Raw genomic sequence first — 112012 nt, 5'->3', positions numbered from 1 at the left:
GCTGGCGCTGTCCCTGCTGGCCGGCCGACACCGCTTTGCCCCGGCTCCTTTCGGCGGCATTGGCACCGCAGTGGTCACCGAACAGAGCGCCCTGGACCGCTGCATTCCTGTCGCCTGGACCTTGCTCGTGCTGGATGCAGCGACCAGGCAGGACCTTAGCACCACCCTGAAATACCGCACCTTGCTCAGCGGCAAAGTGCAGGAACAGGAGCGTGCCTTTGGTCCAGTCATCCTGAACAGCACCGCCCCACTGTTCCAGATTGTGATTTCACAGCAACCGGCCAATGACGGCCTGACGGTAAACGAGTTCACCTGCACGGCCACGGGCGAAACCGTGAAGCCACCGCCACAGCGCCGTCAGCTGAATGGACTTCGGGTGACGGTGGCCTATGGGAGCAGCTTCAGCCCCAGGGAGAAGAGCGGCAGGTCTTGTTCAGTGCCCCGGCCTTCTTCCCAGCCCTTAGCCAACTTCACTGATCCGAAACTGACGCCCTGACCTCCCCCAGTGGGTGGGGCCGGCATCCTCGCGTCTCAGGTCAAAGTTGCATGTTAAATCTTCTTTGGGCCATTAGAATCCTGAGCGCTGATGAAGAAGCTCCCCCTTTCTGCCGCCATGCTGGGCCTCACGGTGCTCCTCACCGCCTGTCCCCAACCCCTCCCCCCTACCCCTGAGACCAAGGTGGCCCTCACCGTCAACCTGAACGGCGTGACCTCGGCGCCCGTAAAGGTCACGAACACGACCACCAACACGGTGCTGTTTGATGGCCCCCTGGCCTCGGGCAAGACGTTCAGTGACCTGAGCAAAGACACGGTGCTCAAGGTAGAACCCGGGGCCGTGAATGGGTACACAGCCCCGGCCGCCCAGACGGTGACGCTGGACGCGAGCAAGACGGTGACGCTGGAGTATCAAGTGGTCAAGGCGCCGGGCAATGCGGTGAGCGCAACCAGCATTCAGGGCAACGTGACGGGCATTCCTTATGCAGGCACCGCCTTGCTGGCCACGAACGACGACTTCGACAGCCAGAACCCAGGCACCCTGAGCGCCAGCGGCACCCTGAGCCTGACCCTGACCAAAGCGCCGGATGTGGCTTCATTTGCGCTGGTGCCCACGTCCGGCAACGCCTGCACGTTTACCGGCACGGCCAGCACAAATCCCCGCGTCTCCCTGTTTTACGGCCTGGACATTCTGGGTGCCCAGGGCGATGTTCTGGGCAGCGTGACCGAGGCTGTGGTGGCGGGCGCGCCTTCCGGGAGCTTCATTGCCCGCCTGTACAGTGGCGCCGCAGCCACAATTAAAGGCGCAGTGGCTTGCGGCACCGATACCATTTCACTTGACCTGACCCTGCAAGCAGGTTGGAATGCCGTTGTTTACACGCCCTCAGATCGCTCGTTCTCCCTGAGCACGCCGGGCGACGCGGTGCGCACCGAACTGCGCGGTGAGATGTACAAGCCCAGCGTCACCGCCGTGCTGCCCCAGGCCGGCCTGACCTTTGCCAGCGACGCGCCCGTAACCGTGCCCGTGACCTTCTACCAGGACGGCGCGTTTAGCGGGCAGATCAGCCTGAGCACCAACGTGCCCGGCCTGACTGTTGAGCCGGCCACCCTGACCCTGCCGGCCCTGTCGGCCCAGAGCACGGGTGCCCAGGCGTATCTGCGTCAGCTGGGCTTGGCCCCCCAGCGCGTGAACACCAACCTGACCTTCCGCTACACGGGCGGCAATTACAGTGGTCCCTTCCGCCTCATCGCCAAGAACAGCGCTGGCGCCGAAGTCGGGGGCGGCAGCAGTACCCTGACGGTGCAGCGGGCCGGCATCAGTCTGTCGTTCCAGGGCTCCAACTCAGTCCTGCGGCCCAACAGCACGCTGGACCTCAACGTCAGCGCCTATAGCGTGGGTGGATTCACGGGCGACGTGACCTTCAGCGCCACCGACCTGCCGGCTGGCGTCACGGTCACGCCGGTCACCAAGACGCTCAACGGCGCCGCATTCGCCACCATTTCCCTCAAAGCCGCCGACGTGGTTCCCGGCACCTACAAAATCACTCTGACGGCCGACGGCGGCAATGGCCGCACGGCCAGCACCAAGGTGGACATCACTGTGCCCAAGCCCGGCGTCACGCTGTCAGTGTCCTCTTATGGGAGCGTGGCGGTTTACCAAGGCAGCGGGGGAACCGTTTCAGTTGATGTCAAGGGTGTTGAGGGCTTCTCTGGGGCCACCACCGTGACCCTCGCGGACCTGCCTGCCGGTGTGACTGCAACACCCAAATCAGTCACCGTGACCCAAGACGCCACGACGACCGTACAGATTCCCGTGCAGGTTGCAGCCGACGCCGGACTAGGCGAGGCGACAGTGCGTCTCACCTCGCCCGACCTCGCCGCCAACGCTCAGAACACCACGGCCACACTGAGCATTCGTCCGGCACGAACGCAACTGAGCGGCAGCGCCAGCCAGAGCATACGTGCCACAGAAGGCGTCTGGGCCGTGACTGGCGGTCAATACGACAACACAGCAGGCATCTACATGTCCACGCTGACCCGCTTTACCATGGGGGGTGCAGCTGCCACGGCCAGCGTGCCCGGTTCATCCCCGCACCTGATCACCACCACTGGCGGCGTGATCGCCGGCGAGGCCACAAAAGAAGTGCTGATCAGTGATGCTGGTACCAAAACAACCCTTCCGGCAGGCCCCAGCAATGTTGTGTCCATGAGCGATCAGACGGACAGCCAGGGCCGAGTCTGGCTGGTTCGCCGGGTGACCACTGGCATGGGCGGCTACACGGACACCCTGTCTGTCTGGACCCCCAGCACTGGGACACTACAGGATCTCAATGTTACGGCCAACTACGGTTACTCGGGCGGGCAGTTCATCCTCAGTCCGGACGGCAAGAGGGCGCTGTACCTCAGCGACTATGGGGGCGACAAGCTCAAGATTGATACGGTGACGGCAGCAGTCAGCAAGCTGACCCAGCTGGAGGGCGCGTCCAGTGGCGCCATAGCCAATGACGGGACCGTCTGGTTCAGCACCTACAGCCAGCTGGCCCGCATCAATGCAGACGACACGGTGACCAAATTCAATACCGGTGCTGGCCGCCTGAAGGGCTTTGACCTTAACAACCCAGGCGTGCTGTGGGGCGCTGATTCCAGTACCGTGTACCGGGTCAATGCGTCCACGGGCGCCGTCACGTCCACTACGATGGGCAACATCGCCTCGGTCGTTCTGGCGACCTCAGGGGGCCTCAACGTCGTCACATACGAATTTCTGGTGTCCGGCAACCGTCCTTCTTACCTGTCTTACCTGAAGTAAGAGCTCTCGGCAGCGGCGGCCCCTATACCCAGGGGCCGCCGCTGCGCTGACTTGGCGAGCTATCCCAGGTCAATATCAATCACAGGTGGCGCGGCCTCCGTCTTCACCGGCTCCGGCTGGCGCTGCACATTCGGAATGGCCACAGGCGTGCTGCGGTCCACAGGCTCGTGGGTCTGCCCAGGCCGCACCCAGGTGGTGCCGGGGCCGGCCGGGCCGCCCAGGGGCCGCTTGGGCGCGGGTTGCGCGGCCTGCCGGGCGGCCCTGATGATGCCGTCCACCTCTTCTTTACTTAACAGGCCCTTCTGTTCCAGGGTCCCCAGAATGCCCAGCACCATCTTGCGGGTGAACTCGGCTTCCAGGGCGGGGTCTTTGGTGCTCATGGGCCACAGGGTAGCGCGCGGCCCGCCCGGCGCGGCGTTCTGCCTGACGGGCCAGGGGCGCGGCCCCCATTCAGCGCAGGATGATAGACTTGTGCCCGTCTGAAAGCGTGGTGTGAATGGTCACCCACTCGGCATAAGGTTCGCCCTAGAGTGTGCGGGCGTAAGGCTGCACCGGCGAAGCGTCCGGGCAAAGACGTTGAGGAGGACTTAAGGATGTACCGAGGAAGAGAGGGGCAGTGGGCCTTCCTGCTTCACCGCCTGTCAGGACTGGCCATTCTGGCTTACCTGTTGCTGCACGTGTTCAGCATTGGGTCGTTCATTTTCGGCGAGCGCTTTTACATGACCATTCACGAGCGTTACGACCTGTGGCCGTTCCGGGTGGGGCTTGTGTTCGTGTCGGCCGGTGTGGTGTACCACGCCTTTAACGGCCTGCGCATCATCATCATGGACTTCACGGGCTTCGGCGTGGCCTACCAGCGCCAGATGTGGTACGGGGTGCTGCTGCTGAGCGTGGCGGCTTTTGTGTACGCCGCCTGGACGCTGTACCCGCGCATCATGGGGGGCTACTGATGATCCGCGCCCGCACCTTCACCGACGCCCGCGCGCAGTCGCACACCAACGCCGAGCTGAACTGGTGGATCTTCATGCGCATCAGCGGCCTGATCCTGATGTTCCTGATTCTGGGCCACATCTACATGACCTTTATTCAGGTCAGCGAGTCCGACGCGACCTTCGACGCGGTGGTGAACAAGCTCGCCAACCCCGCCTGGAAGTTCTACGACTGGCTGATTCTGTCGCTGTCGCTGCTGCACGGGGCCAACGGCGCGCGCTACTCCATTGAGGACTACGTGCGCTCGCGCCCCAACCGCGCCTGGGTCAAGGGTGTGTTCTACACCGTGGTGGCGCTGGTGTTCGCCTTCGGCACCGTGGGCCTGTTCTCCATTTAATTCCCGCAAAGGACGACTGAAAACTATGCATCATCGTTATGACGTGCTGGTGGTGGGTGCAGGCGGCGCCGGGCTGATGGCCGCGCTGTACGCCGCCAAGGGCAACGTGAGCGTGGCCTGTATCTCCAAGCTGTACCCCACGCGCTCGCATACGGGCGCGGCGCAGGGCGGCATTGGCGCGGCGCTGGGCAACGTGCAGGAAGACCACTGGGAATGGCACATGTTCGACACCGTCAAGGGCGGCGACTACCTGACCGACCAGGACGCCGCCGAGGTGTTCGCCAAGGACATCATTGACGCCGTATACGAGCTGGAGCACATGGGCCTGCCGTTCTCGCGGACGCCCGAAGGCAAGATTGCCCAGCGCAAGTTTGGCGGTCACACCCGCGACTTCGGCAAGGCGGCGGTGGAGCGCAGCTGCTACGCCAAGGACCGCACCGGCCACATGATTCTGCAGACGCTGTACCAGCAGAACGTCAAGGCCGGCACCACCTTTTTCAACGAGTTTCACGTCACCGACCTGATCATTGAGGGCGGGCGCTGCCGGGGGCTGGTGGCCTACCACCTCGCCACGGGCGAGATTCACACCTTCCACGCCAAGGCGGTCATTCTGGCGGCGGGCGGCTACGGGCGCATCTTCAAGATCACCTCGAACGCCCTGACGCTGACCGGCGACCTGATGAGCATCTACTACCGCAAGGGGCTGCCGCTGGAAGACATGGAGTTCTACCAGTTCCACCCCACGGGCCTCGCCAAGCTGGGCATTCTGGTCACCGAAGGCATTCGCGGTGAGGGCGGCATTCTGCGCAACGACAGCGGCGAGCGGTTCATGGAACGCTACGCGCCCACCATCAAGGACCTCGCGCCCCGCGACATCGTGTCCCGCTCGATCATCAAGGAAATCCGCGAGGGCCGCGGCGTGGGCCGCGACAAGGACGCCGTCAACATTGACCTGACGCACCTGCCGCGTGACGTGATTGAGGGCAAGCTCGCCGAGATCACCGACCTGGCCCGCACGTACCTGGGCATGGACCCGGTGAAGGACCTCGTGCCGATTCAGCCCACCGCGCACTACGCCATGGGCGGTATTCCCACTGACCTGAACGGCCTGTGCCTCAGTGACGGCTCGGGCGGCAGCATTGAAGGGTTGTACGCGGCGGGCGAGCAGGCGTGCGTGTCGCTGCACGGCGCCAACCGCCTGGGCACGAACAGCCTCGGCGACCTCGTGGTGTTCGGCCGCCGCGCGGGGATCTACGCCGCGCAGTACGCCCGGCAGGTCGAATTCCCCGACATGCCCGAAGGGGCCGAGCGCGAGACGATGGATATGTTCGACCGCCTGCGCAATGGCAGTGGCAAGGACAACGCCGCCGCCATCCGCAAAGAGCTGCAGGAATCCATGATGAACAACGTGGGCATCTTCCGCAACGGCCCCGACATGGAGCGTCAGGTCGGCATTATTCAGGAGCTCAAGGCCCGCTACCACAACGTGACGGTGTCGGACCCCAGCCGCCGTTACAACAGTGAGCTGATCGAGGCGATGGAACTGGGCTTTATGCTTGACTGTGCGGAGGCCATGACCGCCAGTGCCCTGAACCGCACCGAGTCGCGCGGCGCGCATGACCGCGAGGACTACGCCGAGCGCGACGACGCCAGCTGGCTGAAGCACACCATGGCCTACAAGGACCTGAACAAGGACGGCAACGTGGTTATTGGCTACAAGCCGGTGGCCCTAAAGGGCTTCACGCGGGCCTTTGAACCCAAGCCGCGCGTGTACTGAGTCCCCCCTCGCAAGGAATCCCCATGACCCAGACTGCAACCAATACCGGCGTGGTGGCCCCCCTGGGGGTCCCCATGCTGCAACTGAAAGTCAAGGTTCTGCGCTTTGACCCCGAAAAGGACAAGAAGGCGCACTGGACCACCTACGACGTGGAAGCCCAGCCGGGCGACCGCGTGCTGGACGTGATTAACCACATCAAGTGGTACCTGGAACCCAGCCTCACCTTCCGCCGCTCGTGCATGCACGGCATCTGCGGCAGTGACGCCATGCTGATCAACGGCCGCAACCGGCTGGCCTGCAAGACCCTGGTGCGCGACGTGGCGAAAAATGGCGGCACCATCAAGGTCGAGCCGATCCGTGGTTTGAAGGTGGAAAAAGACCTGCTGGTGGACATGGAGCCGTTCTTTGACTCCTACAAGGCGATCATGCCCTACTTCATCAACGAGTCGCCGGCCCCCGCCGCCGAGCGCATTCAGAGTGAAGAGCAGGCCGAGCGCATGGCGCACTCCAGCAACTGCATTCTGTGCGCGTGCTGCACGACCTCCTGCCCCATCTTCTGGGTGAATGGGTCGTACCTGGGCCCGGCCGCCATTGTGCAGGCGCACCGCTTTATCTTCGACAGCCGCGACGAGGCCACGCAGCAGCGCCTGGGCATCATGAACCAGAACACGGGCGTGTGGCGCTGCCGCACCGCGTACAACTGCACCGAAGCCTGCCCGCGCGACATTCCCATCACCCAGCTGATCGAGGAAGTCAAGCGCGCCGTGATGTACGGTCAGGCGTAAGGCCAGCCCTCTTCCCTTTCCGGGCCCCGGCACCTGCTGGGGCCTTTTTCGGTGTGGGGCCGGGTAAGCTTCAACCCGTCTCTTCCAGCCAGCGCACCCGCTTGCCCAGGGCGCGGGCATAGTCGATTTCCTGCTGGGTGTGGTGGCCTACGTAGCCGCCTGGGTTGATCACCAGAATCTCGTCGGCCAGGTCAATCTTGTGGCGGTGCAGTTCGACGAGGCGGTCCAGGGCGGCGGCTCGCTCCCCGGCCGACAGGTGGCTGAAAGCCTCCTCGTCGCGCTGGCGGTGGCTGCCCACGCTGAGGACAATGCGTCCGGCGAGCGTTTCAGCCAGTGACGCTGCGTCGAATTCCGCCAGAAAGCGCACGCTGCCGCACAGGCAGACGATGGTGGGCCGCCCCGGCAGGCGGGTCATACGGCTTCCGGATGATCCGTTGCAGCCCCTCCGCTTCGCTGCGGTGCTTCCACTCCTCTCCGTCACCGTTTTTCCTTCTCTGCTGCGCAGCTCTGCGAGGCCCTCCGGTCGGGTTCATCAGTTATTGCATAACTGATGAACCGGAATCCTTATCAGAACTGCAGGGCGTAGCGCACGCCCGCGCCGTCAAAGCACTCGCCAATGCCGCGTTCCTGGGCGTCCACGGTGAGGGTGCAGGTGAGCAGCGCCGCCGGTTCACCCTGGGCACGGGCGATCAGGTTGCCAGTGTACGCGGGGACCGGGCGCCCGGCGTCCACCCGCGTAGCCGTCTCGAAGGCCGCTGGCGCCGACCCGGTGTTGGAGGCCCCGAACGCCACGCTGACCCCCAGGCCACCGGGCAGGCTGCCGTTGCCAATCAGGTAGGTGCGCCCTGTGTAGGTGCGCTGGCCGATGCGGATGGTGGCGTTGTCCGGCGCAAAGGGGTCGCCCAGCCGGGGCGAGAGGGTGCCGCGCGTGAAGGTCACGGTGCCTTCCTCGCCCGTGGCGGCGTTCACGATGCGGCCCGGGGCAGCCGTGGTCATCGCCGGGGCGCAGGCGGCCAGCAGCGTCAGGAGCCCCGCGCCCAGCAGCGCGGCAACGGAACGTCTGGGGGCAGTGGTCATGGTGTGCCCAGTGTAGAGGGCCCAGCGGCGGGCGGCGTGAACCCTGCGCGAGAATGCGGCGCACCCGGCCTCCGTCACCCTTTACCCTGCGGGGCGTGACCACAGACCCTTCTCCTGCCATTCCAGGCCCGCCTGCGGGGGCGCTAAGCGGCATCTACACCCGAAATTTTGTGTTCAGCACGCGCGCCGCCATGATCGTTGTGTCGGTGCTATCGGCATGCGGCCTGTGGGCGGTGCTGACGGGAATGTTCAGTGGCTGGCAGACCTGGGTCATTCTGGCGGCGGCGCTGTATATGCCTGTGGTGGTCTGGACCTCGGCCCAGCTGCTCCGTCATCCACCCCAGTTGAGTGATGAGGGTCTAACCTTCTACGAACACGATCCTCTGGCGTACGTGGCCACGCGGCGCACCCTGCAATGGGCGGATCTGAGTCGCGCCGTCTTTACACAGGGGCACCCTTACAGGCGGGTGGTCTTTGAACGAGAGGGCGCAGAGAGCATTCGCTTCACCACCAGTGTCCTGACCAATGAAGAGGCGTTCCGCACCCGGCTACGCAAGCGGCTCAAAGCCAACGGCGTTCGCGTGACCTCAGCCTGATACGACTTCTGATAGCGGGAACCACATGACCTGACGGTGAACCCTGCAAGTCATGTGGTGCGAGCGGACTTGCAAAGCTGCGGAGCAGAGCGAGTCACCGCGACAGACAGCGGTTGAAGAGGAGTTGAGGGGGCGCCTGCCTCCCCTGGGCGAAACGGAAGACCGCTGTGAAACATTCCGGCACGTCGTCCGTCATGTCTTCGACCAAAGGGAATCGTGGCGCTGTACAGCCGAGGAGGAGCAACGACGGATGTCCAGACGTCCGACCTGAGAGCGCCCCAGGAGAAGAACATGCCGTTGGTTCCGGGCTGTTGCGCAGACACACGAACTTCGTAGGAGCCTCAGCCTAGCCAGCGAAGTCGTGGATAAACGCTTCCTGCTCCGCTGTTTCTATGGCGTGGGGGCTGCGGGCAGCGCGCACCAGCGCTATGGCGGCCTGGGGACCCAGCCCGGCCTGCACCAGCAGACAGGCGGCGGTCAGGCCCGCCCGGCCCAGGCCGCCCCGGCAGTGCACCACGACCCGGCGCCCATCCAGCAGGTGCGTCATCAGCTCGTCAAGGTAGGCGGCGAAGGCGGCCGTGTCGCGGGGCACGCCCCGGTCGGGGATGGGATACGGCGCCACCGCCAGCGCGTGGGTCCCGGCAGCGTCGTGGTAGCCCTCCAGGCCCAGCAGGTCGAATTCGAAGTCTTCCAGCAGCGGGGCGATCACCTGGGTGCCTTCACGGGCCAGCGTTTGCATATCGGCCGCCAGCTCGCGGTCATGGACCACGCCGGGCTGGTACACACTGCCGCCCTTCTTCCCCGGGGCGAAGGTCAGGCCCAGCTGGCCGGGCCACAGGCTGGTGGGCACCCAGTCCACGCGAATGGGGTTCTGGGCACTGGTCATGCGCGCACCCAGCGCTGGGGCAGCGCCATAGATGCCAGAGAAGGGACCCCAGGCTCAGGGACGGCCCGTCGCCCTTCTTGAGTTGTCCTCATAGGCTCACCTGCTCTTGGGGCCTCAGGCTCAGGGGCGGCCCTTCGCCTTTCTTGAGTTGTCCTCATAGGCTCACCTGCTCTTGGGGCCTCAGGCTCAGGGGCGGCCCTTCGCCCTTCTTGATTTGTCCTCATAGGCCCACCTGCTCTTGGGGCCTCAGGCTCAGGGGCGGCCCTTCGCCTTTCTTGAGTTGTCCTCATAGGCCCACCTGCTCTTGAAGCCAACGGGCCGCGTCCAGCGCGTGGTAGGTGATGATCGCGTCGGCACCGGCACGGCGCATGCCGGTCAATGTTTCCAGAACGGTGCGGCGCTCGTCCATGTAGCCGGCCTGCGCGGCGGCCTTCACCAGTGCGTACTCGCCGCTGACGTTGTAGGCCACCACCGGCAGGTCAAATTCACGGCGCAGCAGACTCAGCACGTCCAGGTAGGCCAGGGCCGGCTTGACCATCAGGGTATCGGCGCCCTGTTCGGCGTCCAGGCGGGCTTCGCGCAGGGCCTCGCGGTAGCCGCCCGCCGGATTCATCTGGTAGCCAGCACGGTTGCCCACGCTGGGCGCGCTGCCAGCCGCGTCGCGGAAGGGGCCGTAGTAGGCGCTGGCGTACTTCACGGCGTAACTCATGATGGGGACGTGCGCAAAGCCCGCCTCGTCCAGTGCTGCGCGGATCGCCGCCACCTGCCCGTCCATCATGGCGCTGGGGGCCACCACGTCGGCGCCCGAGCGCGCCTGCGAGACAGCCGTGCGCGCCAGCAGCGCGAGGCTGGCGTCGTTGTCCACCGTCCAGCCCTCGGCCCCGCTCAGACCCGGCACCTCGCACAGCGGGCCGCAATGGCCGTGGTCGGTGTACTCGCACAGGCAGGTGTCCGCAATGACCGTGATCTGGGGCACCGCCGCCTTGATGGCCCGCGCCGCCCGCTGAATGATGCCCTCTTCGGCATAGGCCTGGGTGCCCAGGGCGTCCTTGTGGTCAGGAATGCCAAAGAGGATCACGCTGGGCACACCCAGGGCCAGGGCCTCTCTGGCCTGCGCCACGGCGCTCTCCACCGAGTGGCGAGAGACGCCCGGCATGGTGGCAATGGGCGTCACGTCCGTCCGCTCGTGCACGAAGATGGGGTGAATGAAGTGGCTGGGGTGCAGCTGCACTTCCTGGGTCAGGGCACGCAGCGCGGGCGTGCGGCGCAGGCGACGGGGGCGGCTTTGCATGTCCCCACGCTAGCGTCTGGCCGCCGGGGCAAATGAACGCGGCCCACGCCAAAGGGCCTGGGCCGGTTCAAGGGAAGTGGACGCGCTGCTCAGGCGTTGCCCAGCAGGCGGCGCACGGCAAAGCGCACGCGACCCAGGCTCCCCACTTCATCAAAGGCGGTCAGCAGAATCTGGTCACCGTGGGGGGTCAGCAGCACGGGGCCGCCGTCCACGTCCAGCAGCAGTTCCTGCCAGCCGGCACTCTTCAGGTTGGTCTGCAGGCTGCCGATCACCGCACGCCCGGCGGCCACCAGGGTCAGTTCGGCGGCCGTCTGCTCGTCGCTTAAGCCGGCCTTGGCCACCACCTGACCGTCAGCCGAGACCAGCGCGGCGTGGCGCACGCCCCGCACCGACAGCAGCTCTGCGATCACGCGCCCTCCGTGCGGGGCAGGTTGGGCAGGTCCAGCACAATGCGCGCCAGCGTCTGCTGGGCGGTGCGGGTGTCGGTGCCGCGCGCCATGGCCGCGCCCAGAATAAAGTCGGCGATGGTCACGGCCACCACCTCAATGCGCTCGCTGGTAAAGGCGATGCGGGTGACCTCGCCCGCCCCCAGGCGGCGGCAGGTGCGGTCCATGCCCACCCGCAGGGCGCTGAGTTCGGCCGCCAGGGCGTCGCCGCCGTCGCCGTGGCCTTCAATGGTCAGGCCGTCGGGGCCCACCAGCGCGGCGGCCACCACGCCGGGCAGGGTGCGCAGAGGATCAAGAATCACAGCGTGGCCTCCAGTTTGCGGGCGGCGTCGCGGCCATACAGCCGGGCCTGGCCCAGGTTGCTGCGGCCGTCAATGGCCAGCAGCAGAAAGTAATCGGTCTTGACCGGGTGCAGGTACACCGCCAGCCGCTCGCCGCGCACGTACAGTTCGCGCGTCTGGCCGCCGCCCAGCGTCATGTCGTAGGCGGACCTGGCCACCCGGAACAGGCCCGCGTGCTCGGCCACCAGAAGGCTCAGATCGGTGTCGGTGGTGCTGTGGCCTTCAATCAGCAGGCCGTCCAGCCCGGCGATGGCCGCCGCCCACGCGCCGTCCACGTCTTTAACAAGTTGGGAGAGGTGATCGAGCATGCTGAGAACATCATAAGGGCCAGTGGCGGCGCAGGGACGAAAGACCGGGACGGGGCGCGGTGGGGGCAATTGGGGGCACCGGGAAGGACAGGCCCAGCAGCGGCGGCAGGCGTCCCCGGGCTGGCTGGACCAGAAGGGTGACAGGCGGGCCCACGGCGCCGGGACCTTCCGGTCCTGAGAGAACACCGCTCCAGAATGCGGAGTCTCCCTTCTTCCCTGTGCATTCAGTCGGCTGGGGGTGCCACTGCGCAGGCGCCATGGCAGGCCGCAGTCAGCGCCCGGGCCCCAGGGCATTGACAGAGGGCATGAAGCGCCATTCTGTCCCCGCAGGCGCCCCCACCGGGGTGGCCGAAACCGCGGCCTCGGCGCAGCTTTTGGGGTACAATAGGCACACTGAGGGAGCGGGTTCTATTACGCCTTAAACAGAATTTCGTGATAGAATCTCTCCATTCCCGGAAAGGCCGGGCCTCGACATTCTGGACTGCGGCGGCCCCCTCTGCGCCGCGCAGCCCCCTGACTGGAGCCACATGACTGGAATTCATCCTGTTGACATCACCAGCGAAGTCAAGACCAACTTCATCAACTACGCCATGAACGTGATCGTGGACCGCGCGCTGCCCGACGTGCGCGACGGTCTGAAGCCGGTGCAGCGCCGCATCATGTACGCCATGCTGCTGGAAGGCCTGTACGCCAACCAGAAGCACGCCAAGAGTGCGTCGGTGGTGGGCGAGGTCATGAAGAAGTACCACCCGCACGGCGACTCGTCCATTTACGACGCGATGGTGCGCCTGGGCCAGTGGTGGAACATGCGTTACCCGATGGTGCACCCGCAGGGCAACTTCGGGTCCATTGACGGCGACCCGCCCGCTGCCATGCGCTACACCGAAGCGCGCATGACCAAGGTGGCCGAGGAAGTCCTGGCCGATCTCGAAAAGAAGACGGTGGACCTCAAGCCCAACTACGACGAGACCACCGAGGAGCCCTCGGTGCTGCCCAGCGCGGTGCCGAACCTGCTGATCAACGGGGCCTCTGGGATTGCTGTGGGCATGGCGACGAACATTCCGCCGCATAACCTCACCGAAATCTGCAACGGCCTGCTGGCGCTGATTGAGAACCCCAACATTGGCCTGGACGAGATGATGACCCATGTGCAGGGCCCGGACTTCCCCACCGGCGGGCGCATCTCCAAGGCGGGCATCCGCGAGGCGTACGCCAGCGGTCACGGCGGCCTGAAGGTGCGCGGCAAGGCCCGCATTGACGAGAAGAACGGCCGCACCCAGATCATCATCTCCGAGATTCCGTATCAGGTGAACAAGACCAACCTGATCCAAACCATCAGCGCGATGTACAAGGCGGGCAAGATCCCGGACATCGCCGCCCTGCGGGACGAGTCGGACCGCAAGGACCCCGTGCGCATCGTGATTGACCTGAAGCGCGGCGCGATTCCCACGCTGGTGCTGAACCAGCTGTACAAGTACACCCAGCTGCAGGGCACCTTCACGGTCATCAACCTCAGCATCGTGAACGGCGAGCCGCGCGTGCTGCCGCTGATTGACACGATGGGGTACTTCCTGGCCCACCGCAAGGATGTGGTGACCCGCCGCACCCAGTACGACCTGGACAAGGCGATGGAGCGCGCCCACATCCTGGAAGGGCTGCTCAGGGCGCTGGACCACATTGATGAAGTCATCAGCCTGATCCGCGCCAGCAACACCGGCGCCGAGGCGCGTGACGCCCTGATGGCCCGCTTTGGCCTGACCGAGGTGCAGTCGCAGGCGATTCTGGACATGCGTCTGCAGCGCCTGGTGGGCCTGGAGCGCGAGAAGCTGCAGGGCGAGTACGACGAACTACAAAAGACCATCGCCTTCCTGCAGTCCATCCTGGGCGACGAGAAGCTGCTGTGGCGCGAGATCAAGAAGGAGATCCGCCACGTCCGCGACGCCTACGGCGACGAGCGCCGCAGCACCATCACGCTGCTGGAAGAGGACATCTCCAAGGAAGACCTGATTGCCGTGGAGGACATGGTGATCACCATGACCAAGGCCGGCTACCTGAAGCGCACCAAGCTCGACGCCTACCGCGCCCAGAGCCGGGGCGGACGCGGTGCCAGCGGCGGCAAGCTGCGCGAGGAAGACGTGAACACCCGCGTGTTCGTGGGCTCCACGCACGACTACCTGCTGTTCTTCACCGATCAGGGCCGCGTGTTCCACGAGAAGATCTATGACCTGCCCGAAGCCGGGCGCGACGCCAAGGGCACGCACATCCGCAACCTGCTGCCCTCCTTGCGCGAGGACGAGAACATTGCCAGCGTGCTGAGCGTGAAGGGCTTTGACGAGGCGGGCTGCTTCATCTTTGCCACCAAGAACGGCATCGTGAAAAAGACGATGATCACCGACTACGGCAACATCACCTCGGCGGGCCTGATTGCCATCAACCTGCAGAGCGGCGACGAGCTGATTGGGGTGGGCATCGTGCAGGACGGCGACCATGTGGTGCTGGCCACCCGCAACGGCAAGGCCATGCGCTTTGAGAGCAGCGAGGTGCGCGACACCGGCCGCGCCACCCAGGGCGTGATCGGTATTCGCCTGCGCGAGGGCGAGGACGACGCCGTGGTGAGCATGGCGCTGGTGCCCGGCAGCGACGCCGACAGCGAACTGCTGGCGGTCAGCGAATGCGGCCTGGGCAAGCGCACCCCGGTGGCCGACTACCCCGCCAAGGGGCGCGGCGGCATGGGCGTGATCACCCTGGACGTGACCGACAAGACCGGCAAGCTGGTGACTCTGGCGCGCGTGGCGGGCAATGAGGAGCTGATGGTCCTGACCGAGAAGGGCACCGTGATCCGCACCCGCGTGGAAGAGGTACGCGTGACCGGCCGCAACGCCCAGGGCGTGAAGGTCATCAACATTGCCGAGAAGGACAGCGTGATCAGCGCCTTCCCCATCCGCCGCGAAGACGAGCTGTAAGCGTCACCGTGACGGGAAGCCGGGGCCGCTGCGCCCCGGTTTTTTTCGCCCCTTCATGGGCCAGCGATGAGAGACAGGGGGAGCAGCGCACACCTGGAAACGCCCACCCAGCGCGCCTCGGCTGCCACATGACCTGGCGGCCAGTCTGTAAGCTCAATACGGATTAAAGAAACAAAACTGTTTACAAAAAAGTGATTTTGGGTTACACTGTGAGCACGTCGGGAATGGTCCCGGCCCACAGTTCCCACCACTTCCGCCTCAGGAGGCGACACAATGACTACTGCGAATACCCGCACCTTCGTTGACACCGTGACCTACCGCCCCGGCGCCGTCATCCTCTACCCCGGCAAGAGCGACATGCTCTACCGCGTCTCGACTGGTCTGGTGCGCGTGCACACCATGGACGACGACGGCAACGGCCTGACGCTGCGCTATGTCAAGCCCGGCGAATACTTCGGTGAAGAAGCCCTGGCCGGCGTGAACCGCGCCTACTTTGCCGAAGCCGTGACCGACAGCGCCATTGACGTGATCAACCCCGCCCTGATGAGCGCCGAAGACAACCTCGTGGTGACCACCCACCTCGTGCGCACCCTGGAGCGCGCCTACGAGAGCATCTACCGTCTGGTGGGCAAGCGCCTGCGCGCCCGCATCGCCGGCGAGTTGCTGGAGCTGAAAGACACCGCGCTGGCCACCCAGCTCGACAGCGGCGAGACCATGATCTACGCCACCCACGACGAACTGGCCGCTGCGGTCGGCAGCGTGCGCGAGACCGTGACCAAGGTTGTGGGCGAGCTGAGCCGCGAAGGCGTGATCAGCGCCGGCTACGGCAAGATCACCCTGAAGAACGAATCTGCCCTGCAGCAGATCGCCGCTGCCTGAGCCAATCAACCTTCCCGCCCCCCGTGCAGATGCCGGGGGGCTTTGTTGTGCTGTCCCAGCGGTGTTGCGTTCAGGAACGCACCCCCTCAACGCCACGCCCACCGCTGTCTGTTTCGGTCACTGGCTGCGCTCACCCCACATGACCTCAAGGGTTCACCTTCAGGTTATGTGGTTCCCGCCCTCAGGGAGGCGTGGGCTGGGTGGGGGTCAGCGGGAAGTTCGGCAGCGGGCGGATATCCACATTGGGGAAGCGGGTTCTGGACATGGCCTTGAGGCGCTCGGCCAGCTGCGGCAGGCTGAGGCTGGCGATGTCCTTGGCCGCGCCGCGCGTGGTGACCGGCACGAGGCGGCTGCCCTGCAGTTCATAGCGGCCTTCGGGGGCAATGACGCGCATGGTCCTGCTGCCGTCCAGGGTGGGGCCTGGGCGCAGGAAGAGCACGTACTGCTGCCCTTCCTTGTATTCCGGGTCATCGTCCAGCAGGGTGGTGCGCGAGGTGGTCTGGGTGGGCGCGGCCTGATCCAGAGGCTTCTGGTCCCTGGCTTTTTCAGGTGGGGTCTGGTCGGTCAGCTGCCCGGTGCTGGTGCCGGTGTGAAAGAGGATGAGCTGCGCCGGGGCCGTGCCGTACAGGGCCTGCACGTCCAGCAGCACCCGTTCGGCGGGCACGCGGTCCACGCCGCCGGGCTCGCCCTCGGCCTTCACGGTCAGGTCACTGGCGCGCTTGACGCCCACCACGCGCGCCACCACCACGACCTGCGAGAGCTTGACCGCCTCGTCCAGTGAACGGGCGAAATTGACCCAGCTGGCGTGCATGCCGGGCGGCGTCTGCAGGCCCCGGGGCCGCACGGGCACCAGCCACTGCGTCACCAGCAGGCCACCCAGAAGCGCCAGAACGATAGGAAGTTTCATGGCAGGCCCCCTTTCAGTACCGGCTGTTGATATCCGACCAGTTGTGCGGGCCGGTGAGGTTGACGTTGTTGAAGTAGCCCTTGCCCATGCAGTCGCCGGTGTTGCTGTGGTCCAGTCCAAACAGGTGGCCGACCTCCTGGCAGTAGACCCCGCGCTTGTCGCTGCCCGCACCCGTGCCGGTGGTGCCGCCGTAGAAGGAGTTGAAGCGGGCGTGGCCGTGGGTGATCCGGCAGGCCACGATGGTGGGGCAGTGCCAGGGCCAGTCCAGGCCCCAGCCCTCGATGCTGGCCAGCCCCCACCAGCCGGTGTCGCCAAAATTGCCGCCGAATACGCTCAGGTCGGTGTGGCTGCTGCGCCGGGGCAGGCTCAGGTCCGTGCGACTGTCCCACTCGGCGCGCACCGCCTCGGCCTCGGCCTCGTCATTCCAGATGCCCACGCCCAGGGTGCTCTGGTCCCAGTGCCAGAACCACCAGTTATGGGCCCACGCCTGCTGCACATTCAGCACGATCAGGGCGCCCAGGAGCACCTGGGCTGCCCGCACGCGGCGGCTACGCATGTTGTTCCCCCCTTTTTTCCTGCCCCGCACCCCCTCCCAGGGCTGCGCCAGACACACAGGGCCAAGGCGACGGGCCGATTTTCATGGGGACGCAGGTGAAGACGCCGGGCCCCGAACGTTCTTCATCTTGCACACTTTTTCTCACCGGGGAAGAGAGTGTGCTGAAGAGTTCTTAAGGAACCTGTGCCCATAGCCAGGGTGGGCCCCGGCCACCGCCCCCCTCTGCCTAGAGCACTGCCTCCCCCAAACCGTCATCGCTGGACAGTTGGCATTCCCAGCGCGCCCCGGGTGTGCGTACACTCAGCCGGTGAACGTGACCTACACCGAAGCCCGTCCTCTGCGCGTGGCCGTGATTGGCAGCGGCCCCAGCGGCGTTTTTGCTGCCGAAGCGCTGCTGAAACAGACCGCCGTGCCCGTGCAGGTGGATGTCTATGACCGCCTGCCCACGCCGTATGGCCTGGTGCGCTACGGGGTGGCGCCGGACCACCTGACCATCAAGAGCGTGACCCGGGGCTTTGAAAAGACGCTGGCCGACCCGCGCGTGCGCTTTTTTGGCAACGTGGAATTCGGCACGGATCTGACCTACGAGGACGCCCGCGCCCACTACGACGCCCTGCTGTACGCGGTGGGGGCGAGCAGTGACCGCCGCCTGGGCATTCCCGGCGAGGATCTGGCCGGCAGCATGAGCGCCACCGAGTTCGTGGCGTGGTACAACGGCCACCCCGACGCAGCGGCGCGCGAGATGGTCCTGCACGCGGGCGGCGTGGCCGTGGTGGGGGTGGGCAACGTGGCGCTGGACGTGAGCCGCATTCTGGCGAAAACCACCCAGGAGCTGCACGAAAGCGACATCGCCGCCCACGCGCTGGACGCCCTGGAACACAGCCACGTACGCGACATCTGGATTCTGGGGCGCCGGGGGCCCGCGCAGGCGGCCTTTACCACCAAGGAACTGCGCGAATTTGGCGAGCTCAGCGACGCCGAGCCGGTGGTGAACCCGGCCGAGATTGCCTTGACCGAGGCCGAGGAAGCCGCCATTACCGACAACACCAAAAAGAAGAACGTGGAAGTGCTGCGCGACTTTGCGGCGCGCGAACCTGAAGGCAAGCCCCGGCGCGTACACCTGCGCTTTCTGGTGTCGCCCGTGGAAATTCTGGACGACGGCCAGGGGCGCGTGGGCGGCCTGAAGGTGGAACGCAACCGCCTGGATGAGGGCGGCAACGCGGTGGGCACCGGCGAATACGAGGTGCTGCCCGTGCAGATGGTGCTGCGCAGCGTGGGCTACCGGGGCGTGGCCCTGAGTGGGGTTCCCTTTGACGAAAAACGCGGCGTGATTCCCAACACAGAGGGCCGCGTGGACGGCCGCCCTGGCGAGTACACCGCCGGCTGGATCAAGCGCGGGCCCAGCGGCGTGGTGGGCACCAACCGCAAGGACGCCACCGACACCGTGGCGGGCCTGCTGGCCGACGCCCAGGCCGGCGCGCTGCCCCCAGCGGCCCAGCCGGACCGGGACGCTGTGGAGGCCCTGCTGCGCGGCAAGGGCGTGCCTGTATATTCCTTTGAAGACTGGCAGGCGCTGGACGCCCACGAGCTGGCGGCCGGCAAGGCCCTGGGCCGCCCCCGCGCCAAGGTGGTGCACCGCGAGCGGATGCTGGGCATTCGCAAGGGCTGAGCCCACCCGCCCCTTCCCGTCCCTGGCCCAGTGCGCCGGGGACGTTTTCTGTGCCGCCTCTCTGGCATACTCGCGCCCATGACGGACCTGCAGGCAGAGGTGGTGGTGATCGGGGCTGGCCCGGCCGGGCTGCACGCGGCGTTCTACGCGGCGTGGCGCGGGCTGCAGGTGCGGCTGCTGGACGCCCGGGGCGAACCCGGCGGTCAGCTGAGCGCCCTGTACCCCGACAAGCGCGTGTACGACGTGCCGGGCTTGCCGGCCACCCCCGCCGCCGAGGTGGTGGCCGGGCTGGTGCGGCAACTGGACGGGCTGCCCGTGACGTGGCACCTGCACACGCTGGCCCACGGGCTCAGCCGCGTGGACGGGGGCTGGCGGGTGCAGGCCCAGACTCCGGCTGGCCCCGGCACCTTCACGGCCAAGGCGGTGATTCTGGCCCCCGGCATGGGCGCGCTGCTGCCCCGCGAGGCCCGCGTGCCCGGCGAGCACCCCGACGTGCGCACCGACCTGCCCGAGCCGGCTACCCTGCGGGGCCGCCGCGTGCTGGTGGTGGGCGGCGTGCCGCAGGCCACCCGCGCCGCACTGGAGCTGAGCGAGGCCGGCGCCCTGGTGACCCTGACCCACCGCCGCGCCGGATTCCGGGGCCGACCCGCCGAACTGGAGGCCCTAGGGGCCGCGCAGGCCGGGGGCCGCGTGCAGATTCTGGCCCCTGCCACCCTGAACGCCCTGAGTCCCGGGGCCGCGCACCTGACGGTGAATGGCGAGAGCCAGACCGTCCCCGCCGACACGGTGCTGGTTCTGAATGGCTACCTGCCTGACCTCTCCCCCACCCTGGGCTGGCCGCTGGACTGGCAGGGCGAGTATGTCCCCGATGGACCGGGCGGGACTACCGCGCTGGCGGGCGTGTTCGTGGCCGGGGACGCGGCGCAGTCTGGCGGCGACTTCAAACTGATTTCCGTGGGGCTGGCGCAGGCGGCGGTGGCGGCCAACCACGCGGCCCACCATGTTCGCCCCGAACTGAAGGTGCGCCCCGGCCACAGCAGCGAAAAACGGCTGGGGTAAAGGGGCGCACAGCCGGGAACAGCTTCACTGCAAGATCAACTTGTGGCCCCTCCAGGCCACCCGCGCCACTGCCTTTCCCGGCGTCTTACTTCGTTTTCTCCGGCGCCGTTGAGCGGCTGCCCCTCAAGCGCTCCGCATGCCTCGCTCAGCTGACCAAACCGACGTGGCGGCGCGGAGTCAGACCCTGCTCGCGCACCAGGGCGCGCACCTCCTGGCAGCGGCAGGAGCGGTAGGTGCACAGCAGGGCTTCCGGGTCCTGCTGCAGCAGGCGCACGGTGGCGTCCACCAGTCGCCGCACCCGGTACAGCCGCAGCGTGGCGCTGCCCACCTGCACGCTGCGCAGGCCCAGGTGCACCTGCGGGGCAAGGTTGTCGAAATCGGCCGAGCAGTTGGGGAAGGCGGTGGGCACCACCTGTCCGCCCAGCGGCACATACCGGGTCAGCAGCGGCATCCCGGCCAGATGCTCGCCGTAATGCACGCTGGTGTTGCTGCCAAAATCCACGCCCATCAGCAGGGCGTAGCCGTCCAGGTCGTACAGGGCGCCGATGGGCTGGTAGGGGCTTTGCAGGGTCTGCGCCTGGGTGATTCGCCCGGCTTCCTGGCCCAGCGCGATAAAGCTGAGGGTGGGGTGGAAGGAGCGCTGGGCTTCGGGACGGTCCACCAGTTCCTGCGGCACCCGCCCAATGTCCCGGCTAACCCGCGAGGTCCGGTGAAAGCGCGCGTGCGTGACCGAGGTGGGCCGCGTGAGCAGCGTGCTGTAGGTAAAGGCCGGGGCCACCACTGTGGCGGTGCGGGCGGCCAGGGCGTCCACCACCGCCTTGGCCCCGCCGTCCAGCGTGCCAAACGATTTCAGGCTGGCATGCACGATCACATGCTGCGAGCCGTCCAGCCCCAGCGCCGCCAGTCCCTCGTCCAGTTCGGCAGGGGTCACAGCAGGTCGGCGCAGCAGGTTCAGCACGGATTCAGTGTACTGCGGCTCGGGAGCGGGGAGCGGGGAGCGGGCAAGGATCTAATGCCGCCGCCATCCCCTATCAAGCCCCCTCCCCCGCTCTGCCCTTCCCGCGCACTGCCTCCCGCTCCCCGCCTCCTTATCCCCCTAAAAAACGAGCCCGGGAACAGAAGTTCCCGGGCCCGCTGCCGCCGCCCTTACTTCACAAACAGCATCTGGCGGTAGGTGGGCAGGGGCCAGTGGGTCCCGGCCACCAGTTTTTCCAGGCGGTCGGCGGCCGTGCGCACGTCCTGCATGGCGGGCAGCACATGGTCGCGCATGTGGTGGGCCTTTTCGTGCACCTCGTCGCCGCCCAGGGCCGCGTTGTGCGCGCTGAGGGTCTGGGTGGCGTCGTACAGGGCGTCGGCGGCGGCTTCCACTTCAGTGGCGATGGCCTTCACGGCGCGGCCCTGTCCAGCGGCGTGCAGGTCGCCCAGGTACTTCACGGCGGCAGGCAGAATCATGGTGCGGGCCATGTACTCGGTGGTCTCGCCCTCAATGTTCACCGTCTTGAAGTAGATGTCGTACATGATTTCCTGGCGCGCGGCGAGTTCGCGGTCGCTCAGGACACCAAACTTGCTGAACAGCGCCGCGTTCTTCTCGTCGGTCAGGTGCTCGACCGCGTCCAGGGTGGTGCGCAGGTTCAGCAGGCCGCGCGCGTGCTCGGCTTCCTTGTGCCACTCCTCGCTGTAGCCGTCGCCGTTGAACACAATGCGCTTGTGCTTGGCATAGGTGGCTTTCACGATGTCTGCCACGGCCGCGTTCAGGTCCTCGCCCGCGCCCAGTTTGCCTTCCAGTTCGGCGGCCAGCTGGCTCACGGCGTCGGCCACGATGGTGTTCAGCACCGTGATAGGGAAGGAAATGCTCTGGCTGCTGCCCGCCGCGCGGAACTCGAACTTGTTGCCGGTAAAGGCAAAGGGGCTGGTGCGGTTGCGGTCCCCGGCGTGGCGGGGCAGCGGGGGCAGCACGTTCGTCCCCAGGCCCAGCAGCCCGGCTTCGCTGCCGCGCCCACCCTGGCCGGATTCCAGACGGTCGAAGATCTCGGTCAGTTCGCTGCCCAGGAAGATGGACAGAATGGCGGGCGGCGCCTCGTTGGCCCCCAGACGGTGGTCGTTGCTGGCGCTGGCCACGCTGATGCGCAGCAGGTCCTGGTGGTCGTCTACGGCCTTGATAACGGCGCTGGTGAAGAACAGGAACTGCAGGTTCTCGTGCGGGGTGTCGCCGGGCTCCAGCAGGTTCTCGCCCTTGTTGGTCGCCATGCTCCAGTTGCAGTGCTTGCCCGAACCGTTCACGCCGGCAAAGGGCTTCTCGTGCAGCAGGGCCACGAGGCCGTACTTGCGCGCGGTGTTGCGCAGCACCTGCATGGTGAGCTGCTGGTGGTCAGCGGCAATGTTACTGTCCTCGAAAATCGGGGCAATTTCAAACTGCCCGGGGGCCACCTCGTTGTGGCGGGTCTTGACCGGAATGCCCAGGGCGTACAGCTGCTGCTCGGCATCGGTCATGAAGCTCAGCACGCGGTCGGGAATGGCGCCGAAGTAGTGGTCTTCCAGCTCCTGGCCGCGCGGGGGCTGCGCGCCGAACAGGGTGCGCCCGGTCATCACGAGGTCGGGGCGGCGGTAGAAGTATTCCTCGGCAATCAGGAAGTATTCCTGCTCGGCGCCCAGGGTGCTGCTCACGCGGGTGCCCTCGCTGGCCCCGAAGAGTTTCAGGGCGGGGGTCACGGCCTTGTTCAGCGCTTCCACCGAGCGCAGCAGCGGCGTCTTGTTGTCCAGCGCCTCGCCGGTCCAGGATGCAAAGGCCGTGGGAATGCACAGGGTCGCGCCGTTGGCGTGGCGCATGATGAAAGCGGGTGACGAGGCGTCCCAGGCGGTGTAGCCACGCGCTTCAAAGGTGGCGCGCAGGCCGCCCGAGGGGAAAGACGACGCGTCGGGCTCGGCCTGAATCAGTTCCTTGCCGCTGAAGGCCGCAATGGCCGCGCCGTCGCCGTCCGGCGACACAAAGGAATCGTGCTTCTCGGCGGTGGACCCGGTCAGGGGGTGGAACCAGTGGGTGTAGTGGGTGGCGCCCTTTTCCATCGCCCAGGTCTTCATGGCCAGGGCCACGGTGTCGGCAATGCTGGGGTCCAGGGTGGCGCCGCGCTCCAGGGTGGCCTGCAGGCTCTTGAACGTCGGCTTGCTCAGGCGGGTCTTCAGTCCCTCCAGTGTCAGCACGTCGCTGGCGTACACCCCAGACACGATGTCGTGGGGGGTGGCGCTGGTCGAGGCGTCGGTTCGCCAGTTGCGGGCCGCCGAGATCACATCGAAATCATGGTTCATGTCGCTCCCTGTGCGCGGGCGGGGGGCGCGGAGCGGGCGTGCCGGACGCATCCCGTGAAAGTGCACGCCGCTGTGCCTGTGTCCCCCTGCCGGGCTTCCTTCTGCGCGAGTATAGGAGGCGGCCCTGGGCAGGGTCAACGCAAACTTCTGAACAAGATGCGGGAACGGGGCGGGGTCGTCCGGGTTCTCGGGCCACACTGTGCAATTTGTTGGGTCAGACCCGGCGAAGTGTCCCTCTTTGACCCGACGCTTGGAAAACAGTTGGCCCTGCTCTGTCCAGGCCGTAGCATGTCGGCATTTCCCGCGCCCTCCGGAGGACCGCTGTCATGACGCCCCGCCCCGCCACCCCCACCCGCGAGCAGATCCTGACCGAGCTTCAGGACGCCGAAGTTAAATTTCTGCGCCTGCAATTCACTGACATTCTGGGCACCACCAAGAACGTGGAGGTCCCCAAATCCCAGTTTCAAAAAGCCCTGAGCGGCGACGTGACTTTTGACGGCAGCGCCGTGGAAGGCTTTACCCGCGTCGAAGAGTCCGACATGCTGCTGCGGCCCGACCTGGGCACCTTTCTGATCTACCCGCAGTTTTCCCGTGAGGAAGGCGAGCGCGGCAAGGTGGCCCGACTGATCTGCGACGTGACCCTGCCCGACGGCACCCCCTTTGAGGGCGACCCCCGGCAGGTGCTGCAGCGCCAGATGGCCCGCGCGGCGGCGATGGGCTTCGAGATGTTCGTGGGCACCGAACCCGAGTTCTTTCTGTTCGAGCGCACCCCCGATGGCCGGGGCAGCACCGTCACCCACGACAAGGCCGGCTACTTTGATCTGGCGCCCATTGACAAGGGCGAGCGCATTCGCCGCGAGATCACCAACAAGCTCGTCGAGATGGGCTTTGAAATCGAAGCTGCCCACCACGAGGTCGCGCCCGGCCAGCACGAGATTGACTTCCGCTACGCCCCGGCGCTGGAGACCGCCGACCGCATTGCCACCTTCAAGTTTGTGGTCAAGCGGGTGGCGCTGGAATACGGCCTGCTGGCCAGCTTTCTGCCCAAGCCGATGCCGGGCGTGAACGGCTCGGGGATGCACTGCCACCTCAGCCTCTTCAAAGGCGGCGCCAACGCCTTTGCCGACCCGGACGGCGAATACGGCCTGTCGCGCACCGCGCTGCAGTTCATCGCCGGACTGCTGGACCATGCAGGCGGCATGGTGGCAATCACCAACCCGCTGGTCAACAGCTACAAGCGGCTGGTGCCGGGCTTTGAAGCGCCCGTCAACGTGGCCTGGAGCACCAGCAACCGCTCGGCGCTGATTCGCATTCCGGCCAAGCGCGGCCATTCCACCCGCGCGGAGATGCGCATGCCGGACCCCAGCTGCAACCCCTATCTGGCGCTGGCCGTGATGCTGGCCGCCGGCCTGGACGGCATTGAGCAGGAGATGGAGCCGCCCCCCGCCATTCAGCGCAACATCTTCAAGATGACCGTGCGCGAAAAACGCCACCACCGCGTGCGCGAACTGCCCACCGATCTGCGCGAAGCCGTGGACGAATTGCAAAAAGACGAGGTGATGGCCCGCGCGCTGGGCGACCATGTACTAGACCATTTCGTGGCCGCCAAGCGGGCCGAGTGGCGCGAGTACAGCGCGGCCGTCCACGCCTGGGAACTGGAGCGGTACCTGGACCTGATCTGACAGCGGAGCCCCAGAGCCCCGAGCACGAAGCCCCTCAAGGGCTCTGGGGCAAACAGAGGAAGTCCCTGCCACAGACACGGCGGAAGTGGGCCACCTGTCTGGTGCTTAAGGAACTGACCGCCGCTGTGAAGACAGAAAAAGGGCTCAGTGTCCTGTGGGTGGGGCCTTGGGCAATGGCCCCCGCCGCACCCCTGTCCTGACCCCGACTTGCATACAGCCGGCCCACACCAGAGCCCGCAAGCGCAGGTCTTGCCCCACCCAGACCGCCTCCTCCTAGATCGGCCACCTGCCCGCCGGGCGCCACCAGAATCTTCTGCGCGGCTGTGGATGCGAAGCCGCCAAACGTCGCCCAACCACCAGGATTGACGATTCTTTGCCCTGCTCGTTTAGACAACCGGCGCATTGGGCTCTGTTTTGGCCCTTGCAGGGACGGCGCAATGTGGCCCTAACCCAACACAGACTTGCGCACAGAACCGCCCAGGCGTCGCTAACTTTGAGGCGATGTGCAAGTTCACGCACAATTATTGCCGCACCAAGTTCAAAATTCGCAACAGATGATGCGCAGCACTGCCAATATGACGGAAACATTTCAAGCTGGCTCATGAATGGCGCATTGACAGACCCTAAAGCCGCTTCTAAAATTGCCGCATCTCTACACCGCACCCGGGCAACTTTTCAGGCCCGACGTGCATTCATACTCGGAGGATTCATGAAGAAGACCGCGTTTTCGCTGACCGTCCTGGCCGCCCTGGCGCTGGGCACTGCCTCCGCCCAGACCACCATCAAGATCGCCAGCCTCAGCCCCCTGTCCGGCGGCCAGAGCGACCTCGGCTCCCAGATTCGCAACGGCGCCCAGCTCGCCGTCAACGAGTACAAGGCCCAGTTCAAGAAGCTCGGCTTCGACCTCGTCCTCGTCCCCTACGACGACCAGGCCGACCCCGCCACCGGCACCTCCGCCGCCAACAAGATTGCCGCCGACCGCCAGATTCTGGCCGTGGTGGGCACCCTGAACAGCGGCGTGGCCATCCCCGCCAGCGCCGTGCTCGTCAAGAGCCGCGTGGCGATGGTCTCCCCGGCCAACACCGCCAACCAGGTCACCGACCGTGGCCTGAGCAACATGAACCGCATCGTCGCCCGCGACGACGCCCAGGGCCCGGCCGGCGCCAACTTCATCGCCACCAACCTCAAGGCCAAGAAGGTTTACGTCCTCAACGACAAGACCGCCTACGGCGAAGGTCTGGCCAAGGAAGTGGAAAAGGCGCTGAAGGCCAAGGGCGTCAGCGTGGTGGCGAACGAAGGAACGGAAGAGAAGAGCGACTTCTCGACCATTATTTCCAAGATCCGTCTGCAGCGGCCCGACGCGATCTACTTCGGCGGCATCTACAACCAGGTGGGCGTGTTCATCAAGCAGCTGCGTGAAGCCGGCATCGCCACCCCCGTGGTGGGCGGCGACGGCATGGACAGCGGCGAGCTGCCCGTCATCGTCGGCCAGGCCAACGCCAACAACATTTACTTCACCACCGTCGCCGCGCCCATCACCGCGCTGCCCGCGTCCAAGGTGTTCGCTGCCAACTACAAGAAGACCTTCAACGACGACGCCCAGGGCTTCGGGGCGTTCGGGTACGACGCGGCGAAGGTGGTGGTGCAGGGCGTGCTGAACGCGGTGCGCGCGAACGGCAACAAGCTACCCAGCCGCGCGCAGGTGGAAAGCGCCATCCGCAAGGGCAACTACACCGGCCTGCTCTCCGGCAACGTCAGCTTCAACTCGGCCGGTGACCGCAAGGCCGCCACCCTGTACGTCATGAACGTGACGAACGGCCAGTTCAAGCTCAGCACCAGCATTCCCGTTAAGCCCGTCAAGCAGTAAGGCTTCTGCGCCCCAGGTGTCTATGCCTGGGGCCGGGAAGCACGCCACCCCCGTCGCATGCTGGGGCCGGGCCACACGGCCCGGCCCTTTACATGTGTATGGCCAGAGCTGGCTTTTGCTTGCTGATCGGCAAGGCCGGACACCCCGGGGGGGCACATGACGCCCGATTGTTCGCCGGGGTACCATACCCACAGACCACCGGTCAAAAGGAGCGCGCGTTACCGTTCGCTCTGGCAGTGTCTGGCTTTTTCCATCGGCTGCGCGTGTCTCTGGGCCCTGTGCCCCTCTTCCCGCTTCCTGCGGCGCCGCCCGGCCCTGGGCTGCGCCCTCCCCTTGTTTGAAAGGAGTTGAGTTCTTTGGATTTCGCCACTCTGGCGCCGTTTCTGGTGGAGGTGGTTGTGGGCGGGCTCGTCCTGGGCTTTGTCTACGCGATCATCGCGCTGGGTTACACCATGGTGTACGGCGTGCTGCAGCTGATCAACTTTGCGCACAGCGAAGTGTTCGTGACTGGCGCCGTGGTGGGCTTCGAGGTCTTCCGCGTGCTCAAGGACGTGAGCATGAACGGCTACCTGAAGCTGCTCATTGCCCTGCTGAGTGCCATGGTCATCTCCGGCGCCCTGAACGTGCTGATTGAACGCCTCGCCTACCGCCCCCTGCGCAACGCCCCCAAGCTGGTGCCCCTGATCACCGCCATTGGGGTGTCGCTGATCTTGCAAGACACCCTGCGCATCATTGAAGGGTTCCAGGGCCGCTTTGACCTGACCTATACGCTGCCCCAGGGCTTTGCCGGGCCGTTCTGCGGTCCCAACAGCTCCTGCGCCAGCCTGGGCAGCTTCCTGAACACCATCGGCGTGCGGGTGAAAGTCACCGACATCATCGTGATCCTGGTGTCGCTGGTTAGCCTGGGCGCGCTGAACTACCTGGTGAACCGCACCCGCATGGGCAAGGCCATCCGCGCCGTGGCCCAGGACCGCGTGACCGCCGGCCTGATGGGCATTGACGCCGACCGCATGATCAGCGCCACCTTCCTGATTGGCGGGGCGCTGGGCGGCATCAGCGGCGTGCTGTTCGGCATGAAGTTCGGCACCGTGAACGCCTACAGCGGCTTTGATCCCGGGATCATTGCCTTTACGGCCGCCGTGCTGGGCGGCATTGGCTCTATTCCGGGCGCGGTGCTCGGCGGCCTGACCCTGGGCGTGATCCAGAGCCTGATCGGCGCCATGAGCGTGCTGGGCGGCCTGGCTGGGATTGCCAACCTGGAAGCGGTGGACGCTTCGTACCAGCGCATCGGGGCCTTTATCGTGCTGGTGCTGATTCTGATCTTTAAGCCCACCGGCCTGCTCGGCAAGAGCAATGTGGAGAAAGTATGACCGCCGCGAGAAAGCCGCCGCGGGCTTCGCAAGCCGAGCAGTCGGTACTGCTGCTGCTGTTTTTCCTGATCAGCAGCGCCGTCTTGCTGGTGTCGCACAACAGCGACCTGCTCAACCAGATGGGCCACCTCGGCACCATTCTGAAAAATCCCATTGTGGAAGCGGTGATGGTCAGCCTGTTTCTGGCCAACATTCTCTTTGCCTACCTGTGGCGGGCGCATCCGGTGGTCAAGCTGATTGTGGCGCTGGGCAGCCTGCTGTTCGTGCTGCCGCTGGCCGGGCGCGCCGACACCAGCCTGCTGGACCTGAGCATTCAGGTGATGATTTTCGCCGCCCTGGCCCTGGGCCTGAATATCGTGGTGGGTCTGGCCGGCCTGCTGGACCTGGGCTACATTGCCTTTTTCGCGGTGGGCGCCTACACGTGGTCCATCTTCGCCAGCCCGCGCTTTTCTGAAATCCTGAAGTATTTCGGGGAAAACCCGGGGGCCACCAACGCCGGGACCCTGGCACTGGGCCTCGCCCTGACCGTCATCACGGCGGCGAGCATGGTCTACATCAACCGGCAGACCCAGCGCACGGCGGCCACCGCCGCCACCACTTGGAGTTTCCGTCTGGCCAGCTTCGGCCTGGTGGCTGGCCTGATCCTGACCGCCCGCGCTGCCCTGGTGCTGATGTCCGGCCAGGCCGGCGCCCTGGCCGGAGGCATCAACCCCGCGTTCTTCTGGCTGTTCCTGGCGCTGGCCATCTTCACGGCCGCCGTGGTGGGCGTGCTGATCGGCCTGCCGGTGCTGAAACTCAAGGGCGACTATCTGGCCATCATCACGCTGGGCCTGGGCGAAGTGATTCGCGTGCTCGCGCTGAACCTGGACCTGTACTCGGCGGGCTCGCAGGGGATTACCCCGGTGGGCAGCGCCTCGGTGCCGTGGTTCAACGCCCTGGCGGGCCGCCTGGGCTTTGAAGAGTCGCAGTACAACCTGCTGTTCCTGTACTTCCTGGTGCTGCTGGTGATTCTGGGCATCATGCAGGTGAATGTGCGCCTGGACAAGAGCCGCATTGGCCGCGCCTGGATCGCCATTCGTGACGACGAGGTGGCGGCGCAGGCCATGGGCGTGCCGCTGCTGCAGACCAAGCTGATTGCCTTTGCCACCGGCGCCTCCTTCGCCGGGGTCATGGGCATGATCTTTGCCGCCAAGCAGACCTTTATCAGCCCCGAAAGCTTTGTGCTCAACGAGAGCATCATGGTGCTGGCGATGGTGATTCTGGGCGGCATGGGCTCGATTCCCGGCGTGGTGCTGGGGGCCGCTGTGGTGGCGCTGCTGCGCTTCCGCGTGCTGCCGGGCCTGGGGGAAGCCAGCGCCAACGTGGACTGGATTCCCCAGCAGGTGAACCCCAGCCAGCTACAGAAGCTGATCTTCGGCGCGATTCTGGTGGCCATGATGCTGCTGCGCCCCGAGGGCCTGCTGCCCAGCCGGCGGCGCCAGCTGGAACTGCACCACGACGAGAACCAGGAAGACGACAGTGGGCACGGCAACGCCGGCGCCCTGGGCAAGGGCAACCAGGGCGACGTGTACAGCCCCGGTCTGGCGCCTGTTAAGGAAAATGACCGCAGTGGAGGCGCGAAGTGACAGGGCCAGTGAGGAGCGTGTCGGGCAACATTCTGGAAGTCGCGGGCGTCACCAAGGTCTTCGGCGGCCTGACCGCCGTGAACGACGTGACCATGAACGTGCCCGAGCGCAGCATCGTGAGTGTGATCGGGCCCAACGGCGCGGGCAAGACCACCTTCTTTAACATGGTCACCGGGATCTACCAGCCCACGCGCGGCAGCATTCAGCTGGCCGGGCGCGACCTCGTGGGGCTGCGGCCCGACCAGGTGACGGAAGCGGGCATTGCGCGCACCTTTCAGAACATCCGCCTGTTTTCCACCATGACCAGCGAAGAAAACATCATGGTGGGGCGCCACTCGCGCCTGAAAAGCGGCTTTGTGGACGCGGTGCTGCGCACCAAGAAGTTCCACGCCTCCGAGCAGGAGGCCAGAGACGCGGCGCGCGTGATGCTGGACTTCGTGGGGCTGGGCCGCTGGCGCAACGAGCTGGCCACCAACCTGCCCTATGGCGACCAGCGCAAGCTTGAAATTGCCCGCGCGCTGGCCACCACGCCCAAGCTGATCCTGCTGGACGAACCGGCCGCCGGCATGAACCCGCGCGAGACCGAGGACCTCAAGGCCCTGATCCGGCGCATCCGCGACGAACTGGGCGTGACGGTGTGCCTGATTGAACACGACATGCGGCTGGTGATGACCCTGTCCGAGCACATCACGGTGCTGGACTACGGCACCAAGATTGCCGAGGGGCTGCCCCACCAGGTGCGCAACGACCCCCGCGTGATGGAAGCGTATCTGGGCCGGGGCGCCGCTGCCGGCGAATACGGGAAGGAAGAGCGCCCCCATGCCTGAAGCGATGCTGGAACTGAACGACGTTCACACCTACTACGACCACATTCACGCCCTCAAGGGCATTTCCATGACCGTGAACGAGGGCGAGATCGTGGCCCTGATCGGCGGCAACGGGGCGGGCAAAACCACCACGCTGCGCACGGTCAGCGGCATGATGAAGCCCCGGCGCGGCACCCTGAGTTACCGCGGCCAGACCATTGCCGGCATTCCGGCGCACCACATCCTGAACCGGGGCATCAGCCACGTGCCCGAAGGCCGGCGCATCTTCAAGGACCTGACGGTGCGCGAGAACCTGGATGTGGGCGCCTACACGGTGACCGACCGCGCCGTCATTGAGCAGCGCATCCAGGAGGGCTTCGCCTTCTTTCCGCGCCTGAAAGAGCGCGAGAACCAGCTGGGCGGCACCATGTCCGGCGGCGAACAGCAGATGCTGGCGATTGCCCGCGCCCTGATGGTGGCGCCCAAGCTGCTGCTGCTGGACGAACCCAGCATGGGCCTGTCGCCCCTGTTCGTGGAAGCCATCTTCGACATCATTGTGAAGCTGAACAAGGAGCGCGGCACCACCGTGCTGCTGGTGGAGCAGAACGCGAACATGGCCCTGAGCATTGCCCACCGCGCCTACGTGCTGCAGACCGGCGAGATCAAGCTGTCGGGCAACGCCGCCGACATTGCGCAGGACGAAAGCGTGCGCAAGGCGTATCTGGGCGACGACTGATCAGAGCACGCACCCGCTGGGGCCGACCTTCTGCGCGGAAGGTCGGCCCCACTGTTGCTGGCTGGGGAATGGCCGCGGCGCTAGGCTGGCCACCATGAAACGCCTGCTGCCCCTCCTGACCGCCGCGCTGCTGGGCGCCTGTGCGCCGGTGCAGACGACAATTGATCCAGCCGCGCTGCCCCGCGCCACGGACTACGGCCCGCACCACTTCCCGATGGAGTGGTGGTACGTGAGCGCCTTCATACCCGACGAGGGACTGGCCCTGCACTGGGCGCAGTTCCGGGTGCGCGACAGCCGCCTGCCGGTGCCGCTGATGATCTCGCACGTGGCGGTGACCGACCTGCGCAGCGGGACCCTGAGCTTTCTGGAGCAGCCGGCGGGCTCGGGTGACGCGGCCTCTGCGCCCCTGCAACTGACCCAAGGCGCGTGGACCTTCCGGCAGCAGGGGAACAGCCCTGCGGCGCCCTTCGAGCTGAAGGCGGGGCCGCTGAACCTGACCCTGACGCCGCTGAAAGCCCCGGTGATTCATCCGCCCGGCTACAGTGGGGGCCCCGGTGTGGGGGCGCTGTATTACCAGGGCGTAACGCGCCTGGCCCTCAAGGGAACGGTGGGGGGCCGCACGGTGCAGGGGCAGGCGTGGCTGGACCACCAGTGGGGCAACCAGATCCCCGGGCAGACGGCCCTATGGGACTGGTTCAGTGTGCATCTGCAAAGCGGCGACGACCTGATGGTGTACCGTGTGCGCCGCCCGGACGGCGAGGTGGCGCAATTGATCGGCAGCGTGGTGGACCCCGGCGGACAGGTGCGCCCCGTCACGGGCCTGCGCGCCACCCCGGGCGACACCTGGACCAGCCCGGCGGGCCACACCTACACCCTGGGCTGGCGCCTGCAGGCCGACGACTTTGACCTGACCGTGCGCGCCGTGCGCCGCGAGCAGGAGCTGCGCAGCCGCAGCACCCGCATTGACTACTGGGAAGGGCCCATTGAGGTGCAGGGGACATGGGCCGGGCAACCGGCGAAGGGCACCGGCATGATGGAACTCGTGGGTGGCGTTCAACGGTAGGTGGGGAGGCGCCCCAATCGGAGAATGAAGGCGTCACCGCCGCAGAGGCGTTCCCCTGCGGCGGCCTTTTGCAGCGTGAACCGGTGCTGGTCTACAGACCGGCCCGCGCCAAGTCAAGAGCAGATGCGGTGAGCGCGGAAAAGTTCACGCTCTACACTCCGGGCTGAGCCGAAGCGGGCCCGTGCGGGTCCAGCTTCGCCCCCAGCCAACGGCCCCCAGGCCCGCCTGGCGTCCTGACCCTTGCCACCCCACCGTCCCGGAGGACCCCCACCATGAAGCGACTGTTTGCCCTGACCGCTGCCCTGGGCCTGCTGGCCCCCCAGGCCCACGCCCTCCCCACCATGATTGACTGCACCAAGGACAGCGCCAACGCACGCTGCGTGGCCAAGAGTGCCCCGGACGGCGTGGGTGCCATTGGCAGCGGCTCCACCTTTTACCAGGGCGGCACTGAGCAGTTCCGGGGCGGCTTTGTCACCCCGGACGGCCAGACCCTGTACCTCGCCCTGGAAACGCTGCGCAACACCGACCCCTTCGGCGTGGTGATGGCCGTGGACCTGAACACCGGCAACCGCCGCGTGGTCAGCGGCTACCTGAACACCATTGAGAAGGTGGGCAAGGGCGTGAAGGTGCAGGGCGACCGCGACATGCTGGACCTGTACACGCTGGGCAACATCTCCGACGTGCAGCCGCTGCCCGACGGCTCGCTGCTGGCCCACACGGGGCAGCTGATCCGCATTGACCCCCGCACCGGGGACCGCACCCTGCTGTGGACCCCCACGACCGCCGGCGACACCCGCGTGCGCGACACGGTGGAACTCAAGTACGCCGATCCCCGCCGCCCCGCCCAGGCCGGCGGCAGCGGAGGCAATGCGCCGGGCGTGTCCCTGCCCAACACCACCGTCTCCACACCCATTGGCAATGTGAACGTGGGGGGCCTGCTGGGTGGGCTGCTGGGCGGCCCCAAACCGGCGGCGCCCGCCCCCGCCCCGGCCCCGCAGCCCACTGCCCCCGGCAACGGCTACTTCTGCACCCAGCTGGACCCCAAGGCGGTCACGCCTGCCCTGCCGCACACCTACATGGCCACCGACGCCGAGGGCAACGTGTACATGATGGGCAGCAACAGCCCCATCGGCTCGGGCTTTGCGCTGTTCAAGCTGGAGGCTAAAAACGACTACCGCTGCACCTCGGTCTCGCGCTTTGATGTGAGCGGCGACAACGTGCAGGGCAGCGGCATTCCCTGGACCAGCAGCCTGGCCGGCACCGGGCCCATCTTCGGGGACTTTGCGGTGAACGGCACCACCCTGTACGCCTCGGGCGGGCCCAACCCCAACTACATCGTGGTCAGCGTGGACATGAAGACGGGCGAGCGCCGCCTGATCTCCGGCCAGACCGATCAGGCGGGCGCGCAGGTGTTCAAGAAGGGCCAGGGCGCGGCGCACATCGGCAGCGCGCTGGTCTACAGCGGCGGCGCCCTATACACCACCCAGGCGCAGGTGACCGCCGAGCCCTTCGCCCTGGTGCGCATTGACCCGGCCACGGGCGACCGCACCCTGATTGAGCCGCCCAAGGGCACGCCGCTGAGCAAGGGCCGCGCCAGCAGCGCCACCCTGTACGCCATTCCCGGCAGCACCCAGCTGATCGTGGGCTTCGACGGCGCCCTGCACGTCCTGGACCCGGCCACCGGCCTGAACTACATCCTCTCGCGCTAAGCGGGCAGGAGGGTGAACAATGCGCGCGGCCTGTTCCCCAGCAGGCCGCGCGCACCTTCTTTCCCTCTACTTCTTGCAGGTCAGGTTCACGCGGAAATTGGGGTCCTTGGCGTATTTCACAGTCTTGTACAGGGTGCTGCCGCCCCGGCGCAGGGCGCTTACGTCCACCGGCACGATCAGTTTGACGGGCGGGTTGGCCTGCGCTTCGGCGTTAGTGGGTTTTCCGCCCTGCCAGGAGAAGGGCAGGTCCATCACCACGCCCGCGCCGGGGGGCAGGTCGTCCATGTAGTGGTCACTGAAGGCGGAAGCCAGGCCGCTGAGGCCCAGTGTCTTGAAATCGCCGTTTTTCAGGGCCACGCCAATGCCTTTCTCGATGCCGGTGTTGTACAGGCTGAGCAGTTGCTTGCCCCCGTTGCGAATCTCGGTGGTGACCACCCAGCCGTAGTAGTTGCCGTTGCCTGCGTCGGGCACGTACTTGACGGCGGTGGCGCGCAGGCGCCAGGTGCCGTTGAACAGCCATTCGTTCAGGCAGCCCTCGGCGGCGCCCAGCTGATTCGCGCCGCCCGCCGCGGCCAGGGCCTTTTGCAACTGGTCCAGCGCCACGTAGGTGCGCCCGCCCACCTTCACGGTGTCCAGGCTGACGGGCTGACCGCCAATGGTGACGGTGGTTTTCTGGGCGGCGGCGGGAACCGACAGGCCCAGCGACGAGAGGGCGAGGATGGCAAAGAGTGCGCGGGTGTGCTTCATGGCGGAAACCTCCTGGGGTGGGGCCACGGTAAGGCGCCGGGCGTGACCGGGGCGTGATCGGACGCCTTCACCATGCCCCTGGGGGCGTTGCGTGGCCGTTGCGCGTGGGGGCCGGGCACACCCCTGGCCTTGCAACCTCAGCCACGTTCTTGAAGCCGCAATAAACTTGACACAGATGCACTCAAGTTTCAGAATAGGGGACAGTTGACCCACCACCTACCTTTCCCGGAGGTTCCCCTTTGAATCCCGAACGTTTCACCGAAGCCAGCCTGCAGGCCCTTCAGGCCGCGCAGCAACTGGCCCAGAACAGCCAGCACCAGAACCTCACCCCCGCGCACCTGCTGCGCGCCCTGACCGACAACGACACCGCTGCCCGCGCTCTGACGCTGGCGGGCGGCCATCTGAGCGCTATCCGCGAGGCCCTGGACGCCGAACTGGCCAAACTGCCGCGCGTGCAGGGCGGCGGCGAGAACCTGTACCTGGACCCCGCACTGGCCCGCGCCTTTGGCAAGGCCGACACGCTGGCGGGCCAGATGGGCGACGCCTTTGTGGCCGCCGACACCCTGCTGCTGGCCCTGCGCGGCGAGTACCGGGGCAAGGGCCTGCCGGCAGAAACCGACCTGAACCGCGCTGTGACCGAGCAGCGCAAAGGAAAAACCGTGACCAACAAGACCAGTGAACAGCAATTCGACGCCCTGGCAAAGTACGGCACCGACCTGACCGGGCGCGCCAGGGACGGCAAATTTGACCCCGTGATTGGCCGCGACGAGGAAATTCGCCGCGCCATGCAGATTCTGCTGCGCCGCACCAAGAACAACCCCGTACTGATCGGCGAGCCCGGCGTGGGGAAAACCGCCATTGCCGAGGGGCTGGCCATCCGTATCGTGAAGGGCGACGTGCCCGACGGCCTGAAGAACAAGCGCATCGTGAGCCTGGAAATGGGCAGCCTGCTGGCCGGCGCCAAGTTCCGGGGCGAGTTCGAGGAGCGCCTGAAAGGCGTGATTGACGAGGTGATCGCCTCTGAGGGCGAGATCATCCTGTTCGTGGACGAGATCCACACCATTGTGGGCGCGGGCAAGACCGAAGGCAGCCCCGACGCCGGGAACATGCTCAAGCCCGCCCTGGCGCGCGGCGAGCTGCACCTGATCGGCGCCACGACGCTGAGCGAATACCGCGAGATCGAGAAGGACCCGGCCCTGGAGCGCCGTTTCCAGCCGGTGTTTGTGGACGAGCCCAGTGTGGAAGACACCATTTCCATCCTGCGCGGCATCAAGGAGCGGTATCAGGTGCACCACAACGTGGAAATCACCGATCCCGCGCTGGTGGCGGCGGCCAGCCTCTCGCACCGCTACATCACCGACCGGCAGCTGCCCGACAAGGCGATTGACCTGATTGACGAGTCGGCGGCCCGCCTGCGCATGGCGCTGGAAAGCAGCCCCGAGCGCATTGACCAGCTGGAGCGCCGCAAGCTGCAACTGGAAATCGAGCGCGAGGCCCTGAAGCGCGAAAAAGACCAGGACAGCCAGAACCGCCTGCTGGACATTGAGGGGGCCCTGAAGGGCATCACCGACGAGCTGGGCGAGGTGCGCGCCCGCTGGGAAGGCGAGCGACAGGAGGTCGCGGCCCTGCGCGAGAAGCGTGAGGCCCTGGATCAGGTGCGCACCGACATTGAAAAGGCCAAGCGCGACTATGACCTGCAGCGCGCCGCCGAGCTGGAATACGGCAAGCTGCCCCAGCTGGAAAAGGAAGTGCACGACCTGGAGGGGAAGCTCAAGGGCGCTGAGTTCGCGCACACCCAGGTGACCGAAGAGGACATTGCTTCCGTGGTGAGCCGCTGGACCGGCATTCCCGTGAACAAGCTGATGGAAGGCGAGCGCGAGAAGCTGCTGAAGCTTGAAGAGCAGCTGCACCAGCGCGTGATCGGCCAGGACCGCGCGATTGTCAGCGTGGCCGACGCGATTCGCCGCAGCCGCGCGGGCCTCTCGGACCCCAACCGACCGCTGGGCAGCTTCATGTTCCTGGGGCCCACGGGCGTGGGCAAGACCGAGCTGGCCAAGGCTCTGGCCGAGTTCCTGTTCGACAGCCAGGACGCGATGGTGCGCATTGACATGTCCGAGTACATGGAAAAGCACACGGTGGCGCGCCTGATCGGGGCCCCTCCCGGCTACGTGGGCTTTGAGGAAGGCGGCCAGCTGACCGAGGCTGTGCGCCGCCGCCCCTACGCCGTGCTGCTGTTCGACGAGATTGAAAAAGCGCACCCGGACGTGTTCAACGTGCTGCTGCAGGTGCTGGACGACGGCCGCCTGACCGACGGCCAGGGCCGCACCGTGGACTTCCGCAACACGCTGATTATCCTGACCAGCAACATCGGCAGCCCCCTGATTCTGGAAATGCAGCACCGGGGCGAGGCTTCGGCGGCCATCCGCGACGCCGTGATGGGCGAGTTGCAGGGCCACTTCCGCCCCGAGTTCCTGAACCGCGTGGACGACATCATCGTGTTCGACGCGCTGACGGCCGCTGACCTGCACAAGATCGTGGACATTCAGATGCGCGGTCTGGTCAAGCGCCTCGCCGACCGCCGCATCAGCCTGCACCTGACCCCCGCCGCCAAGGACCGCCTGGCCGAGGTGGGCTACGACCCGGCCTTTGGCGCCCGGCCCCTGCGCCGCGCGATCAGCCGCGAGATCGAAACCCCGCTGGCACGCGAGATTCTGCAGGGCCACGTGCCGGACAGCAGCAGCCTGACGGTGGACTGGGACGGCAGTGCCTTTACCTTCCAGACCGGCGCCCTGAATTAGGCGGATGGCCGATGGCTGATGGCTGATGGCTTGAGTCCCTTTGTGGGGATGAGCGGCAGCCGTTCATGAAGACCAGCCAAACATAAAGCGCGCTGCCTCCAGGCTTTGGAGGCAGCGCGCTTCTGGTTGGCCTGCGGTTACTGGGCCTGCAGGTGCTCGGCCAGGCGGTCCCAGGTCTCCGAGATGCCCTGGAGCATGCCCATGTCCAGCACGGCCTTCAGGGCTTCGGGGGTGGCGTAGGTAGAGCGGCTGACCACGCGGGTGGCGCCGCCCAGGTCTTCAAAAGTCACCACGCTGCGGGTGGCGGGCAGGGCGTCGTTGATGGTGCCCTCGGCGTCCGAGAAGTAGTCGGTGTAGACCAACTCTTCGGGCGCGCGGATCTCGTCGTAAACGGCCAGCCCCCAGGATTCCATGCCGTAGAAGTCGCCCTGCGCAGGGTCCTCGCACTTCATGCAGTAGTGCCAGCGGCCCCCGGGGCGCAGGTCCAGGTCGTTGTGAATGAGGGTCCAGCCGCGCGGACCCCACCACTGGCGCAGGTGCTCGGGCGTGGTGAAGGCCTGGAAGACCAGCTCACGCGGCGCCTGGAAGGTGCGCTCCAGCACGAGTTCCTTGTCTTGTTCAATTCGGTGGGTCAGGGTGGGGGCAGCGCTGGTCATGGGGTCTCTCCTGTGGGGTCTGGGGGGGCGGGCGAATCGGCGGGCGGGGCCTGCAGCTGCTGAAGGTAGGCGTCCAGTCGGTCAAAGCGCTCTTCCCAGAGCTGCTGGAACGTGCCCAGCCAGTTGTCCAGGGCCTGAAACGGTTCGGGGCGCAGATGACAGATGCGGCGGTTGGCCTGTGGGCGCAGTTCCACCAGTCCGGCGTCGCTCAGCACCTTTAAATGCTTGGACGCCTGGGGTTGCCGCAGGCCAAGGCGCCCGGCCAGTTCGCCCACGGTCAGCGGGGCATGCCGGAGCAGTTCCACCATCTGCAGCCGGTGCGGATCAGCGAGGGCCTGAAAGGTATGCGGACTGACCTTGATTGAACTCACCTCCTTTCTGCTGAATCAAGTATGCCATGTTCGGAATATTCCTGTCAAGGCATATATAAGCATATGGATGAGCGCTCTCCCCTGCCCTGTCTCCACCTTCTCAACCCAAAAAAAGCCGCCCAGCCGAAGCGGGCGGCCCAACAACAATGCGTCTTAGCGGCTGACGCTCACGTTGGCGCGGGGTTCCAGGGCGTAAAAGGCCACCACAGCGACCAGGGTGCCCACCCAGCCGGGGGCGCTGCCCAGGTCCAGCTCGAAGGGGCGGCCCAGGACGGTGCTGCCCAACTGGCCCACCAGCTTCTCGCCGCTCTGCTGCGCCACCACGTTCCAGCCCACGATGGGCTCGCCCATGAAGCCGGTCACGCGGTCCACGCCGCGCAGGGTCAGCTTCTGGCTGCCCACGTTGCCGCGCAGTTCGCCGTCTTCCAGCTCAATTTTCACGCTCTCGCTGCCCACGGTGCCCTGCACGCCGCGCTCGGTGATTTCCAGCGCAATGTCCTTGCCGTGCAGCTTGCCGCCCGCGCGGCCCTTGATGGTGTCGCCGTCAATGGCGCAGCGGATGCTGTAGCCATCCGCTCCGCCGAGGCGGCCCTTGATGAGATCTTCCATGCGCGGAAGTATAGCGGAGAGAGCTTAGGACGTCGCCCTTGCCCTTCCGAACAGGCAGAAGGGCGCCGAACGGCTTCCCTTCTCAGGGGGACGTCCTTTTTTCGATTTCTGGCTTCGCCCGCTTCACCTGAAGCTGAGCGGCAAGGGCACTCAAAGGCGGCGCACCGGGACCAACCCCAGCCGCTCGAAATACGCGCGGCGGGTCAGCCGCAGACCGTCGTCGCCCAGTTCCACGCGGCCCACGTTCCAGTGCTCAAACAGAATGCGCAGCGTCCCGCCCAGCAGCGCGGCGCCGTACCACGCGGGCGGCTCGCCGTTCCAGCGCAGCGTGTAGCCGTCCCAGGCGAGGTGCGCGCAGCCCTCGTTGTGGGCGGCCCAGAACATGCCGCCCTCCTCACCAAAGCGCTGCGCCCGCACGGTCAGCGGGGGCTCGCGCACCTGGGCGTCGTACTGGGGGGCTTCCCAGACCTGGGCATACAGGCCATACAGCGTCTGCTGCAGCGCGTGGGCCTGGGCGCGCAGACGGGCTTCCTCGCGGCCGGTCAGGGTGCCGGGGGGACGGTCCAGTTCGGCGCGGATGGTGCTCAGTTGCGCTTCCAGGGCCGGCAGGCGCTGGCGGGGCGTGGGCGGCGGTGGAGAGGGCGGTGGGTCGCCCTGCAGGGTGGCGGCCGGGTCCAGATACTCGCGGCTGCCCCAGCCGCCCACCTCGCGCAGCGTTCCGTCCTCGATCAGCCACAGGCGGGTGGCGACCTCGCGGGCAAAGCGGCGGTCGTGGGTGACGATCACCACGGCGCCGCCGTAGCCCTGCACCGCGCCTTCCAGGGCCTGCAGGGCCTCCACGTCCAGGTGGTTGGTGGGTTCATCCAGCAGCAGGAGGTCGGCGCGCAGACCGCTCACCAGCGCCAGCCCCGCGCGCGCCCGCTCACCGCCCGAGAGTTCTTCAGGGCGTTTGGGCCAGTCGGCCGCCCCAAAGCCCGCGCGGCCCAGCAGGGCGTTCGCCTGCCGGCCAAAGCGGCGCTCGAACTGCGCGTGCAGGCCCTCACCGGGGGTCAGGCCATGCCACGTCTGGTCCAGGCTGGCGACCGTCACGCCATTTGCCACGCGCAGCAGCGGTTCGGGGCCGCGCTCGCCGGTCAGGGGGTCAGGTGTCGGCGGGTCGGGGTGCAGTTCACCCGAGAGCAGGCGCATCAGGGTGGTCTTGCCGGTGCCGTTGGCGCCCATCAGGGCCACGCGGTCGCCCTGACGCAGGCGAAAGGCAGCGCCTTGCAGCACGGCGCGCTCGCCATAGGTCTTGGACAGGTGCTGTCCCCAGGCCACCAGCGGCGCGCGGGCGGTGCCCGAGAGCAGCCGCATGCGAATCTGGCGTTCGGGCAGCGGGGCTTCGGGCACGGCCACCCGTTCGGCGCGGGTTTTCAGGGCGCGCGAGCGGCGGCCCCAGCGGTCCAGGGTGTCCACACTGCCCGCCAGCCGCGCGGCTTCCTGCTCGCCCAGCCGGGCTGCGCGGCTCTGGGTGCGCCGTTCAAGTTCGCGCTGGGCGCGGGCGCGGGAGTAGCCGCCGGGGTAGCCCACACCTTCGCCGCCTTCCAGCCACAGACTGCGGGTGGCCACGGCGTCCAGAAAATCGCGGTCGTGGCTGGTGAGCACCACGCCGCCCCGGAAGTCGCGCAAGTACCCCTCCAGCCACTCGCGCATGCGGATGTCGAGGTGGTTGGTGGGTTCGTCCAGCAGCAGCAGGTCGGGCTCGCTGGCCAGGGCCAGGGCCAGCGCCAGCCGCGTTTTTTCCCCGCCCGACAGCGTGGCGGCCTCGCGCCCCAGAAAGCGCGTGAGGTCCAGCATCCCCAGCACGCGGGCGGCCCGCGCCGGCCAGCGGTAGGCGTCGGCGGCCTGCAGGCGGGCGTGCAGCGCGCTCCAGGCGGCGAGCGTCTCGGGGTCGCCCAGGTTCGCTTCCAGGGCCAGGGCTTCGGTTTCCAGGTCGCGGTACGGGTGCGCGGCCTCCAGCAGCGCCCGCACGGTCAGGCCGCTGGGGTGGATATGGTGCTGGGCCAGCACCGCCAGCCGCAGCCCTTCCCCCTGCCACACCTCGCCTTCTTCGGGCACCAGTTCGCCGGTCAGCACGCGCAGCAGCGTGGTTTTCCCGGCCCCGTTGCGCCCCAGCAGGGCCAGCCGCTCGCCGTCTGCCACGCTCAGCGATACGCCGTCCAGCACGGCCCGTTCGCCGTAGCGCAGGGTGAGGGTGGACGCGGTGAGCAGCGTGGGCACGCCGGTCAGGCTAACAGAGCCGCGCAAGACGCAAATGCGCCGAAACGCGCAGATGCGGCAGCGGCCTTCTGGCGAAGGGCCTAGAGTGAAGCGGTGAACAGTGACGCCGCCACTATCCTGCTGGGGTGGCGCCTGACCCTGCTGCTGCTGGTGCTGCAGCTGGCCGCGTTGGCCTTCAATGTGGTCCAGGGCATGACTCTGGGTCAACCCGATTTCGTCAGTGCCGGTCTGTTCGGCCTGAGCACGCTGCTCATCTGGCCCGTGTACCGGGGCAAACTCTGGGCCCGCATTGAGCTGTGCCTGCTCTGGAGCACCGGGGCGGTGGAACAGGCGCTCAGCGGCGCGCCAGCGTGGGGCGCCTTTTCCTTTCTGCTGGCCCTGGCCCTCTTTTTCACACCTCAGGTCAACGCCTATATGGAGTACGCCGCGCAGCAGTAAGGGCGGGGGAAGCCACCTCCGCTATCCTGGGCCAGATGTCTGCTGTGTCCGCCCCGCCCTTTATTGTTGCCGCCCTGTACCAGTTCCGCACCGTGCCCGACCCGGCCGCGCTGCAGGAGCGGCTGCTGGCGCTGGGCCAGGAAGCAGGGCTGTGCGGCACCCTGATCGTGGCCCACGAGGGCCTGAACGGCACGGTGGCGGGCACGCGGGGGGGTATTGACCGCCTGCGCGCCTTTTTGCACGCCGAGGGGTTTGACCGGCTGGAAGACAAGGAATCCCAGGCCACCGAGCGGCCCTTTAAGCGGTTCAAGGTGCGCCTGAAAGCGGAAATCGTAACGATGGGCGTGCCGGTGGAGCCCACCTCGCAGGCCGGGCAGTACGTGGCGCCCCAGGACTGGAACGCCCTGATTGCCGCGCCGGACGTGGTGGTGATTGACACCCGCAACCGCTACGAGGTGAAGGCCGGCACCTTTGAAGGGGCCGTGAACCCCGAGCTGGACTCTTTCCGTGAGTTCCCGGCGTGGCTGGACGCCCACGCGCACGAGCTGGCGGGCAAACGCGTGGCGATGTTCTGCACGGGCGGCATTCGCTGCGAGAAAAGCACCAGCCTGCTGCGGGCGCGCGGCTACAGCGACGTGTTTCACCTGCAGGGCGGCATCCTGAAATACCTGGAAGACGTGCCAGAGGACCAGAGCCGCTGGCTGGGCGAGTGCTTCGTGTTTGACGGCCGCGTGACGGTGGGCCACGGCCTGAAGGAAGGCGACACCACCATGTGCCATTCCTGCGGCTGGCCCCTGACCCCCGAGGAACGCGCACATGCCCAGTACGAGGAAGGCGTGAGTTGCCAGCACTGCTTTGACCAGACCACCGCCACCCAGAAAGCCGCCTTCCGCGACCGCCAGCGCCTGTACGACGCGCAGGCCACATGAGGCGGCGCGCAGCGGCTGGCCTGCTGGCGCTGCTGCTGGGGGGCGGCGGCCTGCTGCTGACCCAGCCCCGACCCGCCGCGCCCACCACCGACAGCGCGGAAGCCCAGTTCGTGCGCCACATGATTGTCCACCACGAGCAGGCGCTGGGGCTGAGCGCGCCCATGCTGAGGCGTTCGGGGGACCGTTCGCTCCGCTCGGTGGCGCTGGATATCACGCTGGGGCAGGAAGAACAGCTGCGCCAGATGCGGGCGTGGCTGGCGGGCTGGGGCTTCTCCCCCCGGCCGCGCCCCACCCCAGCGCAGGCGCGCGGCATGGGCATGGCCTCGGTGGACGACATTGAGGCGCTGTCTTCCCTCCCGCTGCCCCAGGCCGAAGTCTCGTTCCTGCGGCTGATGATCCGCCACCACCAGGGCGCCATTGCCATGAGCCGGCCCCTCCAGAACAGCCCGCAGCCGAACGTGCGCCGACTGGCCCGGCAGGTGGTGGCCACGCAGCAGGGCGAGATCGCCACGATGCAGAGCCTGCTCCGGGCAAGGGGCGAGGTCCAGAACATGGCCCCAGCGCAGGCTGCACCGGGGCATCAGCACTGAAGGCTGCTTAGCCCTCCGCCGCCTCGGGTGGCAACGGCGCGGGGAAGATCAGCGCGCTCAGGGCCACGCCGCCCAGTCCCGCCATGACCGCCACGCCCAGCCACAGTTCCAGGCTCAGGTTGCTGGCCCCCTGGCGCACGCCGTCGCCCAGGTACGGCCCCCACACAACAAACGGCAGCAGAAAGGCAAAGGCCCGCAGCGCCCACACCCGCGCGGCGGACGGGCGCAGCAGGGCGTGCAGCACGTCAATCAACAGCCCGCAGCCCAGGGCCAGCAGCGGCATACGCCACGAACCGGGGGTGAGCATGATGCTCATGCCCAGGTTGGTCAGGCCGTACATGACCGCCACGGCGCCAAACGGCAGGGCAAAGCGCCGCAGCACGAGCAGCACGGGCGCGGCCATGATGACGGCTGTCAGCAGCACCGCGCTGAGTTCGCCCCGGGTCTGCACGTACCCCAGGCCCTGCGGCACCGTCAGCAGGCCCCACATGTACATGTGCATAAAGGCGGTCATGGCCAGCAGCGACGTGGCCGAGAGTGCCGCCACCCAGCGCACCCCACCCGCTGCCGTGCGGCCCGCCGGCGAGCGCCACGCCGCGTTCAGGGGCGAGGCCACGATCAGCATGGCCCCCAGAAAGAGCAGCAGGTGGGTGGGCGACAGCAGCGCCTCAATCCCCACCTCAATGCCCAAGACGGTGTGCCAGGTCAGGTCGCCCACGCCGCCCAGCGCGAAGATGGGCACGCCCAGCGCGGCCAGATGGTAACCCTCGGGAAAGGCTGCCAGCCCCCGGCGTCCCTGGCGCCACCCCCGCGAGGCCAGCCACAGGCACCAGCCTGCCACCGCCGCAAAGCCGCTGTAAAACGCCGCGTGCCAGGGCGTGAAGAAGGTTTCCAGCGATTCCCCGAACTGGTTGTGGGCCCAGCCGTCGGTGAACACGCCGCCCAGCAGCCACCACCCCAGCAGAATGGTCAGCAGGTTCTGCCGCGTGGTGGCGCGGTAGACGGCAGAGACAGGGGCCGCTGCCGTCACCGGCAGGCTCGGAGGCACGGTGGTCATGCAAGGAGTTTAAGGCGCCAGCCCCCGGGCCAGGGAACAACTTGTGCCTACACGGCTGGTCAGATGCGGACGACAACGCCCCGGGCAGTCGCTATGGTCGCCTGGCCCACATGGGCAGGAGGAAAGGCCATGAAAAGAATGTTCGTACTCGCAGCGATTGGTCTCTCAGGTGTGGCGGGGGCGCAGACCTGGGACACCGAACTGGGGAAACTGCAGCTCACCGGCTGCGTCGGCAAACAGGACGGCGTGTACTGCGACTTCAACTTCACGCTGACGCAAAAGCAGACAGCCAGGATGACCTGGTATGTCAGGGACTTCAAAGTCTTCAAGCCGGATGGGACCGCCCAGATTGCCGACAAGGTCGCGTTTGTTGACGGGAAATTCGACAACTACATGAGCAGCACCCAGGAAATCTTTGCGGGCGTCCCCGTGAAGGTTCAGGCCTACTTCAACATCCCCAGCACCACGGCCAGTTTCCGCGCCATGGAAATTGACGAGAAGCGCTTTGAGAACATTGCCATCCGCGCCGAGTCAGGCCGCCCAACCACGCCAGCCACCTTGCCCAGCGCCGCTGGGATCACCGGCTTTTCCCTGAGTCTGAGCAACTGCCAGCTTCAAGGTCAGAACTACGTCTGCACCGCCACCCTGACGCCCACAAAGTAAAGCCCCTGCTGTTCCCGGCCCGCCCTGTGCGGGCTTTTTTTAGCCAAAGTAGCCCAGCAGGTCAATCAAGGTTCTCGCGTAATCGTCCGGCTTGATGCCCCGCTTTTCCAGCTTCACGCTGGGCGGGAAGGTCTGCACCTCGGTCTTGTGCGGGTAGCGCCTCAAGCCGGGCGCGTCGTAATCCAGGCTTTTGTAAGCAAACGTGACCTGCAGGTGCGTCATGGTTTCGCCAATGGTGAGCACGCGCTTGGCGGCGGCCGTTAGCCTCAACTTGGCGAGGTCAATAAAGTTCTGCACCTCGGGGCTGGGCGGGCCGTACTTCTTGCGCAGGTCGCGCTCCACGCGGGAAATGGCCTGGAGGGTGCGGCTCTCGCTGAGGCGGCCGTAGGTGGCAATGCGCGCCTCCTCGTCGCCGTCGAAGTACTCGGGGCTCAGGCGGGCGTCTATCGGCAGGTCAATGGCAATGTTGACGGGGGCTTCCATCTTCTCGCCCTTCAGTTTCGCCACCGCTTCGGCCAGCAGTTCGGTGTACACGTCAATGGACACCGCCTGCACGTGCCCGTGCTGCTCCTCGCCCAGAATGTTGCCCACCCCGCGAATTTCCATGTCCTTTTCGGCCAGCAGGTGGCCGCTGCCCAGGTCTTGCAGGTCGGCAATGGCCCACAGGCGGCGCTGGGCATTTTCGGTCATGCGGGGCGGGTAGAACAGGTAGGCGTACGCGGTCTGGGCGCGGCGGCCCACCCGGCCACGCAGCTGGTACAGCTGGGCCAGGCCCAGGCGGTCACTGCGCTCAATCAGAATCGTGTTGGCCTCAGGAATGTCCAGGCCGGTTTCCACGATGGTCGTGGCCAGCAACACGTCAAAAGCGCCCTGCTCAAAGCCCAGCATGATCTCTTCGAGTTCTTCCTCGTTCATGCGCCCGTGCGCCACGCCAATGCGCGCTTCGGGCACGAGGTTGCGCAGATACAGGCTGCGCGCGCCAATGCTGGCAATGCGGTCGTGGATGTAAAAGACCTTGCCGCCGCGCTCAATCTCGCTGAGGATCGCGTCGCGCACCGTAATCGGGTCAAAGGGCGCCAGCACCGTCTGAATGGGTTTGCGGCCCTTGGGCGGCGTCTGGATAGAGCTCATGTCGCGCAGGCCCACCATGCTCATGTACAGGGTGCGCGGAATGGGCGTAGCGGACAGGGCCAGGGTGTCCACGGCCTTCACGTCCTCGGGAATCTCGATCTTGCCGTCCCTGGTGGTTTCCGGCAGGCCGCGCAGGGCGCGCAGTTTCTCCTTCTGGCCCACGCCAAAGCGGTGTTCCTCGTCCACGATGATCAGGCCCAGGTCGCGGAATTGCACGTCGCCGCTCAGCAGGCGGTGGGTGCCGATCAGGATGTCCACCTTGCCCTGGGCGGTGTCCGCCAGGATGCTCCGCGCCTGCTGGGGCGTGGTAAAGCGAGACAGGCCCTCCACCCGCACCGGCAGGCCCTTAAAGCGCTCCACGAAGGTGGAGGTGTGCTGCTCGGCCAGCAGGGTCGTGGGCACCAGCACCGCCACCTGTTTGCCGTGCCCCACCACGCGGTGGGCGGCGCGCAGGGCCACCTCGGTCTTGCCGAAGCCCACGTCGCCGGAAATCAGGCGGTCGGCGGGGTTGGGCTTCTCCAGATCGCGCATGGTCTCTTTCAGCGCGGTTTTCTGGTCAGCGGTCAGCTCGAACTTGAAGTTCGCTTCCACCTGCTCGTCCCATTCGGGCTGCGGCGGGAAGGCGTTGCCGGGCGTGACCTGCCGCGCGGCGTACTGCACCAGCAGCTTGGCCGCCACCTCCTCGGCGTTCTTGCGGGCCTTTTCCTTGGCCCTGGCCCAGTCTTTCTTGTCAAAGGAACTCAGGGTGGGCGGGTCGTCGGTGGTGCCAGGGTGGCGGCGCAGCACGGGCAGCTGCTCAATGGGCACACTGAGGCGGGCGCCGCCCCGGTAGGCGAGGTTCAGGTAATCGCGCGTGACGCCCAGCACCTTGCGCGTCTCCAGGCCCTCGAACTGCCCAATGCCGTGTTCGGGGTGAATCAGGTAGTCGCCCACATGGAGGCCCAGCGCATCGGTAACTGGTTTGCCGCTGAGGCGCTTGCCGCGCAGCGCGCTGCCGCCCTGGAACCCGTAAATGAGGTCCTCGGTGAGCACCACCGTCTTGTGCTCGGGGATCACAAAGCCGCCCTCGCCCCCGGCGCGCAGGAAGCCCAGGCCGCCTTCGGCCACGCGCGCAATCTTCAGCCAGGGAATCTCGTGCGTGTTCAGCAGCTTGTCAGCCAGGTAGGAGGCGGTGCGGTCGTGGCGCACCAGAATGAGCACGCGGTAGCCCGCCGCACGCCACTCGTCCACGTCGCGCTCCAGGTCCTTCAGGCGGGCGCGGTAGAACGGCAGGGTCAGCAGGCCCGTGTCGAGGTCCGGCAGGTCCAGCGGCGAGCGGCCAAAGCTGGTGACCTCGCGCCCGGCCAGTTTCGGCCACAGGGTATCGGTCAGCACGCCCAGCGCGGACGCGTAGAACTCCGGCGAGTCCAGAAACACGCGACCAGGCAGCAGTTCCAGGCGGGTGGCGTCCCACTTCACTTCGGTCAGGTAATCGGCGGTGGGTTCCAGGGTGAAGCTCTGGGCTTTTTCGCCGGTCAGTTCGCCGCGCTTCATCAGCCGCAGGGTGTCCAGTTCGTCGCCAAAGAATTCGGCGCGCACCCACAGGCCCTCCTCGGCCTCGGCGGGCAGGCCAGAGCCTGCGGCCAGACGCAGTTCCAGCGTGTCGCCCTTGATTTCAAAGCCGGGTTCCTCGCCGCGTTCGTAGCCCAGGCGCTCCAGGCGGTCCAGCAGGCTTTCGCGCGGGTAGCTGCTGCCCACTTTCAGGGTCAGGGCGTGGTCCTCGGGGCGCGAGGGAAACAGGTCCAGCGCCGTGTTCACGTCCAGCACCACATGGTCGTGGCGGGCGTCCCAGTCGCGCAGGCCGGGGTTCACGGTGACCGGGGCGCCCAGCACGCCTGCCGCAGCGTAGCTGCCCAGGCGGTCGGGGGTGGTCAGCAGCACCGTCGGGCCCGGAAACGCCGCGAACAGCGCCGCGCGGGCCACCTGCGGCAACAGCAGCAAGTTTCCAGGCGGGGCGGCGGGCAGCAGTTTGGCCAGATTGGGTGCAGCGACAGTCACGGGGGGATTGTACGCGGGTGGGCGCCAGCCGAAGGCGAGCCAAAAGACTTACGGAAGGCCGGGCCCAGGTACACTCAATTGGATGAAAAGCAACAATTCTGTCCGGGCGAATGGGCCCCTGGTGAAGAAGCTGCTGATGGGGCTGCTGCTGCTGGCAGGCGCCTTTGTGCTGATCAAGAGGCCGCTGATGCCCTGGTCCCCGGCCTACGCCCCAGCGCAGGACACGCAGCGCACCCTGCTGGGCGAGGTGCTCGGATACCGCGGCCCAGTCGAGCGCCTGAGCCTACGCTACAGCAGAGAGGCTGGCGTTTCTGACCCGGAGACGCAGCCTTTCGCCACGAAGGTCATTGAGGTGGCCCCGGATGGCCAGAGTGCCCGCATGACCATCACCGTGGTGGGAGACACAACGGTGCGCACCGTGCGGGTGGCGGGCAACACCGTGCTGGTGCTGGACGGCACCAAGGTGTACGAGCGCTACGCCTTTGACGGCCTGTGCCTGCGCCAAGCCGAGAATTTGCGGTTGCAGATCAAAATGGTTCAGACCTGCGACGCCCAGGGCCGCCTGCTGACCCGGGAGATCAGTGGCGAGCGGGGCCGCCAGTCATCGCGCTACGCGTGGGGGTGGAAAGGCCGCAGCGCGGTGGTCACGTTCGGCGGTGGGGCGACTGAGCGCCGCACCTACGATGCGTTTGGCGATGTGCTGCAGATCTCCCCTGCCGGTGGCGCGCCCAAGGCCATCAGGCCCGGCGTGGACGCCAGGGGCAACTGGTTCCTGCTCTCCGACTTTGACCGCTATCAGCTCTACACCTCAGCCCAGGCGGCCTACGACCCGCTGCGGTACTACGGAGCTTTGACGGTGATCCTGCGCGAGCTGACGTACCGCTAGGCCCGGCTGGGGCGCGCGCCCTAGCGCGGGGTCTTGCAGCCGGTCAGCAGGGTCTTGGTATTGACGGTGCTGTTGCCGGTAAAGGTGCTGAGGGTGGCCTGGCCCTGGTGCTCCCACCACTGCAAACCGCCGCGCGCCCCGGCCGGACCATTTAAGCTGGCGTAGCGCGCCCCGCTGGCGCTGAGGGCCTGCGCCAAGCCGTAGCGCGCGCCATTCCAGTCCAGCACGGCGAACATGGGCTGATCGCCAAAGTTCACATACGACACGCTGAGGTTCTTGCCGCCGTCGCAGGTGTAGTGCAGCACGCGGTAGGTCACCTGCACGGGCGGCGTGGCGGCCAGGGCAGGGGTCAGCAGGCTGAGGGCAGTGAGGGCCAGCAAAGACTTCATGCCCGCCACCCTACCCGGCCCCCATGAAGGCTGGGCAAGGGTGCCGTGAGCCGCGCGCGCAGTGGTAGCGTGAATCCATGATGGCTGGCCAGCCCGGCGCGCGGCGCGTGGCCATCTGTGGCGCGGCCCACCGACAGGTCCGGGCAGGAGGTGAACCATTGCTATAGGCAAGAGCCCTGGCAGGCGCACTGCAGATGACCGATTTGGTGTAGCATGGACACTGTTGCCGTGTGAAAGCCAGTGGCTTCCAGCGGCGTTTACGAGCCTGTAGGGGCACGAAAGCCCACACAACTCGTGAATTCGTTCACAGGAGCAAACACATGAAGACCCTCATCCTCGGTGCTGGTTACGCCGGCCTGGCTGTCGCCACCAAACTGAAGCCCACCCCTGGCCTGGAAGCCCTGATGGTGGAGCAAAATGCCTACCACACCTTCGAGACCCGCTTGCACGAAGCGGCGGCCCACAACACCCGCGTGACCCTGCCGCTGACGCCCCTGCTGCGCGGCACTGGCGTGGCGCTGGAGCAGGCCCAGGTGGACCACGTGAACCTCGACGACCGCGAGGTCAAGCTGAAAGACGGCCGCGTGCTCACCTACGACGCCCTGGTGGTGGCGCTGGGTTCGGTCACGAACTTCTACCGCATTCCGGGCCTGGCGGAAAACGCCGCCGAGCTCAAGCAGCTCAGCGACGCCGACGAGATCTTTAACTTCGTCAACCGCGCGTTTTCCAGCGACTACCAGGGCAACCGCGACATCGTGGTGGGCGGCGCTGGCCTGACCGGCGTGGAACTGGTGACCGAACTGGCCCAGCGCGCCCAGCTGCTCAGCAAGGAGCGCGGCCTGCCGCCCTTCAACATCTACCTCGTGGAAGCCGGGCCCAAGATTCTGCCCATTCTGGACGAAGGCCTGCGCGCCAAGGCGCAGAAGACGCTGGAGGAGTACGGCATTCACATCCTGGTGGGCCACCGCCTGATGCAGGCCACCGCCGACACCGTAACCGTGCAGACCGCCAGCGGCGAGCAGAAGATCATCGAGGCCGGCAAGATCATCTGGACCGGCGGAATTCAGGCGCGCGACATCGTGAGTGGCAGCAAGCTGGAAAAAGGCCCCGGTGGCCGCATCGCCGTGGACGACAAGTTGCGCGCCAAGGGCTACCCCGAGGTGTTCGTGATTGGCGACATGGGCCTCGCGCTGAACCAGGACGGCAAGCCGGTGCCCACCACCGCCCAGCACGCCGGGCAGCAGGGCCGCCTGACGGGCAAGAACATCCTGCGCATGGTGCGCGGCGAGGAGCTGGAACCCTACGAGCCCACCACCCTGGGCGAGTTCGTGAGCCTGGGCGGCCTGATGGCCGTGGGCTGGATGAAGCTGCCCTGGAACCAGAAGCTGGCCATCACGGGCGGTATTGCCCACGTCATGAAGCGGGCCAGCGAGTGGCGCTGGCGCGCCAGCATTGACTGAGACGGGTGCCCGTCCCCAAACCCCTGCCCTCTGGCGGGGGTTTTTTTGGTCCTGCCGCCTCTCCCCTGCCTGAGCCATGTGGCCTAGCGGCGCGCATCTGCGGTCCCAGCGCCGGGCGCCACTGCCTACACTTGGGGCATGTCCCGACCCTGGATGCTTTTGGCCCTGAGCGCACTACTGTGCAGCTGCCAGGGCACGTTCGACGCCCACAACGCGCGCCGCGCCGAGAAACTGAAGCAGGACAACGCCCTGTACTACCGCACCGAATGCATTGAAGCCTTGGAACGGACCCGCGCCGTCTCCGCCACGCAGGCCCTGCCCGCCGGGCTGAACGGCCAGACCTGCGCCTCGCCGCTGCTGGGCGACTACGCGCTGGGTGCCGAGCTGACGTCCACCGTCAAAACCAGCCGCATCACCCTGGACCCGCAGCGCCTCAGCGACTACACGCTGGTGGTAACCAGCCTCAGCGGCCAGACCTACGACTATGTGGACCGGGGCGACGCCGAAGCGGCGGCGGAGCAGGCCGGCACCTTTGAGGTGAACCCGGCAGACGTGGTGACCCCCGCCGAGCCGGGCGAGGCCAGCGGCCCCACCGTGGACGAAACGAGCCCGTAACTGGATCGGCTTGACTTGAGGGCTGCTCCGGGGCGAACCCCGGGCGGCCCTCAAGTCGCTCCGAGCGGTTGACAAAAGACCCCCTCACCCCTCGTTGCGGCGCCGCTCTTCGAGTCCCACGAGAGGAGCGCGTCGAGACCCAACATCCTCTTGATGGCATCTGCTCGAAGTGAACTTAGGAAGGCTCCGACACAGTGGGCATGAGCAGGGAAGCTTATGAGCCGCCACTGTCAGAGGGAAGGGTGTCATTCTCCTGTCAGTCCCGTGACTGATCCCGCATGGCCTGACCGTCTCTGCCCAGCAACCCGCCGCTTCAAGTGCCCTCTCCTACCCCCCACGGAAAGCCCCAGGGGTTGGCGTGGGCGCGGGCGTCCACGGTGGCGGCGTCGTGGGTGTGCACTGGCAGGGGAAAGTCCGCTGGGCCCACTGGCACCCGCAGCAGGGGCACGGCAGCCTGCGCGCTGACCCAGTGGGGTTCGCGCACGCGCCCCAGGCCCGGCCAGTCGTAGGGCGGCATGGGCTCAAAGCCGGTGCGGGGCAACACGTAGACCCAGCCGGGCACCAGCAACGCGGGCCCGCCGAGGTGCAGCGGCCTGCGCGGCGCCAGCGACAGAAAATACCCGGTGGGCGACCAGCCCCCCTCCTGCCGCACCTGCACCGCCATATTCAGCATGCGCGCCGTGCGTACCCGGTCGCGCAGGGCGTACATCATGGCCCACAACCCATCCGAGGCCGCGAACACGCCTGTACGCTTGCTGAAGTCATCGGCACTGAGGTCATGGGGCGTTCGGGGCTCAAAGCGGGTAAGGTTCGCCTGCGCAGACCCGTGCAACAGGAAACCCTGGCCCGCCAGCCACTGCAGGAAGTGCCAGCGCGCGACCCCGGCCGGCAGCAGGTCCGGGTCGCGGGCGGCCCAGGCCGCCTCGAACGCCCTATAGGCCGAGGCCGACAAAGAAGCCTCTGGCGCGAGAGAAAATGCGGGCAGCATGGGTGCAGCCTGCCACAGCTGAACCGCCCACACATCCGCCATCCACTCCATAGGCAGACTGGGCTTGACAATCCTCCTACCCAGACGGACTATGTAGACAGACAAGGCTTTGTTGGGACGGCAGCCGTGCGGGACGCCACGCGGTCAACGTCCACCCCTCCCCCCCCATTCTCCCCTTTTCCTGGAGCCCCCATGAACCCCGATCTGCTGCGCGGCAACCTCGACCTGATTCTGCTGACCCTGCTGGAGCCCCAGCCTCTGTACGGCTTTGCCATTATCCAGGCGGCCCGGGAGCGCACGCAGGGATACTTTGATTTCAAGGAAGGAAGCCTCTACCCGGCCCTGCACCGCCTGGAGGCCGAGGGGCTGCTGGCGGCGCAGCCCGGCGAGGTGGGCCGCAACGGCAAACCGCGCAAATATTACGCGGTCACCGATCAGGGGCGGCAGGTGCTGCAGGCCAAACGCCAGGAATTCAGCGCCTTTACCGACGCGGTGGCCCGCCTGGGCCGGAGCGGTACGTGACCGCCCCGGCACATACGTGCGCCCCGGCCCTGGACGCCTACCTGCGCCGCGCCACCTGGGGCCTGCCGGAACAGCGCCGCCAGGAACTGTGGGACGAACTGGAAGAGCACGTCCTGACCCGCACCGACCACCTGCTGCTTTCTGGCCTTTCTCCTCAAGACGCCCTGACCCAGGCCCTGCGCGAACTGGGCCCCCCCAGCCGCGTGACCCTGGGCATGGCCAAGGTGTATTCCATGCCTAAACTCTTTCTTGCCGCCACCACCGCCGCCCTGGGCCTGAGCGCCACACTGTACGCCCTGGCGGGTGGGCGCGAAATGACCTTTACGCTGCCCGTTCTGACCCAGCAGCCGGTGAAACCCTCCTGTGTTCGGGGGACGGTCCCCACATCAACCGGCCTCACCATCGTCAGCCAACAGGGTGGGGTGACGTGCTACACCTTCAATGACGCCAACGCCTACAAAGGCGTGTTTCTGAGCGGCACTGACCTGCAGCAAGCCATCAACGCTCAGGGTGGCAAGGCGACCTTGCAAGGTGCGCGCCTGTCCATTGACCTGCCTGGCCTCACCACAGACGGCGGCGATCTCAATGCCTTGTTCACCAAGGACGGCACACCTTACTACGCCGCGGCCACCGTCGTTGGAACCCTCAGGACGCCTCTGCCAATGACGCTCAAAGACTTCAAAGCGCCGCAGGTTCAGATTGGCAATCTCAAGCTGCAACTGGGACAGCCGGGCACCAACGTGGGCCGGGCCTTTTACAATCCGCTGGCGCTTCACCTCGTCAGCCGGTTGCTTTCTCAGGACGACGCCACACCCCTCAGGACAGTTTCAGGTGGGTGGTTCGCGGCGGCACCAGGGGAAACGCCGCAGGGGCCTGCCCACGTTGTTCAAACCGACCTTCCCAAAGGCGAAGTCGTGATGCTCGTAACCAAGCGGGCCGGAAACGCTTTCATGGCCGACACCGCCGAGGTTCAGGCCGGGGGAAGCGTCAGACTACAAAGCGAAGCTAAAAACATACGGTTTGTGAATGATCCGGCGCAGTTGGGTCCTTACGCGAGCGGCGGTCAGATTAATGCCCTGCTGGTGCAGATCAGCAATACGCCGCTGAACGAGCTGCCCTCGGCCATCTTTCTGCCCAAGCAGGCGACCAGCAGCGCCCGCTAACCCCCCTGGCGCCCAGACCATTCTTCCAGCAGGTACTGGAGTCTGGTCTGGGCGTTTTCCTGGCTGCCGTACACGCTGCGCCGCAATTCGCCCCCCGGCGCAAAGGCCAGCCAGTGCGGCGTGCCCTCGGTCTGCCACGCGCGGGCGAGGTCGCCGCTGAGGTCCAGGGCCACTGGAAAGGGCAATTTGGCGAAATCCCGCGCGAATTTGACCAGCGTCGGCTCAACCGCTTCGCGCGGCAGCAGGCGGTGACCGAAGCTGGTGTGCACCGCCAGCAATTGCACCTGCGCCCCAAACTCGGCGTGCAGCCGCTTCAGGAAGGGAATGCCCCGTGAGACACAACCCGGGCATTCCAAATTGAATGTCATCACGAGACCCGGCTGGGGCCACTCGGCCGGTGGGGGCACGGCGTGGCCATGTACGAAGTCGGGGGGAGCGGGCCAGTCCATACGCGAACCCTACCGCGCACCACGTCACGAAGACATGAATACTGCGCCAACCGGCGCAATCTTGGGCTGAGCCACCTGGCGCAGATTCGCATCAACCCCACTTGCCCCTTCCGGCTTAGCTCCCTGTGCAGATGGACAGTCGGCTTTCTAAGCCAATTCTGTCATTTGCGTAATAGATGACATTGTTCTATAATCTACATATCCGCTATCTACGGATCGGCGGGCTTGTGCCGCGTGCCAGAGTTGGTCTCTCTTTCCTGACTCTCCCAAACGGCCCTACCCAGAACCAGCGTTCCAGCGTGCGTTGACGCCCGAATCGTCGCAACCGACGAGGGCGCTCGCTATGCGGACGTGACGACCTCCCTTGTTCTGCCTGACCCGTAGGCAGCCTCTCCACCAGCAGAGGTGATTATGTTATTTACGTATTTTTTCCAAGCACTAAGATTTATGTTGCCTTCGTTCGACGCTGACCATGGGACAGGGGATTGGCAACCTTCCTAACTCTGCTTGCTTCGCTTGAATTCGCTGCATTGAAGGCCCTTATTCTTTCTGCGTGCCAGCGTCTGACCTTTTGCACCTTCAGGATCTGCTAGAGAGAGGAGAAACGGAGTTGCTGGCTATTCACGTGATTCAACAATCGCGGTCCGTGACCTCTCAGGACGATCCTCTCGTTCTACGCAAGTTTTTAGCTAAAGTCCCACAATCGTGGAGGAAGCAGGGCACCTGGCCACTTGCTCTGGCCTGGGTCGGTCTCAGAGCGGTTGACTCGGACCTGATTCAAGAAGCCCTGGCCAATGGTCTCAACGTCCATGTTGACTTTTTCCTGGGCATCCTGGCCGGGCGGCGCAGTGAGACCCAACGTGCCGCCGAGCTGGCCGCAGCAGAGTGTTCTGGTCAGGATCCCGTGCTTCGCGCCATTGCTTTACAACTCGCCGCTGGCGCGGCGCGGGCGCGGCGGGACCCGGACTGGGAGGCCGCCTTCCACCGCGCGATTGAAGGCGCGACAGGACGCGACCGGGGTATTGCGCGGTGCCGCTACGCAGGTGCTCTGAGTGAGTTCCCTGGCCGCGCCAAATCGGAGTACATCAAAGCGTTACCGGATTTACGCAGTGACCATTACAGCATCAGCGAGATCTGGAACCGCGTCGCGTACATCGACCTTCACGCCGGACAGTATAAAGACGCAGCCCACGCCTTTGATCGCGCGCTAGAAGCTTCCTTGCGTCAAAAAGAGCGCCGATCAGACGGAATCATCTATGTCGGGATGGGGTCTGTTTTTGGGGCCTTAGGCGCTTATCCGCGTGCCCTCCATCAGTTCAGGAAAGGGCTGGGCCAGAGCGCCAGCATCAGCCAACACTACGAGATGCGGATCGCCATCGCGTTGACGCTGGCGGCGATGGGCCTGCGGGCACAAGCGCTAGAAGAAGCCACCCTGATGGCCGCCGAGGTGGCCGAGGCAGCCACAGAGCCTCAGCCATGTCTCTCGATCCTGGCCGCCATGCGCCTGCTCAACGGCGACGTGCCCGGCGCTGAGGAAGCGCTGGCACAAGCGCCTATACACAATGAGCTTGACCGTCTGCGCTGGCATGTGGTGCGCGCTGAACTGGACCGCCGGGCCGGGAACGCGGCAGGGGCGCAGCGGTCCATGGATCAGGTGAATGTCAACCTGATGCGAAATGTCCGTAGCACGGGCCGCCTCTTCCCCGAGGTGTATACCCTGCGCGGCGTGGTGATCGACACGCCGCCGTGGACCGTGCGCTGCAGCCTGGCCGGCCCTGTGCGGCTCTGGATGTACGACATCGAATTGCCGCTGCGCTCCACCCGCCCCGCCGCCGGACTGCTGGCGCTGCTGGTCACGCACGGCGGCCGGGTCTCGCGCGAGCGGGCGCTGGACGCCCTGGACCTGCCCGGACGCACGCCAGACGCCCGCCGCAAGGCCCTGAGCGCCGCTGTGGCCGAACTGCGCGAGGTGCTGGGCTGGCCGGAATCGGTGGCTGTGCAGGGGGGCGTGCTGGCCCTCAGCGAAGAACCGGTGTGGCTGGAGCCGGAGTACCCAGCCCCAGGCCGCGAGGACCTGTTCTGCGAGGGGCGCTATGACCCCTGGGTGCTGGAGTGGCGATCTGAGCGCCTGATACTCAGCTAAAGCGACAGGAGAATCGCTTCTCAAAAACACGGACGTTTCGTGGACACCCGCTGCGCACAGTGGAGGCATGTCGGTGCCCCTCCAGCCACACGATGAAGTTCCACTTCCTGAGCAGCTGTTCCGCCTTTCGCGGCTGCTGCGCACGGCCCCCAGGTCGGCTGAAGACCTGGCCGTTGCCACCGGGCAATCGCCCGAGACCACGCAAGCCCAGCTAGGACTGCTGCAGACCCTGGAACCGACCTTGCAGGTGCTGCCGGGCACGCCGCCGCTGTACGTGATCACCGGGGACTGGACGGCCGCCGAGCGCCTGACCCTGCGCCGGGGCCTGGGCGCCCTGGCCGAACGCGGCGCCGAACCCACCGCGCCGCTGCGCGAGCTGGCCGCGCGCCTGAGTGCCCCGCTGCCCGCCCACGTTCAGGCGGCGCTGCCCCCGCTGGCCGTTCCCGCCCAGCAGCCCCTGCACCTGGCCGAGGTGCTGCCGCTGGTCACCCAGGCGTGGCTGGACGGCCGGGGCCTGCGCTTTGACTACCTGCGGCCGGGCCGCGCCCACTCGCGGCGGCGCGTGACGCTGCAGCCCGTGCTGGTGCACGCGCACCCGGTCACGCTGGAGCCGCTGCTGACGGGCCGCGAGACCACTGGGCGCCGCGCGCAGCGCACCTTCCGCCTGGGCCGCATGCTGGGGGTGACGGTGCTGGAGGGGGCCCCCACTCCGGCGCCTGTGCCGGCCCCGCCCACGCCGCAGGGCCCAAGCCTCACCGCGCAGCTGCGTTTTGTGGGGCGGGCCCGTCTGCAGGTGCTCGAAGGCCGCTTTGCCCATCTGAGTGAGCCTCTTATCCATGCCGACGGCAGCGTGGAGGTCACCCTGCAGGCGCCAGCTGGCAGCCGCAGCGTGCTGCCCTGGCTGCTGAGCTGGGGCGCTGGGGTTCAGGTGCTAGGCCCCGCGCCCCTGCGCGAGCAGTGGCAGACCGAGCTGCGCGCCGCGCTGGCCGCTGCCGAGGCCGCGCCGCCAGCCGACGCTGGGGCTGCCTGATCAGGGACCCCTCTGATGGAACAGCCAGGGTGGGAAGAGCGTCACTCTGCTTTCTTATCGCCGTCGTCCTGTCTGTTCTGGTGTTCGCTCGCCAGAAGCTCTCCGAGGCTGCGAGTCCGCTCGCTCCTCGCCTTGGGCTCACCTGCGTTCCGTCTGAGGGACTACCTGTCAGGCCAAGGGGGCCCGCACGGATGGATACCGTACGGGCCTTCCTGACTGGCTTTAGTCCTGGGCCTCCTGGGCGTCGGCCCAGGCGGTCACGGCCGCGCTCTGGTAGGCGGCCAGCCCCGGGCGGGCCTGATCAATGGTGCGGGTGAAGCGCTCGTCCTGCACCCACATCTGGGCCAGGCCGCGCATCATGGCGGGGGGGGCGTCGTAGTAGCGACTGTGGATATGGGCGTGGTGCTGGGCGGCCACCGCCTGCGCCTGCGGGCTGTGGGGCGCCGCGCCCGCGTCCATCAGGGCCACGTACTGCCCCTGGATGCCCTGCATCTCGGCCTTGATCGCCTCCCAGTCGGCCCTGGTGTAACGGCCCGTGCGGGCCTTGCTCTGACGGTAGGCGTCAGTCTCACCCCAGCGGGCCTGGACCTCGGGTTCGTACTGTTCGGGATCGAAGCCGTCAAACACGGCCTTCACGTCTTCATTGCTCATGGGTGCTCCTGGTGCGTTCAGCATCGCCTGAACGGCGTCAATGGTGGCCTGGGTGCGCCGCTGCCCTTCTTGCAGCAGCAGCAGTTGCGTTTCCAGCGCGCGGCGCTGCTCGGCGGGCGGGGCGTCCAGCAGGCGCGTGACCTCGGCCAGGGGAAAGCCCAGCTGGCGGTAGGTCAGCGCGGCGCGCAGCCGGGCCAGATCGGCGGGGGTGTACAGGCGGTAATTGCCCTCGCTGCGCTCGCTGGGGCGCAGCAGCCCAATCTCGTCGTAGTGGTGCAGGGTGCGCACGCTGATGCGGGTCAGCCCCGAAACCTCGCCCACGGTCCAGCGGGGGTTCTGTGTGGGGTCCAGTGGCCCTCACCTCCTTTCTGTGGGCAGCGTAGGCCCTGACGCCGCGTGAGGGTCAAGAGGGGCTAAAAAAAGTGGCACAGTGGGGGGCATGGTGAGTGGTCTGTCTCCGGCGCCCGGCCCACGGCTGGTCGGCCAGGCATGACCACCCCCAGAGAGCACGCCGAATTTCTGCGGCCCGCTGGCCTCGTGGGCGTGGAGGTGCTGCGGGCGCACTTCATCACCCACGCGTACCTGCCGCACGCCCACGACACGCTGGCCGTGGCCCTGATCGATCAGGGCGCCGAGCGGTACCGCTACCGGGGCGAGGCGCTGGTCGCCACCGCCGGACAGGTGGCGGTGGTAGTGCCCGGCGAGGTGCATACCGGCGCAGCCGCCACCCCCGAAGGCTGGCGCTACCGCGTGGCCTACCTGGACGCCGCGTGGCTGCCGCCCGAGGTATACACCCACGGCTTTCGCGCCCCCGTGCTCAGCGACCCCGAACTTCGGGCCGCGTGGCAGACCGCCCACGCGGCCCTGACTGCCCCTGGCGCCACGCCCCTGGGCCGCGAAACGCTGCTGCGCGGGGCCCTGGACCTGCTGCTGACGCGCTGGGGTGGAGCCAACTGGCGGCCCCCGCGCGCCGATCCTGCCGCCGTGCGCGACACCCGCGCCTATCTGGACGCCCACCCGGAAACCAATCTGAACCTCTCGGCGCTGGCCGCGCGGGTGGGCCTGAGCCCCTCGCACCTGTCGCGGTCCTTCCGCGAGGTGGTGGGCGCGCCGCCCCACGCCTACCTGCTGGGGGTCCGGGCCGCGCGGGCCCGCGACCTGCTGCGCGCCGGGCAGGCGATCAGCGACGTTGCCCTTGACCTGGGATTTGCCGATCAGGCGCACCTGACCCGGGTATTTCGCCGCGTGATGGGGGTGCCCCCTGGGGCCTACCTGCGCGCGCCGCGCCACAGCAGCATTGTTCAAGACAGCGACCCTGGCAGGCGATAGTGTCACGCGCATGAGCGCGTTCTGGCAGGGGTTTCGCCTTCTTCTTCCGCTGTGGCCGGGGATGATTCCCTTTGCAGTGGCCTACGCCGTCACGGCGCGCGGCGCGGGCCTGAGTCTGTGGGACACCTGCCTCATGAGCCTGACCGTGTTTGCCGGGGCCAGCCAGTTTGCGGCGGCCGGGCAGTTCGTGGGGGGCCAGTTGCCGCTGGCGCCCGCCCTGGCACTGGTAGGCACCACCTTTTTGCTGAATGTGCGGCACCTGCTGTACGGCCTGAGCCTGTCACGCACCTTGCCCCTGCGCGGGGCCCAGCGCGCTGTGGCTGCCCAGTTCCTGACCGATGAAGCGTTCGGCATGGTCACGGTGGCGGGCCAGCGGGGCGCCGCGCTGGGGTTTGCCTTCCTGCTGGGCGCCGAGCTGAGCCTGTACGTGGTCTGGAACGCCTCGACGCTGCTGGGCGCACTGGCCGGGCAGGTCCTGCCCTCGCCGGCCGCGCTGGGGGTGGGCGTGATTTTCCCGCTGGCCTTTCTGGGGCTGCTGGTGCCGCTGCTGGGCAGCCGACACGCGGGCGTGGTGGCGCTGGCCGCTGGGCTGGGGGCCTGGGCGCTCTCGGGGCGGGTGCCAGGGGGCGTGCTGATTCTGGCGGTGGGGGTGGGCGGCGCGCTGCTGGGGGCGTGGCTGACCACCCGCCGCGCGAACGGGGCCGCCGCATGAGCGCCTGGGCCGTCATCCTGCTGATGTGGGCCGTGACCTACCCGCCGCGCCTGCTGGGCCTCCTGCTGGGCCGCGTGCAGTTGCCGCCGTTCTGGCAGGCCTTCCTGCGCTTTGTGCCGGTCAGCGTATTTGCCGCGCTGATCGTGCCCGAGGTGCTGGGCAGTCCCGAGTGGGCGCGGCGACTCCTCGGCGTGGGCACAGCGGGGCTGCTGTATGCGCGCGGGGTGGGGCTGGCCCCGGGGCTGCTGGTGGGCTTCGGGGCCTACTGGGCCGCGCGACTGGCCGGGCTGTAACCGCGTCCCTGTCCACGGCGGCGCCCGCGCTATGCTGGGCAGCGCATGACGGCTCAAGGCGGCAAGGTCATTGATGGAAAATACGAGGTCCTGCGCGAATTGGCCGTGCAGGGGCCGGTCACGCTGTCTGAGGTGCGCGCCGCCGAGGGGGTCACCCGGCAGGTGGCGTGGTTCACGGTGGCCTCGCCCGCCGACCGCCAGGCGTTTCACACCTACCGCGCCGCCCTGCGCGCCCTGGCCCCGGCCGGGCTGACCGATGTGGTGGCGCGGCCCGGGGCCTACTACGCGGTGTGGCAACCCGTGGCCGGGCAACCGCTGGAAGCGGCGCTGGCCCAGAAAGGTCGGGCGCAGGAACTGGTGGAGGGGGTGCAGGCGCTGGCCACCGCACTGGCCGCGCAGGGCTACGCCCTGGATGACGCCACGGTGGTCGTGGACGGCACAGAGGCGCGCGTGGCCTACCTGACCCCGCTGGCCACCCCGCGCACCCCCGAGGACATCTCGGCGCGCAATGCCCGCACCCTGGCCCCGCTGAAGGGCGTGAAGGTGAAGCGCCCGCGTGAACCGGGCGGCTGGCTCACCTTTGTGCCGGGCCTGCTGCTGCTGGGCGGGGCCGTGTATCTGGGCGCGCAGGCCGTCCAGATTTACCTCAACCCCCCCGTGCGCGAGGTGCTGGGCGTCACGGGCCAGGAGGCGCGGGCGGCGGCCAAGGTGCTTGTGGGGGCGGGTTTCCGCGTGAACTTCGTTGAGGGGCAAGCCGGGGGGCGGGCCATCGGCTCGATCATCCGGCAAGAGCCCCCGGCGGGCACCAACCTGCCGGTGGGGCGCCTCGTGACCCTGACGATCAATAACCCGCCGGCCATTGAAGTGCCGCGCCTGGAAGAAATGAATCTGGCCCAGGCGCGCGACGCCCTGAAAGACCGCGCCATGGCGGTGGGCAAGGTGGTCAAGGTGGACGGCACCCTGACCAGCACCCCCGAAGGCCGCATCGTGGCGCAGCTGCCCGAAGCGGGGTCCAGTGCCCAGCAGGGCCAGCCGGTGCAGCTGATGGTGAGCACCGGCATTCAGGGCAAGGACACCTTCTTGCCCAACGTGGGCGGCATGACCTTCGAGCAGGCGCGCGAATACGCCCGGGCCGCCGGGCTGGTGGTCACCACCGTGGTGCCGCAGCCCAGCGACGCCCGCGAAGGCACCGTGCTGGAACAGTCGCCCGCACCTTTTGCGCGGGTCAAGGTGGGCAGCCCGGTCAAGCTGACGGTGGCGGCGCCGCGCTACAGCGCCCCCAGCCGCCCGGCCGGCAGCCTGCCCCTGCCGCCGGCCCCACTGCCTGAGGAACCTGTGACGCCTGCCGAACCCGAACCCGCCCCCGGCGAGGACACGGCGCCGCAAGACGTGACACCCACCCCCACGCCGCAGGAGATTCCGGCAGAGCCCGCCCCCGCCCCCCGCACGGTGCGCTTTGCCTACACCTTCCCCAGCGACCTGCCGGAAGGCACCTACACGCTGGTGGTGCGCGACGATACGGGTGAGCGCCCCCTGGACTTCCAGTACGACGCCGCCGGCCTTGCCGGGCAGTCGGCCAGCGCCACGGTGACGGTGACGGGCGACGCGGTGTTCGTGGTGCAGCGCGACGGCCAGGATTACCTGACCGTCACGCCGGGCAGCCCATGATCTACCTGGATTACGCCGCCACCCACCCCATGACCCCGGCGGCGCTGGCGGCCTATGCCCAGGCGGCGGCGCTGCCCGGCAATCCTGCCAGCGTGCACGCGGCCGGGCAGGCGGCGCGCGAGCGGCTGGAAGAGGGGCGCGCCCGCGTGGCCGCCGCCCTGGGCGTGGACCCGCGCACAGTGACGGCCAACAGCGGCGGCACTGAAGGCGACAACCACGTCCTGTTCGGGGTGGCGCGCGCGTGGCAGGACGCACGCGGGCGCCCCGGCCACCTGATCACCACGCCCACCGAGCACTCGGCGGTGCTGGCCCCGGCGCGGGCCCTGGCGGCGCAGGGCTGGGCGGTGACGTGGCTGACGCCAGACCGCTTTGGCCGCTACGACCCTGCCGAACTGGCCGGTGCCCTCCGGGACGACACCGCGCTGGTGTCCATTCACCACGCCAACAACGAACTGGGCACGGTGCAGGACACAGCGGCGCTGGCCGCTGCGGCCACCGGGCGCGGCGTGCCGTACCACACCGACGCGGTGCAGGCCCCTGGGGTGCTGCCGCTGGACCTGCTGGGCTGGGGGGTGAGCTACGCCACCTTCAGCGCCCACAAGTGGGGCGGGCCCCGGGGCGTGGGCTTTCTGTACGTGCGCCGGGGCACGGCGCTGCCGCCCGTCACTCTGGGCGGCGGGCAGGAAGGGGGCCTGCGCCCCGGCACCCAGGACACCGCCGGGGTGTACGCGGCGGGCGTGGCGCTGACCGAGGCTGAGGAGAGACGCCCAGCCACCCACGCCCATCTGCTGGCCCTGCGCACGCGTTTTCTGAACGCTGCTGCCTCTATTCCGGGCCTGCGGGTGAACCATCCCCCGGACGGCAGCCCCAAGGTGGTCAGCGTGACGGTCCCTGGCGCCGACGGCGAGGCCCTGCTGATGAACCTGGACATGCTGGGCGTGTGCGCCAGCGCGGGCAGTGCGTGCAGTGCCGGCACCATGCAGCCCAGCCATGTGCTGACCGCCACCGGCCTGAGCGAAGCCGACGCCCGCGCCTCGGTGCGCTTCAGCTTTGGGGCCGCCACCACCCCGGCCGAAGTGGACGCCGCCGCCGCCGCGCTGGCGCAGGCAGCGGCGTGGAGCCAGGTTTAGCCAAGGCGCCCGACGTTGATCTGGAGCTCAACCAGGCGAAGCGCGTCTCCAACCTAGGACGTTGAATTGGAAGAGAAGACTGTTCGGTGCCTTCCTGAACAGTGGCGAAGCCTGGGCCCTGCGTCGTGTCGCCCGGGCCCTCACGTGCCGCCGCCCTTCATGCGGCCGGTGCTGAAGGCTTCGGCGCTGACCATGCTTGCCCTGAAAACGCTACAAGGGCCGAAGCTGGTTGGCGAAAAAGACGCCACGTCCATATAGCCGATATTGGTTAACTTCAGACGCCGGGCTTCATCCAGAAAACCCTGGGAAGCGAACGTTGGATGCCACGGCGAAATGGCCAAGCGAAACAATGGCGGCACGTCCTGCGGCAGCCTCAACTCGTATCGCTCGATATGGCTGACGACTTCCTCGCCTTTATAACTCAGTCTGGTTTTAAATTGAGATCTTTTCCGGTCGAAGTAATCATGTGGCTTCCCCAGCTGAAGGACATAATACGGCGTTGGTGTGTGAAATCTCTCGCCGTCTTGGCAGAACTCGACCGGGTAAGTTTGTAATTGCACATTCGAGAGTGAGCGCGCCACCTCGTAAAATTTTTCGGAGACGACAAGCAGTGAGATGCTGGTGGTTCGCAGCCAGTCAAGCTCGACGATTCTCTTATTCCAGACTTCGAATTGAAAACGCACTGTCCCAAGAGACTCGCCTAAATCGTAAGCCCTTGAATCAAAGGTGAAGTCCGAAGTCAAGGTAATGTCACTCGGAATTTCCATATCCGTCCACACTTCGCTTGACCGATTTTCGATGATATAGACCTGCTCACTCATTTAATTCGTCCCTTGCCACCACTCGTGGTCTCAGACATCATGGGCACCTTGCCATCGAGAATCCGCTGCTTCAGCGTGGCCTCAACGGCCTGAAGCTCGAAGCGGAGCGCGGCCTGTAACTCGGCCAACCGGGGATGACCTGAATTCCAGGTGGACATCGGCCCGAAATCTGCTTCCAGGGTCTGTTGAGAGTTTTTGAGGGCCGGGCGCACCACCGTTGCGTCATAGTCGGCGTGGTGTGACCAGTGACCGACTTCCTGGCCGTCGAGCAACCGGTACAGCTTCTCCATCGGCATTTCATGGTAGTTGGTCATGCGGTCCGGGCTATACCCAATCAGCTCCATCGCCTTGACACACAGCGGCTCGGAGGTACTGACCTTATCGGGAATGAGGTGGTGCAGGGTGTGGCCGTCGCGGCCAAAATCGATGTCCGGGCGCGCACCGGGGTCCAGCTGGTACTTCTGAATGTAATCGTACGTGATACGGTTGGTGGGATTGACCTGCACGGTGCCGTCCGGGCGAACCAGCAGAATCGCGGACTTCATATCGAACGTGCCGTCCGTGTTCAGGCGCCCGACCACCTTGCGCCCGCCCTCCACCTCAAAAGTCACGTAGGGGTCGGGCAGCGCGAAGGCGTCAAAGGGCTTGCCCAGTAGCGCTTCGATTTCATCGTGGTTGGCATAGAGCTTCTTGCGCCCTTCAAGCAGGCTGTCATCCACGATGGTGCGCCCGTCGGCGCGCGGGGCGGCCTGTTGATCGTCCTGGGACAGACGCTGAAGATCATGGGCTTCTTGCAGCAGTTGCTGCCGGCGCGGCGGGTTCGCCGGCAACGCGTCCGCCTCCTGAACGCACCAGTTCGTCCTCTCCTCGGGTTTGACGGCTTCGGTGTTCAGTTCCTAGCGTCGCCCAGCCAGCTCTGCAGGCGATTTTTTAGCTGCCCGAGCAGACTGGTTGCTGCCCAGGCCTGCACGGCGGTTCTGGCATCAAAGGTGCCAGCCTTTCGCACCGCACTGTTGCCTGATCCTTCAATTCGAAATCAATTCCAGGGGCAGCAGCGGCGACTGCACCGAAACCTTCAGGCCGCGCCGCTGGGCCAACGCGGACAACCCAAGAGCCGGCAGGCACACCCAGGCCACGGGCTTATTTCGAAACGCCTCGTCCTGGCGGTAGTGCTTGATATGCCGCTCCAGCGCCAGACGCACTTCATCGTTGAATCCCGCCTCGTCGCCGGACACGAGACGGGCCATCATGCCCGCCTCGCACTGGGCCACCTCAACGGAATACGCCTGATCTTCAGGGTCCAGACCCGGCGCCTGCATGGCGTCAAAAGCAGCCAGGATTTTTGTCATGGCGTCCGGCGAGCGGGTGTACATGGCTTGCGCGGCTTCGACCTGGAGAGTGCGGTAAGCGGGCGCTTTGGTTGAGGACGCCGCAAAAGTGGAGGCAAAAGACCGCATGAGGACTTCCTCCTTGAGGAACGGCTCTTCCCAAAGCAGGGTGAGGTAAAACGCTTTGAACCAGTGACCTGGCGAGGAAGAACTGGTGGGGCCGGTAGTCGTGCGCCCAATGCTCATTACGTCGCCGGGAGGCTTGGGAATCAGGACTTCTAGCTCTTTTGCACCTTTGGGAAACAGCGCGAGATAAAGCGCATATGCTTCGGCGTTTCCGGCCAACCACATCATGTCACCGCATTCGGAGTCCGACGCGCGTCCAGCGAGCACCAGCAGGGCGGCCAACGTATAAGCCTTTGTCGCCAACCAGTTGAGGTCATGCCCTTGCCTCTCTACGCCCGCCAGGGACTCGTGAACCGACTGACGGTACCAGACGATGTCTTCTTCTAAGGTCTCGAAAACGTAATCTTCAGCCAGAATGTGACTCACGGCGAACCTCCCAGTGGATTCAAGTCAAACTCACGCACCACCACTTGAGTCACATCATTTTTCACGGTCACTTGACCAGTTCGTCCGTCTGTCGTGCGTGTGGTCACGACGGGCGCCCGCACCTCCATATAGTTCACGCTGCCCTGCTCATAAGCACCGTCCAATGCCCGGCCGACAGATTTGAGTTCAGTGTTTCGGTTCTGAACCATATTTTTCAAGATATCGGTGAAATAGTCTTTGCTCCCCTGTTCAGCAAATTCGCCAGATTCGATGCGGCGGCGGCCCAGAGGACTCGAACCGCCTTTAGCCTCAATCACGATGTATTTCAGCTGACCGTTGGCATCCTTCACCCGCCACACCTGATCAAAGTCTCCTGAGCGTGACGGCGCCCCTGGCGGCGGGTAAATCAGATCAGACTCGGGGTATCGCCCCTTGATGTAACTGGTGCCAGCCAATTCGCCCAACCCACGGCTTTCCTCCCGAATCTGCTGCTCCAGCACTTTCATGCGCGCCAGGTCCGCTTCCGTAGCCCCTAGGCCCTTGAGTTCCAGCATGTCTCGTTCCTGCTGCGCCAACGCGCGGCGGTCCAGTCGCTCACGTACCTCGTCTTGCAACCTGACGTCTTGATTGTCACGCTGTCCCACCACTAGGTCGTTCTCCCAATCGTGTTTGGTTGCGTCGCCCTTCTTGGCTGGAATGGTGGAATCACCCGTGATTTCAAAGGCCCGACTGGTTTCGTTGTAACGCATCGGTGCGTTGTTCTTGCTAGCGTACAAGATAGGACGGCGCGCCCCTTCGCGGAGTACCCACTGGTAACCTTCGGGTGCATCGGGCCACCCGAGTTCCTTGGCCGCCACATGACCGCGCTTGAGCCGCGTGTCCACCTGCCCCACGGTGTCAGGCGTGTTCTCCACGCTGCTTTTGGCCTTCTGAGCGAAGTCCTTGGCATAGACATCTGCCAGGTCAGCCTGATCCAGCAGTTGCTGGCGTTTCAAGGAACCCTCGGGGAATTGTTTGGCCTGCTGGCGAAGATCAGCCCCTGTGGTCAGGTGCTTCTCCGCTTCGGCGGTCAGTCGAGCGCGTTCCGTGCCGGGTTTGGGACTGGTGGGCTCAAACCCCAGCAGCTCTTTCAATTTGGTGCGGGTGCGGCCCACCAGACTGTTCTCGGCCCGCAGGTCGCGGGCCACAGATTCGTGCTGAGCGCGGGTGGCAGGCGTGACCTCCGGCCCCACCTCCACGCGCGTGCGGCCCTCTGTGTATCCCTTGACCGAGGCGTGGTCGCCGCGTACGTGAGGATTTACCTCGGTGGGTACCACGCCGCGCCGGTTGCCGGTGACATTGTTCACCCGGTCGCCCAGATTCGCGCCGAAGTGTTCGCCCGCCGCGTGCGCCCGCGTCTGCAGTTGCCCGGCGCGGCCGGGCAGGCGGGTGGTGGCCGCGCCCACGCCGGTGCCAATGGCCATCATCATCAGGGTTTCGGGGTTGGAGAGGTTCTTCAGGGCGTCGCCCAGCGAGGCCCCGTTCATCAGGTCGCCCAGCACGTTACCGCCCAGGTCAAAGGTGGTGCCCACAGCGAACGTACCCGCCTTCTGGGTCAGGCCGCTGCCCAGCAGGCCCGCCGTGCTCAGCTTGCCTGCAATCAGGCCGCCCGCGCCGCCCAGGGCCCCGCCCACCGCGCCGATCAGGGCGGCCTTGCCCACGCCATCAAAGAGGCTCTTCTGGAACTTGGCCTCCACGCCAATATTGTCAATGGCGTTGTTGCCCATCTGAATCACGGCCCCGCTGGCAGCCCCCACCAGCGCGCCGCCCACCACGGCGCCAATGGCCCCGGCGGCGGCCCCGGCGCCCAGGGCCCCGGCCATCGCCCCCACCGCGCCGATCACGGCGGGGCCCGCCACCACGGCCACCACGATGATCACGGCGACCATCAGGGCAATCTTGACCCAGCCTTTCCAGCGCGGCTGCACCTGGGCGGCGGCTTTTTCGGCATTCTCGCGGATGGCCGCGTCTTCCTGCGGAAAGTTGCCGCGCAGGCCCTCGCGCAGCGGCGGCAGGGTGGCGCGCAGTTCCTCGGGCAGGCCCTTCAGGGCCCTGGCGTACAGCTTTTCCAGGCCCTGCTCCAGCGACTGTATGGCTTTGGCGGTGCTTTTCGAGTCCTGCTGGCTGCCCTGCGTGTGCGCCCTGGTCAGCCCCTGGAACAAGGAGAGGGCCTGCGAGACCACGGCCTGCGCCGAGCGGTCAAAGCCGCCTGCCTGCGCCGCCCCCTGCTTCAGGCCCGCCTGCGCGGTGCCCGCCAGCGTGCGCGCCGTCTGGTCGGCCCCCTGGGTCAGCCCGGCGGTGATGCGGGCCGTGCCCTGCGTAAAGCTGAGCTGCGCGCGGCGCACCCCCGCTGTAATCCCGCTCTGGGCCTGGGCCAGTGTCTGTTTCAGGGCGGCGGGGTCCGGCGGCTGCAGGTGGCCCACCTGTTGCCCAAACGTGCCCAGTTGGCCCTCCAGTTGCCCGGCCAGCGCCGCCACGCTGCGCCCCAGGGCGGCGCTGGCCCCGGTGGCCTGCTGCCCCAGGGCCGCGCGCTGCGCCTGCGCCTGGGTGGCAATGGCGGCGATCTGCGCGCCCTGGGTGGCGTCCAGGCCGCTTAAAGTGCCGGCCAGCTGGGCGCGCAGGGCGGCCTGGAGGCTGCTGTAGGCGCTCAGGGCCTGCTGCCGGGCCTGCCGCTCGCGGGTGCTGAGGCGGCGCTCGGCGGCGTCGAGGTGCTGTTTCAGGAGCTTTTCCGTGTCTTTCAGGGCCAGGTCAATGTTGTTCAGGTCCTTGTCGAGGCCGCCGCCCGGGGCGGTGAGCTTCTGGGCCTCGTCCTCGGCCTGTTCGCGGAAGCCGGGCGCGTAGGCGGCGCCCACCTCCCGCGCGGCCCCCGCGCGGGCCTTCCACTTGTTGTCGGTGAGGGGACCGTCCAGCAGGCTGTCGTCCTGGCCGGTCACGTTCGCTTCAAAAGCGCGGGCCTGCTCCTCGGCGCGGGCACGGGCCTGTTCGCCCACCTCGCTGCCCGCCTGGGCGTAGTCGGGCTTCAGGCGCTCGTATTCGGCACGCACGGCACTCTTCTGGGTCTCAGCAGCGGTGCGCGCACCCTGCAGGGCGCGGGTGTGCTCGGCCTGCAGCACTGTTTTGGCGGCCTGGGTCGCTGCGGGCAGGGCGGCCAGGGCAGCGGCCTTACGCGCGCCCAGCTGGGCCGTGGACAGCGCCGAGCGGGCGCGGGCCCGAGCTTTCTGGACGGCAATGCCACGGCGCACCGCCGCTTGCTGCGTGGCAGCAGCCCCAGATACCCGGGCGGCGGCGCGCGTGGCCTGGGCACGCACCTGCTTCTGGGCGCTGCCCGCGTGGCGCTGAACCCCAGCCACCTGGGCGTGGCCACGCTTCACAAAGGCGGTGGCCAGGGCGCTGGCGGCCTTGCGGCGGGCGGCCAGCTTTTTCATGGCGGCGGTGTGCGACACCCCGGCCGCCCGCAGCTGGGCCTTGTCCAGTTGGGGCGCGGCGAACTGCACCCTGGCAGGGCCCGTGGTCTTGGCCGGGACCGGCCGGGGCGCGGCGATATTCAGTGGGGCGCTGGGCAGGGGCGCGGTCTGGGCCTGAGGGACTGCCGCGACAGGGACCGGTTTGGGCGCGGCCAGGGGTGCGGGCGCCCCCTGCAAGGCTGGTGGCTTGAGCGCCTGCGTGGCGCGCTGCTGCGCCGACGCGAAGGCCTGGGCATGCTGGGCCAACCCGGGCGCGGCGCGGCGGGGGGCCGGCACCCGGCGGGCCTGCGCCCCCACCTGCGGGGCCCGCGCTGGGGGGAGCTTCGTCTGTTCGGGGGATGACGGCCCAGGGGGCGGCGCCTGCCCCGGCTTGGCGGCGGCGCGCTTGCGCTGATCGAACATGACTCACTGTACACTCAGCGCCACATTGCAGGTGAGGCTACAGTTCTGGTTCGCCGGAAGGGCCGGGGTGCACCGTGGTCTGCAGGCCCGGAAAGGCCGCGCGCAGCTCCCGGGCCAGTTCGCGCAGGCCCCACCGTTCGGTGCGGGCGTGGCCCAGCGCCACCAAGCCCAGGCCCGCCGCCTGCAGGGCGGGCACGGCCGAGGGCCGCACCTGCCCGGTCAGGTACACCTGCGCGCCGGCCCCCGCCACCAGGGCCACCGTCTCTGGATTCAGGCGGTTCATCAAGGCCACGCGCAGCGGCGCCCCAGCCTGTGCCGGAGGAAAAGAGGCGTCCTCACCGCCCAGTTCGGCGTGCAGGGCGGCGCGCAGGTCATCCCAGGTGGTCTGGGGCGGCGTGGCCAGCAGACCGGCAGGTTGGCCGGCCCAGGTCAGGACGTGCCCGTCCGTCCAGCCCAGGCGCGCGGCCAGCACCCGGTTCGGCCCAGTGGTCAGGTGCAGGTCAAAGCCGTCGTGGGCACCCAGCACGCCCAGGCCCGGCCAGCCCTCCCCCACCCCGCGCGAGCGGTGCACAAAGAGGGCGTCGGCGGCCAGACGGGCAGGGAGATCCGCCGGTTCCAGCGCCAGGGCCAACTGGGTCACTGCCTCCGGGCCGGGGCGCTTGAGGGGCTGGGGCTCGTCCAGGCGCCGCTGCAGCCACTCGGCCAGCGCGCTGAGGGTGGCGGGGGACATGAGGGCCAGCATACGCAACCTGGGCCGCGCCGGGCCGGCGCAGGCGGCAGACTGGGCCGGTGACTGCCTCTGCCCAGACCATCACGCTGGCCACGCCGCTGAGCCTGCGCACGTCCTTCCGCTTTCCGGTGCAGCATGCCCAGGCGCGGCGCGAGGTGCTGGTGGGGGCCGCCCTGCTGCTGGTCTTTCCCCTGGGCTGGCTGCTGAACATGGGCCACCGCATCCTGATGGTTCACGCCATGCACACCGGGCGCCCCGCGTGGCCCACCTGGCCGGCCTGGGGGGAATGGGGGCGCTGGGCCGAGTTGCTGCGGCACGGCTGGCTGACTTTTCTGGGCATGGTGCAGTACCACAGCCCCGCCGTGGTGGCCGAAGCCCTGGCGTGGCAGCTGCACAGCCCCGCGCTGCATGGGCTGGCGGCGCTGCTGTGGCTGCTGGCCACCGCCGCCGTGCCCGGCTACATGACCCATTACTGCCGCGCCCTGGACCCGCGCGAGATTTTTGACCCCTGGCGGGCCCTGCGCCGGGTGCGCGAGGGCGGCCGGGCCTACTGGCATGCCTGGGGCATTGCGCTGTGCGCGCTGGCCTGCTCGTTTTTGGGCGTGCTGGTGGGCGGCGTGGGCTTTCTGGTCAGCAGCGTGTGGTTCTGGCAGGTGGCGGGGTTCAGTTTTGCCACGGTCTTCACGCAGCGCTTTGGGCTGGGCGACGGAGCGGGCGACGCCGGGGCCCTGCCCGCGTGAGCAGGTGGCGGTCCGGTCCACCCGCCCGGCAGCGCACCCGCCCTCAAGACAGCCCACGCTGCGGTCTGGAGAGGGCACCCACCTTCGCCCAAAGCGGCCCTGGACGTTTCCCCAAGGCCGCCCCGAGGGCCACTGTCAGCGGGTCAGCGCCGCGCGGATCTGCCGCACGGCCTCATCCAGGATGGCGCGCACGCTCTGGGCCGGCGCAGTCTGCAAGCGGCGCAGGGCCTGATCCCAGGGCCCCCAGACCGCGGCCATTTCGGGAACGGAAGGAACAGGCACGCCGGCCCGGATGGCCTGGTCAAAGCCGCCCAGGGCCGGGACTTCCTGCGCCACCTGGGCGCGGGCGGCTGGACTGGACGGCGGGCGTCCCCCCGCCCGGTACAGCGTGACCTGCGACGTTTCGGTGGTCAGGGCGCGGGCCAGGGCCAGCGCTTCTTTCTGGTGGGGACGGCGCGCCGCGACCATGACCCCCTGACGGCCCACAAAGGGTTGCCAGGGCCCCGCTGCCCCTGGAAGCGGCGGCAGGGGGGCCGAGCGCACGTCCCGCCCGGTTTGCTGCAGGCGCCCCAGGTTCCACGGGCCGGTCACCCACATCGCCAGGCGCCCATCTCCGAACGCCACCAGCGCCGCGCGGTCGTTCAGCCCGGACACCATGCCGGATATCTTTCCCAGCTCGCGCAGAAAGGTGCCTGCCTGCACCGCGCCGGGTGCGGCCAGGCCCAGGTCACTGGTGCCCTTCGGGCCGAAGGGTGAGGCGCCGTACGCCTGAAACACCCCCGCCTGCGTGTACGCACTGGTCAGGTCCAGCGCCAGCCCCAGCCGGCCCGCTTGCACTTCAGCGGCGGCCACCCGCTCCAGTTCAGCCCAGGTGGCCGGCGCCCTGGGGATCACGCGGGGGTTATACACCAGCGCGACGGCCTCGGCGGTCAGGGGCAGGCCCCGCAGTGTGCCCTGAACGGTAAACGCCCGCACGCCTTGGGGGTCGCCACCTGGCCCTGCAGGCAGCGGCGCGGCCAGGGGCGCGGCAGCAGCCAGCCACTCATCGGGGACGCCCACCACCACATCCGGCCCCGTGCGATCTGCGGCGGCCCAGCGCGGGCCCAGTTCGTCAAACGGCACGGTGAGAATCTGGACGCGGTGGCCGGTGCTCGCCGTAAAGGCCCGCGTCTGGAGGGTCAGCCAGTCCCGGTCACCCCCCACATAATGGGTCCAGACGGTCAGGGTGACGGCCTGTCCGGTGCCGGCCAACAGCAGCAACAGGGTAGGAAGGGTGCGCCGCATACCTGAAGAAGAGTACAGCGGTCCAGCCACGACGAAGGCCGCCCCCACTGATTCGTGGGGGCGGCCTTCGTGCACCTTCTGTGGTTACGCGAACTGCGCCAGCACCTGCTCCAGGCGCTCTTTCTGCGCACCGAAGTCGGCCACGCGGCGCTTCTCTTCCTCAATCACCTCGGCGGGGGCGCGGGCCACAAAGCCCTCGTTGCTCAGCTTGCCCTGCGCCTGTTTGATCTGCTTGTCGAATTCGGCCAGACGCTTCTTTTGCTTGCCCAGCCAGTCGGCAATGTCCACCGTGCCTTCCAGGGGCGCGCGCACCGTCACGCCGCGTTCCACCAGGGACAGGGTGCGGCCCTCCAGCGCCGGCACCAGGGCCACGCGCGCCAGGCTTTCGACCACGCGGGCGTTGTCGTGCACAGTGGCGGCGCGCTCGCCTTCCACCACCACGTTCAGGCGGTCCTGCGGGGCCAGGCCCAGCTCACTCTTCAGGCTGCGGGCGGCGGCCACGGCGGCGCGCAGGGCGTCAAAGGCGCCTTCGGCCTCCGGGTCACGCAGGGCGTCGTCCGGGCGGGGCCAGGAGTGCAGCGCCACCTGACGGCGGTGGCCCAGGCCCGCGTACAGCTCGCTGGTAATGAAGGGCATGAAGGGGTGCAGCAGCTTCAGGATGTGTTCCAGCGTGGCCTTCAGCGTGACCAGGGTGGTCAGCTTGCCCTCCGAGAGGGCCGGCTTGGCCGCCTCGATGTACCAGTCGCAGAATTCGTCCCAGGTAAAGGCGTACAGGCTGCGAATGGCCGCGCCGATGTCAAAGGCGTCCAGGTGGGCGGTCGCCTCGGCGGTCACGGCGTTCAGGCGCGAGAGAATCCAGCGTTCGGCCAGCCCCAGATCCGGGCGGGCGCGCACAGTGGTAATGGCGTCGCGGCTGCGCATCGGCTCGCCGGGCAGGGGGTCCAGGGCACTTTGCACGTAGCGGATCAGGGCTTCGTCGGCCTCGCTGCCACTGGTCTGCAGGTTGGGCAGGGCCTCGCCCAGGCGCAGCAGGGCAAAACGCGCGGCATTCCACAGCTTGTTGGCAAAGTTGCGGCCCTGCTCAAAGCGCCGGGGGTCGTGCTTGATGTCCTGCCCGCCGGTGGAGAGGTACGAGAAGGCGAAGCGGCAGGCGTCCACCCCGTACCCGTCAAACAGTTCCAGGGGGTCAATGCCGTTGCCCTTGCTCTTGGACATCTTCTGGCCCTTGGCATCCAGGTACAGGCCGTGCAGCATCACCGTATGGAAAGGGGCCTGCCCGGTCAGGCCGTAGGCCGCCATCTGCATCCGCGCCACCCAGAAGAACAGGATGTCGTAGCCGGTCACCAGCACCTGCGTGGGGTAGAACTTGCGGAAATCCTCGTGGTCGGTGTCGGGCCAGCCCAGGGTGGAAAAGGGCCAGAGGTTGCTGGAAAACCACGTGTCGAACACGTCGGGGTCGCGGCGAAGGTTCAGATGCTGGTAGCGGGGGTCCTGGTCGCAATCCAGATCGGGATTCTCCGGGTCCGGGACGTAGATGTTGCCGTCCTCGTCGTACCACGCGGGAATCTGGTGGCCCCACCACAACTGCCGGCTGATGTTCCAGTCGCGGATGTTCTCCAACCAGTCGCGGTTCACCTTGGCGTAGCGCTCGGGCACCAGCTGCATCTCGCCCGCGTCCAGGCCCGCGAGGACCTGATCGGCAAAGGGCTTCATCTTCACGAACCACTGCTCGCTCACGATGGGTTCCACCGGCACCTTGGTGCGCTCGGACAGACCAATGGCGGTGTCGTGGTCCTTTTCGTCCAGCAGGTCGCCGGATTCGGTCAGCGCCTTCACCACCGCCTTGCGGGCGGCAAAGCGCTCCATGCCCCGGAATTCGGCGGGCACGAGGTCCCCCGTGAGGTTCCCCTGCAGGTCAATCACGCTGGGGCGCGCCAGGCCGTGCCGCTCGCCAATCTCAAAGTCGGTGGGGTCGTGAGCCGGGGTGATTTTCAGGGCGCCCACGCCAAACTCCATCTCCACGGCTTCATCGGCAATGATGGGCACGTAGCGGTCGGTCAGGGGAATGCGCGCCTCCTGGCCGATCAGGTGGGCAAAGCGGGGGTCCTGCGGGTGAACGGCAATCGCCTGATCGGCAAAGATGGTTTCCGGGCGCACGGTAGCAATGCGAATTTCGCCGGCCTCGCCGTTGCTGGGCGCCGCCGCCGGGTCGCGCAGCTTGTACGCCAGGGTGGACATCTTGCCCTTGCGGACCTCGCGGTCAATTTCCAGTTCGGACAGGGTGGTTTGCGCCGCCGGGTCCCAGTTCACGATGCGTTCGCCCCGGTAGGCAAAGCCGTCGTGGTACAGCTTGACGAACTGCCAGCGCACCGCGCGACTCAGGCCCTCGTCCATCGTAAAGCGCTCGCGGGTCCAGTCGGCGCTGACGCCCAGGCGCGAGAGCTGGTTCAGGATCATGCCGCCGGACTCGGCCTTCCAGTCCCAGACTCTCTCTAGAAACGCTTCGCGGCCCAGGTCGTGGCGCGAGGTGCCCCCATCGCGCAGCTGCCGCTCCACGACCACCTGGGTGGAAATGCCCGCGTGGTCCATGCCGGGCAGGTACAGCGCCTCAAAGCCCTGCATGCGCTTGAAACGGATCAGCGTGTCAATCAGGGTGTTGTCCAGCGCGTGACCCAGGTGCAGATTGCCGGTCACGTTGGGCGGCGGAATCACGATGGTAAACGGCTCTTTGCCGCTGGTGGCGTCAGCGCGGAAGGGCTCGGTGCGCCACTTGGCGGCCCACTGCGGCTCCACGGCCTGCGGATCAAACTGCTTGGCCAGGGTAGAGGCGTCGTTCTCGGGGGCGGACTGGGGCGCGCTGGACTGGGGGGCGGGGTCGGTCATGGGGAGGCTCCTGGGGGCGGGAAGTGGGGCGGGGTCAGTGGGCAGGGATGAGGCGCTGAAGGTGGGGCAGCGCGGCCTCGTAGCCGAAGCCGGGAATGAGGCCGTGGGTGCTCTGGGGAACGAAGCGGCAGTGGAAGGTCATGCCCTGGTCGGTTTCGCCACCCGTGACCTGATGGGTCCAGTCGTCGGGCGTGGTGGGCGGCGCGGCCAGCCACAGGTAGTGCCAGACCTGCGAATTTTCGCCGCGCGTCCAGTGGAACGAGGCGAGGTGAACCGGCGAATGCAGGCGCAGCCCGGTTTCCTCGAAGGTTTCGCGGATCACGGCCTCGGCGGGGGTTTCGCCGGGGTCCACGCCGCCTGCAGGCACCTGAATGCCAGCGTCGGGGTACAGGGGCGGGTGCTCAAAGACCAGCAGTTCGTGGGGCGCGCGGGTGATGTAGGCCAGCACCCGCTGGCGCCAGCCACGGCTCACGGCCAGGGCAATGGCCTCGGTCAGCGGCCGTTCGGAGCCCGTCATTTGGGTTGCTGTGCTCATGGCTGGGTCCTCCAGAAACGAAAAAACGTCCCGTCCGCCGACCTCTGGGGGCCGGATGCGGACGAGACATGAATGGAAGTCCCGTGGTACCACCGCTCTTCCCCCCTGGCTGGGGGGCACTCTGCGCGCGCTGTGCCGGGCGCAACCCGGGAAGGTCTACTGGGCGCCCCACAAAAGGCCGGGGGGCCGTTCTTCTTCCATGCTCGCGGGCGACTTTCCCCGGCTGCCTTCCCGGTCCCGCTCTCAGTCGCGGCGAGACCTCTCTGTGGGCGCAACCTTCCGGGTACTCCTCCCGGTCACTGCTGTTCGGGAGTGTACGCGGGGGCGGGGGCGGTTTTCAATCCGCCGCCTGGCCCATAGGCGCCGCGCCCCTTGCGCAGGCACCCTGGCGAGATGCCCACTGACGACTGGACCGGCCTGACCCTGTACCACCGCGCCGTGCGGGACGTGCGCGGCGAGGCCCTGTTGCCCCTGAGGCGCCTGAAGGCCGCCTTCCCCGACGTCTATGCCCGCGAAGTCGCCAAATACCAGGGCCGGGAAGCCCTGCTGACCGAACCCGTGGCCCGCCTGGGCTGCCAGTGGCCGGACGTGCTGTTCTTCTCGCCCGTGCATCCAGGCCCGCTGCTGAACGCCGTGCGGGCCACCGGGCGCGCGGTGCCCCCGGTGCGGTTCTGGACGCTGCCGGCCGGGGCACTGGACCCAGCGCGGGCCTGCGTGCGGCTGGTCCGGCCCTGGCCCGACGGGGTCAAACCCGAACCCGACCCGGCCGACGAATTACCCTTTACCGCTGCAGTTGTGCAGCAGGTGGCCTCACCACCCCCGGAAACCCTGGCCCGGCTGGGCCAGCTGCCGCCAGGGGGCCCGCTGATCCTGTGGCTGGACGTGCCCCATGTCCTATACCGGGGCGAGGTGCCGCTGGGCAAGCTGCAGGAGATCTACGCGTGAAGGGATAGCCCATCAGCCTCCCCTGATAAAGATTCCGGTTCACCCGTTCTTCCATCGCTGATGCACCTGACCGGAGGGGCTCGCAGGGCTGCGCAGCAGAGAAGGGGAAAAGGTGACGGAGAGGCATGGAAGCACCGGAACAAAGCGGAGGGGCTATTACGGATGATCCGGAATCCCTGAACACGTCCGAGCATTGCCCTGCTCATGCCTCCCTCTCTTCGGCCAATGGTCCACACAGTTCATAAGTGAGGCGAGCTGGCCATAAAGGGAAGGTCGTCTGTAAGGCCAGGCCCACCCCCCAGCTGCCCAAATTCCTCCCCCGGCGACTCCCCCATAGGGCTGGAGGCGTCAGAACAGCGCGTTCGTCGGGTCGGCCTACCCGGAATGCCCACACGGCCAAATCGGCTTTGACTGGGTTTAATTTTGAATCGAGTTAAAGTAACGCATGTCGCCCACGGCCTGCATGTTCCGCACCTCCGCTGGTCACGCGCTGGCCGCCACCGTGTACACCCCAGACGGCCTCTCGCCGGCCCAGGTGAGGAAGTCCGTGTTGCTGGCCCCGGCCACTGGCATCCGGCGGGGCTTTTACGGGGCATTCGCGGCGCATCTGGCGGGCCAGGGGTACGGGGTGCTGAGCTTTGATTTTCAGGGCATTGGCGGATCACTTAGCGGCGCACTGCGCGATTGCCCGGCCTCGCTGGTCAGCTGGGGCGAGGTGGACCTGCCCGCTGCCCTAGACGAACTGACGCGGCAGTTTCCGGCGGCCCGCCCCCAGTTGGTGGGCCACAGCGCGGGCGGGCAACTGGTGGGCCTGATGCCGGGTGCCGGGCGCCTCGCCTCGGTGCTGGCGGTGGCGGGGTCGTCGGGGCAGCTGGCGCAAATGCCCGCGCCCTATCGCCTGAAGGCCGAGTTCTTCATGCGGGTGCTGATTCCGGCCAGCACCCTCGCCCTCGGCTACGCCCGCACGGACCTTGTGGGCATGGGCGGACCGCTGCCACGCGCGGCAGCAGCGCAGTGGGCGCGCTGGTGCCTGGGCCGGGGCTATGTCGAAACCGGCTTTGGCCGCGAGGTCCGCACGCACCAGTACGACACCCTTGACCTGCCCAGCCTGTGGCTGCGGGCGGCAGACGACGAGATTGCCGTGCCCGCCAATGTGGAGGACATGATCCGCGTGTTCAAGAAAATGGCCCCGCACGCCCAGCGCCAGACGCTGCACCCCGCCGACTACGGCCTGCCGCGCCTGGGCCATATGGGCTTCTTTCACCCGGACGCGCGGGCCGTGTGGCCGGTGATGGTGGCGTGGCTAGAGCGCCACGCCGGGTAGGGGGTTAAGGGCGGCTGGGCGCCCCTTCACGCTCTGCCGCCTCAGCGGCCAGTTCGTAGCGGTACAGGAGGGGCTTTTTTAGCAGGCCCCGGGGCACGGTGACGGTGGCGCTGCGGTAGGGCACCCCGGTCACGCTGGCGCCGGGCGCAAAGGTCTGGGCCTCGGTGCCCACCCGCGCGGCGCGTTCGCCCAGGTCCAGAGGGCCCTCGGCACGCACGAGCACGTCGTAGGGATGCTCAATCAGGACCGTCAGTTTCACGCGCTGCCCGGCGAGGCTGCGCAGGGGGTTGGCGGCGCTGGAAAAGGTAGCTCGCACCGGGCTGGCAAGGCGCTCGCAGGTCACGCGCAGGCTCAGGGCGTATTCGCCCACGGGAAAGCGCACCTCGCGGATCAGGGTCACGCCGTCGCCCTCGGCCTCGCGGAAGGCCGAGAGCAGCGCTGCGCGGCGGTTGCGCAGCAGGGTCACGGGGGCGGGGCTGCCCCCCTCCATGGGAAAGTCGCCCCGGCCAATCAGGCGCTCGGCGTGCAGCAGGGTGTCTTCGCGGGTGCGGAAGGTGCGGTGCGTGACCGCTTGGTGGGGATGCCAGCGCCCGGCCGAGTCGCGCTGCTGCCACTCGACCCACAGCTCGAAGTGGTCGTGTTCGCGCCAGCTGGGGTGCGCCTGAATGGCCGGGGCCGGGCGCGCCTGATGCTCGCGGCCGTAATCCTCGCGCGTTTCGGTTCGGGTGTCGTGGTAGGTGACAGCGCTCATGGGTCCTCCGCTGCTGCCCATCATGCCTGACCTGGGCGCGGCGTGTGCAGAGGCTTCATAAGCGCATAAGGCGCGCCCCGTCCTGGGGGCGTGCCAGGGCGGGCTCGGCGCCCACCTTCCCCCGCCGCCTCAAGGCAGGCCAGAGGCGCGGCCCAGAGGCTCAGCCCAGTTCGATCAGGCCCGCCAGCAGGAAGGGGCGCAGGGTTTCCAGGGTGGCGCGCGGGGCCTCGGGCGAGCGTTCCAGCAACATGCGGATGTTCTGGCTGTCGCCCACCAGGTTCAGCACCCGGAACTGGGTGCGGGTGACCGGCTGGGCGTCGTTCCACTTGGCACTGAAGCGCAGGCGCTGGTTCCAGTCGGGGAAGGTGCGCGACAGCGCGGCCCAGCCTTCAGAGTCGTCCAGCAGGCGGCGCAGGGCCATGTCGCGGCGCAGGGCCAGGGTGCGGTTGGGGGGCTCCTGGCCCACCTCGAAGGTAAAGATGCCCGCGTCCAGGCTGGCCATGCACTGCAGGGCGTGCTCGCCGCGCAGCCGCCCGGCCTCGGCGTGCACGATCTCGCCGCGCTCCAGCCACAGCTGGCCGCCGCGAATGTGCTCCACGATGAGCCGCCCGGCCCGCCCGCTGGTCAGGAACATCTGCATCACGGACAGAAAGGGAAAGACCGCCAGGTCGCCTCGCACCATATGCCCCTCAGTGTAGTGCCCCCGTCCGGGGGTACACCAGTCCGCACAGCGGGGGGCCCGTGCACGCCCCCTGTGGGGGAAGTGGGGCCCAGAGCGGAGCCCAGGGCCGCTCAGGAGGCAACCGGGTGCGATGCTGGGGCAAACAACGTGGGGCCCTGCACAAAACAGCGCCGCCCACGACATCGAGGGACTGCTGCTCCCAGCGCCAGAGCAGGGGGAGGACCAGACTGGCACTGGGGCGAACGCAATGAAAGGCGGACGGAAACAGCGGGGCGGCTGACCTTGAGGGGCCAAACGGCAGGTTCTCCATGAAACGGCCCACTGCTGTGCGAAGATCGGCCCCGTGACGGACCCCGCCCTGCCCCTGCGTGCCCTGCTGTCCCTGTGCGCCGCCGACGCGCTGGGCGCGGCCACCGAGTTCAAGACGCCGGAAAGCATTGCCGCGCATTACGGCCCCACGCTGCGCCAGTACCAGCCGGGCAGCGTGTTTGGCTTTGCGCCCGGCGAGGCCACGGATGACAGCCAGATGGTGGTCGCCACCCTGCTGGGCTTTGCGAGGGGGCAGGGGCCGGCGGGCGTGCTGGCGGCGCTGCGCGACTGGCTGGGCACCGCGCCGCCGGATGTGGGCGGCCTGACCCGGCGCGCGCTGGCCCTGGGCCGCCTGGACGGCGGGGTGCGCGCCTGGGCCGAGAGCGGCTTTGATGCGGCAGGCAACGGCGGCCTGATGCGCATCGCCGCGCCTTGGCTGGCGGGCGTCCGGGGCGAGGCCCTGGCCCACGAGGCGGCGGTGCTTACAGCCCTCACGCACGCCGACCCGCGCTGCGTTCACGCCTCGGTGTTTTTCACGGCGTTTCTGGCGGCCCTGGAGAGCGGCGAAGCCTACGCCGAAGCCGCCCGCGCGGCGCTGGCGGTGATGGACCGCTTTGACGCCCACGCGGCGCTGGTGGACGCTGGCCTGCTGGGCGTGGACACCCAGGCAGCGTGGCGGGCCCTGCGCGAGCGGGACCGTGAGGCCCGCGCGGCGGTGCGCGCCCGCGTGCGCTCGGGGGCAGAAGGCACCTTCACCTCGCAAAGTGGCTATGTGCTCGACACCCTGGAAGCCGCCCTGGCCCACGGACGGCGGGGCGACTGGCTGGCGTGCATTGAACCCGCCGCGCGCCTGGGCGACGACAGCGACACCGTGGCCTGCGTGACTGGCGCCATTGCCGGCGCCCGGGGCCTGCCCGTCCCCGCCGACCTGCTGCCCCCCCTGCGCCTGGGCCACAGCTGGCCGGGCTGGGACCGGGCGTGGCGGTGTACAGAGCAGTTGCCCGCCGTCCTCGCAGCGGCCAGAAGGGCGCTGGGCCAGGAGCCATGAGCTCTGAGGAAAAACCTCATGGCTCATGGCCCATAGCTCATAGCCTCTTACCTCGTCAGCGCGTACGGAATCACATGCGGCTTCCCCGTATCCGGGTCCGGGATGAGGTGGCCGCGAAGCCCAAATACGTCGCGCAGCAGGTCGTGGGTCAGCACGGCTTCGGCCGGGCCCTGGGCGTAGACCTCGCCGCCCTTCATGGCGATGAGTTCGTGGCTGTAGCGCGCCGCCTGATTCAGGTCGTGCAGCACCATCACCACCGTCTTGCCCTGCTCGGCGTTCAGGCGCTGCGCGAGGTGCAGCACCTCCAGCTGGTGCGAGGGGTCCAGATAGGTGGTGGGTTCGTCCAGCAGCAGGATGTCGGTCTGCTGCGCGAGGCTCATGGCGATCCAGGCGCGCTGGCGCTGCCCGCCGCTCAGGGCTTCCAGGGGGCGGCCCGCGAAGATGCGCATGCCGGTCTGGTCCAGGGCCCAGGCCACGGCCTCGCGGTCTTCGGGGCGGCGCACCGGAAAGCGGCCCTGGTGCGGGTGGCGGCCAAACCACACGAGTTCTTCCACGCTGAGGCCTTCGGGGGCGCTGGGCCCCTGGGGCAGGATGGCCAGCCGCCGCGCGACCTCGCGGCTGGGCAGGGCGTGCAGCGCCTGCCCGTACAGCTCAATGTGGCCGCCCCCAGCAGGCAGCAGCCGCGCCAGCGCGCGCAGCAGCGTGCTTTTGCCGCAGCCGTTGGGCCCAATGATAGACGTGACCTGGCCGCCCGCCAGGTGCAGGTTTAGGTCCGGCACGATGACGGACTGGCCGTAGCCCAGGCGCAGGTTGGTGGTGGAGAGGGGGGGGTGGGTCATAGGGGGTGGGTGGTCAGTGGGAAGTGGGAAGTGGGAACAGAAGGGGGGCGGGGTGCGGGAGGCAGGCGGCGGGAAAAGCAGGGTGGGAATGCCGTTCAAGCGGAGAAGAAGGAGACTCGGGGCGGAGCAGTTTTCCACTCACCACTTTCCACGCCCCACTTACCCCGCCTTTCGCAGCAGATACAGAAAATACGGCGCGCCCACCAGGGTGGTGAAAATACCGGCGGGCACCTCGATGGGGGGCAGCAGGGCGCGGCCCAGGGTGTCGGCGGCCAGGACCAGGGCCGCGCCGAGCAGCATCGACACTGGCAGCAGGCGGGCGTGGCGCGCGCCCACCAGTAGGCGGGCAAGGTGGGGGGCCAGCAGGCCCACGAAGCCCAGGATGCCCGCGCCGGTCACGGCCGCGCCGGCCAGGGCCACCGCCACGCTTAAGCACAGCAGCCGCGCGGCGTTCACGCGCGTGCCCAGCGAGGTGGCGAGGTCCTCGCCCAGGTTCAGCAGGTCCAGGGGCCGGGCCAGCAGCAGCGCGGCGGGCAGCAGCGCCAGCGCCCAGGGCAGCAGGCGGGCGGCGCGCAGGGTGTCGGCGCCGTAGACCGTCCCGGTCAGGAAACTCAGGGCCGAGCCCAGACCGTCCGGGGCGCGCACCAGCACCAGTTGTTGCGCCGCGCCCAGGGCGGCGGCCACCGCCACCCCCACCAGCGCCAGCCGCACCGGATGCAGGCTGCTGGGCGGCGCCCCAGCCCAGTCGCGGGCCAGCGCCAGCACCAGCGCAAAGCCGCCCCAGGCGCCCGCCAGCGCCGCCCAGGGCAGCCCGCCCGCCGGGGCACCGGGCCACGCCAGCAAAAACACCGTGGCCGCCAGTCCGGCCCCCGCCCCCACCCCGATCAGGTCCGGCGAGGCCAGGGGGTTGCGAATCACGCCCTGCAACATGGCACCGGACGCCGCAAACATGGCGCCCGCCAGCAGCGCCACCGCAATGCGCGGGGCGCGCAGGTCCAGCACCAGCTGCCGGGTCAGGTCGTCGCCGCCGCCCAGAAGCACGCGCAGCACGTCGCCCGCCGGGGTACGCACCGCACCCAATCCCAGCGCCAGCACGGCCAGCGCCAGGGTCAGGGCCAGCAGGCCGGCCCCCAGCCACAGGGCGCGGGCGGCGCCCAAGCGGCGCTCTGGGCCAAGCGGCAGGGTCACGGGTAACGGAAACGGCCAGCGGGCGCGGCGTCTTGCAGCAGGCGGCTTTCAATGGCCTCGGCCACCATCAGTTTCAGGGCCAGCGGGCCCCGGCCGCGCGTCCAGTTGTCGCGGTTAAACACGTACACCCGGCCGCGCGCTACGGCCGGCAGCTTCTGCCACAGCGGGTTTTTCTTCCAGGTGTCGGTGATCGGGGTTTCGTCGGGGGCGGTGAACAGCACCAGCGTCTGCGGCTGCAGCGCCACCAGCCCTTCCAGCGAGAGCTCGTACTGGGTCTGGTCCCCCTTGATCGGCAGCAGGTTCTTGCGGCCCAGGTCTTCCAGGAAGCTGCCCACGAAACTCTGGTTGGTGTGCACGGTCAGGCCCTGCGGCGTGGCCACCGCCGCCACGAAGGCAGGCGCTCCCTTCTTGGCAAAGGCGCGGGCCTTTTGCATCAGGCTGGCCTGATCGGCCAGCAGGCGCTTCGCCGCCGCTTCCCGGCCCACCAGCTGCCCAATCAGGAGGGTCTGGGCGTTCAGGTCATCCATGCTGCCCCGGCGGCTCTGAAAGGCGGCGGTGGGGGCAAGGCGGCCAAACGGCGCCAGGGTGGCCTTGTGCACAAAGGCGTCGGCCAGAATCAGGTCGGGGCGCAGGGCGGCCATGGTTTCCAGGCTGGGCTGGGCCCGGCTGCCGGTGGCCGTGATGCCGGCCATACGCGGGGCCAGGTACGGGGGCGCGCCCCGGTCACCGCCCTGGGTGCCCAGCGCGCCGCCCACCGGCTTCACGCCCAGGGCCACCAGGGTATCCAGAAACGAGTATTCCAGCGCCACCACGCGCTTTGCCGGCGCATCCAGGGTGAGGGTGCCGCCCTCATGGCGAACGGTTACAGCGGCGGCGGTGGCCGCCAGGGCCAGGGTGCAAAGGGTCAGCAGGCGTTTGTTCATGTGGAGAGGCTCCTTGGGAAGGGGGGGGTGGGACGTGGGGTGTAGGAAGTAGGAAAAAAGGGGCGATTACGCTTTGCGGCCCACGCGGCGGGCCAGCAGCACGAAGAAGGGGGCGCCCGCTGCGGCCACCAGTAGGCCCACCGGGGTTTCGGCGGGTTTGTCCACCAGCCGGGCGGCGGTGTCGGCGGCGACCAGGAAGGCCGCGCCCAGCAGGGCCGCCAGCGGCAGGCTGAGGCGGTGGTCGGGGCCCATCAGGGCGCGCGCGGCGTGCGGCACGATCAGCCCCACGAAGCCCACCGGGCCCACCACGCTCACCGACGCGGCGGCCAGCAGCACGCCCAGCGCCGTCACCACCGCCGAGTCGCGCTCCAGGCGGGCGCCCAGGCCCCGGGCCACATCGTCGCCCAGGGACAGCAGGTTCAGCCTGGGGCTCAGCAGAAGGCTCAGCCCCAGCCCCAGGGCCACCCACGGCGCGATCTGGGCGGCGTGGTCCCAGGTGCGGCCCGCCACGCTACCGGACAGGGCGAACAGCGCGCCCTGCGCCCGCTGCTCCCACAGCAACTGAAGAAAGCGGCTGGCCACCCCCACCAGACTGGCCACCGCCACCCCCGCCAGCGCCAGCCGCAGCGGCGTGACGCCCACGCTGCGCGCCACGCTGTAGGCCACGCTGGCCGTCAGAGCGCCGCCCAGAAAGGCGGCCGGTACAAACAGGCACGCGGGGGCAGCCGGAAAGAACACCACCATCACCAGAATCGCTAGGGCGCCGCCAGCCTCCACGCCCAGAATGCCGGGGTCGGCCAGCGGGTTGCGGGTCACCGCCTGCAACATCAGGCCCGACACGCCTAGGCCCGCCCCGGCCAGCGCCGCCACCACGGTGCGCGGCAGGCGCAGGGTCTGCACCACCAGACTCTCGGTGGAGTCGTTGGGGGCCAGCAGCAGGGACAGCACCTGACCCGGGCGCAGGTCACTGGCCCCAAAGGCCAGCGAGGCCAGCCCCGCCAGCCCCAGGACCAGCACGCCCAGGCCCAGCCACAGCGGCGGGGCGCGGCGGGGCCGGGCAGCGCGGCCCGCCGCAGGGTTCAGCACCACGTCACCCGGTACTGTTTGACCTCGGACCACTCGGCCTTGTGGCTGGAGCCGGGCACGCGCAGCAGGTCGTGGGCCACGCGGGCGCGCACGGCGCCGCTCTCCCCTCTCCAGGTGTAGGTCAGGGTCACCTCGTCGCCCTCGCCCTGCCCGCTCCCCGGCTGCACCGTGGCCTGCCGCTCGGCGCTCAGCCACGCCCAGCCGTGGCGCACGAACAGTTCGCGGTCCACGACCTGGGCCAGCGGCGGCAGCCCGGCAAAGCCGCGCAGATGGCGGGCCACTCCTGCAGGGGCCACGGCCCGGCGGGCCACCTGCACGGCCAGCTCCGGGGTCAGGTGCGCCCACATCAGCCCCGACGGCAACTCCACGGCGGTCGCGGCAAAGCGGTGCCCACCAAAGTGCCCGGTGCGCCACGCGCGCAGCCCCGCCGCGCCCAGGCCCTGAAACACCGGCACCCCGTAGCGCCCACACGAGGCGTCCACCGTGCCGTGGGTGCAAACGTGAACATCTGGGCCGTCTGGCACGGCCTCTTCCTGCCAGCCCCGCAGGTTGGCGGGCTCCAGCAGCGTGTCGGTCAGGCCCCGGGCCCACTCGCTCTGGGGCAGGTCGCTGGCGTAGTCGCGCCGGGCGTAGCCCCCGGGCCCCAGGCGGTAGTGGCGCACCCGAAGCGGCGCCCCTGGCGTGTGCGGCGCGCTCATCAGCAGGCCAAACCCCGCCCCCGAGGCCTCCACCTTGCCGCGCAGGCGCTCAAAGACCTCTTGCTGCTGGGGGGTCCAGCCCGCCACGTCGCGCACGCGGGCCCACAGGGGCATGTCCAGTTCCAGCACCGTCACCTCCTGCCAGTGGGACGCGGTGCCAATCGGGTCTTCGTTCAGGTCGCGCGACACATCGGCGCACAGCGGCAGGCGGGCGGCAGCGGTCATGGCCGGCTCACTTCACCTTGTCCAAAATCAGCTTGGTCAGGGCCGCGCTGTGGCGCAGGCTGGTCAGGGGGCCGCTGTAGGGGCTGAAGTCCTCGGGGACATACACCACGCTCTGGGCCTTCAGGCGCTGGCCCACCGGGCTGTTCAGAAAGGCCTCGGCGCCGTTGTACTTGCCGCCAGGAGGAAACAGCACCACCAGCGTCTGTTTGTCCAGGCCCAGCAGCGCCTCGTCACTGACCGCCGAACCCACGCCCAGGGTGGTTTTCGCGCCGCGCAGCCCGTCTTTGAAGCCCAGGGCGCGCAGGTCCGGCACCAGGCGAACATCGGTGTACAGCCAGTTGCTGCCGCCCGCAAAGGGGGCCACCACGACCACCTTGGGGTACTTGCGGAACACCCCGGCCGCAAGCAGCTTGCGCGCGTTGGCGCGGTGGGTGTCGGCCACCTGTTTGATCACCCGCTCGGCCTCTATCTGCTTACCGAACACCTTGGCCAGATCGCGCAGGCCACGCTGCCAAAAGCCGGCGCCCGCCTCGGCGTAGCCCACAGTGGGGGCAATCCGGCTCAGCTGCTCGTAATTCTGGTTGCCTTGCCACGTCAGGCGCACGATCAGGTCGGGCTTCAGCGCCGTGATGGTTTCCAGGTTGGGCGCCGTCCACGAGCCGATGTAGGCGGGGCTGTTCAGCTTCACGCGCCCGTAGAAGCCCTGCTTCAGCACCTCGGGCTTGATCTTGCCGCCGCTCAGGTCCCCGGGCGTGAAGTAGGTGCTGCCCAGGCCCACCACCCGGTCACTCACGCCCAGCGCCGCCAGCCAGCCCAGGGCTTCCTCATCCAGCGCCACCACACGCTGGGGGTTGGTGGGCACGGTGGTCTTGCCGTCGTCGTGGATCAGGGTCAGGGCCTGCGCCGCAGCGGTGGCGGCCAGCAGCAGGGTCAGGGTGGTCAGCGGCTTCAACACGCCCGGCATCCTGAACTAAACCGAGTGATTTAGTCAAGTTTAAGCAGCCCGGTGGTGGGGGGGGTTCTGACGGGGGCCGCGCGCCCTCTCCCCCGCCTCCCCTGTGCAGGTGTGGGGGCATGGTGTACACTGTCAGGGTTGCCCGCTACGCACATGCCCCGGTGACACCCCAGGGCGCAGACGTGGCGGAGGAGGCACCCCATGAAGAAAGACATCCACCCCAAAACCGTTCCTTGCAAGATCATCTACCAGGGCCAGGTCGTGATGGAAACCCTGAGCACCAAGCCCGAGATTCATGTGGATGTCTGGAGCGGCGTGCACCCCTTCTGGACCGGCGAAGAGCGCTTCGTGGACACCGAAGGCCGCGTGGACAAGTTCAACAAGCGCTTCGGCGACAGCTACCGCACCAAGAAGAAGTAAGGCCCCTGGCCCCCGCTTCGCGCCCCGCCCCCCGGCGGGGTGTTTTCGTTGCGTGGGGCCATGGGCTCTGGGCAAAAGCAGTCAGGCCACCTGCCTCGCGCCATCTGCCATCTGCCATCCGCCTTCTCCCATCTCCCCTCCACCATCACCCATCACCCCTTTCCCGCCCCATGCCATACTCCCCCCCGTGCTCAAGTCCCCCTACCACGGCGGTCACCTGGAAGTCATCGTCGGGCCCATGTTCAGTGGCAAAAGCGAGGAGCTGATTCGCCGGGTCACGCGCGCCGTGATCGCGCGGCAGAGCGTGCAGGTGTTCAAGCCCGCCATTGATGACCGCTACCACGTCTCGGCGGTGGCCAGCCACGCGGGGCGGCAGGTGCAGGCGGTGGCGGTGCGCGGCGCGGCCGACATCCGCGCGCATCTGGCGGGCGAGGGCGCGCTCCTGAGTGACCCTGGCGAAACGCCGCTGCCCGATGTGGTGGGCATTGACGAGGTGCAGTTTCTGGGTGAGGACGTGGTGCCCCTGGCCCTGGACCTCGCCTCGGCAGGCGTGCGGGTGATTCTGGCGGGGCTGGACCTGGATTTCCGCGCCGAGCCCTTTGGCTGCATGCCCGACCTGCTGGCCCGCGCCGAAAGCGTGGAGAAGCTGACCGCCATCTGCACGGTGTGCGGCGCCCCCGCCACCCGCTCCCAGCGCCTGATTGGCGGCCAGCCCGCCCGCCTGGGTGACCCGGTGCTGCTGGTGGGCGCCCAGGAAAGCTACGAGGCCCGCTGCCGGGTGCACCACGAGTTGAGGCGTTGATAGTGAATGGGTGATGGCTGATAGGCAAAGAGAGCGGTGGCCTGCGGCTGGCCCTGATCTACCCAAGACCAGAGCGTTCCGCTCCACACCGCCCTTTCCATCACCCATCAACCATGACCCATCAACCCGCCGCCCCTGGGCGGCGCCTGCACTATCATGGGCTTCATGGCGTATACCATTCTCGTCGCGGACGACGAACCGGCCATCCGGACCATGCTGGAGGTCATTCTGTCGGCGGACGGGCACGAAATTGTGGCGGTGCAGGACGGCAAGCTGGCGCTGGATTACCTTCGGGACCACACGCCAGACGCCATGCTGCTGGACGTGAAGATGCCGCACATGGACGGCTTTGAAATCTGTTCGCGGGTCAAACGCATCAAGCGGCTGCGCGACACCCCGGTGCTGCTGCTCACCGGCTTCGACGACGACCAGACGCGCGACCACGCCAAGCTCGTGGGCGCCGACGACATTGTCTACAAGCCCCTGTCCGGCAAGAACCTGCGCAACCGGGTCAACCAGCTGATCGAGGCCCGGCGCCGCTGATGCCCGCGTTTTCCTGGAGCCGGACGTGATCTACGTCCTGCGCTTTTTTAAGTTTCTGATCTCGCTGCTGCTCGCCGCCCTGGTGGCGGGCCTGGGCGTGGCGACCACCTACGCGGTCAAGTGGGGCCGTGAACTGCCCGACTACCGTGAACTGGACAACCTCACGCGCTCGCTGGGCGCCGAAACCCGCGTGTATGCCCGCGATAACACGCCGCTGGGCACCCTGATTCCCAAGGTGGGCGATCAGGCGATCAGCCGCACCATTGTCAGCCTCGACGAGATCAGCCCGTTTATGGTGGCGGCCCTGATTTCCAACGAGGACCGCCGCTTTTTCGAGCACTACGGCCTGGACCCTTACGGCATTGGGCGGCAGTTTCAGCGCCTGGCGCGCGGCGAGAACGTGCAGGGCGGCAGCACGCTCACCAACCAGCTGATCAAGAACACCCTGCTGCTGGAGGAATACCAGCAGGCGCGCAGCCCCGACCGCAAGTTCAAGGAATGGATGCTCAGCGTGCAGGTGGAGCGCTCCTTTACCAAGGAAGAGATTCTTCAGAACTACCTGAACGCCATTTACTGGGGCGACGGCGGCCCGGTGGAGCTGTACGGCATTTACTCGGCGGCGCAGGCCTACTTTGGCACCACGCCCAAGCAACTGACCCTGGGCCAGAGCGCCTACCTGACGGTGCTGGTGCCCAGCCCGGGCCGCTTTTACCCCAACTACAAGGCCGTGCGGCCCCTGATGAAAACCCTGCTGGCGCGCATGGTGGAAGACGGGTGGATCACCCAGGCGCAGATGGACGCCGCGTGGCGCGAGAAGGTGGAGCCCAGGGGCTGGAAGATCACCTACGACGCCCAGGGCAACGTGCTGAGCGCCAACAACGTGGACCCCACCCAGAAGGAACTCAAGGCCGTGACCAGCACCCGCGCGCCCCACTTTATGGGGCAGGTGGAGACCGAACTCGTGCGCCGCTTTGGGCGCGAGAAGGTGTACGGCTCGGGCGGGCTGCGCGTGTACACCACGATGGACCCCAAGATCCAGAACGCGGTGGAAACCGCCAGCCGCGAGGCCACTGGCCTGCCGCCCGGGACCACCCTGGGCGCCACCATCATCAACCCCTACACCGGCGAGGTGCTGGGCATGATTGGGCAGAAGCTGCGCGGCAGTGAGCCCCCCGCCGCCTGGAACAACGCGGCGCAGGGCCAGCGCCAGATCGGCTCGACCATCAAACCGCTGCTGTACACCACGGCGCTCTCCACAGGACTGACCCAGGCCCACCGCGAGGAAGACCGGCCCATTTCCTTTCCCTGCACCGGATGCAAGAACGGCGTGTACGCGCCGCAGAACTTTGAGGGCAACACCACCTACCGCGACATGACCATCCGTGAGGCGCTGGACCGCTCGCTGAACCTGGTCACGGTGCGCCTCGCCGACCGCATCGGCCTGCAGACCTTCTTCGGTAAGCTGCGGCAGCTGGGCCTGCAGACCAACGACGGCACCGGTCTGGCCGCCGCGCTGGGCGCGGTGGAAACCACCCCGGTCAAGATGGCGGCAGCTTACGCCCCCTTTGTCAACGGCGGGCTCTACCGCGCGCCCCGGTACCTGACCCGCGTGACCACCGCCCGGGGCGAGGTGCTGTACGACGCGGGCAGCGAGCCGGTACGCCCAGCGCGCGTCTGGACCCCGCAGATCGCGTGGCTGGGCCTGGACATGATCCGGGGCGTGGTCAACGACATGACCGAGGCGCAGGGGGGGCTGGCCACCCGCGCCAAGTTCGGCGACTGGCCGGTGGCCGGCAAGACCGGCACCAGCAACGGCCCCAAGGACTTCTGGTTCGTGGGCACCACGCCGCTGTATACCGGCGCCGCCTGGGTGGGGCGCCAGCAGGGCGGCGACATGCCCACCTATTACTACTCGGGCTATGTGGCCGCGCCCATCTGGCGCCGCATGATGGAACTGGCCCACGCCGGACAGGCCACGCGGCAGTTCAGCGAGCCCCCCGGCATCCAGTACGCCCCCGCCCCAGACCCGCAGTTCCTGCCCAACGTGAAAATTGCGGTGCTGGACCCCAGCTTCCGCGGCGCCGCCAACACCGACGTGCAGGAGGACGCCCCGCCCCCCGTGCAGTACCGCGAAACCGGCTACGCCCCCACCGAGGACCCCAACACGGTGCTGGTCAGCCTGGACCGGGTGACCAACCGCCTCGCCACCGAGTTCACGCCGCCCGAGAACATCGTGCAGCGCCGCGTGGAAATCGAGGCCCTGCCCGCCTACGCCCCCGACCCCGCGCCCCAGCCCCTCAAGGACGAGACGCCCGACCCGGCGGCGCTGAAGGCCACCCGAACACCTGCGAATCAGGCCGTGTCTGGGGGACAGCCGGGGCCGTGAACTGCGGGCCAGAAGCCCTGAGGCTTGCCGCCCTCCATCACCCGCTGCTCTGCCCGCCGGCGCCCCACCTCACCTCGGGGTGCCGGCCCCTATTGCCCTGTGCGCAACCAGCCCCGCACGGCCCAGAGGCCTCATGGCCCATAGCTCATGGCTCATGGCTCGTGGCTCCTCTCACCCCCGCGTCATCCCCGCCGCCCGGCCCCTCTGGCATCATGGGCGCCATGCGACCCCGCCGCGCGCCACTGCTGACCCTGCTGCTCACCCTGGGCGTCTCCACCGCCGAGGCCCGGGTGCGGCTGGGTGAGGCGCTGCCCGCCCACCCGTGGACGGCGGCCGAGCGCGAGGTGGTGGTGGTCTACAGCCACGACTGCGGCGATCTAGGTGACCTGTGGCAGGCCGTGCTGGCGTCCGGGCTGCCGGTGCGGGCGGTGAATGCCGAGGGCGTGCCCTCCCCGGCACCGGCGGGCCTGGCCCCCTGGCGGGGCGAAGCGGCCACCGCCTTCGCGCGCAAACTGCGGGTGGGTGCCTACCCCACGGTGCTGCTGGTGCAGGACGGACGGATTCTGAATGCCTGGGAAGGCACCTTCAAAGGCACGCTGAACTAGGTCCCGCGCGGCTGATCCCAAGGTCAACGGCGCGGCGCGAGGTCCTGAACGGGACAGGCGGCCTGCGCCAAAGCCGCTACACTGCCCGCCATGACGCCGACCCCCACATTCGCTGTGGCTTTCCTGGCGGGGCTGGTTTCGTTCTTAAGCCCCTGCGTGTTGCCGCTGGTGCCCAGCTACCTGGGCGTCCTGGGCGGCGAGCGCGCGCCCTGGGGCCGCGCCCTGGGGTTTGTGCTGGGGTTTGGGCTGGTGTTCATGGCGTTGGGGGCCACCGCCAGCAGCCTGGGGGCCCTCATCGCGCCGTACAAGGCGCTGCTGGGGCAGGTCTCGGCGGCGCTGATCGTGTTTTTTGGGTTGCTGATGCTGGGCGTGATCCGCCTGCCCATCCTGATGCGCGACACCCGCGCGCTGGCCAACGCTGGGGGCTACGGTCCGGTGGCGCTGGGGGCCGCCTTTGCCTTTGGCTGGAGCCCGTGCCTGGGGCCCACCCTGGGCAGTGTGCTGGGCCTGGCGGCCAGCACCGCCAGCCTGGGCAGCGGGGTGGCCCTGCTGGCCGCCTACACCCTGGGCCTGAGCGTGCCCTTCCTGCTGGCCGCGCTGCTGTGGCACCGGGTGAACCTGCGGCGCCTGAACCGCTACGCTGGGGTATTTGAAAAGGTGGGCGGGGCCCTGCTGGTCGTGGCCGGCCTCCTGATGCTGACCGGGCAGTTCACCCGCCTGGCCACCTTTTTCTATGAGGTGATGCCCAAGTGGCTGACCCTGTAGGTGCCCCACCCGCCCTGCAACTGCGCGGGGTGTGGCTGCGCCTGGGCCGCGAGGTGATCCTGAGGGGGCTTGACCTGGACATTCCGGCCGGGCAGGGCGTGACGCTGCTGGGCGAGAACGGCGCGGGCAAGACCACCCTGCTGCGCCTGCTCTCGGCCGGGCTGCGGCCCACCCGGGGCGAGGGGCGCGTGTTTGCCTACGACCTGCGCGACAGCCGCGCGGTGCGCGAGTGCGTGCACCTGATGCCGGTGGACGGCGGCCTCTACCCCGACCTGACCTGTCAGGAAAACCTGCTGTTTGCCCTGCGGATGCACGGCCAGCGCGGCGACGTGGCCGCGGCGCTGCGCCGGGTGGGCCTGCAGGCTGCGGCCACCCGCCGCGCCCGCTTCCTGTCGGCCGGGATGCGCAAGCGGCTGGCCCTGGCACGCGCGCATCTGCTGGCGCGGCCCCTGACCCTGGTGGACGAACCCTTTGCCAATCTGGACGACGCCGGCCGGGCCCTGGTGCAGACCCTGCTGGGTGAGCTGGGCGCCCAGGGGGTCACCCTGGTGATTGCCGCCCATGAACCGGCCCTGGCACGCGCGGTGGCGCCCCGCGCCCTGCGGCTGGTGCAGGGCGCCCTGCATGAGGACCGCCCGCTGTGACTTCCCTGCGCGGCGCGCTGCGGATGGCGGCGGTGGTGGCGGCCAAGGACCTGCGGGTGGCGGGCCGCACCCGCGACACCCTGCTGGCCACCGCTTTTTTCGCTGGACTGGTGCTGCTGGTGCTGGGCCTGGCCCTCAGCGGCAGTGGCCAGGCCCCGGGGCAGCGCGCGGCGCTGGCGGCTGGGGCCATCTGGACCGCGCTGGCCCTGGCGGCCGCCGTGGGCGCGCAGCGGGCCTTTGCCCAGGAGCAGGAGGCCGGCGCGCTGGAGCAGCTGCTGGCCTACCCCGGGCCCCATGGGGCGCTGTACCTGGGCAAGCTGCTGGGCGTGCTGCCGCCGCTGCTGCTGGTGGCGGCCCTGACTGTGCCCACCGGGCTGGTGCTGTTTGGCGCGGTGGAAGGCGCCGCCCCCCCTGGCCGCCCGGCCCCCATGACTGGCCTGCTGCCCTGGGCCGCGCTGGCCCTGACCACCGGGCTGGGCGTGGTGGGCTTCGCGGCTGGCACCACCTTTTACGGCAGCATCACCGTGAACCTGCGCGCGCGTGAAGCCCTCTTGCCTGCGCTGGCCTTTCCCATTCTCGTGCCGGCCGTAATTGCCACTGTGAAGGCCACGGCGCTGCTGCTCTCGGGTGGCTGGAGCACGGAGGTGGGCACGTGGCTGACCTTCCTGGCGGCTTTTGACGTGGGCACCATTCTTCTGGCGACCCTGCTCTTCCCGGCCGCTGCCGAGGGGTAGAGCCTAGCTGTCGGCCAAGGGAGGATGACCTACGGTGCGTAGGATCTCCACACACCTGAACTGGAGCCCATCAGCTACCACAGTCACATCCACCGAGTCCCCAATAAACCGCCATACCCATTGGTCACCGATCACGTGCCGCCGGTAGACGCCTTCGACTCCAGACAATTCATCGTCAAGTCTTGGTGGCCGCTTGCGTACCGTCAGGTCCCAGACCAAGGTGGGCATTGTCTTTAGGACCAAAGCGCGCGCATCTACGAGACTTTCAAAGCGTTCACTGGCCCTGGCGTCAGCGGCGCTTTGTACAAAGCGGAACCCTCCCTCAGGCGTAACCACCATTCCGGCCAGTTCGGGACGGCGATGCAGCGCAGCCTGAATCGTTAGAGTTACGCAGACATCTCCATCTTGTTCTTCCAACTGCCACAGCATCCCCGAACCAGACATGCTCAGAAACCACCCAGGCTCGTAGACTTCAAAATCTCTGATATCACTCAACATACTTTCAGTCTGCCGTTTACCCCTCGCCGACCCCTATGATTCCAGCGCCGCCAGCACCGCCCGCAGGGCCTCGCGCTCCTGCTCGGCCTGGGCCGTTTCGCCCCGGCGCTCATGCCACGCAATCAGGTCTTCACGGCTGGCGGTGTCGAAGGGGTCGGCAGCCACGGCGGCGCGCAGGGCGTCGCGGCGGCGCACATCGCCTTCAGGCTGCGCTTCGGCGTGTAGGCGCAGGGCGTCGTGCAGCACCCGCTCGGCCTGGGCGCGCTCTTCAAGCAGTTCGGCGGGCAGGTCGCCCAGCACGCTCAGGGGGGCTGTGACCGGGCGCAGCAGGTCAGTCAGGCGGCGGTGGTCCCGGGCCTGCACCGCGCCGCGCAACTCGTGCAGGTCGCTGCGCACCGGAAACAACAGCGACAGCAACCCGCGCTCGCTGGCCACCAGCGGTACCGAAAACACGCTGCGCAGGTGATACACGGCGGTCTGCAGGCTGGCCAGCGGATTTTTGGCCCCCGGCCAGAAGCGTTCGGCCAGCACCTCGCGCGGCTGCGGATGCTCGGCCAGGGCCAGGGCCACCAGCAGCGCCGCACTCTTGCGGGTGGGAAAGTCCGCCAGCCCCAGCTGCCGCCCGGCGTGGGTCAGGCGCAGGGGCCCCAGGGTCTGCACATGCAGCGGAAACAGGGCGCGCGTGGCGTCATCGTGGGCCAGAGCGGCCAGGGGGGCCGCCGCGCGGGTGCCCAGCAGCGGCAGGTACCCGTGGGTCTGGATCAGGTCCAGCGCCTCGCGCAGATCGTCGGGGGCGCCGCGTTCCAGCAGGGCGGTGGCCAGTTCCAGCCGCGCTTCCTCAGCGCGGGCGGCCTCAATCACATCGTCCAGGGCCGCTTCGCCCAGCAGCGCCGCTTCCAGTTCGGCACGCAGGCCCAGGGGGCGCGCGTGGGCCAGCGCGGCGCGGGCGGCCCCAGGCTGGCCCTGCTCCCGCTGCGCCCGGGCCTGGAGCAGCGCCACTTCAGCCTGCAGGCTGCGGTCCTGGGTGGTGGTGCGCGCCAAGACCTCCAGGGCCCCCGCCGGGTCGCCGCCCTGCAGCGCTGCCAGGGCCTGCAGGCGCCCAGTCCAGCCGCGCACCCCGGGCAGGTGAGCGTGGGCACTGGCCTCCTGCAGCTGCGCGTGGCATTCGGCCAGCTCGCCCAGCAACAGGTGGCATTCGGCCAGATTCAGCAGCGCCAGCGCGGTTTCGGTGGGGTGGGAGTCACGCAGCAGGGTCAGGGCGGCGCGGTAGGGCCCCAGGGCTTCACGCAGCAGCCCGCGCCCAAACTGCAGGGTGCCCAGCGTTTCCAGGCTGCGGGCTTCGCGCACGGGGTCAGCGGCGGCCCGGAAAGCAGCCACCGCCGCGTTCAGGCTGCGCTCGGCCTCGGCGTGGCGGCCCTGCTGCACCAACAGGGTGGCGCGGTTGTGGTTGGCCTCGCCCGCCGTCAGGCCCGGCCAGTGGGCGGCCTGGGCAAAGTCGTCCAGCGCCCCCGCCACGTCCCCTTCCATGGCGCGCACCACGCCGCGGGCGTTGTGGGCCAGCGCCGTGGCGGGGGCCGCCAGCCCCGCCAGGGCGCTGGTGTACAGCGCGTGGGCACCGCTCAGGTCGTGCGCGGCGCGGGCCAGCAGGCCCGCCACATACAGGGCCGGGGGCTGCTCGCGCCAGACGGGCGGCAGCGCGCCCAGGCGTGCGCGCAGCGCCGCTTCGCCCTGGGCGCTGCGGGTGGTCCAGGCCAGCAGGTCCAGGTAGTCGGCCCAGCAGCCCCCGGCGGCCAGGGTGTCCAGCGCGGCCGCCGCAAAGCCCCCGGCCTGCAGGGCCTGGGCCGCGCGGCGCACCTCTTCGGGTGCCGGCAGCGGCGCCAGAAAGCGCCGCAGCGTCGTGGGCAGCGCGGCCCCCTCACCGGCCAGCCACAGCCAGCCGCCGTCCAGCAGGGCGGCCCATGCTGCTTGCGGCACGGCCAGCGCCTCGGCCACCGCTGGGGTCAGCCAGGTGGCGCAGGCCAGCTGCCGCGCCGCTGGGCGCAGTTCGGGGGGCGGCAACAGGGGGCCCAGCAGCGCCGTGGCCTGGGGGTGGGTATGCGCGGCCGGCTCGCCGGGAAAGGCGCGGGCCAGCGGCAGGGCGCCGGGCCAGCCGCCAGATGCGGCGTAACTGGCCGCCGCCTGCTCGGGGGTCTGCCCGGGCAGCGCGGCGGCCCACTCGTCCGGGGTGGGCAGCAGCTCCTGCCCACTGAGCAGCAGCGGCGCGGGCAACAGGAGCGCGGCTTCTTCCAAGTCGCCGCGCCGCGCGGGCACCCACAGCCAGGGCGGGTCGTCGGCCTGCGGCCGGCGCCGCAGCACCACCCGGCCGGCCGAGAGCGCCCAGGCTTCCAGGCCCGGCTGGTTCGCGCCCACATCTGCGGGCGCCACCACACCGCCGGGGGCCGCGTGCAGGCGCGCCCGGAGCCGGGCAGGCAGGGGCAACATCTGCCCAGTATAGAGCGCCTCCTGGGGCTGTTCTGGGGCCGTGTGGGCGGGGGTGCGCCGGGCCAGAGGCGGGCGGCGGGGTGCCCCCGGACACCCGCCGCATTCAAACCAACCTCATCTGCCCACCAGGGCGCTGCAGGCCTGCTCTGCAGCCCCGGTCTATGCCCCCCGGCGGCGGCGCGGCCTTCAGGGAACCTTGAGCCTCGGGCGCTTTCCAGACCGCCTGTGGAGATTTTGTGTTTTTTTTGAGGGCCGCTTGCTGGAATGGCCTCACCTCAAATTCACCGGCTGCACCCCACCCGCCCAAGGAGCCTGCAATGAAGAAAGTGTCCACCACCGTTTTGGGTCTGACTGTCCTTCTCTCCGCCTGTGGCCAGAGCACCCCGCAGGGGCAGAGCCCTGCCGCTGCCCGTTCCGGCAGCCTGCAGGCCCAGGCCACTACAGCCACCGTTTCGGCCTGCTCGGCGCTGTACGCCAGCGGCCCCAGCGGCGTGCAGGTGGACAGCAGCATGCGCTACGGGCAGGTGGGCACCCTGATCCTGGCCTTTGCCGACGACACCAGCAAGGGCCGCGCGATTACCTGGATGGACTCCACGCTGCCGGTAGACCCCGGCAACGGCCTGGGCGCCTTTGAGAACCTGCCGATGATCGCCCTGAAGACGCTGGTGACCCAGGAACTCGTGGCGCAGCTGCAGGCCAACCTGCCGGGCCTCGTGTCCATCTACCAGGACGCCCCCCTGAGCTACAAGCTGGCCGAAAGCGTCAAGTTCATCGGGGCCGATGTGGCGCGCAACACCTACGGCGTCACCGGGCGCGGCGTGGGCGTGGGCATCATTGACTCGGGCGTGGACGGCACCCACCCGGACCTTACGCATGTGGCCAAGAACGTGAAGCTGGCAGGCCCCCTGACCGACACCCCGGCCGGCGGCTACCTGTACGTGGACCTGCCCAACACCGACACCAGCAGCGGGCACGGCACGCACGTGGCCAGCACCATTGGCGGCTCGGGCGCGGCGTCGGCCGGCGCACGCGAGCGGCGCGGCGTGGCCCCCGGCGCCACCATCGTGGGTGTGGGCGCGGGCGAGGGCCTGAGCATCCTGTACGCGCTGCAGGGCTTTGACTACCTGATGAAACCCGAGATCCGCGAAACCTACAACATCCGCGTGATCAGCAACTCCTGGGGCTCCAGCGGCGAATTTGCGCCGTACAACCCCATCAGCCTCGCGGCCAAGCGCGCCTATGAAGCGGGTATGGTCGTGGTGTTCGCCGCTGGCAACGAGGGCCCCGGCGCCAACACCCTCAACCCCTACTCGGCCAGCCCCTGCGTGATGAGCGTGGCGGCCGGCGACAAGCAGGGTTACCTGGGCGACTTTTCCAGCCGTGGCCGCGCGGGTGATCCCCTGGTGCACCCGGATGTCACCGCCCCCGGCGTGGACATCAGCGCGGCGCGCGCCCTGACGGGGCTGGCCGCCACCACCGTGCCCGACGTGGACAACCCCCGTTACAGCACCATCAGCGGCACCAGCATGGCGACCCCGCACATCAGCGGTGTGGTGGCCCTGATGCTGGAAGCCAACCCCAAGATGAACCTGGACAGCATCCTGGCGACCTTCAAGAAGACCAGTCGCAAGATGTACTACGCCGCGCAAACGGGCAGCGGCCTGGACCCCAACCAGGTGGTGGTCAAGCAGCGCGAGGAGTGGGAAGTGGGCTACGGGTATGTGGACGCCAACGCCGCCGTGCGTGAAGCCGTGCGCCTGAACCCTGTGCGCTACAGCGTGCAGACCACCGCGCTGCCCGGCTGGACCGGCACTGTGGGGGCGGCCGTGTGTGCCCCGACCGCCGGCTGCGTGCAGAACGCCGAGCATACCCAGACCCTGAATGTGCCCAGCGGCGCGAGCGTGCTGCGCGTGGCCACCGAATGGGGCAACCCCGCTTTCGACCTGGACCTGGAGGTCTACAACCCGGCTGGGCAACTGGTGGGCTCCAGCGCCCAGGGCACCAGCACGGGCGAAGCGGTCAGCATTCCCAAGCCGGTGGCGGGCACGTGGCGGGTGGTGCTCAAGGGGTTCCTGAACGCGCCCACCACCTACACGGGCAGCGCTGAGGTGGACAAGATCGTGCGGCAGTAAGCGCCGCGCACACCGGAACGGGGGCCACGGCTCCCGTTTCGCCGTGTGGCACGGCAGTCGTACGGACGGCCCTCCATTTCCAGGACAGAGCTGGCTGCTCCTCGCCTCCGGCGCTGTTGCAGCCCAGTGCCCGCACATCCGTCCTTTTTCCTTCTCCGCGGCGCCGCTCTGCAAGCCCCTCTGGTCGGAAACACGCCATACCGGGTGACGGAGCTTGTCGGAAGTCGTATGAGATTGCGCTTCAACCCTTCGCCTCCTTCGCCTGCTCTGCGCGGCTTTGCAGGCGAGAACCTGCCGCTCGGGGGCCGGGGGCCGGGCCGCCGGACAAGGGCCCACCCTGGCCTCTGCGCCTCCCCGCAGCGGGGACACTCGCACTTGCCCCTCAGCGCCCAGCGCGCGATTCTGGGCACACTGACGCGGCCCGCACGGTTGATGCTTTGTCCGGCGGGGCACAATAGAGGAGCGATATGAAACGAGACCTCACAACCACCCTGCTGGGCGCGGCCACCCTGACCTGCGTGCTGGCGGTGCTGGGCCTGGGCCTGAGTGCCCCGCTGGATGCCAATCAGGGCTCGCTGGTGCGGCTGATGTTTGTGCACGTGCCCACCGCCTGGCTGAGTTACCTCGCCTACGGCGGCACCGGGCTCTTTGGCCTGCTGTACCTGATCCAGCGCCGCCGCCACTGGGACCGCCTGGCGATGGCCAGCGCCGAGATGGGCGTGCTGTTTACCCTGGCCACCATCGTGGGCGGGATGCTGTGGGCCAAACCCACCTGGGGCACCTACTGGGTGTGGGACGCCCGCCTGACCACCACGGCCCTGAGCCTTGTGGTTTACGGCGGCTACCTGCTGATCCGCAGCCTGATGGACGACCCCGATAAACGCGCCCGCGTTTCGGCCGTGGTGGGCATTGTGGGCACGCTGTACGTGCCGGTGAACTACATGGCCGTGGAGTGGTGGCGCGGCGTGCACCAGACCCAGACCCTGATGCTGCTGGGCAAGATCCAGTGGAAGGCCGAAGCGGTGTACCTGCCCACGCTGCTGTTTTCGGTGTTCACCTTCACGGTGCTGTATGTGTACCTGCTGCGGCTGCGCGGCATCTTGGCGGCCCGTGAAGAAGCGCGCGAGGAACGTGAACTGATGAGTGACCTGGGCGCAGGGGTGGAGGCTGTCCGTGGATAAATATGCCTGGTACGTGATCGTGACCTACGCCGCGTCCTTTGGGGTGCTGGCGGGCTACCTGCTGTGGATCTGGCGGCGCCTGAAGGCCACCGGTTCCCAGGACGCTGGAGACGCCCCGCGGTGAGCGCGCCCCTCTCGCCGTTGCCCCGCGCCCGGGTGCGCCGCCGCAGTCCCTGGCCGGTGGCGCTGGGGGTCGCGGCTCTGGTGGCCCTGGTGGGCGCCATTGCGTTTGGCAACCTCAACCGCAGCCTGGAATATTTCGTGACTCCCACCGAGTACCACGAGCAGCGCGCCCAGTTGCAGGGCCGCCCCATCCGCATCGGCGGGCTGGTGCGGCAGGTGAAGTACGATCCCCAGACGCTGGAACTGCGTTTTGTGGTCTCGGATGGCGGGGCCAGCTTTCCAGTGCAGTACACCGGCGCGGTCAGCGACCTGTTCAAGGAAAACCAGGGCGTCGTGGTGCGCGGCGAGTTTCAGGGGGACACCTTCCACGCCTCGGACCTGGTGGTCAAGCACTCTGAAGAATACCGCGTGCCCAACACCCAGGCCGAGCTGAAGGACATGCTCAAGTCCGCGCCGTGAGGCCGGCACCGATAAGGACGCCGCTGTGTTGAACCTGATTTCGTTTGCTGGGGGCGCCGCCGCCCCCCTGGGCCAGCTGAGCCTGCTGGGCGCGCTGCTGTTCAGCGTGGCGGGGCTAGGGTTGGCGGTTCTGGGCGGCCTGACCCGTGACGTCCGCGCCACCGAAGCCGCCCGGCGCGCGGCGTGGGCGGTGTTCGCCCTGGTGTCCCTGGCCACGCTGGTGCTGCTCTCGGCCCTGCTGCGCGACGACTTCTCCGTGCGCTACGTGGCCGAGCACTCCATGCGCGCCTCGCCCACCTGGGTGAAGGTGACTGGGCTGTGGGGGGCGCTGGAAGGCAGCATTCTGCTGTGGGCGTGGCTGCTGGCCGGCTTTACCTTCATTCTCAGCCTGACCCTGCGCCGCGACGCCCTGCGGCCCTGGGCCCTGGGCGCCATGTTCGTGAGCCTGCTGTTCTTCGTGGGCGTGTGCGCCACGGTGGCCTCACCGTTCACGCCGCTGGCCAGCATTCCTGCCGATGGCCGCGGGCCCAACCCCGCCCTGCAAAATCACTGGATGATGGCCGTGCACCCGGTGCTGCTGTATCTGGGCTTTGTGGGGCTGTCGGTGCCGTTTGCCTACGCGGTGGCGGCGCTGGTGACAGGCCGCCTCTCGGACCACTGGGTGGTGGTCACCCGTCGCTGGACGCTGGTGGCCTGGACCTTCCTGACGGCCGCGATTGTGGCGGGCGGCTGGTGGAGCTACGAAACGCTGGGCTGGGGCGGCTACTGGGCCTGGGACCCGGTCGAGAATGCGTCCTTTATTCCCTGGCTGCTGACCACCGCCTTCCTTCATTCCATTCAGATTCAGGAGCGCCGCGGCCTGATGCGCTCGTGGAACGTCTGGCTGATCGTGCTGGCCTACGCCAGCACCGTGCTGGGCACCTTCCTGAACCGTTCAGGCATTGTGCAGAGCGTGCACGCTTTTGCCGGCGGGCCGGTGGGGCCCGTGTTTCTGGGCTTTCTGGCCCTGCTGCTGGTGCTGGGCACCCTGCTGGCCGCGTGGCGCGCGCCGCACCTGCGCGACGACGCCGAACCCCCCGCCGCCCTGAGCCGGGAAGGGGCGTTCCTGGCGGGCAACTGGCTGTTTCTGGTCTTTGCGGTGATGGTGCTGGTGGGCACGCTGTTTCCCACCTTCGTGGAGGCCGCCCAGGGCCGGCGCGACGCCAGTGTGGGCCCGGCCTTTTACAACGCCTTTGCCATACCGCTGGGCCTGGGCCTGCTGCTGCTGATGGGCGTGGGGCCGCTGCTGCCCTGGCGCCGCGCCGAGGGGCAGGGCCTGTGGCGGGCGCTGTGGCCGCTGCTGGCCGCTGGTTTGGGCGCTGCCGCTGTCACGGCCCTGCTGGGCATTCGCCACCCCGGGGTGCTGGCGACCGTGGGCCTCAGCGCCTACAACCTGCTGGGCCTGGGCCTGCTGACCGTGCGCGCGGCCCAGCAGGCGGGCGGCCTGGGGGCCACCCTGCGCGCCCAGCCCCGGCGCTACGGCGCGTATCTGGCGCACGTGGGGCTGGTGGTGGTGGCGCTGGGGCTGGCGGGCAGCGGGACCTACCGCCGCGACGCCCAAGTGACCCTCAACCTCAACCGCCCCGTGCAGCTGCTGGCCGAGCAGCTGGAGCTGACCGGTCTGAACAAGGTGACGCGCTCAGACGGCACCTCCACCGTGGCGCAGGTGCGCATTGACGGCGAACCTTTCCGCGCGCGCATGAACACCTACCTGCAGGGCGGCGACACCCCGTTTCCGTCACCGGCGGTGCGCTACCGCCTGACCGGCGACACCTACCTCGTGATGACCGGCGCCGACCCCAAGGGCCAGTGGGCCAGCGTGCGCCTGATTGAAAGCCCGCTGGTGTCGTGGCTGTGGTGGGGCACCCTGCTGATCTGCCTGGGCGCCAGCCTGACCCTGGTGAACCCCGTGCAGGTGCGCCGCGCCGCCGCGCCCCGCCTGGCCCCCGCCACCGATTAGAGGACCCCATGACCGAACCCGCCCCTGCCCCCACGCCCGCGCCCCTGTGGCGCCGCCTGCTGCCGCCCGTCATTGCCTTTGTTTTGGTAGCCATCTTGGCTGCTGCGCTGCGCATTCCAGCGAGCAACAACCAGACCGGTGGCCCTCTGGTGGGCAAGCCGGCCCCCGCCTTTACCCTGCAGAGCCTGGACGGCGTGCCGGTCAGCCTGGAGAGCCTCAAGGGGCGCCCGGTGGTCCTGAACTTCTGGGCCTCGTGGTGCGGGCCCTGCCGCGCCGAGGCGCCGCTGCTGCGCGAACTCAGCGAGCGGCAGGGCAGCGGCGAGGGCCTCGCGGTGATCGGCATTCTGTTCAACGAGACCAGCGAGAAAAACGCCCGCGACTTTATCCGCGAGTACGCCCTGGCCTACCCCAACCTGAAAGACCCGGGGCTGGACACGGGCGTGAACTACGGCGTCTCTGGCATTCCCGAGACCGTGTTTGTGGACGCTGGGGGCGTGGTGCGCCACATGGACCGGGGCGGCCTGACCCACGAGAAGCTGAACGCGGGCCTGAAGGCCATTGGGGTGCCGGGCCTGTGAGGGCGGCCCTTCCCCTGCTGCTGAGCCTGGGTCTGCTGGGCGGCGCGCTGGCCGCCCCGGCGCTGACCCCCTCGCAGGAAGCGCGCGCCGTGGCCATCCAGAAAAACCTGCGCTGCCCGCTGTGCGACACCGGCGAGTCCATTGCCGATTCGCGCTCGGACATCAGCGTCAAGATGCGCGAGTCGGTGCGCGAGCAGGTCGCGGCCGGGCGCACCGACGGGGACATTTACGTGTATTTCTCGCAGCGCTACGGCAACTTTGTACTGCTGGACCCCCCCAAGACCGGGCGCAACCTCCTGCTGTGGGGCACGCCACTGCTGGCCCTGGCGGCTGGGGCGGGCGTGCTCTGGCGCCTGCTGCGCCGGGGCCGCGCCACGGCCGCCAAAGCGGGCCCCGAGCCCGAAACGGCCTTTGATCCCTACCTCGCGCAGGTCCAGCGCGACACCCGCGCCCAGGAGCGCCCATGAGCGCAGGGGCCCTGCTGAGTCTGGGCGTGCTGGCGCTGGTGCTGCTGGCCTGCCTGTGGCTGGTGACAGAGCCGCTGCGGGCCGCCGCCCCCGAAGACCCCGACGCCCCCGAACGCGCCCGGCTGGAGGCCCAGCGCGAGCAGCTGTATGCCCAGCTGCACACCCTGAGCGATGAAGCCGCGCGCCCCGGCCTGGAGCGGCGCGCGGCCCTGACCCTGCGCGCGCTGGACGCCCTGCCCCCGGCCCCCCGTTCCGGCCGCCGGGTGCGGCCCCTGGCGCTGGGCCTGCTGGCCGTGGCCACGCTGGCGGTGGGGGCCGGCGCCCTGACCTTCATTCCGCGCTGGCAGCTGGCGGCCCTGAACCCTGCCGAGGCCCAGAACGTGCAGGCCACGCTGGCGCTGCCAGCCCTGAAAGCCCGTGCCGAGCGCACCCGCCAGAACGCCGATTATCTGGCCTGGGGCAAGGCCGCCTTTGATTCCGGGCGCTACGACGAGGCGGTAAGCGCCTACGGCAACGCCCTGAAACTCAATCCGCGCCAGCCCGAAGCCCTGCGCCGCCTGGGTATTCTGCTGCTCACCCGTGGCGAGCGGGGCGGGCAGGCGCCCAGCGCGCAGGACGCCACCCAGGCCGCGCTGCTGATCCGCACCGCCGCGCAACTGGCCCCCCAGGAGCCTGAATCCCAGCTGCTGCTGGGCTTTGCGCTGGCCCGCTTTGGGCAAGACGAAGACGCCCTGCGCGCGCTGGAACGCTACCGCACCCTGGACCCCCAGGGCCGCGACGCCGACGAACTGATCACCGCCATCCGCGCCCGCCAGAACGAAACCGATCCGGGCCTGCGCGTGTACGCGGCCAACTGCGCCTCCTGCCACGGGCCCAGCGGCGGCGGCGGCGTGGGCCCCAGCCTGCGCGAATCGGTGCTGAGCAGAGACGCCCTGCGGCAGATCACCCTGCAGGGCAAGGGCGCCATGCCGGGCTTCCCCAAGCTGCGGGGGGCCGAGCTGGAAGCCCTGCTGAACCTGCTGGAAAGCTGGCAGCCATGAAAGCCCGGCGCCTGACCCGCCGGGCGGTGCTGGAACGCTGGTGGGTGCTGCCCGTGGCAGGCACCGCCGGGGCCTTTGGCTACATGGGCTTTTATGCCACGCGCGTGCTGCGCGGCAAGAACGAGGCAGGCCCCCCCGCCTTTGAGCCAGGGCCCGCGCAACAGGTGGCGCCCCTCTCGGCCCTGAAGACGCCGTGGGCCGAGCACCTGTTCACCTACGCCGGGCGGCCCTGCACGCTGCTGCGCGTGCCGCGCCCGGTGGCTGGCGGCCTGAGTGTGGAGGACGTGCATCTGGCGGCCTTTTCCCGAGTCTGCACCCACCTGGGCTGCGCGGTGAATCTGGTGCGCGACCCGGAGGTGCTGGCCTTTGCCTTCAATTACCGCCCGCCCGACGGTCAGCCGCACCTGGGCTGCCGCTGCCACTACAGCGTGTTCTCGGCGCTGGACGCTGGCAAGGCCGTGTTCGGCAAGGCCAACGGCCCCTTGCCCCGGGTGCGCCTGGACGTGCGCGGAACAGGCGCGCAGGCCACGGTGTGGGCCACGGGTATTGAACCGGCCCCGGCACTGGGAGGCTGAAGCCATGCCCCCACTGACCTACACCACAGGCGACCTGCAGGCCGCAGCGGGCGTGCTGCAGGCCAGCGCCGCGCAGCTGGAGGCCCAGGGGCAGGCCCTGTGGCCCCTGGCGAGCCTGACCCCAGAGCGCCTGGCGCGCCATTACCCCGCTGGGGGCTGGCAGGTGGCGTGGCGCGCCGGGCAGGCGGTGGGCACCTACTGCCTGCTGGACCGCGATCCCCCCTTCTGGCCGGACGACCCCCCCGGCGAGGCCCTGTACCTGCACAAACTGGCCGTGCATCCGGCCGCCCAGGGCAGTGGCCTGAGCACCCTTCTGCTGGCCGACGCGCGGGCCCGCACCCAGGCGGCCGGGCGCCCCTGGCTGAAACTGGACACTGCCGCGAATCGCCCGGCCCTGCGCGCGCTGTACGAACGCGCCGGTTTCGTGCCCTGCGGCGAGCGCGAGGTGTTCGGCTTCCGGGTGGTGCTGTTCCGGCAGCCTACGGGCGCGGGAGCGTAAAGGGCAGGGAGAGGTTCCCCGACAACAGATCCCCAAGTTCAAGCCGATCCGTCCGCGTCTGGCGTCTTCTGGACGGGTGGGGACGCCGCCTGATCTTCCCGCAGCACCTCGCGGAAGGCGCGGCTGAGCTCGTCTTCAGGGAGGGGCGGCGCCGTCCAGTGCTGCACAGGGGGCGCCGGTGGCGGGGGCAGCGTGCCCTGCCCGAACAGCCCATTGAGGGCCACGCCCGCATGCCCCAGACCTCGCCGGAAGGTCGCCCACGCCTCCAACCACCCTCGTCTCTTTGCTGGGCGCCTTGTGGCCTGCGGTTTGGTCGGCATCCGCACCAGCCTAGAAAGCTGGCGACAAGCGCAAATCCGTCAGGTGGCCTAAGCGCTTTCTGCACGGGTGGCCGATGATTGCACCGCAGGGGTCATACGGCCCCCGAAAATTCCGTCAGGCGCTGCGGAATTTCTCCACCCACAGAGATTTGCAGAGCCGTCCAGCAGAGAAGGAGCAGGAAAGGGATATCCGGGCAGTGGACGTGGAAGTCGCCGCAGGAGAGCAACGTCCTCTTCTGTTCTGCGTGCTTCCAAAGATGGACGGGAGCCCGAATCACACGGCCTTTCAACCAGCCTGCTGGTTTCGCCCGCCCACCAGTTGCGCGCTTCGCAGCAGGGCGGCCTGGGCGTCGTGCAGGGCGCGCACATGCATCTGCATGTGGGCCACGCTGCCGCGCACCAGTTCGTATTCTGCCGGGGTGGTCCAGCCGGGGCGCGGAATGAGTTTCAACAGCCGCTCCAGATGATCGGCGTGGGCCAGCCGTTCCAGACTGCGGTGCAGGGCCGCCACCTCCTCGGCCAGGGCCAGCAGGTCGTGGGGCGCAGGGGAATGGCGAAGGGTCAATTCAGACTCAGGGGATTCAGACATCAGCACAACCTCCAGGGCGGCAGACAGCGGCCAGGGTGGGCAAGGTGGACGCGGGCGGCCCCTGTCCTCCCCCGGTCAGGGAGACGCCCGCGTGTCCTCTTGCCTGCTGGGCATGGTGACGCCCCGTGCGTGATCAGCTCATGATCAGCTTCTGCCGGCTGCGGCACCCAGACCAGACGCCAAGGAGTGAAAGACGGCCGCTGTAGCATGCAGCGCATGGCCCCCTTGCCCCTGATCGTGAGCGCCGGCGAAGCCCTGACCGACCTTGTGACCGCTGGTGACAACCGCTGGACCGCCCACCCTGGCGGCGCGGGCTGGAACGTGGCGCGGGCCTGCGCGGCCCTGGGGGTGCCCAGCGCCTTTGCGGGCGCCGTGGGGCAGGACAATTTTGGGGAGGATCTGGCCCGCGCGTCGCTAGAAGCGGGGCTGGACCTGCGGTTCTTGCAGCGCGTGCCGGCCCCCACGCTGATGGCCGTGGTCTACCGCACCCACCCGCCCGCCTACCGCTTTCTGGGCGAAAACAGCGCCGACCTGCATTTTGACCCCACCGGCCTGCCCGGCGGCTGGCTGCGCGAAGCCCGCTGGCTGCATGTGGGCGGCATCAGCCTCAGCCGCTGGCCCCTGGCCGATACCCTGCTGGGGCTGGTGGAAACCGCGCGGGCCGCGGGCGTCAAAATCAGCTTTGACCCCAATGCCCGCATCACCCACCGGCATCCCAACTACCCGGCTGTGTTCGAGGCCGTGGCCCGCCGCGCCGACCTGCTGAAATTCAGCGACGAGGATCTGGCCTTTTTCTTCCCGGGCCAGGGTGAGGCCGATGCGCTGCGTCATCTGCGCGGCCTGAATGCCAAAGCCCCCATCGTGGTCACGCGCGGCGCAGCGGGCGCCACCCTGTACCACGCCGCCGGGCAGGCCAGCCTGAGTGCGCTGCGCGTGCCCGTGGCCGACACGGTGGGCGCGGGCGACGCCCTGTGCGCGGGCCTGCTGGTGAGCGCCACCGAACACCCGGACGCCCTGTGGACCGAGCACCTGCGCCTGGGCCTGCAGGCCGCCGCCGCCGCCTGTACCCACCCCGGCGCCTACGCCCCCACCCGGCAGGACCTCGCCGCCCTGCCCCCGGCGTAACGCGGTGGTGGTCGGGGAGGAGTGAAGACCTCCTCTCACGCCGCTGTTTGACCTTCGCAAAGCAGAAGTCAGAGCGCCTCCCAGGCTCACCTACAAATCGTTCCGGCCAAAGAGCCGTGACGCTCAGCAGTGGTGACCCCACCAGGGTGGAGTGCCGTGGTTGCAAAGACGGGGTTCGCTCTTGAGCCTCTCCCCTCTCGCTACTTGTAAGGCAGCGACCCACAAACCCCCGCGCCGCGACGGGGGCTGCTCGCAAAGTCGTGCCACAGACGGAGCCACTCTCTGGCCCCTCCCCCAAGCCCTACATCACCAGATGGGCGTCGTCGTGTTCGGCCATCATGCGCAGGAAGGCGTCCACATACTGCGGGTCAAACTGGCGCCCGGCCTGGGCACGAATCTCGTTCAGGGCGCGCTCGCGGGTCCAGGCGGGTTTGTAGGGGCGGGCATTGGTCAGGGCGTCGAACACGTCAATCAGGGTGAACAGGCGCGCGGTGTCGGGAATGTTCTGGCCGCGCAGGCCGCTGGGGTAGCCGGTGCCGTCCCAGCGTTCGTGGTGGTAGCGCACCAGATCCAGCGTCTCGGCGGGCAGAAAGTGCAGGTCCTGCAGCATGTCGTAGCCGATCACGGTATGGGTCTGGATCACGCGGCGCTCGTCGGGGCTCAGGGGGCCGCGTTTGTGCAGCACGCCGTCGGGGATCGCCAGCTTGCCCAGGTCGTGCAGGTACGCGCCCCAGCGCAGGGCCTTGACCTGATCCTCGTCCCAGCCCAGGCGCCGGGCCAGCCGCACGCTCATGCTGACCACGCGCATGGTGTGGCCGCCGGTGTCGTCGTCGCGCCGTTCCAGGGCCGCGCCCAGCGAGCGCAGGGTCAGGTCGTTGGCGTCGCGCAGGTCGCGGATGGCCTGCCACTGGCCCAGCTGCGCGCCCAGCAGCCGCGAGAACGCGCCCACCACGCCCTTTTCATCTTCATCAAAGAGCACCGGCATCGGCCGGGCCAGAATCACCACGCCCAGGTGGTTCGAGGCCCGACCATACACCGGGGCCACATGAAAGACGCGCCGCTGGGTCTTGTCCAGCAGCGCGAGCACCTCTTCGGCCACCCAGTGATCGGCCTGCACGCTGCGGCTGTCGTTGTCGCTGGGGTGAATGGGGCGCTCCAGAAAGGCTTCAAAGGCCCCGGTGGCCGCCAGGATGTGCGGCGTGCCCTTGCGGTAGGCCACGAACGCCAGGTTGGGTGCCACCTGCAGCTTGTCCAGAATGCCGATCCCCGCACGAATAATGGCGTCGGCGTCGCGGGCGTCGGCCAGACGCTCGCTGCCAGCGCGCAGGGCGGCCACCGTGTTGCGCTGCCACGTCAGCTCGCGCGCGTTGGCCTGCTCGCGCATCGTCAGCAGGCCCAGGCTCAGGAGGGCCAGCAGCGCGGCGCCCAGGTCCGGCAGGCCCGCCGTGGGGCCCGGCAGCAGCAGCGACGTCACAAAGGCCAGCGCGTAGGCGCCCAGCGGCACCCAGCGCGCCCCGCCCCGGCGTCCGGCAGCCAGCACCGCCATCAGGAGGGCGGCGGCAATCATCAGGCCGTGGAGGTCCCGAACCGTGGCATACCCCAGCAGGGCGGCTGCGCCGATCAGCAGCAGGTTCGTCCACAGGCTTGGCGGGAACACGCTGCGCAGTGTATCACCCGCCCCCGACCGTCTATTCGAAATTTAACGCCTGGGGGGCGACTTGCCCCCAGCTTCCAGAAAAGCAGGCTCTTCGGGCGCCGTGTCCCCGGCGGCGTACTTGTCCTGCAGGTACGTGGCCTGGGCCTGGGCGGCGCGGGCCTGGGCGGCGCGCCCGCGTTCAGCAATGGCGGTCATGCGCGTTTCGATCAGCTGCAGCTGTGGCTGCACGGCGCCCCGCCCCCGGCGCGCGGCGGCCAGCAGTTCAGGCAGGTCCTCGCGGGCGGCCTGCCGGGCGTCAAAGGCGTCACGCGTCAGGGTGCCCTCGCCGCCCGTGGCCTGCAGGGCCTGCGCGGTGGCCTGCAGCGCCCCCAGCACCGCCGCGCGGTCCGAGCGCGGCAGGGCACGCGCCTGGGCGTGCAGGGCCCGCAACTGCCCCAACTCGTCTGAGGCAGGCAGCGGGTGGGCCTGGGCCTGCCACTGGCGCGCCCGGCCCCGCGCCCAGCCCAGCAGCACGGCCGCCAGCAGCAGGGTCAGGCCCAGCAGCCAGCCGGCCAGATCGCTGCCCGAAGCCACGCCGATCCCCAGCAGCACCGTCAGGGTGCCCAGAAACGACAGCCCCACCAGGGTCAACAGGGCCAGGGCCCCCAGTCCCGCCACCCGGCGCAGACCAGTGCCCCGCCCGGTCTGGGGGACCAGGGCCCAGGGATCGCCAGAAGAGGCCGGCCAGGGCTGCGCCGCGCGCCACAGCGCCCGGGTCAGCCGCAGCGGGGCCCGGAGCAGCCGCCGGGCCGCACCAGACCGGAGGGGTCGCGGAGTGTGCAAAGCCATACCCCGGTTACGGGCCAGCGGGCGCAGAGGTTCCCGCCCCGCAGCGCAGCGCCTGCACCCGCGCGGCAAGGTCCTGCCAGGGGGCCAGCTGAAAGTAGGTCTGCCCCAGCGGGCTGGTGCTGGGCAGCACCCACAGTTCTGCGCCTTCCAGCGTGGTCTCCTGGGGCCCATACGGCAGGCGACCGGTCTTGACCCCCAGCGTTTCCGAGGCGCCCCGCTTGCTGGTAAAGGCCACCACCTGCGGGCGGTACTGGCGCACCTTGGCCCGCAGTTCCTCGGGGGCCCAGGCGTCTGTCGGCAGGGCGGCGTCCACGCCCGAGTGCCGCTTGGCCACGTCGGTCAGGCCAATACCGTACTCAGGGAGCAGGGGGTATTCGTGGGGAGAGAGCTGCCGGGGGGTCAGGCCCACCTCGTGCAGCGTGCGCCAGAAGCGGTTTTCAGGGTTGGCGTAGTAGGCCCGCGCCCGCGCGCTGATGCGGCTGGGCGCCGTGCCCACCAGCACCAGGGTCAGCCCGGGGCGCAGCACATCCGGCACGAGGTACTCGCCGCCACTGGTCAGGTCGGGTCCGGGGGCGCCTTCTGCTGCCGGCCCAGTTGTCGGCTCAGTCGTCGTCATAGCGCTCTTCCTTGAAGGGGTCGCCGCGCATGTGGTAGCCGTTGCGCTCCCAGAAGCCGGGCCGGTCGGCGTCCATGAACTCCAGCCCGCTCAGCCACTTGGCGCTTTTCCAGAAGTACAGGTGCGGCACCACCAGCCGCAGCGGCCCGCCAT

General features: G+C 68.2%; 106 protein-coding genes (2 of these 106 running past the window's edge). 59 read left to right on the top strand and 47 right to left on the bottom strand.

Features of this window, described 5'->3' with window-relative positions; translation table 11 throughout:
- Both K7W41_RS06180 and K7W41_RS06175 read left to right on the top strand, forming a co-directional pair.
- A protein-coding gene (locus tag K7W41_RS06180) for a hypothetical protein (RefSeq protein ID WP_224605784.1) crosses the window boundary here: on the top strand, nt 1-496 show its 3' portion. The gene continues 92 nt to the left of window position 1, outside the view; 496 of the gene's 588 nt are visible here — the last part of the coding sequence; the start codon falls outside the window, past its left edge; its stop codon occupies nt 494-496.
- A gap of 90 nt (nt 497-586) precedes the next feature.
- Nucleotides 587-3301 carry a COG1470 family protein gene (locus K7W41_RS06175; protein WP_224605783.1) on the top strand — a complete coding sequence of 905 codons (2715 nt, stop codon included), beginning with the start codon at nt 587-589 and terminating at the stop codon, nt 3299-3301.
- Nucleotides 3302-3360: 59 nt separating this feature from the next.
- Here K7W41_RS06175 and K7W41_RS06170 read toward each other — a convergent pair whose 3' ends face one another.
- On the bottom strand, nt 3361-3681 hold the full coding sequence (locus K7W41_RS06170; RefSeq protein ID WP_224605781.1) for a hypothetical protein: 321 nt from the start codon (nt 3679-3681) through the stop codon (nt 3361-3363).
- 150 nt (nt 3682-3831) lie between these two features.
- Between K7W41_RS06170 and sdhC the strand changes: the two genes are divergently transcribed.
- The 4 genes from sdhC to K7W41_RS06150 are packed head-to-tail and all read left to right on the top strand — an operon-like array spanning nt 3832 to nt 7190.
- Nucleotides 3832-4251, top strand: a complete 420-nt coding sequence (sdhC, locus tag K7W41_RS06165; RefSeq protein ID WP_224605779.1) for a succinate dehydrogenase, cytochrome b556 subunit — start codon at nt 3832-3834, stop codon at nt 4249-4251.
- Nucleotides 4251-4628, top strand: coding sequence for a succinate dehydrogenase hydrophobic membrane anchor subunit (locus K7W41_RS06160; protein WP_224605776.1), 378 nt, complete (start codon nt 4251-4253; stop codon nt 4626-4628). The genes sdhC and K7W41_RS06160 overlap by 1 nt, the downstream gene beginning before the upstream one ends.
- Before the next feature lie 25 nt (nt 4629-4653).
- Complete coding sequence (gene sdhA / locus K7W41_RS06155; protein ID WP_224605774.1) at nt 4654-6405, top strand: succinate dehydrogenase flavoprotein subunit; 1752 nt, start codon at nt 4654-4656, stop codon at nt 6403-6405.
- A gap of 23 nt (nt 6406-6428) precedes the next feature.
- Entirely contained in the window at nt 6429-7190 is a 762-nt protein-coding gene (locus K7W41_RS06150; RefSeq protein WP_224605772.1) for a succinate dehydrogenase iron-sulfur subunit, read from the top strand.
- Between the two features lie 70 nt (nt 7191-7260).
- Here K7W41_RS06150 and K7W41_RS06145 read toward each other — a convergent pair whose 3' ends face one another.
- Nucleotides 7261-7605 (bottom strand): hypothetical protein, encoded by a 345-nt coding sequence (locus K7W41_RS06145; RefSeq protein WP_224605771.1) that lies wholly within the window; start codon nt 7603-7605, stop codon nt 7261-7263.
- A gap of 152 nt (nt 7606-7757) precedes the next feature.
- Nucleotides 7758-8267 (bottom strand): hypothetical protein, encoded by a 510-nt coding sequence (locus K7W41_RS06140; protein ID WP_224605769.1) that lies wholly within the window; start codon nt 8265-8267, stop codon nt 7758-7760.
- 95 nt (nt 8268-8362) lie between these two features.
- Here K7W41_RS06140 and K7W41_RS06135 point away from each other — a divergent pair, with 95 nt between their 5' ends.
- Complete coding sequence (locus tag K7W41_RS06135) at nt 8363-8863, top strand: hypothetical protein (RefSeq protein WP_224605767.1); 501 nt, start codon at nt 8363-8365, stop codon at nt 8861-8863.
- A gap of 346 nt (nt 8864-9209) precedes the next feature.
- Here the strand turns inward: K7W41_RS06135 and K7W41_RS06130 are convergent, their stop codons facing one another.
- The 5 genes from K7W41_RS06130 to K7W41_RS06110 form a co-directional block, all read right to left on the bottom strand.
- Complete coding sequence (locus K7W41_RS06130; RefSeq protein WP_224605766.1) at nt 9210-9749, bottom strand: cyclin-dependent kinase inhibitor 3 family protein; 540 nt, start codon at nt 9747-9749, stop codon at nt 9210-9212.
- Nucleotides 9750-10035: 286 nt separating this feature from the next.
- The gene (hemB, locus tag K7W41_RS06125; RefSeq protein WP_224605765.1) at nt 10036-11040 is read right to left on the bottom strand and encodes a porphobilinogen synthase; all 1005 of its coding nucleotides are present in this window, start codon (nt 11038-11040) and stop codon (nt 10036-10038) included.
- An 89-nt stretch (nt 11041-11129) separates the two neighbouring features.
- Nucleotides 11130-11450, bottom strand: coding sequence for a roadblock/LC7 domain-containing protein (locus tag K7W41_RS06120; RefSeq protein ID WP_224605764.1), 321 nt, complete (start codon nt 11448-11450; stop codon nt 11130-11132).
- Nucleotides 11447-11788: a roadblock/LC7 domain-containing protein gene (locus K7W41_RS06115; RefSeq protein WP_221090663.1), complete on the bottom strand. Its 342-nt coding sequence runs from the start codon at nt 11786-11788 to the stop codon at nt 11447-11449. The genes K7W41_RS06120 and K7W41_RS06115 overlap by 4 nt, the downstream gene beginning before the upstream one ends.
- Complete coding sequence (locus K7W41_RS06110; protein ID WP_221090662.1) at nt 11785-12135, bottom strand: roadblock/LC7 domain-containing protein; 351 nt, start codon at nt 12133-12135, stop codon at nt 11785-11787. The genes K7W41_RS06115 and K7W41_RS06110 overlap by 4 nt, the downstream gene beginning before the upstream one ends.
- 527 nt (nt 12136-12662) lie before the next feature.
- On the opposite strand from K7W41_RS06110, the gene gyrA reads away from it, so the two are divergent.
- Nucleotides 12663-15098, top strand: coding sequence for a DNA gyrase subunit A (gyrA, locus tag K7W41_RS06105; protein WP_224605762.1), 2436 nt, complete (start codon nt 12663-12665; stop codon nt 15096-15098).
- Between the two features lie 273 nt (nt 15099-15371).
- Nucleotides 15372-15977, top strand: coding sequence for a helix-turn-helix domain-containing protein (locus K7W41_RS06100; RefSeq protein ID WP_221090659.1), 606 nt, complete (start codon nt 15372-15374; stop codon nt 15975-15977).
- Between the two features lie 181 nt (nt 15978-16158).
- On the opposite strand, the gene K7W41_RS06095 is transcribed toward K7W41_RS06100, so the two are convergent.
- Both K7W41_RS06095 and K7W41_RS06090 read right to left on the bottom strand, forming a co-directional pair.
- Nucleotides 16159-16884 carry a hypothetical protein gene (locus K7W41_RS06095; RefSeq protein WP_224605760.1) on the bottom strand — a complete coding sequence of 242 codons (726 nt, stop codon included), beginning with the start codon at nt 16882-16884 and terminating at the stop codon, nt 16159-16161.
- 13 nt (nt 16885-16897) lie between these two features.
- Nucleotides 16898-17440, bottom strand: coding sequence for a M66 family metalloprotease (locus K7W41_RS06090; protein WP_224605758.1), 543 nt, complete (start codon nt 17438-17440; stop codon nt 16898-16900).
- Nucleotides 17441-17747: 307 nt separating this feature from the next.
- Here K7W41_RS06090 and K7W41_RS06085 point away from each other — a divergent pair, with 307 nt between their 5' ends.
- Both K7W41_RS06085 and K7W41_RS06080 read left to right on the top strand, forming a co-directional pair.
- Nucleotides 17748-19109 carry an FAD-dependent oxidoreductase gene (locus K7W41_RS06085; protein ID WP_224605756.1) on the top strand — a complete coding sequence of 454 codons (1362 nt, stop codon included), beginning with the start codon at nt 17748-17750 and terminating at the stop codon, nt 19107-19109.
- Between the two features lie 78 nt (nt 19110-19187).
- A complete protein-coding gene (locus tag K7W41_RS06080) occupies nt 19188-20168 on the top strand; it encodes an NAD(P)/FAD-dependent oxidoreductase (RefSeq protein WP_224605754.1) in 981 nt (326 codons plus the stop codon).
- 145 nt (nt 20169-20313) lie between these two features.
- On the opposite strand, the gene K7W41_RS06075 is transcribed toward K7W41_RS06080, so the two are convergent.
- Both K7W41_RS06075 and K7W41_RS06070 read right to left on the bottom strand, forming a co-directional pair.
- The gene (locus K7W41_RS06075) at nt 20314-21126 is read right to left on the bottom strand and encodes an AAC(3) family N-acetyltransferase (protein ID WP_224605751.1); all 813 of its coding nucleotides are present in this window, start codon (nt 21124-21126) and stop codon (nt 20314-20316) included.
- Nucleotides 21127-21314: 188 nt separating this feature from the next.
- Nucleotides 21315-23471: a glutamine synthetase III family protein gene (locus tag K7W41_RS06070; RefSeq protein WP_224605748.1), complete on the bottom strand. Its 2157-nt coding sequence runs from the start codon at nt 23469-23471 to the stop codon at nt 21315-21317.
- 326 nt (nt 23472-23797) lie between these two features.
- Between K7W41_RS06070 and glnA the strand changes: the two genes are divergently transcribed.
- The 8 genes from glnA (at nt 23798) to K7W41_RS06030 (ending at nt 34329) form a co-directional block, all read left to right on the top strand.
- Nucleotides 23798-25153, top strand: a complete 1356-nt coding sequence (gene glnA, locus K7W41_RS06065) for a type I glutamate--ammonia ligase (protein WP_224605745.1) — start codon at nt 23798-23800, stop codon at nt 25151-25153.
- Between the two features lie 709 nt (nt 25154-25862).
- Complete coding sequence (locus K7W41_RS06060; RefSeq protein WP_224605742.1) at nt 25863-27020, top strand: branched-chain amino acid ABC transporter substrate-binding protein; 1158 nt, start codon at nt 25863-25865, stop codon at nt 27018-27020.
- A gap of 356 nt (nt 27021-27376) precedes the next feature.
- Entirely contained in the window at nt 27377-28390 is a 1014-nt protein-coding gene (locus K7W41_RS06055; protein WP_224605740.1) for a branched-chain amino acid ABC transporter permease, read from the top strand.
- On the top strand, nt 28387-30015 hold the full coding sequence (locus K7W41_RS06050; protein WP_224605737.1) for a branched-chain amino acid ABC transporter permease: 1629 nt from the start codon (nt 28387-28389) through the stop codon (nt 30013-30015). Before K7W41_RS06055 ends, K7W41_RS06050 begins: the two co-directional genes overlap by 4 nt.
- 17 nt (nt 30016-30032) lie before the next feature.
- Nucleotides 30033-30842, top strand: a complete 810-nt coding sequence (locus K7W41_RS06045) for an ABC transporter ATP-binding protein (RefSeq protein WP_224605735.1) — start codon at nt 30033-30035, stop codon at nt 30840-30842.
- On the top strand, nt 30835-31557 hold the full coding sequence (locus K7W41_RS06040; RefSeq protein WP_224605733.1) for an ABC transporter ATP-binding protein: 723 nt from the start codon (nt 30835-30837) through the stop codon (nt 31555-31557). Before K7W41_RS06045 ends, K7W41_RS06040 begins: the two co-directional genes overlap by 8 nt.
- 94 nt (nt 31558-31651) lie before the next feature.
- Complete coding sequence (locus K7W41_RS06035) at nt 31652-32620, top strand: lipocalin family protein (RefSeq protein WP_224605732.1); 969 nt, start codon at nt 31652-31654, stop codon at nt 32618-32620.
- Between the two features lie 272 nt (nt 32621-32892).
- The gene (locus K7W41_RS06030) at nt 32893-34329 is read left to right on the top strand and encodes a hypothetical protein (protein ID WP_224605730.1); all 1437 of its coding nucleotides are present in this window, start codon (nt 32893-32895) and stop codon (nt 34327-34329) included.
- Nucleotides 34330-34395: 66 nt separating this feature from the next.
- Here K7W41_RS06030 and K7W41_RS06025 read toward each other — a convergent pair whose 3' ends face one another.
- Nucleotides 34396-35076 (bottom strand): hypothetical protein, encoded by a 681-nt coding sequence (locus tag K7W41_RS06025; RefSeq protein WP_224605728.1) that lies wholly within the window; start codon nt 35074-35076, stop codon nt 34396-34398.
- 239 nt (nt 35077-35315) lie between these two features.
- On the opposite strand from K7W41_RS06025, the gene clpB reads away from it, so the two are divergent.
- Complete coding sequence (clpB, locus tag K7W41_RS06020; protein WP_224605725.1) at nt 35316-37874, top strand: ATP-dependent chaperone ClpB; 2559 nt, start codon at nt 35316-35318, stop codon at nt 37872-37874.
- Nucleotides 37875-38011: 137 nt separating this feature from the next.
- Here the strand turns inward: clpB and K7W41_RS06015 are convergent, their stop codons facing one another.
- The 4 genes from K7W41_RS06015 to K7W41_RS06000 form a co-directional block, all read right to left on the bottom strand.
- A complete protein-coding gene (locus K7W41_RS06015) occupies nt 38012-38530 on the bottom strand; it encodes an SRPBCC domain-containing protein (protein WP_224605722.1) in 519 nt (172 codons plus the stop codon).
- Nucleotides 38527-38901, bottom strand: a complete 375-nt coding sequence (locus K7W41_RS06010) for an ArsR/SmtB family transcription factor (protein WP_224605719.1) — start codon at nt 38899-38901, stop codon at nt 38527-38529. Before K7W41_RS06010 ends, K7W41_RS06015 begins: the two co-directional genes overlap by 4 nt.
- A 153-nt stretch (nt 38902-39054) precedes the next feature.
- On the bottom strand, nt 39055-39510 hold the full coding sequence (locus K7W41_RS06005; RefSeq protein WP_221090641.1) for a hypothetical protein: 456 nt from the start codon (nt 39508-39510) through the stop codon (nt 39055-39057).
- 150 nt (nt 39511-39660) lie between these two features.
- Nucleotides 39661-41769: an ABC-F family ATP-binding cassette domain-containing protein gene (locus tag K7W41_RS06000; RefSeq protein ID WP_224605716.1), complete on the bottom strand. Its 2109-nt coding sequence runs from the start codon at nt 41767-41769 to the stop codon at nt 39661-39663.
- A gap of 93 nt (nt 41770-41862) precedes the next feature.
- Here K7W41_RS06000 and K7W41_RS05995 point away from each other — a divergent pair, with 93 nt between their 5' ends.
- From K7W41_RS05995 to K7W41_RS05985, 3 genes are read left to right on the top strand one after another with little or no spacing between them, the layout of a single operon-like run.
- Nucleotides 41863-42207 (top strand): hypothetical protein, encoded by a 345-nt coding sequence (locus K7W41_RS05995; RefSeq protein ID WP_224605713.1) that lies wholly within the window; start codon nt 41863-41865, stop codon nt 42205-42207.
- Between the two features lie 35 nt (nt 42208-42242).
- Entirely contained in the window at nt 42243-43136 is an 894-nt protein-coding gene (trhO, locus tag K7W41_RS05990) for an oxygen-dependent tRNA uridine(34) hydroxylase TrhO (RefSeq protein WP_224605710.1), read from the top strand.
- Complete coding sequence (locus K7W41_RS05985) at nt 43133-43726, top strand: DUF305 domain-containing protein (protein ID WP_224605707.1); 594 nt, start codon at nt 43133-43135, stop codon at nt 43724-43726. Before trhO ends, K7W41_RS05985 begins: the two co-directional genes overlap by 4 nt.
- A gap of 7 nt (nt 43727-43733) precedes the next feature.
- On the opposite strand, the gene K7W41_RS05980 is transcribed toward K7W41_RS05985, so the two are convergent.
- Nucleotides 43734-44783, bottom strand: a complete 1050-nt coding sequence (locus K7W41_RS05980) for a hypothetical protein (RefSeq protein WP_224605705.1) — start codon at nt 44781-44783, stop codon at nt 43734-43736.
- Nucleotides 44784-44912: 129 nt separating this feature from the next.
- Here K7W41_RS05980 and K7W41_RS05975 point away from each other — a divergent pair, with 129 nt between their 5' ends.
- Nucleotides 44913-45446, top strand: coding sequence for a hypothetical protein (locus K7W41_RS05975; RefSeq protein ID WP_224605702.1), 534 nt, complete (start codon nt 44913-44915; stop codon nt 45444-45446).
- Nucleotides 45447-45485: 39 nt separating this feature from the next.
- Here K7W41_RS05975 and K7W41_RS05970 read toward each other — a convergent pair whose 3' ends face one another.
- Complete coding sequence (locus K7W41_RS05970) at nt 45486-48614, bottom strand: DEAD/DEAH box helicase (RefSeq protein ID WP_224605698.1); 3129 nt, start codon at nt 48612-48614, stop codon at nt 45486-45488.
- A gap of 82 nt (nt 48615-48696) precedes the next feature.
- Between K7W41_RS05970 and K7W41_RS05965 the strand changes: the two genes are divergently transcribed.
- On the top strand, nt 48697-49500 hold the full coding sequence (locus tag K7W41_RS05965; protein WP_224605695.1) for a hypothetical protein: 804 nt from the start codon (nt 48697-48699) through the stop codon (nt 49498-49500).
- A gap of 20 nt (nt 49501-49520) precedes the next feature.
- On the opposite strand, the gene K7W41_RS05960 is transcribed toward K7W41_RS05965, so the two are convergent.
- A complete protein-coding gene (locus K7W41_RS05960; RefSeq protein WP_224605693.1) occupies nt 49521-49889 on the bottom strand; it encodes an MliC family protein in 369 nt (122 codons plus the stop codon).
- Nucleotides 49890-50209: 320 nt separating this feature from the next.
- On the opposite strand from K7W41_RS05960, the gene K7W41_RS05955 reads away from it, so the two are divergent.
- Both K7W41_RS05955 and K7W41_RS05950 read left to right on the top strand, forming a co-directional pair.
- Nucleotides 50210-51349 (top strand): NAD(P)/FAD-dependent oxidoreductase, encoded by a 1140-nt coding sequence (locus tag K7W41_RS05955; protein WP_224605692.1) that lies wholly within the window; start codon nt 50210-50212, stop codon nt 51347-51349.
- A gap of 138 nt (nt 51350-51487) precedes the next feature.
- Nucleotides 51488-51964 (top strand): hypothetical protein, encoded by a 477-nt coding sequence (locus K7W41_RS05950; protein WP_224605690.1) that lies wholly within the window; start codon nt 51488-51490, stop codon nt 51962-51964.
- 313 nt (nt 51965-52277) lie between these two features.
- Here the strand turns inward: K7W41_RS05950 and K7W41_RS05945 are convergent, their stop codons facing one another.
- A complete protein-coding gene (locus tag K7W41_RS05945; RefSeq protein WP_224605688.1) occupies nt 52278-52952 on the bottom strand; it encodes a hypothetical protein in 675 nt (224 codons plus the stop codon).
- 192 nt (nt 52953-53144) lie between these two features.
- Here K7W41_RS05945 and K7W41_RS05940 point away from each other — a divergent pair, with 192 nt between their 5' ends.
- Nucleotides 53145-53474 carry a PadR family transcriptional regulator gene (locus K7W41_RS05940; protein ID WP_224605687.1) on the top strand — a complete coding sequence of 110 codons (330 nt, stop codon included), beginning with the start codon at nt 53145-53147 and terminating at the stop codon, nt 53472-53474.
- Nucleotides 53471-54637 carry a permease prefix domain 1-containing protein gene (locus tag K7W41_RS05935; RefSeq protein ID WP_224605685.1) on the top strand — a complete coding sequence of 389 codons (1167 nt, stop codon included), beginning with the start codon at nt 53471-53473 and terminating at the stop codon, nt 54635-54637. The genes K7W41_RS05940 and K7W41_RS05935 overlap by 4 nt, the downstream gene beginning before the upstream one ends.
- Here K7W41_RS05935 and K7W41_RS05930 read toward each other — a convergent pair.
- Nucleotides 54634-55086: a peroxiredoxin family protein gene (locus K7W41_RS05930; RefSeq protein WP_224605684.1), complete on the bottom strand. Its 453-nt coding sequence runs from the start codon at nt 55084-55086 to the stop codon at nt 54634-54636. The two genes, K7W41_RS05935 and K7W41_RS05930, sit on opposite strands and share 4 nt — an antisense overlap.
- Before the next feature lie 1363 nt (nt 55087-56449).
- On the opposite strand from K7W41_RS05930, the gene K7W41_RS05925 reads away from it, so the two are divergent.
- Both K7W41_RS05925 and K7W41_RS05920 read left to right on the top strand, forming a co-directional pair.
- Nucleotides 56450-57229 (top strand): hypothetical protein, encoded by a 780-nt coding sequence (locus K7W41_RS05925; RefSeq protein WP_224605682.1) that lies wholly within the window; start codon nt 56450-56452, stop codon nt 57227-57229.
- A 67-nt stretch (nt 57230-57296) separates the two neighbouring features.
- The gene (locus K7W41_RS05920; protein WP_224605679.1) at nt 57297-58259 is read left to right on the top strand and encodes a helix-turn-helix transcriptional regulator; all 963 of its coding nucleotides are present in this window, start codon (nt 57297-57299) and stop codon (nt 58257-58259) included.
- Between the two features lie 222 nt (nt 58260-58481).
- On the opposite strand, the gene K7W41_RS05915 is transcribed toward K7W41_RS05920, so the two are convergent.
- The gene (locus tag K7W41_RS05915; protein ID WP_224605677.1) at nt 58482-59231 is read right to left on the bottom strand and encodes a MerR family transcriptional regulator; all 750 of its coding nucleotides are present in this window, start codon (nt 59229-59231) and stop codon (nt 58482-58484) included.
- Nucleotides 59232-59399: 168 nt separating this feature from the next.
- Here K7W41_RS05915 and K7W41_RS05910 point away from each other — a divergent pair, with 168 nt between their 5' ends.
- Genes K7W41_RS05910 through K7W41_RS05890 form a run of 5 tightly spaced genes read left to right on the top strand, consistent with a single transcriptional unit; the run spans nt 59400 to nt 64042 of the window.
- Nucleotides 59400-60239 (top strand): AraC family transcriptional regulator, encoded by an 840-nt coding sequence (locus K7W41_RS05910; protein ID WP_224605674.1) that lies wholly within the window; start codon nt 59400-59402, stop codon nt 60237-60239.
- A 10-nt stretch (nt 60240-60249) separates the two neighbouring features.
- Nucleotides 60250-60951 carry an AzlC family ABC transporter permease gene (locus K7W41_RS05905; RefSeq protein WP_224605671.1) on the top strand — a complete coding sequence of 234 codons (702 nt, stop codon included), beginning with the start codon at nt 60250-60252 and terminating at the stop codon, nt 60949-60951.
- Nucleotides 60948-61244, top strand: coding sequence for an AzlD domain-containing protein (locus K7W41_RS05900; RefSeq protein ID WP_224605669.1), 297 nt, complete (start codon nt 60948-60950; stop codon nt 61242-61244). Before K7W41_RS05905 ends, K7W41_RS05900 begins: the two co-directional genes overlap by 4 nt.
- 45 nt (nt 61245-61289) lie before the next feature.
- Nucleotides 61290-62912, top strand: coding sequence for a PASTA domain-containing protein (locus tag K7W41_RS05895; protein WP_224605666.1), 1623 nt, complete (start codon nt 61290-61292; stop codon nt 62910-62912).
- On the top strand, nt 62909-64042 hold the full coding sequence (locus tag K7W41_RS05890) for a cysteine desulfurase family protein (protein WP_224605664.1): 1134 nt from the start codon (nt 62909-62911) through the stop codon (nt 64040-64042). Before K7W41_RS05895 ends, K7W41_RS05890 begins: the two co-directional genes overlap by 4 nt.
- A 140-nt stretch (nt 64043-64182) precedes the next feature.
- Here the strand turns inward: K7W41_RS05890 and K7W41_RS05885 are convergent, their stop codons facing one another.
- The 5 genes from K7W41_RS05885 to K7W41_RS05865 all read right to left on the bottom strand — a co-directional run bounded on the left by K7W41_RS05885 (nt 64183) and on the right by K7W41_RS05865 (nt 71378).
- Nucleotides 64183-64863: a hypothetical protein gene (locus K7W41_RS05885; RefSeq protein ID WP_224605662.1), complete on the bottom strand. Its 681-nt coding sequence runs from the start codon at nt 64861-64863 to the stop codon at nt 64183-64185.
- Nucleotides 64860-65693: an AHH domain-containing protein gene (locus K7W41_RS05880; RefSeq protein WP_224605661.1), complete on the bottom strand. Its 834-nt coding sequence runs from the start codon at nt 65691-65693 to the stop codon at nt 64860-64862. The genes K7W41_RS05885 and K7W41_RS05880 overlap by 4 nt, the downstream gene beginning before the upstream one ends.
- A 195-nt stretch (nt 65694-65888) precedes the next feature.
- Nucleotides 65889-66743 carry an immunity 49 family protein gene (locus tag K7W41_RS05875; protein WP_224605659.1) on the bottom strand — a complete coding sequence of 285 codons (855 nt, stop codon included), beginning with the start codon at nt 66741-66743 and terminating at the stop codon, nt 65889-65891.
- The gene (locus tag K7W41_RS05870) at nt 66740-70648 is read right to left on the bottom strand and encodes a hypothetical protein (protein WP_224605657.1); all 3909 of its coding nucleotides are present in this window, start codon (nt 70646-70648) and stop codon (nt 66740-66742) included. Before K7W41_RS05870 ends, K7W41_RS05875 begins: the two co-directional genes overlap by 4 nt.
- A gap of 37 nt (nt 70649-70685) precedes the next feature.
- Nucleotides 70686-71378 (bottom strand): Nif3-like dinuclear metal center hexameric protein, encoded by a 693-nt coding sequence (locus tag K7W41_RS05865; protein ID WP_224605656.1) that lies wholly within the window; start codon nt 71376-71378, stop codon nt 70686-70688.
- A gap of 59 nt (nt 71379-71437) precedes the next feature.
- On the opposite strand from K7W41_RS05865, the gene K7W41_RS05860 reads away from it, so the two are divergent.
- Complete coding sequence (locus tag K7W41_RS05860) at nt 71438-72118, top strand: hypothetical protein (RefSeq protein WP_224605648.1); 681 nt, start codon at nt 71438-71440, stop codon at nt 72116-72118.
- Between the two features lie 135 nt (nt 72119-72253).
- Here the strand turns inward: K7W41_RS05860 and K7W41_RS05855 are convergent, their stop codons facing one another.
- The 3 genes from K7W41_RS05855 to K7W41_RS05845 all read right to left on the bottom strand — a co-directional run bounded on the left by K7W41_RS05855 (nt 72254) and on the right by K7W41_RS05845 (nt 76802).
- Entirely contained in the window at nt 72254-73402 is a 1149-nt protein-coding gene (locus tag K7W41_RS05855) for a sugar ABC transporter substrate-binding protein (RefSeq protein WP_224605647.1), read from the bottom strand.
- 84 nt (nt 73403-73486) lie between these two features.
- Nucleotides 73487-76285, bottom strand: a complete 2799-nt coding sequence (locus K7W41_RS05850; RefSeq protein WP_224605644.1) for a valine--tRNA ligase — start codon at nt 76283-76285, stop codon at nt 73487-73489.
- A 34-nt stretch (nt 76286-76319) separates the two neighbouring features.
- Nucleotides 76320-76802 carry an NUDIX hydrolase gene (locus K7W41_RS05845; protein WP_224605642.1) on the bottom strand — a complete coding sequence of 161 codons (483 nt, stop codon included), beginning with the start codon at nt 76800-76802 and terminating at the stop codon, nt 76320-76322.
- A gap of 411 nt (nt 76803-77213) precedes the next feature.
- On the opposite strand from K7W41_RS05845, the gene K7W41_RS05840 reads away from it, so the two are divergent.
- Nucleotides 77214-77765: a hypothetical protein gene (locus tag K7W41_RS05840; protein WP_224605640.1), complete on the top strand. Its 552-nt coding sequence runs from the start codon at nt 77214-77216 to the stop codon at nt 77763-77765.
- Between the two features lie 445 nt (nt 77766-78210).
- Nucleotides 78211-79089, top strand: a complete 879-nt coding sequence (locus tag K7W41_RS05835; RefSeq protein WP_224605638.1) for an alpha/beta hydrolase family protein — start codon at nt 78211-78213, stop codon at nt 79087-79089.
- A 4-nt stretch (nt 79090-79093) separates the two neighbouring features.
- On the opposite strand, the gene K7W41_RS05830 is transcribed toward K7W41_RS05835, so the two are convergent.
- Both K7W41_RS05830 and K7W41_RS05825 read right to left on the bottom strand, forming a co-directional pair.
- Complete coding sequence (locus tag K7W41_RS05830; protein ID WP_224605636.1) at nt 79094-79840, bottom strand: hypothetical protein; 747 nt, start codon at nt 79838-79840, stop codon at nt 79094-79096.
- Between the two features lie 160 nt (nt 79841-80000).
- Nucleotides 80001-80522, bottom strand: coding sequence for a DUF4388 domain-containing protein (locus K7W41_RS05825; protein ID WP_224605633.1), 522 nt, complete (start codon nt 80520-80522; stop codon nt 80001-80003).
- Between the two features lie 343 nt (nt 80523-80865).
- On the opposite strand from K7W41_RS05825, the gene K7W41_RS05820 reads away from it, so the two are divergent.
- The gene (locus K7W41_RS05820) at nt 80866-81879 is read left to right on the top strand and encodes an ADP-ribosylglycohydrolase family protein (protein ID WP_224605630.1); all 1014 of its coding nucleotides are present in this window, start codon (nt 80866-80868) and stop codon (nt 81877-81879) included.
- Between the two features lie 47 nt (nt 81880-81926).
- Here K7W41_RS05820 and K7W41_RS05815 read toward each other — a convergent pair whose 3' ends face one another.
- The 6 genes from K7W41_RS05815 to K7W41_RS05790 all read right to left on the bottom strand — a co-directional run bounded on the left by K7W41_RS05815 (nt 81927) and on the right by K7W41_RS05790 (nt 87802).
- The gene (locus tag K7W41_RS05815; protein ID WP_224605627.1) at nt 81927-82718 is read right to left on the bottom strand and encodes an ABC transporter ATP-binding protein; all 792 of its coding nucleotides are present in this window, start codon (nt 82716-82718) and stop codon (nt 81927-81929) included.
- Between the two features lie 159 nt (nt 82719-82877).
- Nucleotides 82878-83900: a FecCD family ABC transporter permease gene (locus K7W41_RS05810; RefSeq protein WP_224606200.1), complete on the bottom strand. Its 1023-nt coding sequence runs from the start codon at nt 83898-83900 to the stop codon at nt 82878-82880.
- Nucleotides 83901-83902: 2 nt separating this feature from the next.
- On the bottom strand, nt 83903-84829 hold the full coding sequence (locus K7W41_RS05805) for an ABC transporter substrate-binding protein (RefSeq protein ID WP_224605624.1): 927 nt from the start codon (nt 84827-84829) through the stop codon (nt 83903-83905).
- A 66-nt stretch (nt 84830-84895) separates the two neighbouring features.
- The gene (locus K7W41_RS05800; RefSeq protein ID WP_396115166.1) at nt 84896-85915 is read right to left on the bottom strand and encodes a FecCD family ABC transporter permease; all 1020 of its coding nucleotides are present in this window, start codon (nt 85913-85915) and stop codon (nt 84896-84898) included.
- Nucleotides 85909-86838 carry a sucrase ferredoxin gene (locus K7W41_RS05795; protein WP_224605621.1) on the bottom strand — a complete coding sequence of 310 codons (930 nt, stop codon included), beginning with the start codon at nt 86836-86838 and terminating at the stop codon, nt 85909-85911. Before K7W41_RS05795 ends, K7W41_RS05800 begins: the two co-directional genes overlap by 7 nt.
- A 7-nt stretch (nt 86839-86845) precedes the next feature.
- A complete protein-coding gene (locus tag K7W41_RS05790; RefSeq protein WP_380053498.1) occupies nt 86846-87802 on the bottom strand; it encodes an iron-siderophore ABC transporter substrate-binding protein in 957 nt (318 codons plus the stop codon).
- Nucleotides 87803-87994: 192 nt separating this feature from the next.
- On the opposite strand from K7W41_RS05790, the gene rpmE reads away from it, so the two are divergent.
- The 8 genes from rpmE to K7W41_RS05750 all read left to right on the top strand — a co-directional run bounded on the left by rpmE (nt 87995) and on the right by K7W41_RS05750 (nt 94692).
- Nucleotides 87995-88213, top strand: coding sequence for a 50S ribosomal protein L31 (rpmE, locus tag K7W41_RS05785; protein ID WP_107138623.1), 219 nt, complete (start codon nt 87995-87997; stop codon nt 88211-88213).
- A 187-nt stretch (nt 88214-88400) separates the two neighbouring features.
- Nucleotides 88401-89015, top strand: coding sequence for a thymidine kinase (locus K7W41_RS05780; protein ID WP_224605616.1), 615 nt, complete (start codon nt 88401-88403; stop codon nt 89013-89015).
- 156 nt (nt 89016-89171) lie between these two features.
- Entirely contained in the window at nt 89172-89558 is a 387-nt protein-coding gene (locus tag K7W41_RS05775; RefSeq protein WP_224605613.1) for a response regulator, read from the top strand.
- A 25-nt stretch (nt 89559-89583) separates the two neighbouring features.
- On the top strand, nt 89584-91944 hold the full coding sequence (locus tag K7W41_RS05770) for a transglycosylase domain-containing protein (RefSeq protein ID WP_224605610.1): 2361 nt from the start codon (nt 89584-89586) through the stop codon (nt 91942-91944).
- A 221-nt stretch (nt 91945-92165) separates the two neighbouring features.
- The gene (locus K7W41_RS05765; RefSeq protein ID WP_224605607.1) at nt 92166-92549 is read left to right on the top strand and encodes a penicillin-binding protein; all 384 of its coding nucleotides are present in this window, start codon (nt 92166-92168) and stop codon (nt 92547-92549) included.
- 90 nt (nt 92550-92639) lie between these two features.
- Nucleotides 92640-93314 carry a cytochrome c biogenesis CcdA family protein gene (locus K7W41_RS05760; protein WP_224605604.1) on the top strand — a complete coding sequence of 225 codons (675 nt, stop codon included), beginning with the start codon at nt 92640-92642 and terminating at the stop codon, nt 93312-93314.
- A complete protein-coding gene (locus tag K7W41_RS05755; protein WP_224605601.1) occupies nt 93299-93958 on the top strand; it encodes an ABC transporter ATP-binding protein in 660 nt (219 codons plus the stop codon). Before K7W41_RS05760 ends, K7W41_RS05755 begins: the two co-directional genes overlap by 16 nt.
- A 23-nt stretch (nt 93959-93981) precedes the next feature.
- Nucleotides 93982-94692 (top strand): heme exporter protein CcmB, encoded by a 711-nt coding sequence (locus K7W41_RS05750; RefSeq protein ID WP_224606196.1) that lies wholly within the window; start codon nt 93982-93984, stop codon nt 94690-94692.
- A 3-nt stretch (nt 94693-94695) separates the two neighbouring features.
- Here the strand turns inward: K7W41_RS05750 and K7W41_RS05745 are convergent, their stop codons facing one another.
- Together K7W41_RS05745 and K7W41_RS05740 are read right to left on the bottom strand one after the other, a co-directional pair.
- Entirely contained in the window at nt 94696-95190 is a 495-nt protein-coding gene (locus tag K7W41_RS05745; protein ID WP_224605599.1) for a hypothetical protein, read from the bottom strand.
- A gap of 33 nt (nt 95191-95223) precedes the next feature.
- Entirely contained in the window at nt 95224-97671 is a 2448-nt protein-coding gene (locus K7W41_RS05740) for a tetratricopeptide repeat protein (RefSeq protein WP_224605597.1), read from the bottom strand.
- A gap of 317 nt (nt 97672-97988) precedes the next feature.
- On the opposite strand from K7W41_RS05740, the gene K7W41_RS05735 reads away from it, so the two are divergent.
- The 10 genes from K7W41_RS05735 to K7W41_RS05690 all read left to right on the top strand — a co-directional run bounded on the left by K7W41_RS05735 (nt 97989) and on the right by K7W41_RS05690 (nt 106724).
- Nucleotides 97989-99803 carry a S8 family serine peptidase gene (locus K7W41_RS05735; RefSeq protein ID WP_224605595.1) on the top strand — a complete coding sequence of 605 codons (1815 nt, stop codon included), beginning with the start codon at nt 97989-97991 and terminating at the stop codon, nt 99801-99803.
- 467 nt (nt 99804-100270) lie between these two features.
- The gene (gene ccsA, locus K7W41_RS05730) at nt 100271-100984 is read left to right on the top strand and encodes a cytochrome c biogenesis protein CcsA (protein ID WP_224605594.1); all 714 of its coding nucleotides are present in this window, start codon (nt 100271-100273) and stop codon (nt 100982-100984) included.
- Complete coding sequence (gene ccmD, locus K7W41_RS05725) at nt 100977-101108, top strand: heme exporter protein CcmD (protein WP_224605592.1); 132 nt, start codon at nt 100977-100979, stop codon at nt 101106-101108. The genes ccsA and ccmD overlap by 8 nt, the downstream gene beginning before the upstream one ends.
- Complete coding sequence (gene ccmE / locus K7W41_RS05720; protein WP_224605589.1) at nt 101105-101566, top strand: cytochrome c maturation protein CcmE; 462 nt, start codon at nt 101105-101107, stop codon at nt 101564-101566. Before ccmD ends, ccmE begins: the two co-directional genes overlap by 4 nt.
- Nucleotides 101567-101591: 25 nt before the next feature.
- On the top strand, nt 101592-103565 hold the full coding sequence (locus K7W41_RS05715; protein ID WP_224605587.1) for a heme lyase CcmF/NrfE family subunit: 1974 nt from the start codon (nt 101592-101594) through the stop codon (nt 103563-103565).
- 8 nt (nt 103566-103573) lie between these two features.
- The gene (locus K7W41_RS05710) at nt 103574-104143 is read left to right on the top strand and encodes a TlpA family protein disulfide reductase (RefSeq protein ID WP_224605585.1); all 570 of its coding nucleotides are present in this window, start codon (nt 103574-103576) and stop codon (nt 104141-104143) included.
- On the top strand, nt 104140-104610 hold the full coding sequence (locus tag K7W41_RS05705; RefSeq protein WP_224605582.1) for a cytochrome c-type biogenesis protein: 471 nt from the start codon (nt 104140-104142) through the stop codon (nt 104608-104610). The genes K7W41_RS05710 and K7W41_RS05705 overlap by 4 nt, the downstream gene beginning before the upstream one ends.
- On the top strand, nt 104607-105650 hold the full coding sequence (locus K7W41_RS05700) for a c-type cytochrome (protein ID WP_224605579.1): 1044 nt from the start codon (nt 104607-104609) through the stop codon (nt 105648-105650). The genes K7W41_RS05705 and K7W41_RS05700 overlap by 4 nt, the downstream gene beginning before the upstream one ends.
- Nucleotides 105647-106225: a Rieske (2Fe-2S) protein gene (locus tag K7W41_RS05695; RefSeq protein ID WP_224605576.1), complete on the top strand. Its 579-nt coding sequence runs from the start codon at nt 105647-105649 to the stop codon at nt 106223-106225. The genes K7W41_RS05700 and K7W41_RS05695 overlap by 4 nt, the downstream gene beginning before the upstream one ends.
- Nucleotides 106226-106229: 4 nt before the next feature.
- Nucleotides 106230-106724, top strand: a complete 495-nt coding sequence (locus tag K7W41_RS05690) for a GNAT family N-acetyltransferase (RefSeq protein WP_224605574.1) — start codon at nt 106230-106232, stop codon at nt 106722-106724.
- A gap of 38 nt (nt 106725-106762) precedes the next feature.
- On the opposite strand, the gene K7W41_RS05685 is transcribed toward K7W41_RS05690, so the two are convergent.
- On the bottom strand, nt 106763-107044 hold the full coding sequence (locus K7W41_RS05685) for a hypothetical protein (RefSeq protein ID WP_224605571.1): 282 nt from the start codon (nt 107042-107044) through the stop codon (nt 106763-106765).
- A gap of 286 nt (nt 107045-107330) precedes the next feature.
- On the bottom strand, nt 107331-107633 hold the full coding sequence (locus K7W41_RS05680; protein WP_224605570.1) for a hypothetical protein: 303 nt from the start codon (nt 107631-107633) through the stop codon (nt 107331-107333).
- Between the two features lie 216 nt (nt 107634-107849).
- Between K7W41_RS05680 and K7W41_RS05675 the strand changes: the two genes are divergently transcribed.
- Entirely contained in the window at nt 107850-108758 is a 909-nt protein-coding gene (locus K7W41_RS05675) for a carbohydrate kinase family protein (RefSeq protein ID WP_224605569.1), read from the top strand.
- A 301-nt stretch (nt 108759-109059) separates the two neighbouring features.
- Here the strand turns inward: K7W41_RS05675 and K7W41_RS05670 are convergent, their stop codons facing one another.
- The 4 genes in view from K7W41_RS05670 to K7W41_RS05655 are tightly spaced (at most 42 nt apart) and all read right to left on the bottom strand, a layout consistent with a single transcriptional unit that may run on beyond the window.
- Nucleotides 109060-110415, bottom strand: coding sequence for an HD-GYP domain-containing protein (locus tag K7W41_RS05670; protein WP_318010896.1), 1356 nt, complete (start codon nt 110413-110415; stop codon nt 109060-109062).
- Between the two features lie 42 nt (nt 110416-110457).
- Nucleotides 110458-111237 carry a hypothetical protein gene (locus K7W41_RS05665; RefSeq protein ID WP_224605568.1) on the bottom strand — a complete coding sequence of 260 codons (780 nt, stop codon included), beginning with the start codon at nt 111235-111237 and terminating at the stop codon, nt 110458-110460.
- A gap of 13 nt (nt 111238-111250) precedes the next feature.
- Nucleotides 111251-111859: a mismatch-specific DNA-glycosylase gene (locus K7W41_RS05660; RefSeq protein ID WP_224605567.1), complete on the bottom strand. Its 609-nt coding sequence runs from the start codon at nt 111857-111859 to the stop codon at nt 111251-111253.
- A protein-coding gene (locus K7W41_RS05655; RefSeq protein WP_224605566.1) for a sulfite oxidase-like oxidoreductase crosses the window boundary here: on the bottom strand, nt 111846-112012 show its final stretch. 430 nt of this gene lie beyond the right edge of the window; only the last 167 of its 597 coding nucleotides appear in the window; its start codon lies off the right edge, out of view; it ends in the stop codon at nt 111846-111848. The genes K7W41_RS05660 and K7W41_RS05655 overlap by 14 nt, the downstream gene beginning before the upstream one ends.

The sequence above is a fragment of the Deinococcus multiflagellatus genome (genome assembly GCF_020166415.1).
Taxonomy (GTDB): domain Bacteria; phylum Deinococcota; class Deinococci; order Deinococcales; family Deinococcaceae; genus Deinococcus; species Deinococcus multiflagellatus.
This window is presented reverse-complemented; position numbering and strand designations above follow the sequence as displayed.

Bases quoted from the DNA above. Each gene is read 5' to 3' on its own strand.
- K7W41_RS05845 (WP_224605642.1), bottom strand. From the start codon at position 76,802: ATGACGGGCTCCGAACGGCCGCTGACCGAGGCCATTGCCCTGGCCGTG.
- K7W41_RS05750 (WP_224606196.1), top strand. From the start codon at position 93,982: ATGGCGGCGGTGGTGGCGGCCAAGGACCTGCGGGTGGCGGGCCGCACC.
- K7W41_RS06145 (WP_224605771.1), bottom strand. From the start codon at position 7,605: ATGACCCGCCTGCCGGGGCGGCCCACCATCGTCTGCCTGTGCGGCAGC.
- K7W41_RS06090 (WP_224605758.1), bottom strand. From the start codon at position 17,440: ATGCGTAGCCGCCGCGTGCGGGCAGCCCAGGTGCTCCTGGGCGCCCTG.
- K7W41_RS06110 (WP_221090662.1), bottom strand. From the start codon at position 12,135: ATGCTCGATCACCTCTCCCAACTTGTTAAAGACGTGGACGGCGCGTGG.
- K7W41_RS05910 (WP_224605674.1), top strand. From the start codon at position 59,400: ATGACCACCCCCAGAGAGCACGCCGAATTTCTGCGGCCCGCTGGCCTC.
- K7W41_RS06030 (WP_224605730.1), top strand. From the start codon at position 32,893: ATGAAGCGACTGTTTGCCCTGACCGCTGCCCTGGGCCTGCTGGCCCCC.
- K7W41_RS05825 (WP_224605633.1), bottom strand. From the start codon at position 80,522: ATGGTGCGAGGCGACCTGGCGGTCTTTCCCTTTCTGTCCGTGATGCAG.
- K7W41_RS05905 (WP_224605671.1), top strand. From the start codon at position 60,250: ATGAGCGCGTTCTGGCAGGGGTTTCGCCTTCTTCTTCCGCTGTGGCCG.
- K7W41_RS05975 (WP_224605702.1), top strand. From the start codon at position 44,913: ATGAAAAGAATGTTCGTACTCGCAGCGATTGGTCTCTCAGGTGTGGCG.
- trhO (WP_224605710.1), top strand. From the start codon at position 42,243: ATGTCTGCTGTGTCCGCCCCGCCCTTTATTGTTGCCGCCCTGTACCAG.
- K7W41_RS06050 (WP_224605737.1), top strand. From the start codon at position 28,387: ATGACCGCCGCGAGAAAGCCGCCGCGGGCTTCGCAAGCCGAGCAGTCG.
- K7W41_RS06150 (WP_224605772.1), top strand. From the start codon at position 6,429: ATGACCCAGACTGCAACCAATACCGGCGTGGTGGCCCCCCTGGGGGTC.
- K7W41_RS06170 (WP_224605781.1), bottom strand. From the start codon at position 3,681: ATGAGCACCAAAGACCCCGCCCTGGAAGCCGAGTTCACCCGCAAGATG.
- K7W41_RS05900 (WP_224605669.1), top strand. From the start codon at position 60,948: ATGAGCGCCTGGGCCGTCATCCTGCTGATGTGGGCCGTGACCTACCCG.
- K7W41_RS05865 (WP_224605656.1), bottom strand. From the start codon at position 71,378: ATGTCCCCCGCCACCCTCAGCGCGCTGGCCGAGTGGCTGCAGCGGCGC.
- K7W41_RS05660 (WP_224605567.1), bottom strand. From the start codon at position 111,859: ATGACGACGACTGAGCCGACAACTGGGCCGGCAGCAGAAGGCGCCCCC.
- K7W41_RS06070 (WP_224605748.1), bottom strand. From the start codon at position 23,471: ATGAACCATGATTTCGATGTGATCTCGGCGGCCCGCAACTGGCGAACC.
- K7W41_RS05695 (WP_224605576.1), top strand. From the start codon at position 105,647: ATGAAAGCCCGGCGCCTGACCCGCCGGGCGGTGCTGGAACGCTGGTGG.
- K7W41_RS05745 (WP_224605599.1), bottom strand. From the start codon at position 95,190: ATGTTGAGTGATATCAGAGATTTTGAAGTCTACGAGCCTGGGTGGTTT.
- K7W41_RS05765 (WP_224605607.1), top strand. From the start codon at position 92,166: ATGCGACCCCGCCGCGCGCCACTGCTGACCCTGCTGCTCACCCTGGGC.
- K7W41_RS05805 (WP_224605624.1), bottom strand. From the start codon at position 84,829: ATGAACAAACGCCTGCTGACCCTTTGCACCCTGGCCCTGGCGGCCACC.
- K7W41_RS05680 (WP_224605570.1), bottom strand. From the start codon at position 107,633: ATGTCTGAATCCCCTGAGTCTGAATTGACCCTTCGCCATTCCCCTGCG.
- K7W41_RS06080 (WP_224605754.1), top strand. From the start codon at position 19,188: ATGACGGACCTGCAGGCAGAGGTGGTGGTGATCGGGGCTGGCCCGGCC.
- K7W41_RS05965 (WP_224605695.1), top strand. From the start codon at position 48,697: ATGAAAAGCAACAATTCTGTCCGGGCGAATGGGCCCCTGGTGAAGAAG.
- K7W41_RS06025 (WP_224605728.1), bottom strand. From the start codon at position 35,076: ATGAAGCACACCCGCGCACTCTTTGCCATCCTCGCCCTCTCGTCGCTG.
- K7W41_RS06140 (WP_224605769.1), bottom strand. From the start codon at position 8,267: ATGACCACTGCCCCCAGACGTTCCGTTGCCGCGCTGCTGGGCGCGGGG.
- K7W41_RS05945 (WP_224605688.1), bottom strand. From the start codon at position 52,952: ATGCTGCCCGCATTTTCTCTCGCGCCAGAGGCTTCTTTGTCGGCCTCG.
- K7W41_RS05955 (WP_224605692.1), top strand. From the start codon at position 50,210: ATGAAGACCCTCATCCTCGGTGCTGGTTACGCCGGCCTGGCTGTCGCC.
- K7W41_RS05850 (WP_224605644.1), bottom strand. From the start codon at position 76,285: ATGACCGACCCCGCCCCCCAGTCCAGCGCGCCCCAGTCCGCCCCCGAG.
- K7W41_RS05775 (WP_224605613.1), top strand. From the start codon at position 89,172: ATGGGCTTCATGGCGTATACCATTCTCGTCGCGGACGACGAACCGGCC.
- K7W41_RS05855 (WP_224605647.1), bottom strand. From the start codon at position 73,402: ATGCGGCGCACCCTTCCTACCCTGTTGCTGCTGTTGGCCGGCACCGGA.
- sdhA (WP_224605774.1), top strand. From the start codon at position 4,654: ATGCATCATCGTTATGACGTGCTGGTGGTGGGTGCAGGCGGCGCCGGG.
- K7W41_RS05830 (WP_224605636.1), bottom strand. From the start codon at position 79,840: ATGAGCGCTGTCACCTACCACGACACCCGAACCGAAACGCGCGAGGAT.
- K7W41_RS05690 (WP_224605574.1), top strand. From the start codon at position 106,230: ATGCCCCCACTGACCTACACCACAGGCGACCTGCAGGCCGCAGCGGGC.
- K7W41_RS05920 (WP_224605679.1), top strand. From the start codon at position 57,297: ATGTCGGTGCCCCTCCAGCCACACGATGAAGTTCCACTTCCTGAGCAG.
- K7W41_RS05790 (WP_380053498.1), bottom strand. From the start codon at position 87,802: ATGCCGGGCGTGTTGAAGCCGCTGACCACCCTGACCCTGCTGCTGGCC.
- K7W41_RS05835 (WP_224605638.1), top strand. From the start codon at position 78,211: ATGTCGCCCACGGCCTGCATGTTCCGCACCTCCGCTGGTCACGCGCTG.
- K7W41_RS05735 (WP_224605595.1), top strand. From the start codon at position 97,989: ATGAAGAAAGTGTCCACCACCGTTTTGGGTCTGACTGTCCTTCTCTCC.
- K7W41_RS06060 (WP_224605742.1), top strand. From the start codon at position 25,863: ATGAAGAAGACCGCGTTTTCGCTGACCGTCCTGGCCGCCCTGGCGCTG.
- K7W41_RS06175 (WP_224605783.1), top strand. From the start codon at position 587: ATGAAGAAGCTCCCCCTTTCTGCCGCCATGCTGGGCCTCACGGTGCTC.
- K7W41_RS05930 (WP_224605684.1), bottom strand. From the start codon at position 55,086: ATGGACTGGCCCGCTCCCCCCGACTTCGTACATGGCCACGCCGTGCCC.
- K7W41_RS05840 (WP_224605640.1), top strand. From the start codon at position 77,214: ATGCCCACTGACGACTGGACCGGCCTGACCCTGTACCACCGCGCCGTG.
- rpmE (WP_107138623.1), top strand. From the start codon at position 87,995: ATGAAGAAAGACATCCACCCCAAAACCGTTCCTTGCAAGATCATCTAC.
- K7W41_RS06095 (WP_224605760.1), bottom strand. From the start codon at position 16,884: ATGAAACTTCCTATCGTTCTGGCGCTTCTGGGTGGCCTGCTGGTGACG.
- K7W41_RS05895 (WP_224605666.1), top strand. From the start codon at position 61,290: ATGACGGCTCAAGGCGGCAAGGTCATTGATGGAAAATACGAGGTCCTG.
- K7W41_RS05985 (WP_224605707.1), top strand. From the start codon at position 43,133: ATGAGGCGGCGCGCAGCGGCTGGCCTGCTGGCGCTGCTGCTGGGGGGC.
- K7W41_RS05685 (WP_224605571.1), bottom strand. From the start codon at position 107,044: ATGCCGACCAAACCGCAGGCCACAAGGCGCCCAGCAAAGAGACGAGGG.
- K7W41_RS06160 (WP_224605776.1), top strand. From the start codon at position 4,251: ATGATCCGCGCCCGCACCTTCACCGACGCCCGCGCGCAGTCGCACACC.
- K7W41_RS05700 (WP_224605579.1), top strand. From the start codon at position 104,607: ATGAGCGCAGGGGCCCTGCTGAGTCTGGGCGTGCTGGCGCTGGTGCTG.
- K7W41_RS05980 (WP_224605705.1), bottom strand. From the start codon at position 44,783: ATGACCACCGTGCCTCCGAGCCTGCCGGTGACGGCAGCGGCCCCTGTC.
- K7W41_RS06100 (WP_221090659.1), top strand. From the start codon at position 15,372: ATGACTACTGCGAATACCCGCACCTTCGTTGACACCGTGACCTACCGC.
- K7W41_RS05870 (WP_224605657.1), bottom strand. From the start codon at position 70,648: ATGTTCGATCAGCGCAAGCGCGCCGCCGCCAAGCCGGGGCAGGCGCCG.
- K7W41_RS05885 (WP_224605662.1), bottom strand. From the start codon at position 64,863: ATGAGTGAGCAGGTCTATATCATCGAAAATCGGTCAAGCGAAGTGTGG.
- ccsA (WP_224605594.1), top strand. From the start codon at position 100,271: ATGAAACGAGACCTCACAACCACCCTGCTGGGCGCGGCCACCCTGACC.
- K7W41_RS05795 (WP_224605621.1), bottom strand. From the start codon at position 86,838: ATGACCGCTGCCGCCCGCCTGCCGCTGTGCGCCGATGTGTCGCGCGAC.
- K7W41_RS05940 (WP_224605687.1), top strand. From the start codon at position 53,145: ATGAACCCCGATCTGCTGCGCGGCAACCTCGACCTGATTCTGCTGACC.
- K7W41_RS05760 (WP_224605604.1), top strand. From the start codon at position 92,640: ATGACGCCGACCCCCACATTCGCTGTGGCTTTCCTGGCGGGGCTGGTT.
- gyrA (WP_224605762.1), top strand. From the start codon at position 12,663: ATGACTGGAATTCATCCTGTTGACATCACCAGCGAAGTCAAGACCAAC.
- K7W41_RS06035 (WP_224605732.1), top strand. From the start codon at position 31,652: ATGAAACGCCTGCTGCCCCTCCTGACCGCCGCGCTGCTGGGCGCCTGT.
- glnA (WP_224605745.1), top strand. From the start codon at position 23,798: ATGACGCCCCGCCCCGCCACCCCCACCCGCGAGCAGATCCTGACCGAG.
- K7W41_RS06040 (WP_224605733.1), top strand. From the start codon at position 30,835: ATGCCTGAAGCGATGCTGGAACTGAACGACGTTCACACCTACTACGAC.
- K7W41_RS05815 (WP_224605627.1), bottom strand. From the start codon at position 82,718: ATGACCCACCCCCCCCTCTCCACCACCAACCTGCGCCTGGGCTACGGC.
- K7W41_RS06130 (WP_224605766.1), bottom strand. From the start codon at position 9,749: ATGACCAGTGCCCAGAACCCCATTCGCGTGGACTGGGTGCCCACCAGC.
- K7W41_RS05950 (WP_224605690.1), top strand. From the start codon at position 51,488: ATGTCCCGACCCTGGATGCTTTTGGCCCTGAGCGCACTACTGTGCAGC.
- K7W41_RS05710 (WP_224605585.1), top strand. From the start codon at position 103,574: ATGACCGAACCCGCCCCTGCCCCCACGCCCGCGCCCCTGTGGCGCCGC.
- K7W41_RS05740 (WP_224605597.1), bottom strand. From the start codon at position 97,671: ATGTTGCCCCTGCCTGCCCGGCTCCGGGCGCGCCTGCACGCGGCCCCC.
- hemB (WP_224605765.1), bottom strand. From the start codon at position 11,040: ATGCAAAGCCGCCCCCGTCGCCTGCGCCGCACGCCCGCGCTGCGTGCC.
- K7W41_RS06015 (WP_224605722.1), bottom strand. From the start codon at position 38,530: ATGACCAGCGCTGCCCCCACCCTGACCCACCGAATTGAACAAGACAAG.
- K7W41_RS06005 (WP_221090641.1), bottom strand. From the start codon at position 39,510: ATGGAAGATCTCATCAAGGGCCGCCTCGGCGGAGCGGATGGCTACAGC.
- K7W41_RS05925 (WP_224605682.1), top strand. From the start codon at position 56,450: ATGCGGATCGCCATCGCGTTGACGCTGGCGGCGATGGGCCTGCGGGCA.
- K7W41_RS05960 (WP_224605693.1), bottom strand. From the start codon at position 49,889: ATGAAGTCTTTGCTGGCCCTCACTGCCCTCAGCCTGCTGACCCCTGCC.
- K7W41_RS05890 (WP_224605664.1), top strand. From the start codon at position 62,909: ATGATCTACCTGGATTACGCCGCCACCCACCCCATGACCCCGGCGGCG.
- K7W41_RS05675 (WP_224605569.1), top strand. From the start codon at position 107,850: ATGGCCCCCTTGCCCCTGATCGTGAGCGCCGGCGAAGCCCTGACCGAC.